This is a genomic window from Mesorhizobium sp. M0998 (genome assembly GCF_040318885.1).
Taxonomy (GTDB): domain Bacteria; phylum Pseudomonadota; class Alphaproteobacteria; order Rhizobiales; family Rhizobiaceae; genus Mesorhizobium.
In genome coordinates this window covers 1-113680 of record NZ_JAMYND010000007.1, presented here as the reverse complement: position 1 = coordinate 113680, position 113680 = coordinate 1, and the positions used below count along the sequence as shown (strand labels likewise).

General features: G+C 62.0%; 109 protein-coding genes (1 of these 109 cut by a window edge). 62 read left to right on the top strand and 47 right to left on the bottom strand.

Features of this window, described 5'->3' with window-relative positions; genetic code table 11:
- On the bottom strand, positions 1–1157 hold the 5' portion of the coding sequence (gene putA, locus NKH59_RS09285) for a bifunctional proline dehydrogenase/L-glutamate gamma-semialdehyde dehydrogenase PutA (RefSeq protein ID WP_353021596.1). 2455 nt of this gene lie to the left of the window's left edge; 1157 of the gene's 3612 nt are visible here — the first part of the coding sequence; it begins with the start codon at positions 1155–1157; its stop codon lies beyond the left edge, outside the window.
- A 163-nt stretch (positions 1158–1320) separates the two neighbouring features.
- On the opposite strand from putA, the gene NKH59_RS09280 reads away from it, so the two are divergent.
- The gene (locus NKH59_RS09280; protein ID WP_023676441.1) at positions 1321–1773 is read left to right on the top strand and encodes an Lrp/AsnC family transcriptional regulator; all 453 of its coding nucleotides are present in this window, start codon (positions 1321–1323) and stop codon (positions 1771–1773) included.
- A 27-nt stretch (positions 1774–1800) separates the two neighbouring features.
- On the opposite strand, the gene NKH59_RS09275 is transcribed toward NKH59_RS09280, so the two are convergent.
- Together NKH59_RS09275 and NKH59_RS09270 are read right to left on the bottom strand one after the other, a co-directional pair.
- Positions 1801–3000 (bottom strand): cytochrome-c peroxidase, encoded by a 1200-nt coding sequence (locus NKH59_RS09275; RefSeq protein ID WP_352539702.1) that lies wholly within the window; start codon positions 2998–3000, stop codon positions 1801–1803.
- 7 nt (positions 3001–3007) lie between these two features.
- The gene (locus NKH59_RS09270) at positions 3008–3454 is read right to left on the bottom strand and encodes a FixH family protein (RefSeq protein WP_352539765.1); all 447 of its coding nucleotides are present in this window, start codon (positions 3452–3454) and stop codon (positions 3008–3010) included.
- A gap of 157 nt (positions 3455–3611) precedes the next feature.
- Between NKH59_RS09270 and NKH59_RS09265 the strand changes: the two genes are divergently transcribed.
- On the top strand, positions 3612–4541 hold the full coding sequence (locus NKH59_RS09265; RefSeq protein WP_352539701.1) for a sugar kinase: 930 nt from the start codon (positions 3612–3614) through the stop codon (positions 4539–4541).
- Here NKH59_RS09265 and NKH59_RS09260 read toward each other — a convergent pair.
- From NKH59_RS09260 to NKH59_RS09250, 3 genes are all read right to left on the bottom strand, one after another.
- Complete coding sequence (locus tag NKH59_RS09260) at positions 4534–5535, bottom strand: NADP-dependent oxidoreductase (RefSeq protein ID WP_352470339.1); 1002 nt, start codon at positions 5533–5535, stop codon at positions 4534–4536. The genes NKH59_RS09265 and NKH59_RS09260 overlap by 8 nt on opposite strands.
- Positions 5536–5540: 5 nt before the next feature.
- Entirely contained in the window at positions 5541–6488 is a 948-nt protein-coding gene (locus tag NKH59_RS09255; RefSeq protein ID WP_352539700.1) for an alpha/beta fold hydrolase, read from the bottom strand.
- An 86-nt stretch (positions 6489–6574) separates the two neighbouring features.
- Entirely contained in the window at positions 6575–7390 is an 816-nt protein-coding gene (locus NKH59_RS09250; RefSeq protein ID WP_352539699.1) for an oxidoreductase, read from the bottom strand.
- 107 nt (positions 7391–7497) lie between these two features.
- On the opposite strand from NKH59_RS09250, the gene NKH59_RS09245 reads away from it, so the two are divergent.
- Positions 7498–8082, top strand: coding sequence for a TetR/AcrR family transcriptional regulator (locus NKH59_RS09245; RefSeq protein ID WP_352451959.1), 585 nt, complete (start codon positions 7498–7500; stop codon positions 8080–8082).
- A 12-nt stretch (positions 8083–8094) separates the two neighbouring features.
- Here NKH59_RS09245 and NKH59_RS09240 read toward each other — a convergent pair whose 3' ends face one another.
- Complete coding sequence (locus tag NKH59_RS09240) at positions 8095–9258, bottom strand: LacI family DNA-binding transcriptional regulator (protein ID WP_352539698.1); 1164 nt, start codon at positions 9256–9258, stop codon at positions 8095–8097.
- A 33-nt stretch (positions 9259–9291) separates the two neighbouring features.
- Here NKH59_RS09240 and NKH59_RS09235 point away from each other — a divergent pair, with 33 nt between their 5' ends.
- The 5 genes from NKH59_RS09235 to NKH59_RS09215 all read left to right on the top strand — a co-directional run bounded on the left by NKH59_RS09235 (position 9292) and on the right by NKH59_RS09215 (position 14100).
- Positions 9292–10332 (top strand): ABC transporter substrate-binding protein, encoded by a 1041-nt coding sequence (locus NKH59_RS09235; protein ID WP_352470335.1) that lies wholly within the window; start codon positions 9292–9294, stop codon positions 10330–10332.
- 127 nt (positions 10333–10459) lie between these two features.
- Complete coding sequence (locus tag NKH59_RS09230; RefSeq protein WP_353021638.1) at positions 10460–11497, top strand: ABC transporter ATP-binding protein; 1038 nt, start codon at positions 10460–10462, stop codon at positions 11495–11497.
- The gene (locus tag NKH59_RS09225; RefSeq protein WP_353021592.1) at positions 11494–12381 is read left to right on the top strand and encodes an ABC transporter permease; all 888 of its coding nucleotides are present in this window, start codon (positions 11494–11496) and stop codon (positions 12379–12381) included. Before NKH59_RS09230 ends, NKH59_RS09225 begins: the two co-directional genes overlap by 4 nt.
- 58 nt (positions 12382–12439) lie before the next feature.
- The gene (locus NKH59_RS09220; RefSeq protein WP_352744752.1) at positions 12440–13165 is read left to right on the top strand and encodes an ABC transporter permease; all 726 of its coding nucleotides are present in this window, start codon (positions 12440–12442) and stop codon (positions 13163–13165) included.
- 14 nt (positions 13166–13179) lie between these two features.
- Positions 13180–14100, top strand: a complete 921-nt coding sequence (locus NKH59_RS09215) for a phosphorylase family protein (protein ID WP_023676454.1) — start codon at positions 13180–13182, stop codon at positions 14098–14100.
- Between the two features lie 354 nt (positions 14101–14454).
- Here NKH59_RS09215 and NKH59_RS09210 read toward each other — a convergent pair whose 3' ends face one another.
- From NKH59_RS09210 to NKH59_RS09195, 4 genes are all read right to left on the bottom strand, one after another.
- On the bottom strand, positions 14455–16212 hold the full coding sequence (locus NKH59_RS09210; RefSeq protein WP_352539696.1) for an adenylate/guanylate cyclase domain-containing protein: 1758 nt from the start codon (positions 16210–16212) through the stop codon (positions 14455–14457).
- Between the two features lie 342 nt (positions 16213–16554).
- Positions 16555–17580, bottom strand: coding sequence for an aldose epimerase family protein (locus NKH59_RS09205; RefSeq protein WP_254818213.1), 1026 nt, complete (start codon positions 17578–17580; stop codon positions 16555–16557).
- An 80-nt stretch (positions 17581–17660) separates the two neighbouring features.
- Positions 17661–19118 (bottom strand): NAD-dependent succinate-semialdehyde dehydrogenase, encoded by a 1458-nt coding sequence (locus NKH59_RS09200; RefSeq protein ID WP_352539695.1) that lies wholly within the window; start codon positions 19116–19118, stop codon positions 17661–17663.
- 190 nt (positions 19119–19308) lie between these two features.
- Positions 19309–20259, bottom strand: a complete 951-nt coding sequence (locus tag NKH59_RS09195; protein WP_292659709.1) for an AEC family transporter — start codon at positions 20257–20259, stop codon at positions 19309–19311.
- Between the two features lie 150 nt (positions 20260–20409).
- Between NKH59_RS09195 and NKH59_RS09190 the strand changes: the two genes are divergently transcribed.
- Both NKH59_RS09190 and NKH59_RS09185 read left to right on the top strand, forming a co-directional pair.
- Positions 20410–23421: a caspase family protein gene (locus NKH59_RS09190; RefSeq protein ID WP_352539694.1), complete on the top strand. Its 3012-nt coding sequence runs from the start codon at positions 20410–20412 to the stop codon at positions 23419–23421.
- 106 nt (positions 23422–23527) lie between these two features.
- Positions 23528–24076 (top strand): histidine phosphatase family protein, encoded by a 549-nt coding sequence (locus tag NKH59_RS09185; RefSeq protein WP_352539693.1) that lies wholly within the window; start codon positions 23528–23530, stop codon positions 24074–24076.
- A 132-nt stretch (positions 24077–24208) separates the two neighbouring features.
- Here NKH59_RS09185 and NKH59_RS09180 read toward each other — a convergent pair whose 3' ends face one another.
- The 3 genes from NKH59_RS09180 to NKH59_RS09170 all read right to left on the bottom strand — a co-directional run bounded on the left by NKH59_RS09180 (position 24209) and on the right by NKH59_RS09170 (position 26127).
- A complete protein-coding gene (locus NKH59_RS09180) occupies positions 24209–25375 on the bottom strand; it encodes an epoxide hydrolase family protein (protein WP_352539692.1) in 1167 nt (388 codons plus the stop codon).
- 315 nt (positions 25376–25690) lie between these two features.
- The gene (locus NKH59_RS09175; protein WP_352539691.1) at positions 25691–25876 is read right to left on the bottom strand and encodes a hypothetical protein; all 186 of its coding nucleotides are present in this window, start codon (positions 25874–25876) and stop codon (positions 25691–25693) included.
- Complete coding sequence (locus NKH59_RS09170) at positions 25873–26127, bottom strand: hypothetical protein (protein WP_352539690.1); 255 nt, start codon at positions 26125–26127, stop codon at positions 25873–25875. Before NKH59_RS09170 ends, NKH59_RS09175 begins: the two co-directional genes overlap by 4 nt.
- A gap of 217 nt (positions 26128–26344) precedes the next feature.
- Between NKH59_RS09170 and NKH59_RS09165 the strand changes: the two genes are divergently transcribed.
- The 5 genes from NKH59_RS09165 (at position 26345) to NKH59_RS09145 (ending at position 31327) form a co-directional block, all read left to right on the top strand.
- Positions 26345–26629, top strand: coding sequence for an acyl carrier protein (locus NKH59_RS09165; protein ID WP_023676462.1), 285 nt, complete (start codon positions 26345–26347; stop codon positions 26627–26629).
- 39 nt (positions 26630–26668) lie between these two features.
- Positions 26669–27856, top strand: coding sequence for a beta-ketoacyl-ACP synthase (locus NKH59_RS09160; protein WP_353021586.1), 1188 nt, complete (start codon positions 26669–26671; stop codon positions 27854–27856).
- Positions 27857–27931: 75 nt separating this feature from the next.
- Entirely contained in the window at positions 27932–29221 is a 1290-nt protein-coding gene (locus NKH59_RS09155; RefSeq protein ID WP_352470322.1) for a beta-ketoacyl-ACP synthase, read from the top strand.
- Positions 29222–29304: 83 nt separating this feature from the next.
- Positions 29305–30333 carry a zinc-binding dehydrogenase gene (locus NKH59_RS09150; RefSeq protein ID WP_352766869.1) on the top strand — a complete coding sequence of 343 codons (1029 nt, stop codon included), beginning with the start codon at positions 29305–29307 and terminating at the stop codon, positions 30331–30333.
- 1 nt (position 30334) lies between these two features.
- Positions 30335–31327, top strand: coding sequence for a lipid A biosynthesis lauroyl acyltransferase (locus tag NKH59_RS09145; RefSeq protein WP_352539687.1), 993 nt, complete (start codon positions 30335–30337; stop codon positions 31325–31327).
- Positions 31328–31470: 143 nt separating this feature from the next.
- On the opposite strand, the gene NKH59_RS09140 is transcribed toward NKH59_RS09145, so the two are convergent.
- Complete coding sequence (locus tag NKH59_RS09140) at positions 31471–31899, bottom strand: L,D-transpeptidase (RefSeq protein ID WP_352470461.1); 429 nt, start codon at positions 31897–31899, stop codon at positions 31471–31473.
- Positions 31900–32121: 222 nt separating this feature from the next.
- Between NKH59_RS09140 and NKH59_RS09135 the strand changes: the two genes are divergently transcribed.
- The 12 genes from NKH59_RS09135 to NKH59_RS09080 all read left to right on the top strand — a co-directional run bounded on the left by NKH59_RS09135 (position 32122) and on the right by NKH59_RS09080 (position 43103).
- Complete coding sequence (locus NKH59_RS09135) at positions 32122–33411, top strand: acetylornithine deacetylase/succinyl-diaminopimelate desuccinylase family protein (RefSeq protein ID WP_352539686.1); 1290 nt, start codon at positions 32122–32124, stop codon at positions 33409–33411.
- Positions 33412–33541: 130 nt separating this feature from the next.
- Positions 33542–35020 (top strand): ABC transporter substrate-binding protein, encoded by a 1479-nt coding sequence (locus NKH59_RS09130; RefSeq protein WP_352539685.1) that lies wholly within the window; start codon positions 33542–33544, stop codon positions 35018–35020.
- A 241-nt stretch (positions 35021–35261) separates the two neighbouring features.
- On the top strand, positions 35262–36209 hold the full coding sequence (locus tag NKH59_RS09125) for an ABC transporter permease (protein WP_352539684.1): 948 nt from the start codon (positions 35262–35264) through the stop codon (positions 36207–36209).
- Positions 36206–37075 (top strand): ABC transporter permease, encoded by an 870-nt coding sequence (locus NKH59_RS09120; RefSeq protein WP_352539683.1) that lies wholly within the window; start codon positions 36206–36208, stop codon positions 37073–37075. The genes NKH59_RS09125 and NKH59_RS09120 overlap by 4 nt, the downstream gene beginning before the upstream one ends.
- Positions 37072–38691 (top strand): ABC transporter ATP-binding protein, encoded by a 1620-nt coding sequence (locus NKH59_RS09115; RefSeq protein ID WP_352539682.1) that lies wholly within the window; start codon positions 37072–37074, stop codon positions 38689–38691. The genes NKH59_RS09120 and NKH59_RS09115 overlap by 4 nt, the downstream gene beginning before the upstream one ends.
- 448 nt (positions 38692–39139) lie before the next feature.
- The gene (locus NKH59_RS09110) at positions 39140–39604 is read left to right on the top strand and encodes an Imm26 family immunity protein (RefSeq protein WP_352539681.1); all 465 of its coding nucleotides are present in this window, start codon (positions 39140–39142) and stop codon (positions 39602–39604) included.
- A gap of 291 nt (positions 39605–39895) precedes the next feature.
- On the top strand, positions 39896–40519 hold the full coding sequence (locus NKH59_RS09105; protein ID WP_353021579.1) for a DNA polymerase Y subunit UmuC family protein: 624 nt from the start codon (positions 39896–39898) through the stop codon (positions 40517–40519).
- A 138-nt stretch (positions 40520–40657) separates the two neighbouring features.
- Positions 40658–40849 carry a hypothetical protein gene (locus tag NKH59_RS09100; RefSeq protein WP_023676475.1) on the top strand — a complete coding sequence of 64 codons (192 nt, stop codon included), beginning with the start codon at positions 40658–40660 and terminating at the stop codon, positions 40847–40849.
- Positions 40850–40989: 140 nt separating this feature from the next.
- A complete protein-coding gene (locus NKH59_RS09095) occupies positions 40990–41190 on the top strand; it encodes a DUF4926 domain-containing protein (protein WP_023676476.1) in 201 nt (66 codons plus the stop codon).
- Positions 41191–41522: 332 nt separating this feature from the next.
- Positions 41523–41762, top strand: coding sequence for a hypothetical protein (locus NKH59_RS09090; protein WP_352500930.1), 240 nt, complete (start codon positions 41523–41525; stop codon positions 41760–41762).
- A 263-nt stretch (positions 41763–42025) separates the two neighbouring features.
- The gene (locus NKH59_RS09085) at positions 42026–42493 is read left to right on the top strand and encodes a hypothetical protein (RefSeq protein WP_352539678.1); all 468 of its coding nucleotides are present in this window, start codon (positions 42026–42028) and stop codon (positions 42491–42493) included.
- A 193-nt stretch (positions 42494–42686) separates the two neighbouring features.
- Positions 42687–43103 carry a hypothetical protein gene (locus NKH59_RS09080; protein ID WP_353021576.1) on the top strand — a complete coding sequence of 139 codons (417 nt, stop codon included), beginning with the start codon at positions 42687–42689 and terminating at the stop codon, positions 43101–43103.
- Positions 43104–43124: 21 nt separating this feature from the next.
- Here the strand turns inward: NKH59_RS09080 and NKH59_RS09075 are convergent, their stop codons facing one another.
- Entirely contained in the window at positions 43125–43556 is a 432-nt protein-coding gene (locus tag NKH59_RS09075; RefSeq protein WP_352470314.1) for a TerB family tellurite resistance protein, read from the bottom strand.
- 153 nt (positions 43557–43709) lie between these two features.
- On the opposite strand from NKH59_RS09075, the gene NKH59_RS09070 reads away from it, so the two are divergent.
- From NKH59_RS09070 to NKH59_RS09060, 3 genes are all read left to right on the top strand, one after another.
- Entirely contained in the window at positions 43710–43880 is a 171-nt protein-coding gene (locus tag NKH59_RS09070; RefSeq protein ID WP_352451984.1) for a hypothetical protein, read from the top strand.
- Positions 43881–43991: 111 nt separating this feature from the next.
- On the top strand, positions 43992–44819 hold the full coding sequence (locus tag NKH59_RS09065; RefSeq protein ID WP_352470313.1) for a helix-turn-helix domain-containing protein: 828 nt from the start codon (positions 43992–43994) through the stop codon (positions 44817–44819).
- Positions 44820–44892: 73 nt separating this feature from the next.
- On the top strand, positions 44893–45312 hold the full coding sequence (locus tag NKH59_RS09060; RefSeq protein WP_352451986.1) for a VOC family protein: 420 nt from the start codon (positions 44893–44895) through the stop codon (positions 45310–45312).
- Between the two features lie 52 nt (positions 45313–45364).
- Here the strand turns inward: NKH59_RS09060 and NKH59_RS09055 are convergent, their stop codons facing one another.
- The gene (locus tag NKH59_RS09055; RefSeq protein WP_352539676.1) at positions 45365–46834 is read right to left on the bottom strand and encodes a cobyric acid synthase; all 1470 of its coding nucleotides are present in this window, start codon (positions 46832–46834) and stop codon (positions 45365–45367) included.
- 1 nt (position 46835) lies between these two features.
- Positions 46836–47450 carry a dimethylsulfonioproprionate lyase family protein gene (locus NKH59_RS09050; RefSeq protein ID WP_352539675.1) on the bottom strand — a complete coding sequence of 205 codons (615 nt, stop codon included), beginning with the start codon at positions 47448–47450 and terminating at the stop codon, positions 46836–46838.
- A gap of 152 nt (positions 47451–47602) precedes the next feature.
- Here NKH59_RS09050 and NKH59_RS09045 point away from each other — a divergent pair, with 152 nt between their 5' ends.
- From NKH59_RS09045 to mmsB, 3 genes are read left to right on the top strand one after another with little or no spacing between them, the layout of a single operon-like run.
- Positions 47603–48769 carry an isobutyryl-CoA dehydrogenase gene (locus tag NKH59_RS09045; protein WP_352539674.1) on the top strand — a complete coding sequence of 389 codons (1167 nt, stop codon included), beginning with the start codon at positions 47603–47605 and terminating at the stop codon, positions 48767–48769.
- Positions 48770–48799: 30 nt separating this feature from the next.
- Complete coding sequence (locus NKH59_RS09040; RefSeq protein WP_352539673.1) at positions 48800–49168, top strand: four helix bundle protein; 369 nt, start codon at positions 48800–48802, stop codon at positions 49166–49168.
- A 43-nt stretch (positions 49169–49211) separates the two neighbouring features.
- Positions 49212–50096 (top strand): 3-hydroxyisobutyrate dehydrogenase, encoded by an 885-nt coding sequence (gene mmsB / locus NKH59_RS09035; RefSeq protein WP_352539672.1) that lies wholly within the window; start codon positions 49212–49214, stop codon positions 50094–50096.
- A 486-nt stretch (positions 50097–50582) separates the two neighbouring features.
- Here the strand turns inward: mmsB and NKH59_RS09030 are convergent, their stop codons facing one another.
- The 9 genes from NKH59_RS09030 to NKH59_RS08990 all read right to left on the bottom strand — a co-directional run bounded on the left by NKH59_RS09030 (position 50583) and on the right by NKH59_RS08990 (position 59036).
- Positions 50583–50939, bottom strand: coding sequence for a class I SAM-dependent methyltransferase (locus NKH59_RS09030; RefSeq protein WP_353021573.1), 357 nt, complete (start codon positions 50937–50939; stop codon positions 50583–50585).
- Positions 50940–50972: 33 nt separating this feature from the next.
- The gene (locus NKH59_RS09025; protein ID WP_352502257.1) at positions 50973–51317 is read right to left on the bottom strand and encodes a hypothetical protein; all 345 of its coding nucleotides are present in this window, start codon (positions 51315–51317) and stop codon (positions 50973–50975) included.
- Entirely contained in the window at positions 51317–52423 is a 1107-nt protein-coding gene (locus NKH59_RS09020; RefSeq protein WP_352502258.1) for an IS5 family transposase, read from the bottom strand. The genes NKH59_RS09025 and NKH59_RS09020 overlap by 1 nt, the downstream gene beginning before the upstream one ends.
- 41 nt (positions 52424–52464) lie before the next feature.
- Positions 52465–52878 carry a methyltransferase domain-containing protein gene (locus NKH59_RS09015; RefSeq protein ID WP_353021571.1) on the bottom strand — a complete coding sequence of 138 codons (414 nt, stop codon included), beginning with the start codon at positions 52876–52878 and terminating at the stop codon, positions 52465–52467.
- A gap of 112 nt (positions 52879–52990) precedes the next feature.
- Positions 52991–53290 carry a hypothetical protein gene (locus NKH59_RS09010; protein WP_352470307.1) on the bottom strand — a complete coding sequence of 100 codons (300 nt, stop codon included), beginning with the start codon at positions 53288–53290 and terminating at the stop codon, positions 52991–52993.
- Positions 53291–53309: 19 nt separating this feature from the next.
- Positions 53310–53576, bottom strand: coding sequence for a DUF6422 family protein (locus NKH59_RS09005; protein ID WP_352970800.1), 267 nt, complete (start codon positions 53574–53576; stop codon positions 53310–53312).
- Between the two features lie 500 nt (positions 53577–54076).
- Positions 54077–55456 carry an aspartate aminotransferase family protein gene (locus NKH59_RS09000; protein ID WP_352539670.1) on the bottom strand — a complete coding sequence of 460 codons (1380 nt, stop codon included), beginning with the start codon at positions 55454–55456 and terminating at the stop codon, positions 54077–54079.
- A gap of 254 nt (positions 55457–55710) precedes the next feature.
- Positions 55711–57780: a prolyl oligopeptidase family serine peptidase gene (locus NKH59_RS08995; protein ID WP_352470305.1), complete on the bottom strand. Its 2070-nt coding sequence runs from the start codon at positions 57778–57780 to the stop codon at positions 55711–55713.
- A 95-nt stretch (positions 57781–57875) separates the two neighbouring features.
- The gene (locus NKH59_RS08990) at positions 57876–59036 is read right to left on the bottom strand and encodes an MFS transporter (protein ID WP_352470304.1); all 1161 of its coding nucleotides are present in this window, start codon (positions 59034–59036) and stop codon (positions 57876–57878) included.
- A 209-nt stretch (positions 59037–59245) separates the two neighbouring features.
- Between NKH59_RS08990 and NKH59_RS08985 the strand changes: the two genes are divergently transcribed.
- The 4 genes from NKH59_RS08985 to NKH59_RS08970 all read left to right on the top strand — a co-directional run bounded on the left by NKH59_RS08985 (position 59246) and on the right by NKH59_RS08970 (position 66546).
- On the top strand, positions 59246–60823 hold the full coding sequence (locus NKH59_RS08985) for a trimethylamine methyltransferase family protein (RefSeq protein WP_352470303.1): 1578 nt from the start codon (positions 59246–59248) through the stop codon (positions 60821–60823).
- A gap of 132 nt (positions 60824–60955) precedes the next feature.
- Positions 60956–63541 carry a GcvT family protein gene (locus NKH59_RS08980; protein ID WP_352539668.1) on the top strand — a complete coding sequence of 862 codons (2586 nt, stop codon included), beginning with the start codon at positions 60956–60958 and terminating at the stop codon, positions 63539–63541.
- A gap of 88 nt (positions 63542–63629) precedes the next feature.
- A complete protein-coding gene (locus tag NKH59_RS08975) occupies positions 63630–65207 on the top strand; it encodes an ArnT family glycosyltransferase (protein WP_353021567.1) in 1578 nt (525 codons plus the stop codon).
- A gap of 25 nt (positions 65208–65232) precedes the next feature.
- Complete coding sequence (locus tag NKH59_RS08970) at positions 65233–66546, top strand: M24 family metallopeptidase (RefSeq protein WP_352614063.1); 1314 nt, start codon at positions 65233–65235, stop codon at positions 66544–66546.
- A gap of 109 nt (positions 66547–66655) precedes the next feature.
- Here NKH59_RS08970 and NKH59_RS08965 read toward each other — a convergent pair whose 3' ends face one another.
- The gene (locus NKH59_RS08965; RefSeq protein WP_352539667.1) at positions 66656–67456 is read right to left on the bottom strand and encodes a phosphate/phosphite/phosphonate ABC transporter substrate-binding protein; all 801 of its coding nucleotides are present in this window, start codon (positions 67454–67456) and stop codon (positions 66656–66658) included.
- 83 nt (positions 67457–67539) lie between these two features.
- Entirely contained in the window at positions 67540–68550 is a 1011-nt protein-coding gene (locus NKH59_RS08960) for a fatty acid desaturase (protein ID WP_352539666.1), read from the bottom strand.
- A gap of 228 nt (positions 68551–68778) precedes the next feature.
- Here NKH59_RS08960 and NKH59_RS08955 point away from each other — a divergent pair, with 228 nt between their 5' ends.
- Both NKH59_RS08955 and bmt read left to right on the top strand, forming a co-directional pair.
- Positions 68779–69621 carry a helix-turn-helix domain-containing protein gene (locus NKH59_RS08955; protein WP_352539665.1) on the top strand — a complete coding sequence of 281 codons (843 nt, stop codon included), beginning with the start codon at positions 68779–68781 and terminating at the stop codon, positions 69619–69621.
- Between the two features lie 88 nt (positions 69622–69709).
- The gene (bmt, locus tag NKH59_RS08950) at positions 69710–70726 is read left to right on the top strand and encodes a betaine--homocysteine S-methyltransferase (protein WP_352454606.1); all 1017 of its coding nucleotides are present in this window, start codon (positions 69710–69712) and stop codon (positions 70724–70726) included.
- Positions 70727–70875: 149 nt separating this feature from the next.
- Here the strand turns inward: bmt and NKH59_RS08945 are convergent, their stop codons facing one another.
- The 5 genes from NKH59_RS08945 to NKH59_RS08925 form a co-directional block, all read right to left on the bottom strand.
- The gene (locus NKH59_RS08945; RefSeq protein WP_353021565.1) at positions 70876–72993 is read right to left on the bottom strand and encodes a vWA domain-containing protein; all 2118 of its coding nucleotides are present in this window, start codon (positions 72991–72993) and stop codon (positions 70876–70878) included.
- Between the two features lie 2 nt (positions 72994–72995).
- On the bottom strand, positions 72996–73556 hold the full coding sequence (locus tag NKH59_RS08940; protein WP_352539663.1) for an RNA polymerase sigma factor: 561 nt from the start codon (positions 73554–73556) through the stop codon (positions 72996–72998).
- A gap of 68 nt (positions 73557–73624) precedes the next feature.
- Positions 73625–74380 carry a dienelactone hydrolase family protein gene (locus NKH59_RS08935; protein WP_352539662.1) on the bottom strand — a complete coding sequence of 252 codons (756 nt, stop codon included), beginning with the start codon at positions 74378–74380 and terminating at the stop codon, positions 73625–73627.
- 104 nt (positions 74381–74484) lie between these two features.
- Entirely contained in the window at positions 74485–75114 is a 630-nt protein-coding gene (locus NKH59_RS08930; protein ID WP_352539661.1) for a hypothetical protein, read from the bottom strand.
- Positions 75115–75262: 148 nt separating this feature from the next.
- On the bottom strand, positions 75263–76837 hold the full coding sequence (locus NKH59_RS08925) for a trimethylamine methyltransferase family protein (protein ID WP_292654762.1): 1575 nt from the start codon (positions 76835–76837) through the stop codon (positions 75263–75265).
- Positions 76838–77145: 308 nt separating this feature from the next.
- On the opposite strand from NKH59_RS08925, the gene NKH59_RS08920 reads away from it, so the two are divergent.
- Positions 77146–77844 (top strand): cobalamin B12-binding domain-containing protein, encoded by a 699-nt coding sequence (locus NKH59_RS08920; RefSeq protein WP_023676506.1) that lies wholly within the window; start codon positions 77146–77148, stop codon positions 77842–77844.
- An 81-nt stretch (positions 77845–77925) separates the two neighbouring features.
- On the opposite strand, the gene NKH59_RS08915 is transcribed toward NKH59_RS08920, so the two are convergent.
- Positions 77926–78066 carry an entericidin A/B family lipoprotein gene (locus tag NKH59_RS08915; protein WP_023676507.1) on the bottom strand — a complete coding sequence of 47 codons (141 nt, stop codon included), beginning with the start codon at positions 78064–78066 and terminating at the stop codon, positions 77926–77928.
- A gap of 64 nt (positions 78067–78130) precedes the next feature.
- Here NKH59_RS08915 and NKH59_RS08910 point away from each other — a divergent pair, with 64 nt between their 5' ends.
- On the top strand, positions 78131–78760 hold the full coding sequence (locus NKH59_RS08910) for a DUF1638 domain-containing protein (RefSeq protein WP_352539660.1): 630 nt from the start codon (positions 78131–78133) through the stop codon (positions 78758–78760).
- A 58-nt stretch (positions 78761–78818) separates the two neighbouring features.
- Here NKH59_RS08910 and NKH59_RS08905 read toward each other — a convergent pair whose 3' ends face one another.
- Positions 78819–79334, bottom strand: a complete 516-nt coding sequence (locus tag NKH59_RS08905) for a hypothetical protein (protein ID WP_352539659.1) — start codon at positions 79332–79334, stop codon at positions 78819–78821.
- Entirely contained in the window at positions 79335–80291 is a 957-nt protein-coding gene (locus NKH59_RS08900; protein ID WP_352539658.1) for an NAD-dependent epimerase/dehydratase family protein, read from the bottom strand. It abuts the gene before it with no gap.
- 121 nt (positions 80292–80412) lie between these two features.
- Here NKH59_RS08900 and NKH59_RS08895 point away from each other — a divergent pair, with 121 nt between their 5' ends.
- From NKH59_RS08895 to NKH59_RS08850, 10 genes are all read left to right on the top strand, one after another.
- The gene (locus tag NKH59_RS08895; protein WP_352470292.1) at positions 80413–80988 is read left to right on the top strand and encodes a DUF4893 domain-containing protein; all 576 of its coding nucleotides are present in this window, start codon (positions 80413–80415) and stop codon (positions 80986–80988) included.
- Between the two features lie 78 nt (positions 80989–81066).
- Positions 81067–81849 carry a formyl transferase gene (locus NKH59_RS08890; protein WP_353021564.1) on the top strand — a complete coding sequence of 261 codons (783 nt, stop codon included), beginning with the start codon at positions 81067–81069 and terminating at the stop codon, positions 81847–81849.
- Between the two features lie 43 nt (positions 81850–81892).
- Entirely contained in the window at positions 81893–82804 is a 912-nt protein-coding gene (locus tag NKH59_RS08885; protein ID WP_352539656.1) for a fatty acid desaturase, read from the top strand.
- A 235-nt stretch (positions 82805–83039) separates the two neighbouring features.
- Positions 83040–83342, top strand: coding sequence for a virulence factor (locus NKH59_RS08880; RefSeq protein ID WP_352539655.1), 303 nt, complete (start codon positions 83040–83042; stop codon positions 83340–83342).
- On the top strand, positions 83335–83958 hold the full coding sequence (locus NKH59_RS08875; RefSeq protein ID WP_352454616.1) for a methylenetetrahydrofolate reductase C-terminal domain-containing protein: 624 nt from the start codon (positions 83335–83337) through the stop codon (positions 83956–83958). The genes NKH59_RS08880 and NKH59_RS08875 overlap by 8 nt, the downstream gene beginning before the upstream one ends.
- Positions 83955–85046 (top strand): methylenetetrahydrofolate reductase, encoded by a 1092-nt coding sequence (locus tag NKH59_RS08870; RefSeq protein ID WP_353021561.1) that lies wholly within the window; start codon positions 83955–83957, stop codon positions 85044–85046. The genes NKH59_RS08875 and NKH59_RS08870 overlap by 4 nt, the downstream gene beginning before the upstream one ends.
- Before the next feature lie 80 nt (positions 85047–85126).
- Positions 85127–86101 carry a methyltetrahydrofolate cobalamin methyltransferase gene (locus NKH59_RS08865; protein ID WP_023676516.1) on the top strand — a complete coding sequence of 325 codons (975 nt, stop codon included), beginning with the start codon at positions 85127–85129 and terminating at the stop codon, positions 86099–86101.
- A 113-nt stretch (positions 86102–86214) separates the two neighbouring features.
- The gene (locus NKH59_RS08860) at positions 86215–88284 is read left to right on the top strand and encodes an ASKHA domain-containing protein (protein ID WP_023676517.1); all 2070 of its coding nucleotides are present in this window, start codon (positions 86215–86217) and stop codon (positions 88282–88284) included.
- A gap of 185 nt (positions 88285–88469) precedes the next feature.
- Entirely contained in the window at positions 88470–88652 is a 183-nt protein-coding gene (locus NKH59_RS08855) for a hypothetical protein (RefSeq protein WP_352470285.1), read from the top strand.
- A gap of 268 nt (positions 88653–88920) precedes the next feature.
- Complete coding sequence (locus tag NKH59_RS08850; protein WP_352539654.1) at positions 88921–89904, top strand: alpha/beta hydrolase; 984 nt, start codon at positions 88921–88923, stop codon at positions 89902–89904.
- Between the two features lie 5 nt (positions 89905–89909).
- Here the strand turns inward: NKH59_RS08850 and NKH59_RS08845 are convergent, their stop codons facing one another.
- Positions 89910–90809, bottom strand: coding sequence for a LysR substrate-binding domain-containing protein (locus NKH59_RS08845; protein ID WP_023676521.1), 900 nt, complete (start codon positions 90807–90809; stop codon positions 89910–89912).
- A gap of 229 nt (positions 90810–91038) precedes the next feature.
- Here NKH59_RS08845 and NKH59_RS08840 point away from each other — a divergent pair, with 229 nt between their 5' ends.
- The 4 genes from NKH59_RS08840 (at position 91039) to NKH59_RS08825 (ending at position 93214) form a co-directional block, all read left to right on the top strand.
- Complete coding sequence (locus NKH59_RS08840) at positions 91039–91224, top strand: hypothetical protein (RefSeq protein WP_352452109.1); 186 nt, start codon at positions 91039–91041, stop codon at positions 91222–91224.
- A 335-nt stretch (positions 91225–91559) separates the two neighbouring features.
- The gene (locus NKH59_RS08835) at positions 91560–91694 is read left to right on the top strand and encodes a hypothetical protein (protein WP_013894968.1); all 135 of its coding nucleotides are present in this window, start codon (positions 91560–91562) and stop codon (positions 91692–91694) included.
- Between the two features lie 350 nt (positions 91695–92044).
- Complete coding sequence (locus NKH59_RS08830; protein WP_352501106.1) at positions 92045–92983, top strand: GlxA family transcriptional regulator; 939 nt, start codon at positions 92045–92047, stop codon at positions 92981–92983.
- Between the two features lie 57 nt (positions 92984–93040).
- Positions 93041–93214, top strand: coding sequence for a type II toxin -antitoxin system TacA 1-like antitoxin (locus NKH59_RS08825; RefSeq protein ID WP_352470283.1), 174 nt, complete (start codon positions 93041–93043; stop codon positions 93212–93214).
- Between the two features lie 10 nt (positions 93215–93224).
- Here the strand turns inward: NKH59_RS08825 and NKH59_RS08820 are convergent, their stop codons facing one another.
- From NKH59_RS08820 to NKH59_RS08785, 8 genes are all read right to left on the bottom strand, one after another.
- Positions 93225–94007, bottom strand: coding sequence for an ABC transporter ATP-binding protein (locus NKH59_RS08820; protein ID WP_352500960.1), 783 nt, complete (start codon positions 94005–94007; stop codon positions 93225–93227).
- On the bottom strand, positions 94004–94780 hold the full coding sequence (locus tag NKH59_RS08815) for an ABC transporter permease (RefSeq protein ID WP_352539653.1): 777 nt from the start codon (positions 94778–94780) through the stop codon (positions 94004–94006). Before NKH59_RS08815 ends, NKH59_RS08820 begins: the two co-directional genes overlap by 4 nt.
- A 71-nt stretch (positions 94781–94851) precedes the next feature.
- Positions 94852–95802 carry an ABC transporter substrate-binding protein gene (locus NKH59_RS08810; protein ID WP_352452114.1) on the bottom strand — a complete coding sequence of 317 codons (951 nt, stop codon included), beginning with the start codon at positions 95800–95802 and terminating at the stop codon, positions 94852–94854.
- A 114-nt stretch (positions 95803–95916) separates the two neighbouring features.
- Positions 95917–96765, bottom strand: coding sequence for a DUF1194 domain-containing protein (locus NKH59_RS08805; RefSeq protein ID WP_352539652.1), 849 nt, complete (start codon positions 96763–96765; stop codon positions 95917–95919).
- A 100-nt stretch (positions 96766–96865) separates the two neighbouring features.
- Positions 96866–97828 carry a site-2 protease family protein gene (locus NKH59_RS08800; RefSeq protein ID WP_352539651.1) on the bottom strand — a complete coding sequence of 321 codons (963 nt, stop codon included), beginning with the start codon at positions 97826–97828 and terminating at the stop codon, positions 96866–96868.
- Positions 97829–97835: 7 nt separating this feature from the next.
- Complete coding sequence (locus NKH59_RS08795; protein ID WP_352539650.1) at positions 97836–100397, bottom strand: GcvT family protein; 2562 nt, start codon at positions 100395–100397, stop codon at positions 97836–97838.
- 268 nt (positions 100398–100665) lie between these two features.
- On the bottom strand, positions 100666–100929 hold the full coding sequence (locus NKH59_RS08790) for a hypothetical protein (RefSeq protein ID WP_352452117.1): 264 nt from the start codon (positions 100927–100929) through the stop codon (positions 100666–100668).
- A gap of 156 nt (positions 100930–101085) precedes the next feature.
- Complete coding sequence (locus NKH59_RS08785) at positions 101086–103575, bottom strand: mechanosensitive ion channel family protein (protein WP_352539649.1); 2490 nt, start codon at positions 103573–103575, stop codon at positions 101086–101088.
- 273 nt (positions 103576–103848) lie between these two features.
- On the opposite strand from NKH59_RS08785, the gene NKH59_RS08780 reads away from it, so the two are divergent.
- From NKH59_RS08780 to NKH59_RS08765, 4 genes are all read left to right on the top strand, one after another.
- The gene (locus NKH59_RS08780) at positions 103849–105108 is read left to right on the top strand and encodes a sarcosine oxidase subunit beta (RefSeq protein WP_352500964.1); all 1260 of its coding nucleotides are present in this window, start codon (positions 103849–103851) and stop codon (positions 105106–105108) included.
- 70 nt (positions 105109–105178) lie between these two features.
- Positions 105179–105475: a sarcosine oxidase subunit delta gene (locus tag NKH59_RS08775; RefSeq protein WP_023676536.1), complete on the top strand. Its 297-nt coding sequence runs from the start codon at positions 105179–105181 to the stop codon at positions 105473–105475.
- Positions 105472–108468 (top strand): sarcosine oxidase subunit alpha, encoded by a 2997-nt coding sequence (locus tag NKH59_RS08770; RefSeq protein WP_352539648.1) that lies wholly within the window; start codon positions 105472–105474, stop codon positions 108466–108468. The genes NKH59_RS08775 and NKH59_RS08770 overlap by 4 nt, the downstream gene beginning before the upstream one ends.
- Positions 108461–109048: a sarcosine oxidase subunit gamma gene (locus NKH59_RS08765; protein WP_352539647.1), complete on the top strand. Its 588-nt coding sequence runs from the start codon at positions 108461–108463 to the stop codon at positions 109046–109048. Before NKH59_RS08770 ends, NKH59_RS08765 begins: the two co-directional genes overlap by 8 nt.
- 19 nt (positions 109049–109067) lie before the next feature.
- On the opposite strand, the gene NKH59_RS08760 is transcribed toward NKH59_RS08765, so the two are convergent.
- Positions 109068–109766 carry a nitroreductase gene (locus tag NKH59_RS08760; RefSeq protein WP_352500967.1) on the bottom strand — a complete coding sequence of 233 codons (699 nt, stop codon included), beginning with the start codon at positions 109764–109766 and terminating at the stop codon, positions 109068–109070.
- Between the two features lie 270 nt (positions 109767–110036).
- On the opposite strand from NKH59_RS08760, the gene NKH59_RS08755 reads away from it, so the two are divergent.
- The 3 genes from NKH59_RS08755 to NKH59_RS08745 form a co-directional block, all read left to right on the top strand.
- Positions 110037–110630, top strand: coding sequence for a helix-turn-helix domain-containing protein (locus tag NKH59_RS08755; protein ID WP_353021558.1), 594 nt, complete (start codon positions 110037–110039; stop codon positions 110628–110630).
- Between the two features lie 77 nt (positions 110631–110707).
- Positions 110708–113161 carry a GcvT family protein gene (locus NKH59_RS08750; RefSeq protein ID WP_352539645.1) on the top strand — a complete coding sequence of 818 codons (2454 nt, stop codon included), beginning with the start codon at positions 110708–110710 and terminating at the stop codon, positions 113159–113161.
- Positions 113158–113680, top strand: a 523-nt coding sequence (locus tag NKH59_RS08745) for a homocysteine S-methyltransferase family protein (RefSeq protein WP_353021556.1), incomplete at its 3' end; no start/stop codon positions are given. The genes NKH59_RS08750 and NKH59_RS08745, both read left to right, overlap by 4 nt.

The window sequence follows — 113680 nt, the reverse complement described above, 5'->3', positions numbered from 1 at the left end:
GCCAACAGCTTCTTGGCGCAGGCCAGGTAGGAGACGTCGGTGTTGGCCTTGCGGGTAAAAACCGGATAGCCGTCGAGCCCGAGCGTCTGCGCCCGCTTGATCTCGGTGTCCCAATAGGCACCCTTGACCAGCCGCACCATGATGCTGCGGTCGTATTTCCTCGCCAGCTCGTAGAGCCAGTCGATGACGAAGGCCGCGCGCGGGCCATAGGCCTGCACGACGACGCCAAAACCGTTCCAGCCGGCAAGCTCCGGTTCGGCCAGCACCCGCTCGATGACGTCGAGCGACAAATCGAGGCGGTCGGCTTCCTCGGCGTCGATGTTGAGGCCCATGCGTGAATGGCGCGCCGCCAGCGCCAGCGACAACAGCCGCTCGGCCATGACGGGCAGCATCTTTTCCTTCTGCGTCACTTCATAACGCGGATGCAGCGCAGACAGTTTTACCGAGATGCCGTGGTTCTGGCGGATGTCGGGGCCGTTGGCGCCGGCATCGAGCGAAGAGATGGCATCGGCATATGCCTTGAGGTAGCGCAGCGCGTCGGCCTCGGTGCGGGCCGCCTCGCCCAGCATGTCGAAAGAATAGAGATGGCCCTTCTGCGTCATCGGTCGGCCGCGCCTGACCGCCTCGGCAATGGTGCGGCCGAGCACGAATTGCTCGCCCATTTCGCGCATGGCGGCGGCGACGGCCTTGCGGATGACCGGCTCGCCAAGCCGGCGCACCATGGCGCGCAGCGTGCCTTCGATGCCGCCCTCGCCCTCGTCGAGCACGCGGCCGGTCAGCATCAGCGCCCAGGTCGACGCATTGATGAAGATCGAGCTCGAGCCGCCCGCATGCGCCGACCAGTCGTGCGGCGCGATCTTGTCGGCGATAAGGTCGTCCATCGTCTCGGTGTCTGGCACCCGCAGCAGCGCCTCGGCCAGGCACATCAGCGCCACGCCCTCCTTGGTCGACAGGCCATAGGCGGACAGGAACACCTCCATCAGCCGCGGATCGGACGAGCCGCGCACCGCCCGCACCAGATCGGCGGCACGCGCCGAAATCGCCTTGCGGTCTTGCGCGGACAGCCCGGCCGCCTCGGCCAGCCGCTTCACCGCCTGGTCTTCGTCGGGCAAATAATTGGCACGGATCTGCTGGCGGATGGTGTCGAGCGCTGGCATGGCGGTCCTGTAGAGCGAGCATAAGTGAGCGGGCCGGCGGTTACCGGACCGAACGGCGCAAGCTAACATAAGTAGGGATTGCAGTCGGTCCAAAGAAGTCGACAAGACAGATCGATCGATCTATCATTAGGACTGATCACCTCCAATTTCGACCAGGAATCCAGTGACAGAAGACCAATTGGACCGGATCGACAGGAACATCCTGTCGGCTCTGGGCAGCAATGGCCGGCTTTCCATGTCGGAACTGGCGGCGAAAGTCGGCCTGTCGAAGACGCCGGTGCAGGCACGAGTCAAACGGCTGGAGAAGGACGGCTTCATCAGGGGCTACCAGGCGATCATCGACCGTGAGCGCATGGGCGAAGGCCATGTCGCCTTCGTCCAGGTGAAACTGTCCGACACCCGCTCGGCCGCGCTCGACGCCTTCAACCGCGCCGTGCAGGCGGTGCCGGAGATCGAGCAGTGCCACATGATGGCATCGAGCTTCGACTATCTGCTGAAGGTCCGCACCACCGACATCGCCGCCTACCGCCGCGTGCTTGGCGAGCGCATCTCCGCCCTGCCGCACGTTGCCCAGACCTCGACGTTTGTCGCGATGGAGACGGTGAAGGATCGGTAGGAGAGCGCTGTTGTTGTCCCGCCACCCTCAGTCCGCCAGTGTCTTCAGGAACGCCACCAACGCCGCGCGCTCGCGGTCCGAAAGCTGCAGCGGGTGGATCTCGGATGTGCCCTCGACGCTTGCCGGTGCCTTCGAATAATGCGCCACCACCTCGTCGAGCGAGGAAAACTGCCCGGCGTGCATGTAGGGCGGCCGGGTGGCGGCACCCCGCAACGACGGCGTCTTGTAGGCGTGGACGAGTTCCGGCCCGGTCTTGGCCATGAAGCGCAACTCGCGGCAGGCGCTGGCATCGCCGTCGCGAAAGGCACCGAAACAGTTGAACGGATCGGCCTCGACCTGCGCCACCGCGTCGACGCGGCCGCGATCCGGCGGCAGGCCCGCGACCGGCGGCACGCCGGTGTTGTGGAAGCTGCCGTCGGTAAAACGCGGGCCGTTATGGCAGGTCACGCAATTGGCCTTGCCGATGAACAGCTTCAGGCCGAGGATTTCCTCCGGCGAAAAGGCGGCGTCGCCTTTCGGCTCGGCGCCCGCAGCCAGGTCGATGGCGAAGCGGTCGAAGCGTGTCTGCGGCGGCGCGATCGAGCGCTCGAAGGCGGCGATCGCCTTGCCGATGTTGGCAAAGACGCGGTTGACCTCCTCGGCTTGACTGGCGGGCATGGCGTTCCAGGCCGCCTTCTCGGCATCGGTGCCGAGCGGGCCGGCATTGGCCGGCACGCCCGAAAGGTCCGGCAGCGGCCCGAAGATGCGCTCGTAGCGCTCGCCGAAGCGGGCCTTGATGTAATGCGCGAAGGCGGCGCGGTTGCCGGCCTGCTCCAGCGGATTTTCGAGCGGTGTCAGCGCTTGCGCCCACAGGCTGTCGCGCCGCCCGTCCCAGAAGAACCAGGGATCATGCGCGACGCCGGCCAACGGCATGGTACGACGGTTGGTGCGGCCGACGGCGACCGCTTGCGGCAAGTCGTCCTGGAATTGGCGGTCGATCTTGTGGCAGGTCGAGCACGATACCGTGCCGTCGCCGCTCATCCCGGTGTCGAAGAACAGCGTCGAGCCGAGTGCCGCGGCGGCCGGCACATCGGCGAAGCGATTGGTGGTGTCGGGCTTCAGCGGCGGCAGCCTGGACAGCGCCAATGAGGCGATGGTCTGCTTCTCGGCGTCGGAAAACTCCGGTCTGCCGCAGCCGGCGAGCACCGCCACCATCACCAACGCGAGAAGACTGGAAAACCGGCTCATCTATGGCTCACAGCACCACATTGAAGACGACAGTGTCCGAACCGGCCGCAGCGGAAATGGCAAAATGCAATTGCCACCACCCGCTCATCGTGAATTTGACGCCGTCGATGCGATAGCGCCCCGCGCCGAGGTAATCGGTCGCCTGCGGGCTGGTCGGCAGACCGTGCTTGTGCTGCGGCATGCCGCCGGAAATCGTTATCGCAGCACCTTCCACCGGCGCACCCTCGACGGTTTTGAGCGTGAGCAGCCAGGATTCCAGTTCGCCCTGCCGGATGACGCCTTTCTCGGGCTCGAAAGTCGCCGCGAACAGCTTGTTCGCCGTCGTCTTGGAACGGCCGACGTCCGAACTTGGTTGGGGTGCAGGCGGCGCCGTCAGATAGACGATTGCCAGCACGCCGGCGAGCAAGGCAGCCAGGCCGAGGCCTCCAAGAAGATAACGCCATAACGATGCCAAACCCATTCCTGTTCTGCGGATAACGTTTCGCTGGGCAGATCGCGTCCCACGCCCCTGTGGGAAATCGAGCCCAGTGCAAGAATCCGCCGTCGCCAAGCATGGCGCTGCCGGCTGCAAAAAGCTACAGCACCGCAATTGCAGGATGGAGGAGTGCTTCATGGCAGGAAACGGCATCGCCTCGATCGGCGAGTGCATGCTCGAGCTTTCGGGCCAGGCCGGGCCGAACTGGCGCATGGGCTTTGCCGGCGACACGTTCAACACGTTATGGGCGCTGCATGCCTTGAGCGGCGAGCGGCCGGCGACCTATGTGTCGGCCTTCGGCGACGACCCGTTCTCGCGCGACCAGATCAAGTTCCTGGCCGAGAGCGGCATCGGCATCGGCGCCAGCCCGGTGATAGCGGGCGCCCGCCCCGGCCTCTATGCGATCACGCTGACCGGCGCCGAACGTTCTTTCACCTATTGGCGGGCCGATGCGGCCGCAAGGCAGTTGGCTTCGGACCCAGCCGCCTTGCAGAAAAGCCTTGAAAACCAGGCGCTTGTCTATTTTTCCGGTATAACTTTGGCAATTCTCGACGAGGCTCCACGCAAGGTACTGCTGACGGCCGTGGCCACGGCGCGCGCCGCCGGCTCGCTGATTGCCTTCGATCCCAATTACCGGCCGCGGCTGTGGCGCCGGCGCGAGGACGCGCAGGCCGCGATCCTCGAGGCACTCGCCGTCGCCGACATCGCGCTCCCGACCTTTCCCGACGAGCAGATGCTGTTTGGTGATACGACACCGCAGAAAACAGCCGAACGGCTGCGAAAGCTGGCCGGCGAAGTCGTCGTCAAGAACGGTGAGGAACCGGCGCTGATCGCGCAAAACGGAACCTTGCAATCGGTTCCGGCGGTGCACGTCGCCACCCCGGTCGACACCACCGGCGCCGGCGACTCCTTCAACGGCGCCTACCTCGCCGCCCGCCTTGCCGGCCATGCCCCGGCAGAAGCCGTGCTGCGCGCTCATCGCGTCGCCGCCGCCGTCGTGCAGGTGCGCGGCGCCCTGGCGCCGTTCGAGACGCTCAAGGGTGCGTTCGAGGCACCCGCTATCTGACCTTGATGACGACCTTGCCCTTGGCGCGTCCTGTTTCGACATAGGCCAGGGCGTCATTGGTCGCTTCGAATGGAAAGACCCGATCCACAACCGGGCGGATCGCGCCGGTTTCGATGAGAGCGGTGATTTTGCTCAGCTGATCGCCCTGCGCCCACATGAACAGGAACGAAAACTGCACGCCGCGGCGCTTGGCTTTGGCCCGAATTCCGCGACTCAGGAAGCGCAGCACCAGCCTCAGCATCAAGTTCAGTCCCTTTTCCCTGGCAAATTCGGCATCCGGTGGACCGGAGATGGAGATGAGCTTGCCACCCGGTTTCAGCACCCTCAGGGATTTTTCCAGTGTCTTGGCGTCCTGGCTGTTCAAAACGACATCGTAGCCCGACAGAACTTTCTCGAAGTCGTCTTTCCTGTAGTCGACGACGACATCGGCGCCGAGACTTTTGACCAGATCGGCACTTGCCGCGCTCGCGGTTGTCGCAACGGTCGCGCCGAGGTGCTTGGCCAACTGAATAGCAAATGTCCCGACGCCGCCGGAACCAGCCTGAATGAAGACCTTCTGTCCCTTCTTCAGGTTTGCCCGTTCGATGAGCGTCTGCCAGGCGGTGAGACCGACCAGGGGAATCGACGCCGCCTCTTCCATACTGAGATTCTCGGGCTTCAAGGCTACGTCGGCCTCATTCACGGCAATGAATTCGGCGAATGTCCCAATCCGGCCGTCGCGCGGCCGCGCATAGACCTCGTCGCCGGCCTTGAACTTGCTGACTTGCGATCCTACGCGGATAACCTTCCCAGCCACGTCGTGGCCCAGGATGAAGGGCCGGCGGTAGGGCAGGATGAGCTTGAATTCTCCGGTTTTGACCTTGGAATCGAGCAGGTTCACCCCTGCGGCATGGACCTCGACCAAGACATCGCTGTCCTGGAGCTCCGGCTCCGGCATTTCGGCCAGCCGCAGGGCGCCCTTTTTATTATACTTATCGACAACGAATGCCTTCATGGCAGTTACTTTCCAAGAATGTCTGTTGCTGTTCGGGACGAAACAAGCCGAACGTTTTCAGCTGCATGGCCGCCCTGCGGCAAGGCCTCAGCCTCGAGGAAGGACAGCGCCTTCGGGACAAAAGCGGCGTGGTTCTGAAATACCCCGCCATGCCCGGCATCCGGATAGATGACCAGATGCGCCCCCGGGATACGCCCGGCGAGATCGTAGGTATTGCTGCTCGGCACCATCCTGTCCTGGTCGCCATTCGCAACCAAAGTGGGAATGCGGATGGTGCTCAGGTCTTGTGGCGCCTGGAGTCCGTAGGCCTTGATCGCCTTGAGTTGCGCGCCGAACGCGCTCAGCGATATCGCCTTGTCCCGGTTATTCCGGCGCTCTTTCAGCCGTTGCAGAAATGCGTTTGCGGCGCGGCGCCCATTCGGCGTTCTTGTGAAGAAGAGATAGTACTTCGGATCCCGAAAAGTCAGCGCGCCCTTGATCATGTCCACGATCGTCAGCGGCGTCACCTTGTCGATGCCTTGCCCACCGGCCGGCCCCGTGCCAGCCAGGATGAGTTTGCGCACAAGCTTGGGCTCGGTCAGCACAATCTCTTGCGCCACGAAGCCGCCGAGTGAAAAGCCGAAGAGATCGACTTCTTCGAACCCCAGCGCCCGGACAAAGGCGACCGCATCCCGCGCCATGCCGGAAATGGTCGACGGAGTTTTGCCACCCGAAGCACCGATTCCGCGATTGTCGAAGGCAATTACCCGCCGGGTCGCAGCGAGGCCATCGACGATGCGCGGATCAAAATTGTCCAGCTGAGCAGCCAGATGGTTGAGCAGGATCACTGGCACGCCCGTCCTGGGCCCGAGTTCCCTGTAAGCAAAGGCTGTGCCGCCGACGTCGATCGAGAGCGTTGGCACGTCCTGGAACAATGCCGGTGAACGCGGCAACCGATTGGATCTATGTGTCATGCTTGGCGCCTCCGTTTCGTAGGGCCTGGCCAAATGTGTTGTGGTTGCTAGTCGCATGTGCGTGAAATCCTCTGGCTCGCCGTTGTTCAGACCGGCAGTCGGAACTGCTTGCGCAGGCTCTTGTCGAAAATCCCCGCGGGGGCAAAGCGGCGCAGCAGGCTGACCTGGCGCGCTGCCTTGCCAGCGGTATAGCGCCGTCGCGGACGGGCATCGGTCGCTGCCTTCACAACCACATCCGCCACCACTTCCGGCCGATCGGCCTTGGGCATCACATCGCCCAGCAGCGCCTTGAGCCCGGCTCGAGCCCGATCGTATTCCTTCAACAGCGAATCCGGCTCGATGCCGTTCTGGTCGAAGACGGTGCGGACGAATGCCGGCTCGATGACGGAAACGCGGACGTTGAAGGCGCGCACCTCGTGGTCGAGCGATTCCGAATAGCCTTCGAGCGCGTGCTTGACCGCCGAGTAATGAGCTGAGTATGGCGCGGGTACCAGTCCCAGAATCGAGCCGATATTGATGATGCGCCCTTCGCCGCGCCGCCGCATCGACGGCAACACCGCATTGGTCATCCGCATGACGCCGAACAGATTGACGTCGAACAGGGCTTGTACCTGGGCGACCGAGGATTCCTCGGCGCCTCCTAGCAGACCGACACCGGCATTGTTGACCAGGAGGTCGATCCGGCCGGTCTGCGCGAGCACGGTGGCAACGAGCGCATTGACGGCCGCATCATCGGTCACGTCGCATGCCAGCATGGTCACTCCGCCCGGACCATTACTGGTCTTGCGGCGACTTGTCCCGAAGACAGTGAAACCCGCCCGCGCCAAGGCCTCGGCGCTGGCGCGGCCGATGCCGGAGGAGGCTCCGGTCACGATTGCGGTCTTTTCAGAATTCCCATTCATTTTTGATGTTCCAGGTTCGAGAGGTCTAGCTTATTTCCACGAGTTGAATTATGATCGTAATATCAGATTATGAGCATAATGCAATAGCAGGACAGGAAAGAAAGACCATGCGCTACGAAAAGGGCCGAAAAGACGCGTCACGCAGCCGGATCATGGAGGTCGCCGCCGAACGTTTTCGATCTGACGGCATCGCGGCGTCCGGGCTGGCAACCATCATGAGCGACGCCGGGCTGACGAACGGCGCCTTCTATCCGCACTTCCAGTCGAAGGCGGAGCTCGTCCGTGAAAGCGTGGCGGCGGCCTTGGACGCGCAGTCGCATGAAGTGCAGGAAGCATTGGCCGCCGGCGGTCCGGAAATGGCCATAGAGACGTATCTATCGGCCGAGCACCGGGACAATCCTGGAAAGGGTTGCGCTTCGGCCGCGTTGTTGCCGGAAATCGCGCGGCAGCCGCCTGAAACGCGAGCCCTCTATGCCGAGCGCGCTCAATCCCTCGTGCGCCAGATAGCTGAAGCTCTGCCGCAGACGAACGATCCCGAGGGCGCTGCGTTGGGCATGTTTGCAACGCTCATCGGCGCGCTTCAACTCGCGCGCGCCGTGGAAGGAACGGAATTATCGGATCGTATCCTAGCGGCGGGAGCAGCTGCCGCAAAGGCGCTGATCCGGCCGGTTCAAGACGAGGTGGCCTCCTGATGGCAGCCCGGATTATTCGGCCGGCTCGAATCTGCCTTGCACCAAGACTGTCTCCACCGGCCCAAGCGGATTGATGATCCGGCTAACCAGGACTTCGATAAGTTTGCGTCCAACACCCGCCATATCCACGGAATGAACTCCGATCTTTGCCGGCAGGAAGCGTGCCAGCCGCGTGCTGTCACGGGTGACGATGTGGACGTCGCGGCCTGGTGTGAGACCCCGCTTGCCGAGAGCGTGCAACGCTCCCAGAAGGCCCAGTTCGTTGGCGCACGCCAAGCCCGTTGGCGGATCTGATGACGCCAGCAAGCGATCGAACCAGCCTGCGCTCGATTCCATGGTGAACATGCCATGACCGATCAACGATGGGTCGATCGGAATGCCAGCCTCGGCCATTGCCCTTCCATACCCGGAAAGACGCGTGGCACTCGCCTGGTCCTCCGGAACGAGAAGTTGCAGCGCAATACGTCGACAGCCCTTATCCATGAGCCGCCGGGTCGCCTCATAGGCAATCTGTTCATTGTCGACATCGACGTAAGGATACGCGATATCCAAGTCGGTTCTTCCAAACGCGACGAACGGCATGCGTTTATCCAGCAGCAGCTTGACGCGCGGATCAGCCGACACCAGGCGCGTGATGACCAGGCCGTCTGCGCTGTGCGCCTGAAGCTGCCGCTGCACACTCTCAACGGGATCGTCGTCGGGAGTGGTGGAATAGATGGACAGACTATAACCGGCTTGCCGCGCCGCCAGCGTCATGCCTTCGATTAAAGGAAGCTTTAATAGATCGGACAGATGGTCTCGTGTTTCCATCGGGAGTACTGCCGTCAGCGTCTGCGTTCGACCGGTTTTGAGCGCGCGACCATGATGATTTGGTAGATAGCCGACCCGCTTGGCCGCCTCCTTGACGCGGGCTATGGTCGAGGGCTGCACCTCCGGCCCATCCTTCAGAGCGCGGGATACCGTGGTCACCGACAGGGAAAGTTCAGCGGCGATCTGCTTTAGATTGGCCATTGTTCGCCCGACTTCATTTGCGAAAGCGCCGGCTGATTTGCTGACCGCCATAACGTTACCGAATTCGACATCCCGGTCAATCCAAACTCCCGCAGGAAGCAGCTTGACTCCGGCGCATTCAGATGCAATCGTAACGTTACGATTACAAAATAATGGCTCTTTCAAGCGATATTCCATAAAAGTTGGGGAGGAGAACCTATGTCCTGGCTACGCATTTCCTTAACAGCATTCGCAATCTCGGCTGCCCTGCCCGTGCATGCGCAGACGGTCACAATCACGACCGCGGGTGGCGACTATGGCAACGCCATGAAGGAGGCCATGTGGGCCCCTGCTGCAAAAGAGCTTGGCTATGATGTCCGCGAGGAGACCCTAAGCGACGGCTTGGCCGCCCTGAAAATGCAGGTCACCTCGGGTGCGGTCACGACCGACGTCATTCACCTGGGCTCACCGGAAGGCGCGCAGGCTGCCGCACAATCGCTGCTGGAGCCGCTCGACTACAAGATCATCGATCCGAAATCCGTGCCGGAGGGTGCGAAGTCCGACTACTGCTATCCGTTTGACTCCTATGGCACCGTCATGTCGTGGAACACCAAGACCTATGGCGAGAACCCGCCGAAGACGTGGGCGGAATTCTGGGATGTTGCCAAATTTTCTGGCCGTCGCGCGTTGCGCGCCAATGCGCAAGACTCGATCGAGATCGCGCTTCTCTCCGATGGCGTGGCACCGGCGGACGTCTATTCCGTGCTCAGCACCCCGGAAGGGCTAGAGCGCGCCATCAAGCGGCTTGAAGCGATCAAACCAGATGTCGCCGTGTGGTGGACCTCGGGCGCCCAGTCCGCGCAGTTGCTGAAAGACGGTGAGGCGGATTTGGTCATTACCTGGAACGGACGCGCCCAAACCGTGAAAGCCGATGGCGGCGCGGCTGACTACACGTTCAAGGGTTCGGTCATCGGCACGGACTGTCTTGGGGTGCCGAAGGGAGCGCCGAACAAGGAAGCCGCGATGAAGCTCATCGCAGCGATGACGCAGCCCGCGCGGGTTGCCAAGCTGACCGATTTCATTGCCTACGGCCCAGTCAATCCTGCGGCATATGAGGGTGGCCTTATTCCCGAGGACCGTCTGAAGACCCTTGCGACCGCACCTGAAAATGCTGGCACTTCGGTGTTTTCCAATTCAGAATGGTGGGTCAAGAATGGCGAGGCTGCCCAAAGAGCCTTCGATGAAATGATGGCTCGCTGACTCTCAGCTCTGACGCATGTCGCGCAAAAATGTGCAGCGCGCGACAATGACATGCATGAAAACAAGAACCTAAAGCGCGTCGCGTGAAGCCGGTCGAACGCGACGCGCTTCAAGGCTGGAGCACATGATGAAGTCGCTCGCGATCACCATCGAAAGCGTGCACAAGGCTTATGGGTCCTACGTCGCACTGGATGATGTTTCGCTCGACATTCAGGCTGGCGAATTCCTCACGCTGTTAGGACCATCGGGATCGGGCAAGACCACGTTACTCATGGCTCTGGCCGGTTTTGTCCGGCCGGATTCCGGTAAACTTTTCTTGAGCGATCGAGACATCACCCGCCTGCCGCCCAACAAACGAGACATCGGCATAGTATTCCAGAATTACGCCTTGTTTCCCCACATGAATGTCCTGGCGAATGTCGCGTATCCGCTGGTGCTGCGCCAGGTACCGAGAGCGGAGGCGCGTCAGCGGGCGCTTGATACCTTGGCCCGCGTGAAGCTGGATGGTCTGGCGGAGCGCAATATTGCCGCACTATCCGGCGGCCAACGTCAACGGGTGGCATTGGCGCGGGCTATCGTTTTCGAACCGCGCGTGATGTTGATGGACGAGCCGCTGTCGGCGCTCGACAAGAACCTGCGCGAGACCATGCAGTATGAGATCCGGCGTCTGCATGATCATCTACGGATCACCACGATCTATGTAACCCACGACCAGCGCGAAGCGCTGATTATGTCTGACCGGATTGCGGTGATGAATTCTGGCCGCATCCAGCAGATAGATACGCCGCAGCGGATTTATGATCGTCCATCGACCCGCTTCGTCGCGGAGTTCATGGGCGAGGCCAACATTGTGGCCCCGGGCTCGGCGCGCAGAATCGACGGCGCCGAAGCATCACGCGAAACCCTGATGATCCGCGCCGAAAGCTTCCATCTTGATGCGAAGCTCGTCGGGGGAGACGGAGTGGCTCTCGAAGGAATACTGCGCGCCAAAGCGTTCCGCGGCGAGAACTGGCTTTTGACGCTGGCGCTTGACGGCGGGCAAGAGGTTCTTGTCTGCATTCCGGCAGCGCTGGCCGGGGGGGGCGCCGAGCTTGCCGCCGGTCAGCGGATGACCGCATATGCACCAGCAGCGAAGGTTCACGCGATACCGGGAGCGATGGCGTGACCGTCGTCCGGGACCCGGCGCTCGCGGCGGATGCGCGGCGCGAGCGGCGGTTTTTTCTTTCACTTTCGCTCCCGGCGCTGTTCATCGTTGGACTGGCGGCGATACTGCCCATCCTTTGGATCATCCGGCAATCCTTCCTGACCACCGGGGGTGAGTACACCGTCGGCAACTACCAGAAGGTCCTTTCGAGCGGACTGACGTGGTCAGCGCTCGTCACGACCCTCGAACTGTCCTTGGGTACGCTGGCGGGCTGCATACTCCTCGGTACTCCTCTGGCGCTGGCGCTGGCCAGCGTCAGACCAAGGCTGGCCAACGTGCTCATGGCGTTCGTCATGCTGCCGCTGTGGACCTCTATTCTGGTGCGTACCTATGGTTGGCTCGTGCTCTTGCGGCGCGACGGCCTGATCAACGCGGCTTTGACCGGTTCAGGCCTGACGGCGGAGCCATTGCCGCTGGTCTACAACTTCACGGGAACGCTCATCGGCATGGTGCACTACATGCTGCCACTTTTTCTGCTGCCTGTTTATGCTGCGATGCGCGATATCGACCCAAATCTCATTCGCGCGGCTGCGAGCATGGGAGCCACTCTCAGGCAGGTCATCCGCACAGTCATTATGCCGCTTTCGGCGGGCGGCATCTTCTCGGGTTCGATCATCGTCCTCATCTACGCCATAGGTTTTTTCATCACGCCGGCGGTGCTTGGCGGCGGCAAGGTAAATCCGCTCTCTACCCGGATCGAGCGTACACTCTCGACCTTTCAGGACTGGGGGTCGGCAAGCGTCCTGGGCATTCTGCTCCTCGTTCTCATGGCGCTGATCGGCGTGATGTTGCGGGCGGCACGCCGTCTGGTTGCCCGGAACACCGTGGAAGCCTCCCATGCTTGAAGCCTATCCGCAAAACAGGCTCGCCCGCACTTTGCTCTGGAGCTTTGCCGCTCTTGTCATGGCATTTCTGATGCTGCCGACGCTCGTGGTGGTGCCGCTTTCCTTTTCGGCGTCGAATCTCCTCGAGTTTCCGCCGCACGCCTACTCATTGCGCTGGTACGAGAACTTCTTCGGCTCGGCAACGTGGATGGCCGCGCTCAGAACGAGTTTGATCCTTGGGACGTTGACGGCGTTGATCGCGGTGCCTTTCGCGCTGCTCGCCTGCATTTCAATGAATCGGCTTGGCGGAAAGACCGCTGCGGCCATCCAGAGTGTCCTGCTGACCCCCTCGATCACTCCAGGTATCCTGCTTGCGATCGGTCTCTTCTTTGTGTTGGCCGCACAACATCTGATCGGAACGCTATTCGGCGTGCTGGTCGGACATGTGGTGCTGGCCGTTCCGGTCGCCTGCATTGTGTTGCTACCCGCTCTCGCCCGCTTTGACTGGAACCAGGTTCAGGCGGCGCGCAGCCTCGGTGCAAACTGGGCCAGGTCCATTGGCGGAATCATCGTTCCGCAACTTCGGATCAGCTTGCTGTCGGCGACATTGATGGCGTTCCTGACTTCGCTCGACGAGTCCGTGATTTCGATCTTCATCGCAAGCGGTCGCAACAGCACGATGCCGAAGCTTATGTTCCTGTCGCTGCGCGATCAGATCGATCCGACCATTGCGGCGATCTCGACATTGTGGACCGTCATCGTCGTGGCCGTGGTCCTGATTGTGACCCTTCGCCAAAAATCCTGACCGAGACTGGAAACATGCCCACCAATTACCATGCAGCCGACGATCTGACGGATCATTCGACGGACATCCCTCAGGTAGGGTTGGCCATCATCACCGGGTCGGCAAACTGGGGGCTTGCCTTCCCGGAAGATGTCGAATTCGATGGTGTGCGCACCTTGCGGCGCGACATGAGTTTTGAAACACCTTTCGGTCGCACCGACAACTGGAAGCTGCTCGAATTCGATGCGTCGATCACAGCGGAAGGGAGAGCAAAACGCGCGCTGTGCATGTATTCGCACGGCAATCCCCGCGACCGTATCGACCATTCCTGCCATCGCCGCGCGTTCTGGGTATTGATGCGGGCGGGTGTACGGCAAGTTCTCGCCTGCTCGACTGTAGGCGCCGTCAACAAGGCGATCCAGCCGGGCGACATGGTGGTGACCGCCGATATCATTGAACTAACGCAGACCCCGTTTTCACTGCTTCCTGACCGTCAGAGCTTTGACTGTTCGGGCAAGCAAATCGTGTGTCCAAGATGTGCGGCGGTTCTGGTCGAAACGGCCCGCCGTCATTGGCCAGCCGAATGCCGCGTTTATGGCATCGAACAGCAGTTGGTGGCTGCCCATTGTTATGGGCCCCGGCTGACAACGCCTGCCGAAGCCTTGGCATATCGGGGCATGGGGGCGGATGTACTCAACCATTCCATCGCCCCTGAGGCGACCTTGTCGCGCGAGATCGGCGCGTGTTTCGTGCCTTGCGCGTTCGTGACGGCGGGCTTCAACGACTATATGGATCGCAATCGCCAGAAATTGCTGCAGGAGGACGTGCTGCCCAGTCTCTCCATGACAGCCTCGCGGGTCGCGCTGGAGACCGCCGCGCGACTTCCCGCTGATCCGGAATGCTCCTGTCACGGCTTGAAGTCGCCTCAGCCGAAAGAACGCTCCAGCCGGTTCTGAGACGACCTTGGTGCGCCGGATAGCTGAAGCTCTGCCACCGACCAACAATCCCGAGGGCGCTGCATTGGGCGTGTTTGCGACGTTCGAAACGCTGAGGGCGGCGTTTGAGGATTAGGGTCAAAACTCAATCAGACTGGCTGCCGCCAATGGCCCAGATGGACGGAACTTGCCGTTTAAATCAGTCGGCGGGAATGAGCACAGAGCGCCAGGAGCGGAAGCTTAGCAGGGGTCACGCCAGCGCCCAGTTAGCGCTACGAAGCAGACCTTCAGCCTGTGCCGGAAGCGAGGCCCGGCTTACCAAGTGGCATATCCAGGAAGCGCGTCCTCCTCCTCAGCTAGGCACCGTTTTCGGCTCTACGCTATGCCTGCGCGACGAGCCCCTTCCTTAATCGCAGCGAGGGCCAGAGGATTGGTGACGGGATAGGTTCGGATGAAGTTCTCGACGGTGAACCTTGGAAACTCGACGGCAATCCGCCTGGCGATCGACTGCGCCTGCGCCGACTCTTCGAGCAGCGCGTGGCACAGGGCACGGAACATCAGAGTGACGGGAATATCCGGCGGACTTTGGCACAGCGACGACAGACTGTCGGCATAGCGACCGGCGACGAACCGCGCCCGGGCGAGCTGCGCGTAGTACCAACTCGGAGCCTGCGGATTGAGGCGAAGCGCCCGTTCGGCGAGAGCACAGCCTTCTTCCGGATTTCCACACACGAGAGCTCGGCTTGAGGCAAGCATCGACAGCACATCGGCGTCATTGGGTGCCAGGGCCAGCGCCCGGTCGTATTCCTCTGCTGCCCCGCTGATATCGCCGTCAATGGCGCGGAGAGCGCCCATGTAAAGGCGCGTCATCGGATCGGTAGGGTCGAGCGCCAGAGCCTTTTCCACGCATTCTCGCCAGCGCTCGACCGAAGTGGCTGAATCTGGCGTGAAGGCATTGAAGGCATCGACCGCATGTGCCAATCCCAACGTCATCCAGGCCCGCGCGAAGCCGGGGTCGAGTTCCACGGCGCGGGACAGCATGCGTATGGCTTCTGCCCTCGCATCGGTCGTGAATCTGTCGTGCAGTTCCACCCCGAGCAGATAGCAGTCGTAAGCACCCAGGCTCGAGGGAGGCTTCCGCCGAGCCACCTCACGCCCGAGATTGGCAAGCTTGCCGAAAGTGCCTGCCAGGGCGTTGATAACGTTCTGTGTGATGCTGTCCTGCATGAGAAAAAAATCATCGGTCGACTCGTCGAACCGCGCCGACCAAAGGTTGGCTCCGGTCCGGGTGTCGACCAGCTGCACCGCGACGCGGACACGCTGTCCGATCGCCTGGAGGGTGCCTTCCAGCAGGTAATCGGCGTTCAGTTCCCGTCCGACCGAGCGTGTGTCGCTCGCCCGTCCCCGATAGGACTGCATGGTCTGGCGCGAAATGACCGCAAGGTCGGGATAGCGCGCTAGGTCGCCGATCATGTCGGCCGACAGGCCGTCTGCCAGCCGCGTCCAGCCGTCGTCGGCGCTCAGGTTTTCGAACGGCAAAACCGCAATTACCGGCGGCTTACTGTCGTCGCCGGAAGAAAGGCGTGGTTTGGCACCGACGATCTTGCCCGCAGTAGCAGGGTCGATCAAGACACGGTACACGCGAACCGGTTCGGCGATACTTTTCATTTTCTGCACGCCGAGTGAGGCAAAGCCGATCGGCACCTTTCCCCTCACATGGTCGCAGGCGGTGGCGGAAATCGCGATTCCTCCAGGTTCCGCCAGCCCTTGTAGCCGATCGGCGATGTTCACCGCGTCACCGTGGATGTCGTCACCCTCAACGATAACATCGCCCAGATTGATGCCGATGCGGAAATCAAGCCGCCGTTCTGGCTGCGTGAAATCGTTCACCTCCGCCTTCTGTCGCTGGATTTCGACCGCGCAGCGTAGGGCGTCGACCACACTGTGGAACTCGACCAACATCCCATCTCCCATGGTTTTCACCAGTCGACCATGGTGCGCAGCGATCCTTGGCTTGAATACTTCGTTCAGGTCGGTTCGGAAAAGCGCACGCGTACCCTCGTCGTCGATCTGGCTCAAGCGGCCATAGCCGACGACATCGGCAATCAGGACGGCTGCGAGATGACGTTCCATCCCCCCAATCCTTCGCGGATCGTTACCCGCTTTCCAAGCTTACAGCAGGTCGCAGGTTGATGCCATTGCCGCCGCCCCTGAAAGACAGCTTTTCAGGTCTGTGTACTTTGCTGCATGAGAGCCCGAATGTCGGATAAGGGTCAACTTGCGTCGTCAGGGCTCTCGGCGTCAAAGGTCCGAGAGGGTTCGAAGTCGGTCGTTCAGAGTGATTGCGTTTTGACTCCAGAGCGCCGCGCGTCATTGGACGCGCAAAGGACGCTATAACACTTTGAATTTTGCATGATCCTTTCCGAACCGGAGGTCAGCGCAGCAAAACCATGCCGGTTTCCGGGGGGTCATGCCCTAAGGCAGCCTGAACCGGTATTCCGTCACGTGATGGTAGATCTGCCCGGGCCACAGCGTGGCTTGCGGGAAATACGGCCGGTTCGGCGCATCCGGCCAGATTTGCGGCTCCAGGCAGAAGCCCGAAAACGCCTTGTACTGGCGTCCGCCCAATCCAGGCGAGGACGGCGCCAGATACTGGCCGGTATAGAGCTGGACGCCCGGCTCGGTGGTCCAGAGCTCCATCTCGACGCCGGAATTCGCGCCTTGCGCCCACGACGCCTGCTTCAGCGGCCCGCGCGTCGAGGCGAGGCAGAAATTCTGGTCATAGGGGAGCTGTTCGCCCTCGGTCTCCATGCGCAGCGGCCGCGCCTGGCGAAAGTCGAAGGGCGTGCCGTCGACCGGCTTTACCGTGCCTGTCGGAATGAGATCCGCGTCGACCGGCAGATAGGCGCCGGCATTCAGCATCAGCCGGTGATCGAGAATGTCGCCGGCGCCGCCGTCATCCAAGTTGAAATAGGAATGCTGGGTGAGGTTGCAGAGCGTCGGCTCCTCGCAGGTGGCGGTCAGTTCGACGCTGAGCGTGCCCGGGATCTTGAGCCGGTAGGTGCAGGTCACGTCGAGCGCGCCGGGAAAGCCCATCGTGCCGTCCGGGTCGTGCAGGGTCAGCGTGACAAAATCCCTGCCATGCAGCGAAACCGCCCAGGCCCGGCGCGAAAAACCTTGCGAACCGCCATGCAGCGTGTGCTTTTCGAGGAAATTGCGCTCAGTCTGATAGCGTTTGCCGGCAAGCGTGAAGCGGCCGTCGCGGATACGGTTGGCATAGCGCCCGACGACGGTGCCGAAGAAGGCGGTATCCGTCTCATAGTGCTCGAAACGATCATAGCCGAGCACCAGCGGCGCGTCGTGCCCGGCCAGACGCAGATCCTGGATGATCGCACCCAGCCCGATGATGTTGGCGGTGAGGCCGCCGCCACGGATGGTGAAGCGGCGGACGGCCTCGCCCGCCTGCGTCGTGCCGAAAACCTCGCCGTCCTTCATTGCCATGCTCGCAAGTTCATTGATCGATGCCAGCCTGGCCTTTCGAAGCGGCTCAGGGTCTTCTTCGGTATTACCGCATCAGGCTTCTAGAGACCAAGTCCGCCGATGCAGACATATTTGGTGTCGAGATAGTCCTCGATGCCCTGATGGCCGCCTTCCTTACCGAGGCCCGATTCCTTGACGCCGCCGAACGGCGCCTCAGGGGTGGTGATGAGCCCTTCATTGACGCCGACCATGCCGTATTTGAGCCCTTCCATGACCCGGAAGGCGCGGCCGAGATCGCCGGTGTAGAAGTAGCAGGCCAGCCCGAACTCGGTGTCGTTGGCGAGTGCCACGGCCTCTTCCTCGGTCTCGAACTTGAATACCGGCGCCACCGGGCCGAAGATTTCTTCCTTCATGAAGCGCATCTTCGGCGTCGCATTGGCGATCACCGTCGGCTGGAAGAACGAGCCGCCGAGCGCGTGGCGCTTGCCGCCGGCGACGACCTTGCCGCCCTTGGCGGTAGCGTCGGCAATCAGCTCCTCGACCTTCTCCACCGCCTTTTCGTCGATCAGCGGTCCCTGCTGGACGCCTTCCTCGAGGCCGGAACCGACCTTCAGCCCGTTGCTCGCAGCAGCCAGCTTTTCGACAAACCGGTCGTAGATGCCGGCCTGCACCAGGAAGCGGTTGGTGCAGACGCAGGTCTGGCCGGAATTGCGGTACTTGGCGGTGATGGCGCCGGCGACGGCCCGCTCGAGATCGGCGTCATCGAAGACGATGAACGGCGCGTTGCCGCCGAGCTCCATCGACACTTTCTTGACCGTCACCGACGACTTCTGGATCAGGATCTTGCCGACCTCCGTCGAGCCGGTGAAGGTGATCTTCTTGACCAGCGGGTTGGCGCAGATCTCGTCGCCGATCTCACCGGCGGCGCCGGTCAGGATATTGATTACGCCTTTAGGGAAGCCGACTTCCTCGGCAAGCGCGCCCCAGGCAAGGCCGGAATAAGGCGTCTGCGACGCCGGCTTGACCACGGCGGTACAGCCGGCGGCAAGCGCCGGGCCAAGCTTGCGGGCCAGCATCGAGGATGGGAAATTCCACGGTGTGATGGCGGCGATGACGCCGACCGGTTCCTTGGTCACCAGGATACGGCGGTCCGCCCAGGGCGACGGCACGACGTCGCCATAGGTGCGGCGGCCTTCTTCGGCGAACCACAATATGTAGGACGCGGCCGAGCCGATCTCGCCCTTCGATTCGAACAGCGACTTGCCCTGTTCGATGGTCAGCAGTTCGGCCAACACGTCCTGATTATCCATCATCGCGTCGTGCAGCTTGCGCAACAGCTTCGAGCGTTCGAGCGCGGTGGTCTTGCGCCATGTCTGGAAGGCCGCATCGGCGGCTTCGATGGCGCGGCGGGTCTCGGCCTTGCCCGACTTCGGCACCGTGCCTATCTTGAGGCCGGTGGCAGGATTGTTGACGTCGACCGTCTGGCCTGAATCGGCCTGCACCCATTCGCCATTGATGAGATTGGCCTGCCGCATGAAATGGCTGGTCTTCTGAAGCATGATCTCGCCTCCGTTCGGCACCTGGCGGGCCGGTCGCTGATTTCGTGAATGGACGTGCGCGATAGCATCGCTAGAGCCACTGCTCTTAGCCCAGGGCAAGCCCCGCAAGCAATCACAAGATGGCATATAGGGTTTGGGCCAGCCAAAGCGAGAGGCGATGCAGCCGGGTTCTTATCCAAAAACCGGGTTCTTATCCAAAAATATGGACGACCACTGTCAGCCAAAACGCAGTGGTCACGACCGCACAGGCGGTGGCGATGGTCATCTGGTTCGACGCCAGCGCCTGGCCGGTGTTGAACTGCACCGCGATGAGATAGGAATTGATGCCGGACGGCAACGCCGCAACCATGACCGCCACCTTGGCCGTCAATGGCGGCAGGCCGATCAGCCAGACCAGGCCGAGAACCAGCGCCGGCATCAGGAACAGTTTCAGCGCCGACAGCGCCAGCGCCGGCCTTACATTGCCAGAAATGCCGAAACGGCGCAGGCTGAGACCCATGGCGAACAGCGCCACCGGGGCGGCCGTGCCGGCCAGCGCGTCGCTCAGCCGCGTCGCAAGCACCGGCAGCGGCGCACCGGTGAAGCGCCACGCCAGCCCGGCCAGTATGCCGATGATCAGCGGATTGATGAATACCCGCCTGAGAAAGCTCCTGACGACGCGGAGCGGATGCACAGGCTCGCTGCCGCCGCGGCCGAACATCTCGAAAAGGATGATCGAGGCCATCATCATCACCGGCAGGTGAATGGAAACGAGCAGTGACAGCACTTCGAACCCGGCCGGCCCGAACACGCCGATGATGAAGGGCGCGCCGAGGAGGACAACGTTGGAGTAGGACGACGACACGCCGCCGACGACGCCAGCGCGGGCGTCCCGCCCGAAGATGCGCGTAATGACCAGATGGCCGGCAGCCCAGGTAAGCGCCACTGCTGCGAAATAGGCGCCCCACAGCGACCACGGCGCCACGCCGTGGAAATCAGCCTTTACCATGGTCTGGAACAGTAAAAGCGGCATTGCCACGTTGATGGCGAATTCGGATACGCCCTCGCCGCTCGCCGGCTTCAAATAGCCGGTGAACCCGGCAAGATAGCCGAGCCCGACAAGACTGAAAACGAAGAGGACGGTTTCGGTAAGCGGAGACATTTTTCCCGTGATAGGCGAGGCTCGGCGGCGGCGCAATCGCCCTTCCCTCGCGAATGTACCGGCCAACAATCCGGCCGCTCGGATCTTGCCCGAATTTGCTCATGGTTGGATGCCAGCGCTATACAGGGTTGTTGGGGGGAAACGCGGCGAATGGGCGCTGTCGGAAATCAGCACTTCTTCAAGCAGGCGTGGCTGACGGCTTTCGTCGGCGCCATGCTTTGCCTCGTGGTGACCTCGGCTCATGCCGCGGAGCCGGCGAGCCTCAAGGGCGTGGCGCTGATTGTCGGCCAGTCGAAATACCAGCACATAGCGGCGCTCCCCAACCCCGCCAACGACGCCCGCGACATCGCCAAGATGCTGACCGATCTCGGCTTCGAGGCGCGCAGCGTCACCGACCGCGACACGGCAAAGCTGAAGCGCGACCTCGAGCGTTTCGCCGAGGATGCAGAGGACGCCGACGTCGCCTTGATCTACTATTCCGGCCACGGCATCGAGGCCGGCGGCGAAAACTATCTGGTGCCGGTCGACGCCGATGTTTCTTCATTGAAGGACGCCGATCAGGCCCTGGTGCCGATCTCCACCGTCATGGACGAATTGAAGACGACCGTGCCGGTAACGATCATGCTGCTCGATGCCTGCCGCACCAACCCGTTTCCGGCGGATGCGGTGCTGCGCCGGGCGCCCACGGCCTCGGCCTCGCCGATTGGCGCCGGTGGCCTGGAGCCGGTGCGCGGTGCCAGGGCACTGGCAAACGCGACCGCGACGGAAAATCTGGGAACGGTGATCGGCTTTGCCGCCGAGCCGGGGCGGCCGGCACTCGATGGCATCGTCGGCGAAAACAGCCCCTACGCAGCGGCACTTCTGCGCCATCTCGCGGCGATGAAGGGCACCGAGTTCGGCTCGGTCATGCGCATGGTGACAGAGGAGGTCTATCTCGACACCAAGGCAAAGCAGCGGCCATGGGTCAATGAAAGCCTGCGCCGGCTGCTCTATTTCGGCGTTGCACCGCAGGAGCCGACCGGCGACGACGGCCTGATCACCGGCGAGCGGCGGCAATTGCTGCTGACGATCGCCGAGTTGCCTGACCCCAAGCGGGTACAGGTCGAACTGGCCTCGCTGCAGGACGGCGTGCCGCTCGACGCGCTTTATGGCGTGCTGAAGGCGCTCGGCACCGAAAACATGCCGGAGGACCCCACCGACCTGCAAAAGCTGCTCGACGCCCAGGCCGAGCGCCTGAAGAAGTTGATCACCGAACGCAACGCCCTGCGCACCGACGACCCCGAGATCAGCCGCCTCGTCGCCTCGGCCGACAAGGCGATCGGCCAGGGCGCCATCGTCACCGCGCGCAACTTCCTCGACCAGGCGGTGGGCCGGGTCGAGCAGGCCAGCGGCGTGGTCGATCGGGCAGAGGATCTGGTCAGGCAGAAGCGTCTTGCCGACGCGGCGATCTATGCCAGGCGCGCCGACGCTTCGGCGCTGGTCTTCGACTATCTGTCGGCCGCCAACGATTACGGCAAGGCCTTCTCGCTGGTCGAGAAATGGGACGACAGGCTGCGCTGGAACTACAAGAACCAGGAGGCGGAAGCGCTTAACGCGCATGGCAACGCCACCGGCGACAGGCAAGCGCTGCAGCACGCCATCGACGCCTACCGCGTCATCCTGAACTTCATCCCCAACGGCGAGCAGAACCGCGACTGGGCGATCACCCGCAACAACATGGCGGTGGTGCTGCAGACGATCGGCGAGCGCGAGCGCCAAATCGACCGGCTGGAAGAGGCAGCGAACATCTTTCGCGATTCGCTTGCCGTGTTCGAGCGCGAGAAGGATGATCTCAACTGGGCGGCCGCCCAGAATAACCTGGCCAATGTGCTGTTGAAGATCGGCGAACGCCAGAGCGACCCGAAACGCCTGAACGAGGCGGTGGTGGCGATGCGCGCCACGCTGGAGAAGCGGCCGCGCGACAAAGTCCCGCTGGATTGGGCCGCCTCGCAAAGCAACCTTGGCCTTGCGCTTTACGCGCTTTCGGAGCGCGAACCGGACGGCGAGCGCCTGACCGAGGCCGAGGCCGCCTACCGGCTGGCGCTTGAAGAATACACGCGCGAAAAGGCGCCCGTTCAGTGGGCGATGGTCCAGAACAACCTCGGCAATACGCTGGTGTCTCTGGGCACGCAACGCAACGACAAGGCAAAAATCGACGAGGCAGCCGACGCCTTCCGCGCCGCGCTCGAAATCCGCACACGCGATACCTTCCCGCTCTCGTGGGCGAGCAGCCGTCTCAATCTGGGTAACGCGCTGAGCAGTGCTGCCCGTTTCGATCTCGGCACCGGCCTGCTCGAAGAGGCGGCTGCCGCCTATGGCGACGCGCTGACCATATTTACACGCCAACGTTTTCCGACGGATTGGGCTTCGGCGGAGAACAATCTCGGCTCGATCTACCAGACGCTCGGCCAGCGCACGCGCGATCCTGCCAGGCTTGAGCAGTCGGCTGCTGCATACCGGGCGGCACGGCGCGTCTATACCAAAAAGGAGTTTCCGCTCGACTGGGCGATGACCCACTACAATCTCGGCAACACGCTGCAACTGCTCGGCGGCGTGACCGACAAGCCGGTGCATTACGAGGCGGCGATCGAGGCCTATCGCGATGCACTGCGCGAATACAAGCGCGAGACGACGCCGCGGCAATGGGCACTGGCGCAGGCCGGCCTCGGCTCGGCGCTGCAATGGCTGAGCATGAGCGAGGCCGACCCCGGCAAACTGGCGGCATCGATCGCCGCGCGCCGGGCGGCGCTGGAGGTGCTGACCTTCGAGACCTCGCCCGTCGACTGGGCAAACGCGCAGAACGGCATCGGCATGAGCCTGATCAATCTCGGCAATCTCGAACGCACCGGCAAATATCTGGACGAAGCCGAAGCCGCCTTCGAGGCAACGCTCAAGGTCTTCACCCGCGAAAGCCAGCCGATGCAATGGGCCTTCGAGCAGAACAATCTCGGCGACGTCCACTGGAACCGCGGCAGCTATGGCGGCGGCAATGCCGAATACCAAAAGGCGATCGAATTCTTCGAGAACGCCAAGCAGGGCTTTACCGAAGCCGGCTACACACTCCCCATACCGCTGACCGACCGCAAGATCGATCTGGTGAAGAAGCAGATAGCGAGGAAATAGGCTTTTCGGCCGCAGGTTGCACTCGGCTTGTCTTTCAGCCGGCTTTGCCGTCCCTATATGCCGGTCACCGGGGACCTGCCTGCCGGTCACCCGAAAAGGATGTCTGATGCTTCGATTTGTGCTGGCGCTGCTGTTGCTTGCCGTTTCCGCCACAGCCCATGCGACGGAAGCCGGCTGGGCGCTGCTGCGCGACGGCGGGCATGTGGTGCTGCTTCGCCATGCCATGGTCACAGGCACCACCGATGCGGCCAATTTCGACCTCGGCAAATGCGCCACCCAGGTCAATCTCTCGGAGCGCGGCAAGCAGCAGGCGCGCAAGATCGGCGCGCTGTTTGGCGCCCGCGCGGCACCGGTCGAGCGCGTGCTGTCCAGCCGCTATTGCCGCTGTCTCGAGACCGCCCGCATCGCTTTCGAAAGCGAGCCGGAGCCGTTCGCACCGCTTGACCTGCTGAAGACCGACGAAAAGGAGAAGGCGGCCCAGATCGCTGCGATCGTAGCCGAAATCCGCGGCTATTCCGGCTCCGACAATCTGGTCATGGTCACGCATCTCGAAAACATCAAGGAATTGACCGGCATCTCGCCGCGTGAAGGCGAAGCCGTGGTCGTCGCGCCGCAGGGCGACGGCCTGCGGGTACTCGGCCGCGTTACCTTCTGACCGGGCCGGAGCCGGTTGAAGTGAAAATCTAGCGCTTGGTACCTTAAGCCGAATACCGGTTCCGACCCGCGATGAGGTCTTGGTCGAGTCCAAGGTCGACATTGACCTTAGTCAGGAGGCAGGTTTTCGTCCTTACTTTGCCGGCCGGAGCCTCAGCGGCCGAAAAAAGGCCCGGATGTCCTCGACCAGGAGTTCGGGTTGCTCAATCGCCGCGAAATGTCCGCCTTTCGGCATGTCGGTCCAGCGCTCGACACGGAAGACTCGCTCGACCCAGGAGCGAGGTGGCATAGGAAGCTCTCGAGGGAAGACTGCAACGCCGAGGGGCGGTGTTATTCGCTCCCTTGGCCCGAAGATCAGGGGGCAGAGCCGGTTCTCTTTGTAAATCCGGAGCGAGGCCTCGATCGTGTTACCGAACCAGTAGAGCGAGATGTCGGTAAGCAGCGTGTCTAGAGGGATGGCGCGTTCGAGTTCGCCTTCGCAGTCGCTCCAACTGCGGAACTTCTCGGCAATCCATGCGGCTAGCCCGATTGGGGAATCTGTCAGTGCAAAGGCTAGCGTCTGGGGCTTGGTCCCCTGCAGAAAAGCGTAGGCCCCCTCCGTTGCGGCGAAATTCGCCGCACTGTCGAGGAATGCCTTCTCCTCCGGCGTGACAGGTGGGTCGTCGCGACCGAGGGTCGGGCGGAAACTGCCTGGAATGTAATTCAGGTGCAATCCGATAAGGTCGTCCGGGTAAAGCCGAGCGAGCCAGGTCGAGACGCCTGCGCCGATGTCGCCACCTTGTGCGGCGAAGCGATCATATCCCAGTTCGCGCATCAGCCCCCGCCACAGCTTCGCGACACGCTTTGAGCTAACGCCGGCCTGATGCGGCGGGGACGAGAAGCCGAAACCCGGAAGCGACGGTGCGACGACATCGAAGGCGTCCTCGGCATCCCCGCCGTATTTGGCAGGATCCGTGAGCAGCGGGATGACGTGCTCGAACTCGGCGAAGGAGCCGGGCCAGCCATGAGTGAGGATCAACGGCAAGGGTGCTGACCCCTTTCCTTTCTGATGAACGAAATGGATGTCGCACCCGTCTATCGTGACCCTAAACTGAGGCAACAGGTTCAGACGTTTTTCGTGATCGCGCCACCTGAAATCGTATTCCCAGTAACGTGAAAGCTTCCTGAGGAAATCAACGTCAGTACCGTCCTCCCATCCGTATGCGAAGATCGACGACGGCCATCTTGTCGCTTGGATACGACGCTGTAGGTACTCGATCTGTTCATCCGGGATGTTGATGTGGAAGGAATGAATGGCCACGGGTGTTGCTCCGATCAGCGGCGAAGAATTGTCCCATCATCAAGGCACAGAACGCAGGAAACCTCACTGAGCGACCGCTTTGTCCGCTACTTGCTCGTTCCCATCTACGAGACGAAGGTAACATTCCACCCTTAGTGGCAATTCGTTTAAGCTACTTGGCGTCAGATTTCACCGCTACCAGCCAAGCGTCGACACGGAGCTTCCATCCCTCGATCATGTCCGCGAACGCGTCCTCTGTAAGTTCGGACAGATAGGATGCTCCTGCCGGGCTCCAAGGCCGTGAACGCATAGGTAATCGACGCCTCCGTGCCTCCGTTAGTGGTCGGTCGGCAGGCCACCTCGACAAATCCGAAACGCGAATCCGCGTAACGCGAACATAGCGGATGCGATGCGCCAGCCGTCTACCCACAGGGTCTCTCCGATCGGCGTGAACAGCGGAAAGACGCCGTCGATCGGCCCCGAAAGCACGATGCTGTGGCTGCGCGCAAGATGGCTCGTCATCCGCCCTCCCCGCCGGTTTCCGCCAGACCGTGGCTGTCCGCTGCGGCAAGCTCCATTTCGTAGATGCGCTTCAATTGGCCGATTGTTTCCAGTGTCGCCGCGGAGAACGGCGTCCGGCCTTCGAAAGCATGCAGCACGATGCCCTCGATGAGGTCACCCAGGCTCACGTCGCGATGCTCAGCCAAGGCCTTGAGCACCTTCACCAATCGTTTTTCCAGGCGCACCCCGGTCTGCACGCGTTCTATGGTCATAGATCTTTTGTACCATGGTACATTGGTACACCCAATGATCAAAGATGGGACGGTTTCGGCATATCGCCGGGAGGGGTTGCCAGCGACCCCTATTGCTCTGGCAGAACAGCAATCCCATCTGCGCGCGGCGTATCAGGCCTTTTCCTGCCCGGAAAAACCGATTAGACAGCCCAAAACACATGCGGACAGATTCCGCCCGCAATCGAAGGAAAAGCCCTTGTCCACCACGTTCGACAAAGTCGCCAAGATCATCGCCGACACCAGCGAGATCGACATCGAGACGATCACGCCCGAAAGCCACACCATCGACGATCTCGGCATCGACAGCCTCGACTTCCTCGACATCGTCTTTGCCATCGACAAGGAATTCGGCATCAAGGTGCCGTTGGAAAAGTGGACGCAAGAGGTCAATGACGGCAAGGCCTCGACCGACGACTATTTCGTCATGAAGAACCTGTGCGCCAAGATCGACGCGCTCGTCGCCGCCAAGAACGCCATCTAAGCACAGCGCTTGACGCGCCCTCACCCACAACAGCCGCCCATGAACCCCCGCGACGTCGTCATATCAGGCATCGGCCTTGTCTCGTCACTGGGCGAGGGTCCGGATGCGCATTGGCAAAAGCTCGTCCAGCCGCGCCTTGAACCGGTTCTGGAGGCCTCGCGCTTCTCGCCCTATACGGTCCACCCGCTGCCGGAGATCGACTGGAACCTGCAGATCGCCAAGCGTGGCGACCAGCGGCAGATGGAGAACTGGCAGAGGCTCGGCACCTATGCGGCCGGCCTTGCGCTCGACGATGCCGGCATCAAGGGCAATGACGAACTCTGCGCGACCATGGACATGGTGGTGGCCGCCGGCGGCGGCGAGCGCGACGAGGCGGTCGACGCGGCCATTCTCGCGGCATCGGAAAGCCGCAATGACCGCGACGTGCTGCTCAACGAGAAGCTGACCACGGAATTGCGCCCGACGCTGTTTCTGGCACAGCTTTCCAACCTGCTCGCCGGCAACATCTCGATCGTCCACAAGGTGACGGGGTCGTCGCGCACCTTCATGGGCGAGGAAGGTGCCGGCGTTGCCGCTGTCGAGACCGCGGCCGCGCGCATCCGCTCCTGCCAGTCGACGCATATTCTGGTCGGCGGCGCTTTCCAGACCGAACATTCCGACATGCTGCTCGGCTATGAACTGGCCGGCTACCTGCATCGCGGTCCGTGGCGGCCGGTCTGGCAGAGGCAAGGGGCCGAAGGCGGCGGCGTGGTGACCGGATCCGGCGGCGCGTTTCTCGTCCTGGAGCAGCGCGAGCATGCGGAAAGCCGTGGCCGGAAGATCTATGCGGAACTCGGCCCGGTCCTGTCCGGTCGCGCCAGGCGCCGGCGGGACGAACTCGACGGCGAGATCGCCGTGCTGTTGAAGCAAGCCGCATTGCCGAATGGCGAGCTGCTCGCGATCTCCGGCGCTTCGGGCGCCCATGCCGCGACCGCCGCCGAGAAATCGGCGCTCGACGCCAATCCGGCGATCGCCGCACGCGGCTTTTCGACGCTGACCGGCCACATGAAGGAAGCGCAGTTCCCCTTTGCCGTGGCGCTGGCGGCGCTGGCTGTCGACCGCAAGGCCGCCTACCCTGTCTTCGACGCCACAGTCGAAAAGCCGTTTGCCGGCGTCCCGAAGACCGTCCTTGCAACGGCGATCGGCTATCACCAATTCGAGGGCATGGCGCTGATCAAAGCCGCCTAGAGCATCGGACCGAAAAGTGTGGCGCGGTTTTCGGGCGATCCGACGCTCCAAGAGAAACAGGTTTTTGGACAACAAATGGCCAATCTGAACGACCACATGGGCAGGCCCATCGTCGCCGTCACCGGCATCGGCGTGGTGACGTCGCTCGGTGTCGGCAAAGCCGACAATTGGGCGGCACTTACCTCAGGCAAGTCCGGCATCCATCCGATCACCCGCTTCCCGGTCGATCATCTCAACACCCGCATCTCCGGCATGGTCGATTTCCTGCCGTCGAGTTCCAAGGGCGCCAGTCTCCTCACCTATGAGCTTGCCGAAACCGCCGCCCAGGAAGCGATGTCGGAGGCGGGCCTCGATGCCGGCGATTTCGGCGGACCGCTGTTCCTCGCTTCGCCGCCGGTCGAGCTCGATTGGAGCGAGCGCTTTTCGCTCTACAATTCCGACACGCCCAATAATTCAGACAGGCACGACACCGGTGCAGAGAGGCTGCTGCGGGTAGCGCGCGGCCTCAGGGAACTCGACATCTTCGAGACCACCCAGTTCGGCTCGATTGCCGACCGGCTTGCCGACCGTTTCGGAACGCGCGGCCTGCCGATCACGCTGTCGACAGCCTGCGCTTCGGGCGCCACCGCGATCCAGCTCGGCGTCGAGGCGATCCGCCGCGGCGAATGCGACAGGGCGCTGTCGATCGGCGCCGACGGCTCGGCGACCGCCGAGGCGCTGATCCGCTTCTCGCTTCTGTCGGCGCTCTCCACCCATAACGACATCCCCGAAAAGGCCTCAAAACCCTTCTCCAAGGATCGCGACGGCTTCGTGCTGGCCGAAGGCTCGGGCGCCCTTGTGCTGGAATCGCTGGAGGCAGCACTTGCCCGCGGCGCCACCGTTCTCGGCATATTGCGCGGCTGCGGCGAAAAGGCCGACGACTTCCATCGCACCCGCTCCAAGCCGGACGGTTCGCCGGCGATCGCGGCGGTGCGCGCCGCTCTTGCCGATGCCGGCCTGAGCGAGGACGGGATCGATTATGTCAACGCCCATGGCACCTCGACGCCCGAAAACGACAAGATGGAGCATTTGTCGCTGTCGACGGTGTTCGGCGAGCGGATCTCGTCAATGCCGGTCTCGTCGAACAAGTCGATGATCGGCCATACCCTATCGGCTGCCGGTGCTGTCGAGGCCGCATTTTCGCTGATGACGATGCGCGAAAGCATCATTCCGCCGACCATCAACTACGACAATCCCGACCCGGCAATCGTGCTCGACGTGGTGCCGAACACCAAACGCAACGCCGAGGTCGGCACCGTCCTGTCGAACTCCTTCGGCTTTGGCGGCCAGAACACCTGCCTTGTCATGGCGCGGGAACCGGTCTAAGCGACCGTTCCGCTCTAGCACTGTTGTCGTGCGCATGGTCCTTTCCGAAACGGTTCTCGGTCATGCGCAACCTGGGATCTGGCATGCGCGCATTGCAACTTATCGAGGATCGCCGGCTTGAAACGGTGGACCTGCCGCCACCGCCGCCGCCTTTGCTCGGCGAGGTGACACTGCGCATCAAGGCCGTGGCGCTGAACCATATCGACGTCTGGGGCTGGCGCGGCATGGCCTTCGCCAAGCGCAAGCTGCCGCTGGTCGTCGGAGCCGAGGCCTCCGGCGAGGTCGAGGCGGTCGGCCCCGGCGTTTCCAGCCTCCTGCCCGGACAGTTGGTGTCGATCTATGGCGCCCGCACCTGCGGTCTTTGCCGCGCCTGCCGCGAAGGCCGTGACAATCTCTGCGAGCATGTCTCGGGCGTTCACGGCTTCCATCTCGACGGCTTTGCGCAGGAAAAGATCAACCTGCCGGCGCGCCTTCTGGTCCCCGCCCCGCCAGGCGTGAGCGAAATCGGCGCGGCGGTGGCGCCTGTCACCTTCGGCACGGTCGAGCACATGCTGTTCGACAATGCCCGGCTGCAACCCGGCGAGACGATACTGGTCCATGCCGGCGGCTCCGGCATCGGCTCCGCCGCTATTCAACTGGCCAAGAAGATGGGCTGCATGGTCATCACCACCGTCGGCTCGAACGACAAGATCGACAAGGCCAAGGCGCTCGGAGCCGACCACGTAATCAATTATCGCGACGACCGCTTCGAAGGCATCGTGCGCAAGCTGACCAAGAAGAAGGGCGTCGACGTGGTGTTCGAGCATGTCGGCGCCGACACCTTTGCCGCCTCGATGCTGTGCCTGAAGCGCGGCGGCCGGCTGGTCACCTGCGGCTCGACCTCCGGCGTGTCGACACAGATCAATTTGATGCAGTTGTTCCAGCAGCAGTTGAAGCTGCTCGGCTCGTTCGGCTGCCGCATGGAAAATATGGCCGACGCCATGCAGAAGATGGCCGCGGGCCTGGTCGCGCCGGTGATCGACACCGAGGTCGGCTTCGACGGCATCGATGCGGCGCTGAAGCGCATGGAAGGCCGCGACGTCTTCGGCAAGATCATCCTGCGCGTCGGCTGAAATGATCGGCAACGCCTTCAGGAAGATCCGCAGGGACGTGGGATTCCGCTATGGCAGGCGGCTTCGCCAGTTCAACTACTGGCTGGTCGCGCGCGTCGCGATGATCATCATCTCCGCGCTGCGCCTGCTGCCGCCCGACAGGGCGCTCAATTTCGCCGACCGCGCTGCCCGCCGCATCGGCCCCTGGGTAGCGCGCCATCAGGTTGCGGTCGACAATCTGCGCCAGGCCTATCCGGAAAAAAGCGATGCCGAGATCGAAGCGATCGCTTCCGATATGTGGGGCAACATGGCCCGCCTGGCCGCCGAATACATCTTTCTCGATGCTTTGTTCGACTACGATCCCGCTGCGACGAAGCCGGGCCGTGTCGAGGTCAAGGGCGTGGAGCATTTCGTGCGCATCGCTGGCGAGGACAAGCCGCATATCGTCTTCACCGGGCATCTCGGCAATTTCGAGCTGCTGCCGGTGGCTGCGGCGACATTCGGCATGAACATCACGGCGCTGTTTCGCCCGCCCAACAACCCTTACCTCGCCGAGTACATCCTCTCGACCCGCCGCTCGAGCATGGGATCGCTGCTGCCGTCTTCGACCGGTGCCTCGTTCGCACTTGCGGCCATCCTGGAGAAAGGCGGCAATATCGGCGTGCTGGTCGACCAAAAATTCACCGGCGGGCTCGAGACGACATTCTTCGGCCGCCCCTGCGAGAGCAACCGGGTCCTCGGCACCCTGGCGCGGCACTACGATTGCGATGTCTACCCGGCGCGCTGCGTACGCCTGCCGAACAACCGTTTCCGGCTCGAGATCGAGGACAAGCTCACCTTGCCGCGCACCGCCGGCGGCAGTGTCGACGTCCGCGCCACCACCCAGCTTCTCAACGACGTGGTCGAGCGCTGGGTGCGCGAAGACCCCGGCCAGTGGATGTGGTTCCACAAGCGCTGGGAGATCAGCGGCCGCAAAAAGCGTCGGCCAGCGACAATGCGCGACAAACCCGCCTGAGCGCACCATCTTTTTTGGGTGCAAGCCTTATTTTGTTCTTGCTTTGTGCCGGCAGCTATGCTACTAATTTCGGTATAGTGCTATTTGGCCCCAACGAACCCGCCGCTCCGGCGGGTTTTTTATTGCGGGCCGAGGAGCAGGCCCTAATTCGTCACGAGAATCCGCGTATTGCCGAAGCCGGCTTCGCGCACCATCGAATAGAACGCGGCGGCGTTGCTGGGGTGGAGGCGCACACAGCCATGCGATGCCGGGCGCCCCAATTGCCGGATCGCGCCGGTGCCGTGGATGGCATAGCCGCCGCGGAAGAACACCGAATAGGGCATCGGCGACATGTCGTATTTGCGCGAATACCACATCCGGGCCGTCCGCTGTGGCCGGTAACTGCCGCGCGGCGTGATGTAGCCCTTGCGGGCGGTGGAAACGCTCCACCGATAATACGAAAGCCCGTATCTTACCGTCATCGTCTGTGAGGAAATATCGATGTTCGCGACCAGGCTGGCCGCACGGCTCTCGAACGACGAACCGAACAGCATCGCTACTAATGCCGCTGCCATGAGAACAGTGTTTTTCATGCAATCAAACCCCTTTGATGCCCCTTGCCTGCCTGCCGTCACGCTGTTCTCCAGCGTTTTGATGGCAAGCCAGCGAGCTAACACCTACTCCCTGACGATTTCACCAATCCAAAGCAGCGAATTTGAACGATTTCCCGCAATAGTTGCCGTAACGACACGCAATCGCCTCGCAATTCGCCATCGGGCTTGCAAAACCGCCTCATCCGCTGCTCAATTCGCCGAATGAACGAACCGAACGAACGGCTCCTCAAGGCTATCGATGACCGAGCCGATGATCTGGTTGCCCTGACTGCGGATCTGATCCGCTTTCCGACCATCAATCCGCCCGGCGAAGCCTATCGGCCATGTGCCGAATATATCGGCGCGCGGCTGAAGAAGCGTGGTTTTGAGATCGAATTCATCCGTGCCGAGGGCACGCCCGGCGACACTGACCGTTACCCGCGCGTCAACGTCGTCGCCCGCTTCGATGGCCGGGCGCCGGGTGCTTGCGTGCACTTCAATTCGCATATCGACGTCGTCGAGCCCGGCGACGGCTGGAGCCTCGATCCGTTCGCCGGCATCGTCAGGGATGGCAAGGTCTATGGCCGCGGCGCATGCGACATGAAAGGCGGGCTTGCCGCCTCGATCATCGCCGCTGAAGCCTTCATGGAGGTGTTTCCCGATTTTCCCGGCGCCATCGAGATTTCAGGCACGGTCGACGAGGAGTCCGGCGGCTTTGGCGGCGTCGCGCATCTGGCCAAGCTCGGCTATTTCTCCAGACCGAAGGTCGACCACGTCATCATTCCCGAGCCGCTCAACAAGGATCGCATCTGCCTTGGCCATCGCGGCGTCTGGTGGGCGGAGATCGAGACCAAGGGCGAGATCGCGCACGGCTCGATGCCGTTCCTCGGCGACAATGCGGTGCGCCATATGGGCGCCGTGCTGCGGGCCTTCGAGGAGGAATTGTTTCCGGCGCTCGACCGCAAGATGACGCGCATGCCGGTCGTGCCCGAAGGCGCAAAACGCTCGACCATGAACATCAACTCGATCCATGGCGGCCAGACGGAAGATTTCCGGCCCGGCCTGCCCTCGCCCAACGTGCCCGATTCCTGCCGGCTGACAATCGACCGCCGCTTCCTGCTCGAAGAGGATCTCGCTACGGTCAAGAGCGAGGTGACCGATATCCTGGAACGGCTGAAGCGCGAGCGCAAAAAGTTCGATTACGAGATCCGCGATCTGATGGAGGTGCTGCCGCTGATGACCGAGCGCGACGCACCGGTGGTGAAGGCGGTCGCGCAAGGCATCATGGAGATATTCGACCGCGAGCCGGATTATGTGATTTCGCCCGGCACCTACGACCAGAAGCACATCGCCCGCATCGGCCACATCTATGACTGCATCGCCTATGGCCCGGGCATCCTCGATCTCGCCCACCGGCCCGATGAATGGGTCGGCATTGCCGACATGCTGGACTCGGCAAAGGTGATGGCAATCGGCCTCGGCGTGCTGCTGAAGGGCGCCGGCCCGCCATGATCCGGCCATGGGCGGAAAAACATTCCTCCCGGCGTCGGCACACGGTACGAAACGCAATTTACTCGGCGGCGAATTCACGCTTCTATCCGCCCGGGTTTGAGCACGTGTTTTAGACATGGGGAGTTGCACGATGAAATTGTGGAAAACCATTCTGGCCGCCGCGGCGCTGGCGTTGGCCGCCGGGACCTCGGCGATGGCCGCGCGCACCGACCTGGTCATCGGCATTACGCTCGAACCCCCGCATCTCGACCCGACCGCGGGTGCCGCCGCGGCAATCGACGAGGTACTCTATGCCAATGTCTTCGAGGGCCTGACCCGCATCGGCCCGAACGGCGAGGTGCTGCCCGATCTCGCGCAAAGCTGGAGCATTTCCGACGACGGCAAGGTCTACACTTTCAAGCTGCATACAGGCGTGAAATTCCATGACGGCACCGACTTCAACGCCGACGACGTGAAATTCTCGCTCGACCGTGCCCGCGCCGACAATTCCGTCAACGCGCAAAAGGCCCTGTTTGCCGCCATCGACAAGATCGAGGTCGTCGATCCCGCGACGGTGAAGGTCACGCTGAAGAACCCGCAAGGCTCGTTCCTCTACAATATGGGCTGGGGCGACGCGGTGATCGTGGCGCCTGAGACAGCCGACACCAACAAGGAAAAACCGATCGGCACCGGCCCGTTCAAGTTCCAGAACTGGGCCAAGGGCTCATCGATCACGCTGGTCAAGTCGGACAATTACTGGGGCGCCCCGGTGTTCCTCGACAAGGCCGAGTTCCGCATCATTCCGGATGCCGCCGCCGCCGTTCCGGCGCTGCTTTCCGGCGACGTTCAGGCCTTTCCGTTCTTCGACCCCGACAGCGTCGCCCAGGTCAAGGACGATCCGCGCTTCAAGGTGGTGATCGGCTCGACCGAGGGTGAAACCATCCTGTCGATCAACAACAAGAAGCCGCCCTTCGACAAGCTGCAGGTCAGGCAGGCGATTTCCTTTGCGCTCGATCGCAAGGCGATCATCGACGGCGCCTCGGCCGGCCTCGGCGTGCCGATCGGCTCGCACATGTCGCCCGCCAGCAAGGCCTATGTCGACTTGACCGGCCTCTATCCGCACAATGTGGAGAAGGCCAAGGAATTGCTGAAGGAAGCCGGCCTGGAGAATGGCTTCAAGGCGACGCTGAAGCTGCCGCCGCCCTCCTATGCGCGGCTTGGTGGCGAGATCATCGCCTCCGAGCTTCGCGAAATCGGCATCGATCTCGAGATTATCCCGGTCGAATGGGCGCAATGGCTGGACCAGGTCTTCACCAAGAAGGACTACGACCTGACCATCGTTTCCCATACCGAGCCTAACGACATCGATATCTATTCGCGTAAGGACTATTACTTCAACTATGACAATCCGGCCTTCGATAAGATCATCGACGAATTGAACCTTACCTCCGACGAGGCCAAGCGCACGACGCTGCTCGGCGAGGCGCAGAAGGTCCTGGCCGATGACGCCGTGGTCGGCTTCCTCTACGAATTGCCGAAGGTCGGCGTCTGGGACGCCAAACTGCAGGGCCTGTGGGAAAATGCCCCGATCCAGGCCAACGACCTGACCAAGGTGAAGTGGACGGATTGAGCGGGTCGCTGACAGAAGGGCGAAAGTTGCACTCCGTCCCACCCCCCTCTGCCCTGCCGGGCATCTCCCCCTCAAGGGGGGAGATTGAGCCCTCACCGCCGCTTTCGCTAACCACTAGCGTTGCAGGGACAGTGCCGGCGTGGAAACTGCCAATCTCCCCCCTTGAGGGGGAGATGTCCGGCAGGACAGAGGGGGGTGGGCGGGAACGCAAGCTTCGCCCAGTGCTTGCACCGGTCTCCTCATGACCGCCTACCTCCTCAAGCGCCTCGCCATCGCCGTCATCACGCTGGTTCTGGCCTCGATGGTGGTCTTTGCCGTGCTGGAGATCATTCCCGGCGACCCGGCGCGGCTGATGCTTGGCCTGAACGCCAGCGCCGACCAGATCGAATTGCTGCGCAACCAGATGGGTCTCAACGCTCCCGTCGTGCTGCGCTATCTGCATTGGGCCGGCGGCTTGCTGAGCCTCGATTTCGGCCGTTCCTATACCTATTCGGTGCCGGTCATCGATCTGGTCCGTGAGCGTCTCGTCGTCTCGCTGCCGCTGGCGCTGATGGCGCTGGCGCTGTCCACAGTCATTGCCATCCCGGTCGGGCTGTTTTCCGCCAGCCGGCGCGGCCGGGCCGGCGACACGGTTGCGATGGGCGCCGCCCAGCTTGGCGTCGCCGTGCCCAATTTCTGGTTTGCGCTGATGCTGATCTATCTGTTCGCCGTCTGGCTGCGGCTGGTGCCGGGCGGCGGTTTTCCCGGCTGGGGCGCCGGCGTCTGGCCGGCGCTGAAGTCGCTGCTCCTGCCGGCGGTCGCCCTCGCTCTGCCGCAGGCGGCGATCCTCGCCCGGGTCACCCGCTCGGCGCTGATTGAAGTGCTGAATGAGGATTACATCCGCACCGCCCGCGCCAAGGGCCTGCCCTATCGTCTTGTCTTGTGGCGGCATGCGCTGCGCAACGCCTTGATCCCGGTGGTCACCATTCTAGGCCTGCAATTCGCCTTCCTGCTTGCCGGCACCATCATCATCGAGAACGTCTTCTATTTGCCCGGCCTCGGCCGGCTGGTGTTCCAGGCAATCAACCAGCGTGACCTGATCGTGGTCGAGAGCGTCGTCATGCTGCTGGTTGCCGCCGTCATCATCGTCAATTTCGTTGTCGATCTCTCCTATGCGGTGGTCGATCCGCGCCTGAGAGGCAGGCAATGACGCTGCACATCGACATCCCCGACGAGAACCTTGCCGGCATCCTGGCCAAGGCGTTTCGAAACCGTTCGTTCCTCGCCGGCTTCGTCGTCACCGCACTGGTGGCTGCGGTCGCGATCCTCTCCTTCGAGTGGACGCCTTACGACGTCACCAGGCTGGTCATTTCCGACAAGACCCAGGCGCCGTCGCTGGCGCACTGGTTCGGCACCGACCATTTCGGTCGCGACATCCTGTCAATGATCATGGTTGGCGCCCGCAACTCGATTGCCGTGGCGCTGGTGGCGGTCGGCATCGGCATGGGCGTCGGCGTGCCGCTCGGCGCCTTTGCCGCGGCGCGTGGCGGCATCGCCGACGACGTGCTGATGCGGCTGAACGACCTGGTCTTCGCCTTTCCGGCGCTGCTTTCGGCAATCATGATCACCGCCATCTTCGGGCCCGGCGCGTTCAACGCCATCATTGCCATCGGCATCTTCAACATCCCGGTGTTCGCGCGCGTCGCCCGCGCCGGCGCCTTGGCGATCTGGCCGCGCGAATTCATCCTCGCCGCCCGCGCCGCCGGCAAGAGCACGACGCTGATCAGCATCGAACATGTGCTGCCCAACATCGCCACGCTGCTCCTGGTACAAGGCACCATCCAGTTCGCGCTCGGCATCCTGGCCGAAGCGGGCTTGTCCTATGTCGGGCTGGGCACGCAGCCGCCGATGCCGAGCTGGGGCCGCATGCTGTTCGATGCCCAGACCCGCATGGTGGTGGCGCCGTGGATGGCGATCTTTCCCGGCATGGCGATCGTCGTCACCGTGCTTGGCCTGAACCTGCTCGGCGACGGCATTGCCGACATACTCGACCCGAAATCGCGGCGGCAGAGATGAGCCTGCTCGAAATCGAGAAGCTGTCGCTGACCATCGGCGGCACCCGTATCCTCAGAGACGTCGAGCTTTCCGTCGCGCCGGGCGAAGTGATGGGGCTGGTCGGCGAATCCGGCTCCGGCAAGTCGATGACGGCGCTCACCGTTATGCAGCTACTGCCCTGGACGGCGCACGCCACCGGACGCGTCACCTTCGACGGCATCGATATCCTGGCGGCGAGCGAAGACCAGATGTGCGCGCTGCGCGGCGACGACATCGGCATGGTGTTCCAGGAGCCGATGACGGCGTTGAACCCGGTCAAGACCATCGGCGAGCAGGTTGCCGAGGGCATCCGCTGGCACACCGGAGCGAGCCGCGCGGATGCCGAGGAACGGGCACGCAAAATGCTCGACCGGGTCGGCTTGCCGGCGGCGCGGTTCCCGTTGTCGCGTTATCCGCACGAGCTTTCCGGCGGCCAGCGCCAGCGTGTCGTCATCGCCATCGCCTGTGCGCTGAAACCCAAGCTGCTGATCGCCGACGAGCCGACGACGGCGCTCGACGTGGTGCTGCAGGCGCAGATCCTCGACCTTTTGCGCGACCTGGTCGCGGAAAACCGCATGGGTCTTCTGCTCATCTCGCACGACCTCGCCGTGGTGACCGAGATGGCGGATCGCATCACCATCCTGCGCCATGGCGAGGTGATGGAGGCCGGCGACACGGCGCGCATTCTGTCCGGACAGCTTCATCCCTATACGCGCCAGCTGGCGCAGGCCTCGATGCATGTGCCCGCGCGGGCTAGGCACAGCGTCGGCCAAGGAAAACCTCTGGTTGAGGTAGACAGCGTGACGCGCGACTATCCGGCACGGCGCACATCGCTGCTCAAGCGAGGGGCTCCCATCCGCGCCGTCGACGATGTCTCCTTCTCGATGGCGCCCGGCCAGTCGGTGGCGCTCGTCGGGCGTTCCGGCTGCGGCAAGTCGACGCTTGCCCGCATGGTTCTGGCACTGGACAAGCCGACGGCCGGTACGATCCGCTTCCGCGGCGATACCCTCACCGGCAAGAGCGAGGCGGAGCTGAAGCCGGCACGGCGCGACATGCAGGTCGTGTTCCAGGACCCGTACGGCTCGTTCGACCCACGCCAGAAGGTCGAGAGATTGGTGGCCGAGCCGCTGCATGTGCTGGAGAAGAAGCCGGCGCCCGCCGCGCGGCGCGAGATGGTGGCGCATGCGCTGCACGAGGTCGGCCTCTCACCAGGCGACATGGACAAATACCCGCACGAGTTTTCGGGCGGCCAGCGCCAGCGCCTGTCGATCGCCCGCGCCATCATCACCCGGCCGAAGCTGGTCGTCGCCGACGAGCCGGTCTCGGCGCTCGACGTCTCGATCCGCGCGCAGATCCTCGATTTGTTCGCCGAGCTCAACCAAAAACTCGGCATCGCCTATCTGTTCATCACCCATGATCTGACCGTCGCCCGCGCCATCACCGACGAGGTGATGGTCATGCATGACGGCAAGATCGTTGAGCGCGGCAGGACGAGCGAAGTGCTCGACCACCCGCAATCCGAGGCGGCCAAGGCGTTGGTCGCTGCTGCTCCAGACCTGCACCGGGCGATCGCGAAACGACTGCAGGAACAGGGGTGAGCGGCAAGGGGCACGGGCCTTCCGTTCTCCCACTGTGGGGTCCGAAGGACGGGGCGAGACCGGTGGCTCGCCCCACGAGGAGGCTCCGGTGGTTGGCGACGTGGTGGAGACGACTGTTTGTGGCCAGCCTATGAAAGTAGAAAAAATATGGGGCCATTGGGCCGATCGCCGATCGCGCAACCCGGACCTGATCGTCCCTTTGCGCGCGAAGGAGATTTAGCGAACTTAGGTTTGGAAATTACGGTATTAATGTATGTTTTCTGCCTCGCCCGTTCGGCTTTGTCCTGCCGCGTATTCTCCGCATCGTCGCGCTTAAGCTAAGCAAAACGACTGGCAGCAACGGATAGCCCCCAAACACACGAGAGCTTGGCGCTCCAACAAAGCCGTAACTAATCACCACTCGCGCCTTCCGCATCACGCCGGCATCTGTAGTAAAGGGAACCTTAAAGTGAGACAACTACCCTACAAGGAAGGCACCCTATTTGCCATTCCGTTGAGATCAGGTGGCTACGGGCTTGACTTGGTAGCTCATATGGCCCCAATTGGAAAGATTATTCTAGCATATCTATTTGGACCAATGCGTCTGGAATTGCCAAAGGCGGATGAATTAAATGACCTTAGTCCAGATAATGCAGTCAGGTGCCTACGGTGTGGCGATCTCGGTTTAATAAATGGAACTTGGCCAATTATTGGCCAAATGAAGAGCTGGGCAGAAGACAAATGGCCTATGCCAACCTTCGTTCACAAAGAAAGCCTTTCCAACCGAATTCTTATTCGAAAATACTCAGAGTCTGACCCATCGAAGCTAGAGAGCCAAACTAGCGTAGCTTCGGCGGGCGATTTGGAGCAGGACGGTTTACACGGATATCAAGCCGTCGAATTGATTCTGATCGAGCAGCTGAAACCCCATTGATCAAGGAATGACGGTTACGATGTGAATTACGAATTACGGTGACTCCCACTAGCCGGCCTCTCGTCAATGCCGCGCGGACTTTTTTGGCGGCGTCAGCGGCTAATTTGCATCGGGCGGACTATTCATCCGGGGAGGAGCCCCACGACTGGTGAAGGAGGGATGTCACTGGGTTGTTTGGTGGATAACAATAAAGACTATAACTCGCTTATGAATGTAATCGGCCCGAATAAGCTGGGTAGTGCGAGTTTACAGGTAAATGATTTCCCAATTGGTTCGTGAGGAGTTGCCATCATGCATTTTAAAATAGCATTGAAACTTGCCGGATTTGTTGCAATTTTTGTTTTCGGAGGATCGGCCTGTACTGTGCCATCAACTCCTGAGATACTGAACTGTTCAAAGGGAATCTTTGCCGATAATTGGCCGTTCACTTGGCGAGCAGTTGAGGAGAAATGTATATCACGCGTAACCTCGCAAATTGCGAAGGAGTTCATGGACCGGAATACGAAGTATGAAGAATTTAATGAGGATACTGGTGCACTTTACCTTTTTATATGGACGAGATTGATTGATAAGAATCTTGCGACTCCATTGCAATTGGACGAGAGAACGAAAGATTTTGATCAAGTAACTCGATCGCTTACGGACTCTTATGTTGGCATTTACGACGATATTGAAAAATTGCAGGAAGAATTGAAAATGTCTTTGGCCCAAAAAGGAGGCGGGGATGCGAATTCGCTCTATGCGATAAGGCTTTTAGGTTTAGTTCCAATTGAGCACGCGCGGCCCACCATTTTGTTCCTGAAGAGTCTGGTTGATCTTGACACCAACACCATTAAGGTCACGGGACAATACGGGGAAGAGATTGTAGAAATGCAAGAGTTGTTGGATTATCGGGCCAGTGCACAAGGTCGTTAGTTGCCATTCACAGATCCTAATTATGACGCGGGTCATTACTTAGTGGCCGCTATTGTGCGGCAGGAACTGAGAGAATTTCGCAATTTCGGTGCACTTTTATCGCGTTCGCCCGGCTATCATTGCACGTAGATTGACCACATGGCCCGCCTTGCCCGCATAGCGGCGTCCGGCTTCTACAACATCGGCCAGCTCACCTCCACCAACCCTGGGGCAACGCAAGGCAACAAGTATGACGGCTTTGGCAAGCTCGCCCGCCGGGACGTCACGCTGGGCACGCTGACCCACACCACGACCAGCGTGCGCGATGCCTCCGGCCAGACGGGTTGTTGATAAATACGGAGCTCGATATACGGTGGACGTAACTGTTACAGGTCCGGCCGGCACCGTTGAGGTTCGCACCGGGTGGATTTTCAGCCCCCGGTTCAAACGTCCCGTCGCTGATGACACTATTCGTGAAGTAGAGTCCCGCTATGAAACCAAAGATCAACGACGTTGTGAGATTGATTTGTGATATGCTGGGAGAATCCCTTCAGGCCGGAGCTTTAGGAGTCGTTGTTGAAGAGCATTCTTATCCCGAGGAGGCATACGAGATTGAATTCAGTAGCGAAAATGGGAAGACCATCGCTCAATTAGCCTTACTTCCAAACCAGTTCGTACTGATTGCTGTGTAAGGAATTACAGCGCACTCTTTTCCATATCTCCTCTCCGAATTACGACATGATCCGGAATTACGCACTACGGGTCGCATTACGAATTACGGTGACACCCATTAGCCGGCGGCTCGTCAAGAGCACGAAGCCGTAGGGCACGGTTTTTGATGACTGAGTTCAAGATCATACCTTTCACTGGCGCCGGGGAAATAGAGTTTGGAATGTCCCCGAATCAGATTAGACGGCGTCTTGGGACAAATTTTCGAACATTCAAACGATCTATCAGGGATACGTTTCCTTGCGACTATTTCGAAAATATTGGGGTATTTTGTTACTATAGTAAGTCAGGAAAATTGAACGCGGTCGAATTCACGAGTCCTGCCGCTCCTTCTCTGAATGGGGTTCGATTTCTAGGAACAGGATTTGAAACCGCAAAACGTGCACTTATTTCATTGGGCCAAGAAATCGAAGAAGAAATTGATGGGGCAATCGCTTTTGGCCTTGGGGTCAGTATTTATGCCCCGTTGGCAAAAGAAGATTCCATGGCGCCTGTCGAGACAGTGCTAATCTTTCAGAAAGGATACTACCAATAGGAGCAAGGCATACAAATTTTCCGATCCGTTGGAGGAATTGTGGAATTACGGTGACACTCATTAGCCGGCCGCGCGTCAAGAGTGCAGAGCATTTTTTTTGGCAGCGCGAACTGCCAATCCAATTCAGTGCCCAGCATTTGAACCGCACCCGTTCTCGGTTGACAGCTGCGTTCGCACCGCGCCAGATCAGGATCAAGCATCGACCGGCTCCTGGCAGGCGGCATCGCCGCCCCGGAAGAGGAGGATTCTTTCGGTAGTTGGAAATGCCCCGGAAGATCGGAGGTGCAGAGATTATGGATATGGACGGAACCCTTGAGAAGATATTCTCAGTAACAGCCATATGGACATCGGCCGCGACCATCCCTGTTTCGCTGATTTGGGGTGAATCCGCCTGGATGGCGGTTTTTATTGGCGCGATAGTTGCTGCCTCCTTTGCCTTTCCAAGAAGGTTAGCGGAGCTTCTCAATCGTTTCGAACACCCCATCGGTAATCTGGAGAGGAATTTCAAAAATGACTGGACCGGATGGAAGTATACAAAATCAAGCATAAAAATGATATATAATTTGAGTATTATCCAAAAGTATCACTATATATTACTTTTAATTACTGCCATTCATTTTATGATTTCGGGCGCCTTAAGTGAAAGCGGATTGGCTGTCGCGTATCTCGCAATTATGGCTGCATTCTCTTTGATTTCAGTTTCTTTTACACTGCATAAGAGAAACAGGTAGCGCTATGATAGTACTTTGAGCATCCGCTTGAGTGCCAATGAAGGATCTTCCCGGTTCCAAGATTGTTTCCCAAAAAGAAGCTAAAGTCGGTGATGTTGTTTAGTCGAGTGCAAAATTCGATGACGCCACCGGGGCGCCCTCTCTCCGGTCGCTTGATCCCGATTGATATTGATATCAGAAATAGGTGGCTGAAATGAAAATTAGTAAGCAGTGCCTACTTTCGGCCGCTGTGCTGAGTGCTGCGACTGCCGTATTGGTCTTGCTTATATTCTATCAGCAAATCACTGGCCCTTCGCCCAGATGGGAGGACGCGCTATCGCGTGAAAAGTTGACCGCACAATTTGGTGACATAAAAACTATTAGAAGAAGTCGGATTTTGGCCTATCTCGGTAAGCCCGATGAACCAAATATGGTCAAGCAATACGATCTTTGGTCTGACGACGATTTATTTGGAGAATATTTCGACGTAGTATACGACACCGAAGAATATAAGGAAAAACCGGATCATCAAGATCCGATTGCGATATATATGTTTTACCAATGCACAGTTATTTTATTTTACCACAAGTTTATACTGAATTCATCTCAGATTGACCTTGAATTGCTGTAACTCAACAATCCTGCCGATGCCTCAGCCTTGCGGCTTGACCAAATCGGCCGGGCTGATGTCGAGCAGGTCGAGCGTGCGGCGCAACAGCTGCATCTCGCTCCCGGCAAGTTGCGAATCGGCCTTGGCGATCTCGGCCATGTGGCGGGCGAGCAGCTTGCGCCGTTCGACGTCGAGGTCGCGGAATTGGGCGACGGCCTGCGAGCTGTTGGTCTCGTAGCCGAAATCGTTGAGATATTCGATGACGCTGTCGACGCTGGTTTCGGGTATGCCGAAGGCGTCGCGGCAGATACGCCTGAAGGCGGTCATTTCGCTTTCGCTGACCGAACCGTCGGCCAGGATCATACGGAACAGCATCAGCAATTCCGCCGACAGCACCGGATCGTCCGCGACCTTGCGCACGCCGGGGTCGCCGTCGAAGATCGAGCGTATCTGGTCCAGCAATCCCATCGCCATCAGCCCCTTCCGATTCGTCGGGAAGGTAGCGCGGAATCGGCTTGGCGCAAACGGGGTGCGATGGTGGAAAAGCCGCCTGCGTGCACTCATTGGTGTGTGACCGCGCGACTGATAGTATGCCGTTGTACGAATCATGTTGAGGAGGGACCGAACATGAATCTCAGTGCGCCTACCCAGCTTATTTTCATTATATCCCTTGTTATCGCCATTATCGGCGTTCTCGCCGCGCTTGGCGTCCTTGCGTTCATCCCTTTGGCTGCTGTGTGGATTGTCGTCATCGCTTACATCGTGCTGGCCGCCGGCTGCCTGATGCGCGGCGCCTAAACACGTCCAGACAATTCATATTACCCGGCAACGCTAAGCGCCCGGCCAAACGCGGGGCGCTTTTGATTCCGACGAATGGTCTGTTAAAGTCGCGTGGCGGAAGGAAAGCGCATGCCCGACAGCGAAGACGGCAGCCGCCACGAAAGCCCAGGCCTCGATCGGTTCGAGATGGTGCGGCGCGCGCCGAGCCATCGGCTTCAGGGCGCCGTCACCGACATATGCGGCTTTCGCGAAACCATGCCAGGCCATTTCCGCGCCGTCGAATATGCCTCGCTGACCGTGCCGCTGGTCATCAGCTTTGCCGAACCCTTTGCCATCGGGCTCGGCCATGACCCGGGCGACAATGACCGCTTCGCCAGTTTTGCCGCCGGCCTTTATGCCGGGCCGGTAGTGATCGAATCCTTCGGCGGCGCCTGCTGTGTGCAGATCAATTTCAGCCCGCTCGGCGCTCGTCGCTTCTTCGGCCGCCCGATGATCGAACTGACCGACCGCATGGTCGGCCTGGATGACGTGCTCGGCGTAGAAGGCATCGCGCTGCGCGAAAGGCTCGGCAATGCACCGGATTGGAGCTCACGCTTTGCCATCGCCGAAGCCTTCGTTGGCGATCGGTTGGCAACCGCGGACCGCACCCAGGCCGAAATGGTCTGGGCCTATGAGACGATCGTCTCGACGCGTGGGCGGACCCGCATCTCGACGCTGGCCGAAAAGCTTGGCTGGAGCCGCAAGCATCTTACCGGAAAATTTTCGGACGCTATCGGCACCGGCCCAAAAACGCTCTCGCGCATCGTCCGCTTCAATCATGCGCTTGGCCTGTCGAGACAGGCGAACAGCGCTTGGGCCGACATCGCCGCCGACTGCGGCTATGCCGACCAGGCGCATCTGGTACGCGAGTTTCGCGACCTGGCAGGCGTCGCGCCGACGGCGCTTGCCGCGAGGTAACATTTCTTCAAGACGCGCAACCGGCCGTCGCGCAGACTGGGTTGATCGACCAACCCGCTGAAGGAGATCAGCCATGCCGAACACCCCCGAACCACCGCGGCTTTATCCGGCGCTGCGCTACAGGAATGCCGGCAAGATGATCGATTGGCTGTGCGAGGCCTTCGGCTTCAGCGTTCGCGCCCGCTATGGCGAAGGCGACGTGGTGCACCACGCCGAACTCGCTTTCGGCTCTTCGATCGTCATGCTCGGCACGGCGCGCGACGACGCCTATGGCAAGATGGTCGGCGCGCCGGGTTCGGGTGGCGGCAAGTCGATCTACGTTGCGGTCGCTGACGCAGACGCGGCATACGCGCGGGCAAAGACCGCCGGCGCCGAGATTCTGGAAGAACTCACCGACCGCGACTATGGCAGCCGCGAATTCATCTGCCGCGATCCGGAAGGCAACGTCTGGTCGTTCGGCACCTACTGGCCGAAGGCTGACGAGAAAGCATGATCCCGAAAAGTGGAGACCGGTTTTCGGACAAGATCATGCTCAGGCAAAGTATCTAACGCGCCAGCCCAAAAATCGTGTCGCAGTCGAGGTGGGTTTCCAGTTCGGCTGCGATCTCGTCCAGTGCCCGTTCGACCTCGGCGCGGTAGTCGATGCCGCCGCCCTTGACGCCGAGGCTTTCGAGGAATTTCGCCCGGAAGGCATCGGCGGAAAACAGCCCGTGCATATAGGTGCCCACCACCTTGCCGTCGGCCGAGATAGCGCCGTCATCGATACCGTTGATAACGGCGGACGGCCGCAGCGTGTCCGGACCTGTGGTGCGGCCGAGATGGATCTCGTAGCCCTCGAGCGGCAGGTCGAACGGCACCGAGCGCGCGCTGACGTTGCGCACCGTCTTTTCCGGCTCCATCACCGTTTCGACGTCGAGCAGCCCGAGGCCTTGCGTTTCTGTAACGCTGCCCTCGATGCCGTCGGGATCGCGCACGATATGACCAAGCATCTGGAAGCCGCCGCAAATGCCGACGATATGACCACCGCGTTTCCTATGCGCGGCAAGGTCGCGGTCCCAGCCGTTCTCGCGAAATTTCAGGAGATCGCCGATCGTCGACTTCGAGCCGGGAATGACCACCAGACCCGCATCTTCGGGCAAGCGCTCACCAGGCGGCACGAACACCACCTCAACCTGCGGTTCGGCCTTGAGCGGGTCGAGATCGTCGAAATTGGCGATGCGCGAGAGCACCGGCACGGCGATCTTCAGCGCTCGCTTCTCGCCGGACGCCAGTCGCTCGAGCACGACGGAATCTTCCGATGGCAGCCGCGCCGCCGCCTTCAGCCACGGCACGACGCCAAAACAGCGCCAGCCGGTGAATTTTTCGATCGCCTCGATGCCGTCTTCGAACAGCGAGACATCGCCGCGGAACTTGTTGATGAGGTAGCCGACGATCATGCGCCGGTCCTCCTCCGGCAGGATCAGATGGGTGCCGGCGACCGAGGCGATAACGCCGCCGCGATCGATATCGCCGACCAGGATCACCGGCACGCCGGCGCGCGTCGCAAAGCCCATATTGGCAATGTCGCGGCTCCTGAGATTGATCTCGGCCGGCGACCCGGCGCCCTCGACAATGACCAGATCGGCGCCCTCGCCGACCTTTGCCCAGGAGTCCAGCACCGCATCCATCAGCCGGCCCTTCAGCGCCTGGTAGTCGCGCGCCCGCGCCTCGCCGAACACCTTGCCCTGCACGACGACTTGAGCGCCGACATCGGTCTGCGGCTTGAGCAGCACCGGGTTCATGTGGACGGTCGGCGCTGCGCCGCAGGCGATCGCCTGCAGCCATTGGGCGCGGCCGATCTCGCCGCCGCCTGAATCGCCTGGAATATCGGCGACAGCGGCGTTGTTCGACATGTTCTGCGGCTTGAACGGCCGCACTTTCAAGCCGCGCTTCTTCGCCGCGCGGCACAGACCGGCGACGAGCACCGTCTTGCCGACATCCGAACCCGTGCCCTGCAGCATGATCGCCTTGGCCATATCAGTCCCTGCCCTGCGCAACGGTTGCGGTGATCGTCGACTTGGCCGCCAGTGGCCCGCCACGCCAGAGATAGAGCGCCAGCAGCGGCTCCTTGCCGGTGCGCATGGCGTGGTTGATGTCAGAGGCATGGTGGATCACTTCGCCCGCCGCTCGAAGGCGAAAACCGCCGTCGCCCATGCGCCATTCGGTGCCGCCGGTCAGCGGGATGTAGATCTCCTCCGCGACATGGTGGTGATCGGGGTAGACAATGTCGGGCCCAAGGATCAGCAGGCCGCCCGCGACCTCGTCATTGACGAAATGGCCGCGTGTGCCGAACACCTCCAGCCAGCCGTAATTGTCGATGAAAACCGTGCCGAAATCCGCCTCGCCATAGGTCTGGCCCCAGTGCAGATCGCCGCGACGCTCCGCAACCAGCCGCGCCAGCGACTTGGCCGCAGCGGGAGCGAGTTCGACGATCCGGCCGAGTTGGACGAGACAAGGCAGTGCATGCGGTTCGAGCGGCCGGCCCGGCATGTCCCAGTCGATTCGGGCCATGGCGTCGCGCACCAGCGCATCATCGAACGTCTGGAGATAGGCATGGAAGCATCCAAGCAGTTCGTCGAAAGTTGTCGTCACACTTTGCTCCAAAGCGCATTCGCACACAGCCGCTGCCCAGATGGTTGGACGGAGACGATCGGGTTGCGCGGCGGCATCATTGGTCTAGATTGGACGGCGCGCAAAGCCAAAAACGATCAGGCCAGCAGGCCGGAAACATCAGGGAGCACGTCATGGACGCCGCTGTCGATGCGAGCACCAGCCAGTTCGAACTCAACGAGGACCAGCGCGCCATCCAGGAGATGGCGCAAGCCTTCGCCGCCGACCGTGTGGCGCCGAACGCACTCGACTGGGATCGCAACAAGTATTTCCCCGCCGATGTGATCCGCGAGACAGGTCCGCTCGGCCTTGGCGGCATCTATGTCCCCGACGACGTCGGCGGCTCGGGGCTCGGCCGGCTCGACGCCGTGCTGATCTTCGAGGCGCTTTCGCGGGCCGATCCGGCGTTTTCCGCCTTCATCTCGATCCACAACATGGCGGCATCGATGATCGACCGCTTCGGCAGCGACGAGCAGCGCCGGCGTTTCCTGCCGAAGCTGACCTCGATGGAATGGCTGGCAAGCTACTGCCTGACCGAGCCGGGTTCGGGATCCGATGCCGCGGCGCTGAAGACGCGTGCGGTCAAAAGCGGCGGCGACTATGTGCTGAACGGCGCCAAGCAGTTTATCTCCGGTGCCGGCGACAGCGACCTCTATGTCGTCATGGCGCGCACCGGCGCCGACGGGCCGAAAGGCATTTCCGCCTTCGTCGTGCCGAACGATGCGCCGGGCCTTTCCTTCGGCGCCAACGAGCACAAGATGGGCTGGCACATGCAGTCGACGCGCCAGGTCGTCTTCGAGGACTGCAAGGTGCCGGCCGAAAATCTTTTGTCGGCTGAAGGCGCCGGTTTCGGCATCGCCATGGCCGGGTTGGACGGCGGCCGGTTGAACATCGCCGCCTGCTCGCTCGGCGGCGCGCAATCGGCACTCGACAAGGCACTCGCCTACACCGCCGAACGCAAGGCTTTCGGCTCGAGGATCAACCAGTTCCAGGCGCCGCAGTTCAAGCTTGCCGACATGGAGACCGAACTGCAGGCAGCGCGCGTCTTCCTCTACACCGCCGCCTCGAAGCTCGACCGCAACGCGCCGGAGGCCTCGAAATGGTCGGCGATGGCCAAGCGCTTCGTCACCGACGCCGGCTTCAACGTCGCCAACGACGCCCTGCAGCTGCACGGCGGCTATGGTTATCTGCACGACTACGGCATCGAGAAGCTGGTGCGCGACCTGCGTGTCCACCAGATACTCGAAGGCACCAACGAGATCATGCGCGTCATCATCGCTCGCGCCCTGATCGGACGGTAAGGCAGTAGGCAGTAGGCAGTAGGCAGAAAGATGACCGGCAAGATCAATTCGTACAAGGATCTTATCGTATGGCAGCAGGCGATGGATCTGGCCGTCACCACCTACTCCCTGACCAAGGCATGGCCAAAAGAGGAATTGTATGGGTTAACCAGCCAAATCCGCCGCTCAGCAACCTCTATTCCCGCAAACATCGCGGAAGGTTACGGCCGAGACAACAGACGCTCCTATCAGCAATTTCTCAGGATTGCCCAGGGATCGCTGAAGGAGTTCGAGACACACCTCCAGATCGCCGAACGCATTGGCCTTGCTACGTATGATCAAGCTTATCACGTGCTTTTAGCGACCGAGGGCATCGGGAAAATGCTTCGCCAACTTATTAGCAAACTTGCGCCCGAATAGGTCGCTTACTGCCTACTGCCTACCCAAACCACGGAGCGCCATTATGACCACCATCGCCTTCATCGGCCTCGGCAATATGGGCAATCCGATGGCCTCCAACCTGGTCAAGGCCGGGTACGCCGTGCACGGCTTCGACCTGGTGCCGGAGAATCTCGTCATCGCCAGGGAACACGGCGTCGTCATCATGGCCAACGCCGTTGCGGCGGTGAAAGACGCCGATGCGGTCATCACCATGCTGCCAGCCGGTAAGCATGTTCTGTCGGTTTACGCAGACATAGTATCCAGGGCAAAAAAAGGCGCGCTGTTCATCGATTCCTCTACCATCGATGTCGAGTCGGCTCGAAAGGCCCATGCCATCGCCGCCAAGCACGGGTTGCTGTCGATCGACGCGCCGGTCTCCGGCGGCACGGGCGGTGCGGCGGCCGGCACGCTGACCTTCATGGCCGGCGGTTCGAAGGATGCCTTCGCCAAGGCCGAACCAATCCTCAAGCCGATGGCCGGCCGCATCGTTCATTGCGGCGACGACGGCGCCGGACAGGCGGCGAAGATCTGTAACAACATGATTTTGGGCATTTCGATGATCGGCGTTGCCGAGGCCTTCGTGCTGGCAGAAAAGCTCGGCCTGTCGCACCAGGCGCTGTTCGACGTCGCCTCGACCTCGTCCGGCCAGTGCTGGTCGCTGACCACCTATTGCCCGGTGCCCGGCCCGGTGCCGACATCGCCCGCCAACAATGGCTATAAGCCTGGCTTCGCGGCGGCACTGATGCTGAAGGACCTGAAACTGTCGCAGGAGGCCGCACAGAGCGTCGGTGCAGCAACGCCGCTCGGCGCCGAGGCAGCCCAGCTTTATGCGCTGTTCAACGCACAAGGGAATGCCGGCGCGGATTTTTCCGGCATCATTAATTTCCTCCGTGGTGACCCGGCGTAAGCTCCAGGTTCACAGGTTTTCGATCTGCCCAAAGCGGAAAGCCGGCAAATTTAGGTTTGCTTAAGCTCTTGCTAACCCTGCAGTAACGATATGCGTTTAAAACGGATTGCGAGGCGGACATCCGCCCGGCGCTCCGGATCAGGTCTCGCGTACCGGAGCCCGTAAGTTTCGCCGTAAGTTTCGCAAGTGTATTGTTGGCGAAGCGCCATGCGTATCTGGCAAAGCCGCGTTCCGATGGAGCGCGGTTTTTGCGTTTCGCATTCTTCAAGGACAATGAGGCGATCGCCCTGGCGTGTCTCCAGATGATCGTCGGCGTCGTGGCTGCTGTCCTGAGCTACGTCGACCCACAGGTGGTCGCGCCCCAATCCCCCAGCGCGTCGGTGCCATGGCTCATCAGTCAGCTACGCTACTTGCGTGCGAGCACGACGTGGGCCTCTTGGGGGAACATCAGCTCCCCTTCAGTTGAATAGATTGCCAGCGAAAAATCTAGATCACCGGTGATCGCTGCGATGACTGCTTCCCGATGCCCGGCATCAATTCTGCTGACCAGCGCCCGGCCTGCGGAGTCGCTGCCAGCTGTAGTCGCACATATTCCCTAGACGAGGGAAATCGGATGTTTTGTGTCGTCGTGTGGATGGTCACCTGACGAAATCCCGCCTCGGCCACCAATCGGTAAAGCTCGTCCGCATCGGCGAGTGAATGCTCAGACCTTTTCGTTGCCGAAGCGCCTGGACCGAGGTGTCGATCCAAGGCATCCGCCAGCGCCTTCGCCGCAGGAGTGTGCTCAATAGCGCTGAAAACGTTTAAAGCCAGTCGGCCGTCAGGCACCAGAACCCGGAACATCTCACGGAGCGCACTAGCAGGCTGTTGAAGAAGTCAGGCTCTTTCGCAAACGAAGCCTGAATCGTCGGCGTTGTGGATGTAGAAGTGGCCGACGAGGCGGCCTGCAGTGCCAAAGACAGCCCAGCCGCGGCCAGAGGCTGGGTCTTTCTCATCATGCCCCTCCCACGAGAATTCCGCGCATGCTGAGCCATCGCGGGTGCCATATCGGACATCGAGGAAGCCCTTGAGTGCGCCGAAGGCGATCTCGCCATCCGCCGAGCCTTTGAATGTCAGATGCGCTTCCTCGACGAGATCGAGGAAGTCGTTATCCCAAACATCCATCTCGACGATGCGCCAGCGGCCGGCAAAGGCCTTGGCGAAGCCGGGAACCTTGGCCATCAGCCGGTCTCCGCCATGAGCTTTGGCAGTCGCACCAGATTGTAGGCAGCGGCTGCGAAGGTGAAGGCCCATCCGACACGGTCGCGGCCGCGGAACCTCGTCTTGTGCTGGCCGGCCACGACCTTGATCCAACCGAATGCCTCTTCGATGCGCTTCCTGATGCGCTGGCTGACGGCATAGCCGCCATGCCGCGTCGTGCGCCCATCGATCGCGGAACTGCGGCCACTCGTGTTGTTCTGCGCTACATGCGGCGTCACCCTCATCGAGCGCAGCTCATTGACGAAGTCTTCTGTGTCGTAGGCCTTGTCGGCACCGAGCGTGATCGCCTGCGGTCGGTCGGCGCGAGGTTCGATCATGTGCAGTGCGGCCACCCGCTCAGCATGTCCGTCGGCCAGTGTCAGGCAGGCGTCGACCAGCAGCCCGTGGCGGTTCTCCATCAAGCCATGTCCCATAAAGCGCAGCTTGGCCTCCTTGCCTTTGCCCTTGCGATAGAGCCGGGCATCCGGATCGGTGGTCGAGGCATGTGTGTCGTTCGAGCGCTTGTGGCCATGGAAGTCCGCTTCCGCGTTTCGCCCGCCCCCTTCAGCCGGCGGCTCGCCATGGCCGCCGCTTGGGCCGTCCTTCGGTTTGACGCTCTTCATCGACGCCCAGGCCTCGATCAGCGTCCCGTCGACCGAGAAGTGATCCGTCGACAGAAGCCTCTTGACCTTGGGCTGCGCCAGCACCGCGCTCAGGAACTTTGCGGCGATGTCGCCCTCCAGCAGCCGGTCGCGGTTCTTGGAGAACACAGAATGATCCCAGGCCGCATCGTCAACGCCAATCCCGACGAACCAGCGGAACAGAAGGTCGTATTCCAGCCGCTCCATCAACAGCCGCTCCGAGCGGATCGAATAGAACGCCTGTAGCAGCATCGCTCGCAGCAGCTTTTCCGGCGGGGTCGAAGGCCGCCCCATCGGCGAATACAGCGCCGCGAAGTCCCGCTCCAACGCCGAAAGCGCCTCGTTCACAATCGCCCGAATGCGGCGCAACGGATGATCGCGCCGCACCCGAGCCTCGAGATCAACATAACTGAACAGTTCGCCAGACCGGTCGTCCCCGCCGCGCATGCCTCGTTCTCCGAATCTCTCCGGAGACACTGAATCACGGCTCACTGCCTCGCTGCGAGCCACTTTTTCAACAGCCTGCTAGATCGATCCGGAAAAAACTGCAGTCCGAGCTGGCAAAGAACCAGATCGAAGGCGGAGTCAGGGAACGGCATTTCGAGCGCGCTTCCCTCGTGCCAGTCGATACGCGCTCCAGCGCCTCTCGGGAGCGACCGAGCAACGGCGAGCATGCCCGTATTGATGTCGAGGCCGACGACCTGCCCACTTCCCATACGCTCGGCCGCCGAGCGTGCCACCACGCCGGTGCCGCAAGCTACGTCCAAAATCCGCTCACCAGATTGAGGCGCAGCACGATCCATCAGGTCCGCAGCCCATAGGGCTGTGATTGCCGGGACCAGGTAGCGCTCGTAGAGGTCCGCGGCGCTGCCTTCCAGCTGCCACTGCTCCTGCTGGGCCATAGTGTCCCTCCCGCACAACGATCTCGGGCAACGGGCCCGATCGGCGCTTCAGCAGCCATCATAAAGCGCGTGTCTGTCGACTAGCAACCGGGCAATGGAAACCGGCAGGGTGCTATTCTTCGCGTTCCGTATCACAACGGTCTTTGCACCATCCGCCCCAAGTAGAATCAAACTCGCATTCTACTGTGCACTCCACGCGCGGCATCTCGCCAATATTTACGAGGCCGATATCCACGAGTTTGTAGCGAGCGATCGCCTTTGGATATTTCCTGAAAACACTCTCAATTTCCGCCACGAAGCCCTTGTGCTCTTCTGGAACCGGCCTTTTGAAAGGTGTTTTGGCGTCCTGCGCAAGAGATACAGTGATGACCGATTGCATAACCAAGGCTAGGATCAAAGAAATGGTGCGCATCAACTGTCTCCAATACGCCTTACGTGGAGAGATGTTTTGATGGTGGATGGCCGCAACTCCGGGACGGGGGGAAGGCCGTATCGAGGGTAGTCTGCGTCAAACATGGCCCACCATCGCCCGTGTAATCGTTGCACGGGCAGTTGCTGTGCGCCTCTATATGCGCGTTGCAAGGGTTCCCGAACCCAAACCCATCATCAGTAAAGTTACTCCCGCCCGCGCCAGTAGCGCCGCGGCTTCTCTCCGCGCGCTGATGATCAAGAACGCGGCCTTTTCCAGGGCTTCCGATTGTTCGCGCGTGAGACCCTCCCGAGACAGATATTTAAACATGTGTCACTCCCTCAGATTTGGATTCGCCAAATGCCTCAATTGGGAAAGCAAGCATGCTTCAATTTGCACACCGCTCGACTTGTTCGCTCTTCAACGTGGCGCTATTCGTTGCGACGTGGCGCTAAGGACAGCTAGTCGCCCATTTTGGTCTCCTTGAACGAATGATCCCTTGCTGAAGTCGATCAGGCGACGTTGACAGGACCGGACTTACGGATGGCTTACGGAAGTCACGCTGATCGGCGGCAGGTGACAAGACGGGCGCCGTTCGCACGCCTGCCGCGCTCGGCATGGACGAGTTTTGCCAGCCGGGGAGTGAGGTAGGCTTGGCGCGCCAAAGGCCGCGTTTCCACCCGCAGCCGAATTCGAACTGACTTTGTCCACGTCCTCGACCATCTGCTCGGCGATCGACGCAGCGATCGCCGAGCGTCCGACTGCAGGTCGCCCGGCGATGGTTCTACCTTACCCCTTGCGCAAATCCGCTTGCGCCAGATCGAGCGCCGTGGCGATGCGGTCGCAGGCCATGTCGATCGTCTCGCGCGTCCAGATCAGCGGCGGCGACAGGATCATCGTGTCGCCGGTAGCGCGCAGCATCATGCCCTGGACAATCGCGTGGTCGCGAACCATCACCGCCGCGCTGCCGGCAGGCAGGAAGCGCTCCTTGGTCACCTTGTCCTTGACGATCTCGATCGCCCCCATCAGCCCGAACGAGCGCACCTCGCCGACCAGATCGTGCCCACCGAGACGTTCCTGCAGCGCCCTGGCGAAGTAAGGCCCGGTGTCGTTCCTCACGCGCTCGACCAGGCCTTCGCGCTCGATGATCTCGAGGTTCTTCAGCGCCACCGCGCAGGCCACCGGATGCCCGGCATAGGTGTAGCCGTGATAGAATTCGCCGCCCTTCTCGACCAGCGTCGCCGCGATGCGGTCGCCGACCAGCAGCGCCGACAGCGGCTGATAGCCAGAGGTCAGCGCCTTGGCCGTGGTGATGGTGTCGGGCTCGACATCGAAGGCTTGTGCGGCGAACCACTCGCCAGTGCGGCCATATCCGGTGATGACCTCGTCCAGCATCAGCAGGACATCGTATTTGCGGCAGATGCGCTGCACCTCCGGCCAATAGCTCATCGGCGGGATCTTCACCCCGCCTGCCCCCATCACCGGCTCGCCGATGAAGGCGGCCACCTTGTCGGCGCCGGCTTCGAGGATGGCGTCCTCGACCGCTTTTGCCGCGCGCAGGCCGAAATCATGGTCGCTTTCGCCGGGCAGTGCGAGCTCATAGGCATAGGGCATCATCACATGGACGATGTTGGGCACGGCGCCTCCGAGCTGCTTGTGCATCAAATCCATGCCGCCGAGCGAGGCGCCGGCGATGGTCGAGCCGTGGTAGCCCATCTTGCGTGAGATGATGCGGTTCTTCTCGGGCCTGCCTTCCAGCACCCAATAGTGACGGACCAGGCGCAGCGCCGTGTCGTTGGCCTCCGAACCGGACGAGCCGTAGAACACCTGGTTGATGTGCCTTGGCGCGATCTCCGCCAGCTTTCTCGACAGCAGAACCGGCGTCGGCGTCGAGCATTTGAAGAAAGAGTTGTAGTAGGGCAACTCCTTCATCTGGGCGTAGGCGGCGTCGGCAAGCTCGTCGCGGCCATAGCCGACATTGACGCACCACAGCCCAGCCATGCCGTCGAGGATTTCCGTCCCTTCGGCATCATAGATGAACGGCCCGTTGGCGTGGGTGATGATGCGCGAGCCGGTCTCGCGCATCTCTTTGTGGTCGGTGAACGGATGAAGGTGATGCGCGGCATCGATCTGCTGAAGCTGCTTCAGCGAATAATTCTGGTAGGTCATGTCTGGTCTTTCCTCTTGAACCAATCCGGCAGCTTTCGCGCCGGGGCGGATTCGTCAGAGGACAGCGGGCGGCGAATAGCCGATGCGAGCGCAGAGCCGCAACAGCTCGGCGCGTAGCGTGCGCGACGACGGCGTCACCGCCACCCCAAATGCGCAACTCGATTTCGCCAGCCGAGCCATGCATGTACCTTAGGCTGCCTCGAGCCCTCAGTTCAAGCCGTGCCGGTCAAGCGACGCCGGTCAATTGGTGCCAGTCAATTGGTGCCAGTCAGGGCCCGCTGCAGGAAGACGTACTTCATCGCCGCCTGTGCGGCCTGCGGCCGCCGGTCGCCGCGTCCACCATGGCCGCCTTCAGTCTCCTCGAAGAACAGCGTCTTGCCGTGGCCGGCCGCCTGCAGCCGTGCCGCCATCTTGCGGGCATGGCCGGGATGGACGCGATCGTCGGCGGTCGAGGTCGTCAGCAACACCGGCGGATAGGCTGCATCCGTGTCTACATGCTGGTAGGGCGAATAGGCGGCGAGCCAGGCTGCCTCTTCCGACTTCGCCGGATCGCCATACTCGGCCATCCATGACGCGCCGGGCGGCAGCTCGGTGTAACGCAGCATGTCGAGCAACGGCACGTCGATGATCACTGCACCGAACAATTCCGGGTGCTGGGTCAGCGAGACGCCGGTCAGCAAGCCACCATTCGATCCGCCCTGGATGCCCAGTGTGGCGGGCGTAGCGATGCCGCGTTTGATCAGATCTTGCGCGACGGCAGCGAAATCGTCGAAGGCATTCTGGCGATTGGCCTTGAGCGCTGCCTGGTGCCAGTTCGGGCCGAACTCGCCGCCGCCGCGGATGTTGGCCTGCACATAGGCATTGCCCTTCTCCAGCCACAGCCTGCCGCGCACGCCGGCATAGCCGGGCAGCAGCGGCACTTCGAAGCCGCCATAGCCGTAAAGCAATGTCGGCACGGGTCCATGCAAGTCGCGCTTCCTGACGACGAAGTACGGGATCATCGTGCCATCCTTCGAGCGTGCCTCGAACTGTTCGGAGAGCAGGGACGACGCGTCGAAACGCGCCGGCTGCGACTTCACCGTTGCCAGCCCCGCAGCGTTGTCGTCCGACCAGATGATCGAGCTCGGCGTCAGGAAATCGGTGAAGGAGAAGGAGACGCTGGAACCGAAATGCTCGGCATGGCTGATGCCGACATTGCCGTTTTCGGGCAACGCCACGGGCTTGAACTCCCAGCCGCTGTCGCTGCGCTTGCCGGCGACGACCTTGCCGCGCACATTGTCCATCAAATTGATGAACAGCCGGTCCTGCGTGCGGGCAATACCGGCGATCGAGACACGGTGCGCCGGCTCGAGCACGGTATCGAGGGATCTGAATAGCCCGGTTTCGATCCAGCGCTCGAAATCGAGTGAATAGAGTCCGTCGGGCTTACACAGAGTGCCGCCCGGCGCAGTCCACGGGGTACGCACGCCGAAGACGAGCTGGCCCTTGAACAGCGCTGTATCGGTGACGTCGTCCGGCAACGGGATGCGCCTGTTCTCGCCGGAAGGCAGCCGCAGGAAACTGTGCGAGGCGAAGAAGTCGATGGTTCGGGCGAGGAAGACATGACGCTTGTCGCCGTCGAATTCGACGGACCCGCCGGCGGCAAGATCCTGCTTCAGCGCCTCGAAGATCGGCATCGCCGCTTCCAGTGGCGTGCCGCGCCGCCAAAGCTTGACCACGCGCGGATAACCGGACTGGGTCTTGTCGTCCTCCTCGAAGGCGGCGGAAACGATAACCGTGTCCTCGTCCAGCCAGCTAAAGCTCGATTTCGAGGCAGGAGCGCGAAAGCCGCCATCGACGAACGATCTGCTTTCGATATCGAATTCGCGCATCTCGCTGGCATCGCCGCCATCCGGCGACAGGTTGAGCAGGCAGCGGCTGAAGTCGGGGTAGAGCCGGCTGGCGCCGCTGAACACCCATTTCACCCCCTCTTTCGCCGCCAGACTGTCGAAGTCGATGATCGTCTGCCATTCCGGCTTGTCGGTCTTGTAGGAGGCGACGGTGGTGCGCCGCCAGAGGCCGAGTACGTTCGTCCGGTCCTGCCAGAAATTATAGACGTAGCCGTTGATAGCGGCCCCGACGGCGATGTTATCCTCGGCTGTCATCAGGTCGAGCGCCGTCTCGAACGACATCTGATAGGACGGATCACCCTGCAGCTCCCCGACCGTAACTGCATTTTGGTGATGCACCCAGTCGAGCGCCTGCTTGCCCCTCCTGTCCTCAAGCCAGAGAAACGGGTCTTCGGCCGCCGAACCCGGCTGGCCCTTGGTATTCGATTTGCTCATGAGGTCTCCGGTTGAGTCGGGTGGCGACATAGCCAAGATCGACATGGGGCCGCTTACATTCAAGTCATTCGTCAGAAACGGCGGCTTTCTGGCATTCACACCATCCGTCTTCGAATGACCGTTACAACTGCCAGCGCCAGGCAAATGGCACCGAGCGTCATTGGCAGGCCGCCGGCGCCAACAACATCCATGGCGCTGCCCGCCAGCGGCGGCACGGCGATGCCGCCGACGCCCCACATCAGCGAGAAGGCGGCGTTGCCGGCGACCAGTGCCGAGCCGGTGAACCGCTCGCCGAGTTCAATGATCGACATCGTGTAAATGCCGTAGGAAACCGCGCCCCAGATGAAGACGCACGGCCAGATCAGCGGCGTCTCGATGAGAACCGGCAACAGAACGCATCCGAGCACCGTCATCGAAACACAGATGAACCGCACCAGCCGCGCTGTCAGTCGTTCCGCCAGCAGGCCGAGCGGCACCTGCATAGCGATGTTGCCGGCGATCATCACCGACAGCAGCGCCGACATGCGCGCTTCCGCAATGCCATAATGTGTTCCGTAGACCGGCAGCAAGGCGAGCACCGCCTGTTCGAAACCGGCGGCCACGACGACGGCCGATAACAACAGCCAAGCCTGCGGCACGAACCCCAGGACCGAAACCCGGTGCCCGCTCTCGTCGACCTTGGGCAGCCGTGCCAGCACCGAGGCGAGGCAGGCGCCGCAAAACAGGAATGCGGCAATGCCGACGACGAACGGTGGCCACCCCTCGGTGCCGACGGCAAGCAGGCACAGCGGCCCCGCCGCAAAGCCCGCCGAAATGATGGTCGAATAGATGCCCATGACGCGGCCGCGGCGTGTCGGCGGCGCCAGTGCGATCACCCAGACTTCGCTCAGCACGTAGAGCGGGTTGGTGACGGCGCCGATCAAAAAGCGCAGAGGAAACCACAGATAGACATTTTGCGTCCAGCCGATCAGCGCCAGCACCAGCGCGGAAAGTGCCGCGCAAGTAAGCGCGGTGCGCCCTGCCCCGAAACGCCCCGCCAGCGCCGGAACCAGCGGCGACGAGACGATGAAGCCGATCGGCGTCATTGCCGCCGACAGGCCGATCATGGCCGGCGAGACGCCCTGGCGCTGCAGGATGAAGCTCAACAGCGGATAGCTCAGCCCTTGCGCGATGGCGAACACCGAGACGGTGGCGATCACGCCGGTGATCGCCGCCCATTGCACTGTCTCGCCGCTGTCCTGTTCCGCCCGGTCCATGATGCAGGACTAGCGTTTCGCTTTCATCGCGGTAAGCACCGGCAACGAAAACCGCTTGCGCCAGCCGGAAGAGAATAAGAGCCTGACGATCCCTCCGGCTGCCCTTCAGGCATGTCGCTTCCCTCGTCCTAGTGGTCGCCGCCTCCGCAATGGCTGGCCGGCCGGCAGTCCATTATGCCGCCGCATTGCCGCAGCGTACGAGGACTATCATGACCGCCGCCATTCAGCCCGCCGAACCTGCATTGGCAAACGACCGCGCCCGTCGCGGCGGCCGCGCGGGAAAGCGTGCCGGCGGATCGGCGGCGTTCGAGCAGCCGCCGTTTCGGCAGTTGAAGAACCCGCTGGCGCCGACCCGGCTGGTTTCCGACGACGAGCTGGAATCTATCCACCTCGCCTCTCTGCGCGTGCTGCGGGAAATCGGCGTCGACGTGCTGCATGACGAAGCCCGGCGCATCATGAAGGCGCATGGCGCCGATGTACGCGAAGGCGGCGAGCGGGTGCGCTTCGACAGTGACATGATCCTGGAACTGGTTGCGCACTGCCCGCCGGAATTCACCATCCACGCCCGCAACCCGGCGCACAACGTGCGCTTCGGCGGCGATAATCTGATCATCTCGATGATGGCGTCGGCGCCCAATTGCTCCGACGTCGACCGCGGCCGCCGGCCGGGCAACCAGCAGGACTACCGCAACTTCCTCAAGCTTGCGCAGATGCACAACATATTGAACTGCACGGGCGGCTATCCGGTCGAGCCGATCGACATCCATCCGTCCGTCCGCCACCTTGAATGCATACGTGACCTCGCCACGCTGACCGACAAGATGTTCCACATCTATTCGCTCGGCAAGGAGCGCAACGTCGACGGCATCGAGATCACCAGGATCGCACGTGGCATCAGCCATGAGCAGTTGCTTGCGGAGCCGTCGGTATTCACCATCATCAACACCAATTCGCCGCTCAAGCTCGACGTGCCGATGATGGAAGGCATCATCCAGATGTCGAGCAAGGGCCAGGTGGTCATCGTGACGCCGTTCACCCTGTCCGGCGCTATGGCGCCGGTGACGATTGCCGGCGCGCTGGTGCAACAGAATGCCGAGGCGCTGTCCGGCATCGCCTTCGCGCAGATGGTGCGCAAGGGCGCGCCTGTCGGCTACGGCGGCTTCACCTCGAATGTGGACATGAAGTCCGGCGCGCCGGCCTTCGGCACGCCGGAATATATGAAGGCGCAGCTGGTCGGCGGGCAGCTCGCCCGCCGCTACAACATCCCCTACCGCACCTCCAACACCTGCGCAGCCAACACGGTCGACGCGCAGGCCGCCTATGAAAGTGTGTTCTCGCTGTGGGGCGCCATCCAGGGCGGCGGCAACCTGATGATGCATGCCGCCGGCTGGCTCGAAGGCGGCCTGCGCTGCTCCTATGAGAAGACCATCCTGGATATAGACCTGTTGCAGATGGTCGCAGAGTTCCTGACGCCGCTCGATCTTTCCGAGGAAGCACTCGGTTTCGACGCCATACAGTCCGTCGGCCCCGGCGGCCATTTCTTCGGCACCCAGCACACGCAGGACCGCTACAAGACCGCGTTCTATGCGCCTATTATCTCGGACTGGCGCAATTTCGAGAGTTGGGCGGAGGCCGGATCGCCGACGGCGCTCGAAAAGGCCAATCGCGTCTGGAAGGAACGGCTGGCCTCCTATGAAGAGCCTTACATGGATCCGGCAATCCGGGAGGAGCTCAACGCCTTCGTCGACAAGCGCCGGGCCGAAGGCGGCGCGCCGACCGATTTTTGATCATCTGATGAGTAGTCGACCCCCACTCCGTCTTGATGGCAGGCTGGCCCGAAACATCGCTGTATCCCATCTCCGCTTTGTTTTCGCGCCCCGCTCACTCGATTCAATCTCTTCAAAAACGGATCTATCTTCATGAAATCTCATGCAAAAGCGGTTGTCATCGGCGGCGGCGTCGTTGGCTGCTCGGTGCTCTATCATCTGGCCAAATCTGGCTGGACCGACATCATGCTGATCGAGCGTTCGGAGCTCACTTCCGGCTCGTCCTGGCATGCGGCGGGCGGCTTCCATACGCTGAACGGCGACCCCAACGTCGCCAAGCTGCAGGCCTATACGGTGCAGCTTTACAAGGAGATCGAGGAGATTTCCGGTCAATCCTGCTCGCTGCACCTGACCGGCGGCGTGATGATGGCCGACACGCCCGAGCGCATGGACTTCTTGCGGCTCGCCCACGCCAAGGGCCGCTATCTCGGCATGGACACCGAACTGATCACGCCGTCCGAAGCCAAGGCAATGTTCCCGCTGATGGACGAGACGAATTTCGTCGGCGCCATGTGGGATCCAGTCGAGGGCCATCTCGACCCTTCCGGCACCACCCATGCGTATGCCAAGGCCGCCAGGAAGCTAGGCGCCGAGATCGTACTGCGCAACCGCGTCGTGGAACTGACGCAGGAGGTCGACGGCACCTGGAACGTCGTCACTGAGCAAGGCACAGTCAAAGCCGAGCATGTGGTCAACTGCGGCGGCCTGTGGGCGCGCGAGATCGGTCGCATGGTCGGCATCGAACTGCCGGTGCTGGCCATGGAGCATATGTATCTCCTGACCGAGCCGATGCCGGAGGTCGAGGAATTCAACAAGTCGACCGGCCGCGAGATGATTGGCGTGCTCGATTTCAAGGGCGAGATCTATACCCGCCAGGAGCGCAACGGCATCCTGCTCGGCACCTATGAAAAGGCCTGCAAGCCGTGGTCGCCGGTCAGCACGCCCTGGGATTTCGGCCACGAGCTGCTGCAGCCAGACATCGACCGCATCGCGCCGTCGCTCGAGATCGGCTTCAAGCATTTCCCCGGCATCGAAAAGGCCGGCATCAAGCAGATCATCAACGGCCCCTTCACCTTCGCGCTGGACGGCAACCCGCTGGTCGGCCCGGTGCAGGGCCTGACCAATTTCTGGTGCGCCTGCGCCGTCATGGCCGGCTTCAGCCAGGGCGGCGGCGTCGGCCTGGCGCTGTCGAACTGGATGGTCCATGGCGACCCCGGCTTCGACGTCTGGGGCATGGACGTTGCGCGCTTCGGCGAATGGGCAACGCTGCGCTATACCAACGCAAAGGTCCGCGAAAATTATTCGCGCCGTTTCTCCATCCGCTTTCCCAACGAGGAATTACCGGCGGCAAGACCAGCGCAGACGACCCCGCTTTACGACACCATGATCGCCAACAACGCCGTCATGGGCGACAGCTGGGGTCTCGAAACCCCGCTCTGGTTCGCGCCGAGAGGCTCGGAGCCGAAGGACGTTGTGTCCTTCCACCGCTCCAATGATTTCGGCCCGATCGGCGAGGAAGTGCGCGCCACCCGCGAGAAGGTCGGCGTCACCGAGATCGCCAACTTCGCCAAATACGAAGTCTCCGGACCAGGGGCCGAGGACTTCCTCAACCGTCTGATGACCAATCGCATGCCGAAGACCGGCCGCATCGTGCTGACGCCCATGCTGAACGAGTTCGGCCGGCTGATCGGGGACTTCACCATCGCCAAGGCGAGCCCAAGGGGTGGGGAAGAACGCTTCATGATATGGGGTTCTTCGGCAGCGCAAAAATACCACATGCGCTGGTTCGAGAAGCATCTGCCGAAGGACGGAAGCATCCGCATCCACCGCTTCGACCAGACGCTGGTCGGTCTCTCCATCGCCGGGCCGAAATCCCGCGACCTGCTGCAGAAACTGGTCGATGTCGACATCTCGACCACGGCCTTCCGCTTTATGGATTTCCGCGAAATGGCGGTCGGCGGCGCGCCCTGCATGGTCAATCGCATCACCTACACCGGCGACCTCGGCTACGAGATATGGATGGCGCCTGCCTACCAGCGCTTGGTCTACAAGGCGATCAAGGAGGCTGGCGAAGAGTTTGGGCTTGTCGATTTCGGCATGCGGGCTTTGCTCTCTATGCGCCTTGAAAAGAACTTCCCGACCTGGTTCCGCGAGCTACGTCCGATCTACGGACCGTTCGAAGGCTCGATGGACCGCTTCATCAAGCTGGAGAAGAACGACTTCATCGGCCGGGAAGCAGCGGCCAAGGAACAGGCAGAAGGGCCGAAACTGCGCCGTGTCTCCTTCATCGTCGATGCCGCGGATGCAGACGTCATGGGCGACGAGCCGATCTGGGCCAAGGTCGGCGGCAAGGATTACGGCACCGTGGAAAAGCCGCATGGCTATGGCGCGCCGCGCTTCGACGCGGGCGGCAAGGAAGTGCGCGGCTCGAACGCCGCCGAAGGCGCGTCTGCCGTGCGCGGCATTGTCGACGGCGACTGGCGCGTGGTCGGCTGGGTCACCTCCGGCGGCTATGCGCATTATGTCGAGAAGTCGATGGCGCAGGGATATGTACCGGCGGCGCTTGCCGAGAACGAGAGCGCCGGCCTGTTCGAGATCGAAATCCTCGGGCACCGGCGTCCCGCACGCGTCAATGTCGAACCGCCTTTCGACCCGAGCGGCGAAAAGATGAGGACGTAGGCGCAGCCAGCCGGTCGCATTGTGCGGAGCATACTCTTCATGCTAGCGCAGCCGGCAACACTCTGCTGGCAAGGGCGATGAGATTTCATTGAAGTACAATCTGAGATGGGCCGAGTGGCTGGCCGAGGGACGGATCGGCCCCTTCCCGGCGGCGATCGTCATGGTCGCGGCTTACTTTGCCTTGCAGACCATCATACTGTCCCTGTTGAGCTCTTGGGCGGGAACCGGCGTCGGCATCGATGATGCGGAGCAGCTGATCTATGTTCCGTATCTCTGGGCTGGATATGGCGGCTCGCAACCACCCCTGTACACCTGGATCAACTGGCTGGCCGCGCATGTTTTCGGCACCAGTATCTTCACGCTGAAGCTCGTCAAATACTCCGTGCTGTTCCTTGCCGCCTGCAGCGTGTTCGCCGCCATGCGGCGGTTCAGCTACACCAAAGCGACAGCGGCGGCGGCCATGTTCGGCCTGTTTACGATCCCGCAGATCGTCTGGGAATCGCAGCGCGCCTTGTCGCATTCCGTCGCCGTCGTCGGCTTCTGCTCGCTGCTCCTGCTGGCCATGGCCTATCTTCTCGAGCGGCGAAGCATGATCGCCTATGCGGCGTTTGGCCTGGCCACGGCGGCGGCAATTCTTGCCAAATATAATGATGTCTTCCTCGTGGTGGCCCTTGTTGCGGCCGTGCTGTCGCTGCGCGAATGGCGCAGCGCGATTCTCGATCCGAAGTTCGCCATCAGCATAGCGGTCGCGATATTGGTGCTGGCGCCAACCACCTATTGGAGCCTCATGCATCCCGCCGATTTATTGTCGAGAGGCGAGAAGTTCGGAATAGACGCGCAACAAGGGCGCGTGGCGGCGGCCTTTGTCGGCGCCGGCAAGTTTATCATGGGCACCTTCAATTTCGCGGTCTTGCCGGTGCTCGTTTCCGCCCTCACGTTCTGGCTGGCGAAGTTCCGTTTCTCCGAGCGGCACCCGAAAGGTCCGGCAAGGGAAATTCTGTTGTGGCGTACCTTGGCGCTCGGCTTGGCCATGCTTGCAGTACTTGTACTTGCCACCGGCGTGACGGTGGTCAAGGACCGCTGGCTGCTACCGGTCCTGTTCATGTTGCCGCTGGCCATCGTCGCCACTATGGAACGGCTGGCGCCGCGCGGCAGGAATGCGCAGCTCCTGGTGATCGCGGCTGGAGCGATCATCGCCGTGCTGCTCGCGCCCGCCACCTGGTACGTCCAGATAAACGGGACCAGTGGCCTCTCGCGGATGATCCGCGTGGATTACCCCGCCCTCTATCGCCAACTGACTGCGGACGGACCGGTCAAAACCGCAATATCTGATGGTGCATGGGTCGGAAACCTGCGGTTGGTCGATGAAAACCTGGTCGCACTTGACCAGGAAGTGCCTAATTTCGAAACGCTGATGCAGGAGCCGGCCGTACTCGTCTGGCTTGACCGAGACGATCCGCGTCCGGTCATTTTGGAGCAGCTCAACGCGGCCGGCTATGAGCCGGACGGCCAACCACGGCAAATGATGGTTCCGCTGTTGCGCGGCACCGGCAAGTCCGCCCGGGCCGGCGCCTATGTAAGATTGAAGAGAATGGCGGTGGGAGAAACCACGGCGCCCAAGGAAGGCGTTAGCGGAGGAGCCGAGGGTGGACAGGAACCCGACTGACCGGCCCCGTCATCACCGCAAGATCATGCCGTTCGAGCCGGACGGCTCGAACGATGTGCTGCACAAAAAATCGCGGCTGAAGGCCGCTGAACTCAACCAGCATGCGCTGGGCTATGGAGCGCTGGCGGAAGTCGAATGGCAGGCGGCGGGCATTGCTGCTCCTGACCTGCCCGCCATGCGCCGATATCGGCTCGAGCGCATCCGCGCCGAGCTGAAGCGCCGCGACTATGCGGGAGCCCTGCTCTACGATCCGGTCAATATCCGCTATGCCACCGACGCAACCAACATGCAGCTCTGGGTCGCACACAATCGGACCAGGCATTGTTTCGTTGCCACCGATGGCCCGGTGGTGCTGTTCGACTATTTCTCCTGCGAGCACCTTTCCGATCATTCCGGCGTCGTCGACGAGGTGCGGCCGGCGGTGTCGTGGGCTTATCTGTACAGCGGCGAGCTGACCGGCCAAAAAGCCCGCCGCTGGGCAGCCGGCATCGCCGACCTGGTATTGGAACATGGCGGCGGCAATCGCCGCATCGCAGTCGACCACATCAATCCCGAGGGCATCGAAGAGCTCGCCCGCCTCGGCATCTCGACCGGCAATGGCGAGGCGGTGATGGAAAATGCGCGGCTGATCAAATCGCCCGACGAAATCCTTGCCATGCGCCGGGCGATCGCCGCTTGCGAGGCGGCAATGGGCGAGATGGAGAAGGCGTTGAGGCCTGGCATCTCCGAGAACGAATTGTGGGCCGAACTCCATCGCGGCAACATCGCGCGCGGCGGCGAATGGATCGAAACCCGGCTCCTGTCGTCGGGTCCGCGCACCAATCCATGGTTCCAGGAGTGTTCGTCGCGGACGATCAAGGCCGGCGAGCTCGTCGCTTTCGACACCGACCTGATCGGTCCTTACGGCTTCTGCGCCGACCTTTCGCGCACCTGGCTTTGCGGTGACGCGCCGCCGTCGCAGGAGCAGCGCGACCTGTTCCGCATCGCCGCCGACCAGATCGCCCACAACACGGAGCTGATGCGGCCGGGCATATCGTTCCGCGACCTCGTCGAGGGCTCGTCAGTGCCACCGGGAGACTGCTTCCCGGCCCGTTACGGGGTGCTCTATCACGGCGTCGGCCTTGCCGACGAATACCCGACTTTGCCGCATGCTGGCGACTGGACCGACGACACACCGGACGGAGTGCTCGAACCTGGCATGGTGCTGTGCGTCGAGAGCTATATCGGTCGGCTTGGCGGCTACGAAGGCGTCAAGATCGAAGAACAGATCCTGATCACTGAAACCGGCTACGAGAAGCTTTCGACCTACCCGCTCGACAATCGGCTGCTTGGCGGCTGAGCGATGCTAATGCATGTCGCGCAAAACTGTGCAGCGGCTTTGCGATAACGACATGCATAAAACAAAAATCTAAAGCGCGTCGCATGAGGCCGACCGAACGCGACGCGCTTTACGTGAGCGCCGCGATCGCCTCGCGCATCGCGGCGACGATCGTTTCCGGCGTCGTCCTGGCGGTGATGAACGGCAAGCCTTTGCGCCGCCTTGTCCAGCCGACGACCGTCACCTTCTGCGCCGCCGGCTCGAAACGCTGCGCCAGCGCCCAGCTCTCGCAATCGATCGCCGCGACGTCCGCCCTGCCCTCGGCAACGGCAACGATCGAAGCACGGTGCCCACAGCTTTCGCTCAGCCCGGAAAAGATATCCAAACTCTCGCCCAATGCTTGCAGGTCGCGGGCTGGCGCGATGATGCCCGACATGGAATCGAGGCTGTTGAAGGTGAAGCGCTTGCTGCGAAGCTGATCGAGCGGAATGACGGCACCGCCGTCGGCCGGCGCCCTTGCCGGCGGTGCCTCGCCCGCCCTCATGACGATGGCGCTCGAATAGAGTTCGCCCTGTCCACCCTTGAAGGCGTCGTAACGCGGCTGGCCGATGAGCTGGACACGCTGCGACAGGCCGAGTTCCATCGGTCCCCAGCAGGTTTGTGCAAAGAGCAGCGCCGGATGCAGCCAGAGCTGGTGAAAATCCAGTTCGTCCGGCGGCAATGTCGCCGGATCGGGCGCGATGGGTTTTCCCTGATCATCGCGAATACCGCCAGGTACGGGGGGCAAATCGCCGGTGCGGCGGATGATCGTCTCCGGCGCATCGATGCCTTTTTGCCTGAAAGCATCGCGCAGCCGCGCCCATTGCGCGTCGACATCGTCCCGCGCTTCCGGCCAGTCGTACATCGGCAAAGCCGCAATGAATTCGCTCATGCCGGGATTTGACCGTTATGCGGGGAAATTGACAAGGTCAGGAAAGCGTCGTCCGCGCGGCACCGCCTGCAACAACGCAAGAATCATTCTTTCGGCGGCTCGGCGGGTACCGGTGCGCTGCCAAGCCCATTGAGGCTGCGTGCCCTGACGCGCGGCTTGAATGCGCGTCCTGGTTCCGGCATGCGCCGCAGCACGGGATGGACGACCGGCTCCTTCGCCTTGAAGGCATAGGCCTTGAGCAGCGCGAAATAGTTCGGATAGGCGTAGCCATTGTTCATCCGCAGCCATTCGTCGCGGCGGTCGGCGAACAGCTTCGGCAGCCTGTACCAGGCCACCGTCGGGCTCTTGTGATGGACGAAATGCAGATTGTTGTTGAGGAACAGGAAGGACAGCGGCGAGCGCTCGACGATGATCGTGCGGCCTTCCGGATGTTCAGACCATTGGTGCTCGGCGTAGGTGCGGATCGAAATCAGCGACTGCCCAAGCCACACCGGCACCAGTATGTAGAGCCATAACGGCATGCCGAAGCCGAACTGCACGACAGGCAGCACCACGACGAGGCCGATCGCATGCAGCAGCCATGCCTTGCGGATGGACTTGTCGCCCGCGGCAACCTGCTTGGCGTCGTCGATGAAAAAGCCGATGCAGGAAAGCCACGGGCCTAGCACCAAACGCCCGATCATCGTGTTGTTGACCTTCAGCAGGAATTTCATCGCCGACGGCAGCTCCTCGTGCTGCCAGAGAGCCTTGTAATAGCTTTCGGGATCATCGAGCGGATCGGTCAGGCGCTCGTCTGCATGGTGGCGCAGATGAATGGTCTTGAACCGGCGAAACGGCCAGACAAGGCCAATCGGCAGGAACACAAAGGCTTCGTTGAGCCGCGCATTCCGGGTTGGGTGGCCGTGCAGGACCTCGTGCATCAGCGAGGATTGCAGCGCCGCAATCAGGGTCAGAAAGGCGAGTGCCAGCAGCGGGTAAGAGGGCCAGAGCAGGAAGCCGGTAGCGAGCCAGCCGCCGTAGCAGAGAAGTGCGAGAAATGCTGTCGGCCATTCGATGGCCATTGCGCCGTGTCGCCTGTTGCCCATGCTCGTCATGCTATCGACCACTGCCTTCCAGTCGCCGGAACCCGTTTGATTCCTGACAACATTGTGTCAGGAGCGTTGCGTCGGCGCAACGCGATAAAGCGCACAAACTGTTGCGATTGCGCATTTTCAGCTGCATATGTTATGTATTGTAAACAGCCAACAGGATTCATTTGCGCCTGAAGCCCGCGTTCGCGGCTTTAAGCGCAAATTTTTCCTCCTATTGAATGGGGTAGCGATTTGGACAAGCGCGACCTGTCGACGATCTTTCGCGAGCGCCTGAAAATGCTCTTGACAAGGTCCGATTTGAACCAATCAGCCTTCGCCGCCGCGGTTGGCATTGACCGTTCGGCACTGTCGCAGCTGCTCTCCGGCGCCTCGACCCGCCTTCCCCGTGCTGAAACGCTGCTCAACATCGCCGCCGAATTCAAAGTCTCGCTCGACTGGCTGCTCGGCCTCAGTCACGATGAGGGCGTCACCGGTGAAATCCGCGAGAGCCTTGAGATCGAGGAGGCGCCGGACGGCTTCGACCGCACGCTGCTGGCTCGCTGGCATGCCGAGGCGGCGGGAACGAAAATCCGCTATGTGCCGGCCGGCATTCCCGATCTTCTGCGCACCGAGGCGCTTGTCGACTACGAAGCTGTCATCGCCAACAAGAGCCGCGAGGCACAGGCCGGCGAGACGCAGTACCGCATCGACTACAACCGACGGCCCGAAACCGACATGGAAGTCTGTATGCCGCGCCACACGCTGGAGATCTTCGCGCGCGGGCTGGGCGTGTGGGACCGCTTTCCGGAGGCCGACCGCCACCAGCAGCTCCTGCACATGGCGACGCTGCTCGACGACCTCTATCCCACCTTCCGCCTGTTTCTCTATGACGGGCGGATGCGCTATTCGATCCCCTACACCATCTTCGGGCCCTATCGCGCCGCCATTTACGTCGGCGACATGTATCTGGTGCTGAACGCCACGCAGCCGATCCGCATCCTGACCAGCCATTTCGACAATCTGATCCGTGCCGCGGACGTCAACGCGCATGAAGCGGCCAGCTTCACACGAAAGCTGGCGGAGATGCGATTTTGACCGGTTGCTCTACGTGCCGACATTGACGGCACATAAAGAATTCTTTATATCCTTATCTCAGTTATTCTTCCGGGAAGGCGTATTTCACATGACCAATCCGATCGACGCTCTGCTTGCCGAAAAGGGCGTCCTGCTCGCCGATGGCGCCACCGGCACGAATCTGTTCGCCATGGGCCTTGAGGCCGGAGAGGCTCCCGAGCTCTTGAACGAGACCGCGCCCGACACCATCACCAGCCTGCACCAGAACTTTGTCGATGCCGGCGCCGACATCATCCTGACCAACTCTTTTGGCGGCACCCGCCATCGGCTCAAGCTGCACCACGCGCAGGACCGGGTCTATGCGCTGAACAAGCGCGCGGCCGAGATCGCAAGCGCCGTCGCCGGCAACGCCGGCCGCAAGGTGATCGTGGCCGGCTCCGTCGGCCCGACCGGCGAGCTGCTGGTGCCGCTCGGCGCCATGACCTATGACGAGGCGGTCGAAGCCTTTGCCGAGCAGATTGAGGGGCTGAAGGCCGGCGGCGCCGAAGTCGCCTGGATCGAAACCATGTCGGCGCCTGACGAAATCCGCGCCGCCGCCGAAGCCGCCATCCGCGTCGGCCTGCCCTATACCTATACCGGCTCCTTCGACACCGCCGGCCGCACCATGATGGGACTGCTGCCGAAGGACATCCACGGCGTCGTCGATGGCCTGTCGCAGACACCGCTCGGTGTCGGCGCCAATTGCGGTGTCGGCGCCTCCGACATTCTCGCGTCGCTGCTCGACATGACCGAGGCGAAGCCGGAAGCAACGGTGATCGTCAAGGGCAATTGCGGCATTCCCGAATTTCGCGGTGCCGAGATCTACTATTCCGGCACACCCGAGCTGATGGCCGACTATGTGCGCCTCGCCGTCGATGCCGGCGCCAAAATCGTCGGCGGCTGCTGCGGCACCTCGTTCCAGCACCTCGCCGCAATGCGCAAGGCGCTCGATGCGCACACCAAGTCGGATCGCCCGACCGTCGAGCAGATCGTCGAACGCATCGGCCCGATGCGCAACAAGCAGGCTACGGTCAATGTCGCCGAGACCAGCGAAGCCCGCCGCGAGCGGCGCCGCGGACGCGCCTGACGCTTTCGTCTGCGACATGGTCCGCGCGAAGCAGTGCGGCCGCGAAAAAAGGCCGGCAAGGTTTCCCTCGCCGGCCTGCCTCACCCGCCCGTAGGCCGGCTCCCCCTATCAGAACGATCCCATCTGAAAGAAACCGGCCGTCATTGCCACTACCGGTTACCGCCGAGCGCCGAGGCAAGGCGCACGAGCGAGAGGAACTCGGACCTGTACCCAAATGGGTCGGCTCCCCTGGCAGCGGTGGCAATCTCCATGATCTTGTCGTAGCCGAACTTCGCGGTCGCATCCTCGTCGCGCAGCTTCTGGCCGAACGCAGCAACGGCAACGGAGAAACGCTGGTCGGTGCTGGCCTGGTCGAACGACGCCACCTCGTTGGCTGACGTTACCGGCGTGGTGATCAGCTTCGAGGTGTCCTCGTTCGGCAGTTTGTAGCGGATCTTGACGAAAGCATATTCGTCGGCATTGGCGACACCGCCATTGTTCACCGAGGCCTGGCCGTAGCGCAGCTGGTCGATCTGTTCGCCGCCGCTGCCCTTAGGCGTGATCTCGTAGATTGCGGTGACTGAATGACCTGAGCCGATCTCGCCGGCATCGACCCGGTCATTGTTGAAATCCTCTCGATTCAAGGCGCGGGTTTCGTAGCCAATCAGCCGGTACTCCGAGACCTTGTTCGGGTTGAACTCGACCTGGATCTTCACGTCCTTGGCGATGGTGAACAGCGTCGAGGAGGCATCCTCGACCAGCACCTTCTCGGCCTCCGCCAACGTATCGATGTAGGCAGCAGTGCCATTGCCGTTCTGGGCGATGGTCTGCATCATCTGGTCGTTCAGATTGTCGCGGCCGAAGCCGAACACCGACAGGAATACGCCTGTCTTGCGCTCCTTTTCGATCAGCCGCTTCAGGTCGTCGTCGTCGGTCTGGCCGACATTGAAGTCGCCATCGGTGGCGAGCATCACCCGATTGATGCCGTCCTTGACGAAGGATTTCTGCGCCAGCCTGTAGGCTTCCTTGATGCCGGCCTCGCCTGCCGTCGAGCCGCCGGATGTCAGATTGTCGATGGCAGCGAGGATCTTGTCCTTTTCCGAAGCCTTGGTGGGCTCCAGCACGGTACCGGCATCGCCCGCATAGGTGACGATCGAGACGGTGTCGTCAGGTCTCAGCTTGTTGACCAGCAGTCGGAAGGCCGACTGCAGGAGCGGAAGCTTGTCCTGCTCGTTCATCGACCCCGACACATCGATCAGGAAGACCAGATTGGCCCTGGGCTGCTCGGCCGGCTTCACGTCGAAACCCTTGATGGCGACATGCATCAGCCTGGTGTGCTCGTTCCACGGCGACGGCATGACGCTGACGGTCGAGTTGAACGGCGTCGAGGCGGAGTCCGGGCCTTTCCAGTCATAGGGGAAGTAGTTAACCATCTCCTCGACGCGAACCGTGTCGGCCTGCGGGATAAAGCCTTCCTTCAGCGAGCGCCGGACGAAGGAATAGGAAGCGGTGTCGACATCGATCGAGAAGGTCGAGACCGGGTCTTCAAGTGCGGCATGCACCGGGTTGGTCTTGAAATTCTCGACGCGGTCGCGGTTTTCCTCTTGCGGCAGCATCTGGTCGGCCGGCGCAGCGGCGGGCTGCTGTGCCATCAGCTTGGGCTCGGCAACCGTGCCAGGCATGCGGCCGACCCGCGCGCCGCCATCGGCTGAAGGGGCCGCGGAGCTTGCGTCGCCGTTCAACGCAAGCTCGCTGCTCGGCTGCGGTTCGGGTGCATTGCGGCTGAGCACATCCTGCTGCGTCAGCCCGCCGACTGCGGTCGATTCCGCCTTCGGCGGCGATGTCGGCGCCACAAGCGCCTCGCCGGCGTTACGGCTTTCACTGTCGGCGTCCGCCTTCTTCTGCTTGTCCGCTTCGGCAACGACCGGCGGTTTGACGGTCGTCGGCTTGTCAGCCAGCGTTTCGGTGATCTTATCCCCGCCGAATTCGGGCCCGTCGAATTTGGATTCCCCCAGCATATAAATGGTAGCGTATCCGGCGATCGGCAGGGCAACGAGCCCGGCAATGGCCGGCGTGGCGAAGAGTTTCTTTTGCATGATTTCGCTCCAGAGCCTTTGTGCTCGCTCTGTGAGACGAAGCCCGCTCACCGATCCTTGGGCGCCCGGCAAAGTTTTTTCTTCCATGTCATAGGCGCGCAGCGCGGCCTGGAGGGCACGCGCCTTTGCGTCCGCGTCCGGCGCCGGTGCTGCGATGTCGCGCAGTCTGTTCAGTTCGTTGTCGTCGACCATGGTCACACTTCCCCGGCTGAACGCATCAGCGTCTTCAGCCGTTTCTTCGCTTCATGGATGTGCCAGGAAACCGTTGTCTCCGAGATCGCCATCGCCTCGGCGGCGGCGGCGTGGCTCAGCCCTTCGCCATAAACCAGCAGCACCGCATCGCGCTGCTTGTCCGGCAGCTTGCGCACCGCTGCCCAGAGCGGCTCGGCCGGGTCTTCCGGCTCAGACGAGATTTCCCCCGAAATCAGCGCATAGGCGCCATAGGCCTCGGTCTTGACCGTCTCGCGGGCGGTCTTGCGCATCATGTCGCGCGCCGCATTCAGCGTCATGATGTAGAGCCACGTCGTGAAGGCACCGCTGCCGTGATAGTCGCGGATCGCCCGCCCGAGCCGGACGCAGACTTCCTGGGCGATGTCCTCGGCGTCGGCCTTTTTCCCGCACCAACGATAGGCGGCGCGATAGACGAAACCATAGTGCCTTTCGAGCAACTTGCCGAAAGCACCCCGGTCTCCGCCCTTCGCCCGTCCGATCAGTTCGGCGTCGGAGGCTTCGCTTTCGTCCAGCATCATCGCCATCATTTGCCTGTTGGACGAAGGCTAATGGCGGTTCCTTGGGGCGATGGAAAGAATTTTTTGGCGGGCGGTCACGTCGTAATGGTTGGCGTGACTTGGCCGAGCGTCTCCGCAAACAGCGTCGTCAGCCGCTTCCAGTGGCGTTCGGCGCCGGCTGCATCGAAGGCACTATGGTCCGGCATGCACCAGCCATGCGCCATGCCGGCATAGTTCTCTATGACATGATCGACCTTGGCGGCGCGCAGTGTTTCGGCGAGCCGCGCCGATTGCTCCGGCGGAAAGCTGCGGTCGACACCGGCAGTGCCGATATAGACCCTTGCCTTGAGTGAGGCGGCCTTCCGGTGCGGACTGTCGGCGGCGTCACCGGCCAGATTGCCACCGTGGAAACTGGCAGCAGCGGCGATGCGGTCGGAATAGGTGGCCGCCGCGTTCAGCGCCCGCGCTCCGCCCATGCAGTAGCCGACAATGCCGACCGGCCCGGTCAGGCCTTGGGCAGCGAGCGCATCGAGGAACGCGCCGCTGTCGCGGATCGTCATCTCCTGGGTCGTGCCGCCGACGAGACCTGTGATTGCGGCCTTGCTCCTCTCGTCACTGAACGCAGTCTTGGCTTCGAAAGGGCCGTAGGGCGCGTTGCGGTAAAAAAGGTCCGGCACCAGCACCGCATAGCCTTCGTCGGTAAGCCTTTCCGCCATCTGGTCGAGCGCCGGTCGCGGGCCAAAAGCGTCCATGTAGAGGATGATCGCTGCCTTGGCTGGGGCTGCCGAGCGGAACAGCCCGGCTTTGGCCACGCCGTCACTCGTCTTGATCTGGATCGCTTGCTTGGCCATCGCCCGCTCCGTTGACATGTCGTGCGATAGATATCCGCGCTGACCGTCGCCGCAAGCTGTAATGAGGCGATCTGCTTCAAGATTTCGTGCGGCATTCGGCGACGCTACAGACGCGCGAATGCTGCCATGTGAAAGGCCTGAACCTCGGCCGGATAGCGATAATCGGTACCGTAAGGACAGGCGTTGCGATCAAGGCAGCCGCCGGTCCGGCAGGGCGCGCCGTTTTGCCCGCGCACATGGGCCAGACAGGTTTCATGTGCAAAACCATTCGCAGAATAAGCCTCGACCGGACAGGATTTCAGGCAAGGTTTTTCCAAACATGTATCGCAAAGGTGAACCACCTCGTGGGGTTGTTGGAGCGCAATCTCATTTTCGAACAGCAGCGCGCCGCGATAGGCGTGCCAGAGCCCGTATTGCGGATGCATGAGGATGCCGAGCGGCGACGGCCGCAAGCCCTCCGCCCGCACCGCCCATTGCTGGAACGGCAGATACGGTCTGTCGGACGGTGACACGGCGCGCGCCCCGAATTTTCCGGCCACCGCGCCGATCACTTCGCGAGACCATCTGTCGAGCGGATCGTCGATCGGCTGTGACTGTTTCTCCAACCAGCGCAGGAAGTGCGGCCAAGGTGCGGCACCCGCCTGCCCCACCAGCAGAACGGATCTGGCGGCAGCGCCGGAGAGACCGGAGGGTTTTTCTTCAGCACCTGCAAAATTGAAGCCGCCGCGAAGCATAAGGCCATGGACGGAAAGTGCCGCCGCGATTGTTTGAGTCATGCCGCGCTCGGGATCATCCCTTCTTGTCCGGGTCGGAGAAGGCGCTCCGCCAGACTTCCTTGTGGATGATGTTGGCGACTTTAGCCCCGCCTGATTCGGGCTCCTTTCAGGTGAAGGCGTCGGCCATCGACGCCTTCTTCCTGGCGATGAAGTCCTTCAGCCCGTCGTCGATGCCCGGGTCGAGATACGGCGCCTCGTAGCTCTCCAGCCAGCGGCGGGCGAGCTCGTTGGCGCGCTGCGGCGCGGTTTTTTCGCCTTCGGCCAGCCATTGCTCGTAGGAATTGTTATCGGCGATGTTGGAGCGGTAGAACGCGGTCTGGAAATTGGCCTGGGTGTGATCGCAGCCGAGATAGTGGCTGCCTGGGCCGACCTGGCGGATGGCGTCCATCGCCTGGCCGTTTTCCGACAGGTCGACACCCTCAGAGAACTTCTGCGTCATGCCGAGCTGGTCGATATCCATCATGAACTTTTCGTAGCAGGAGGCGAGACCGCCCTCGAGCCAGCCGGCCGAATGCAGCACGAAGTTGGTGCCGGCGAGGATCGTCGAGTTCAGCGTGTTGGCGCTCTCGTAGGCGGCCTGCGCATCGGGGATTTTTGAAGCACAGAGCGAACCGCCGGTGCGAAACGGCAGGCCGAGCCGACGGGCAAGCTGTGCGGCGCCATACGAGACCAGCGACGGCTCCGGCGTGCCGAAGGTCGGCGCGCCCGACTGCATCGAGATCGACGAGGCGAAGGTGCCGAACAGCACCGGCGCACCCGGCCGGATCAGCTGGGTGAACGACGCTCCCGCCAGAACCTCGGCTAAAACCTGGGTCAGCGTGCCGGCGACCGTCACCGGGCTCATCGCACCGGCAAGGATGAACGGCGTGACGATACAGGCCTGATTGTGGCGCGAATAGACCTTCAGCGCTCCCAGCATGGTCTCGTCGAAGACCATCGGCGAGTTGGCGTTGATCAGGCTGGTCAGCACCGTGTTGTTCTCGACGAAATCGTCACCGAACACGATCTTGGCCATCGCCACCGTATCTTCCGCGCGCTCGGGCGCGGTCACCGAGCCCATGAACGGCTTGTCCGAATATTTGATATGGCTGTAGACCATGTCGAGATGCCGTTTGTTGACCGGCACGTCGACCGGCTCGCAAACCGTGCCGCCCGAATGGTGGATCGACGGCGCCATATAGGCGAGTTTCACGAAATTCCGGAAATCCTCGATCGTCGCATAGCGCCTGACGCCGTCGAGATCGCGCACGAAGGGCGGTCCATAGACCGGCGCGAACACTGTCGCGTTGCCGCCGATCTGCACCGAGCGCTCGCCGTTGCGGGCGTGCTGGGTATAGACGGACGGAGCGGTCTTCAACAGCGAGCGGCAGAGGCCCTTGGGGAAATGCACCCGCTCGCCCTTGACGTCGGCGCCCGCCTCTTTCCAAAGCTGCAGCGCCTCGGCGTCGTCGCGGAAGATGATGCCGATCTCCTCCAGCACCGTATCGGTGTTCTTTTCGATCAGCGCCAGCCCTTCCTCGTCCAGCACTTCATAGACGTTGATCTTGCGCTTGATATAGGTGAGCTGTGTGCCGGGGCCGCCGCCCGAACGCGCGGCCCGTCGGGCTGCGGCGCCACCGCTGGCAGCGCGCCCGCGCCGTGCGTTTGACGCTTCCTGATCGACCGGCGCGTTCTCACTCATAATCGTTCTTCCCTGGCTTTCGTTCTGGCCTGATTTACTCCGGCCGGGCTGTTGTACCGGCCTGAAATCCGTTTGCGGCCGCATATTGCGGTCTCTGGCCGGATCGTAGCCATGCACCCTATTCGAAACGGCCCGCCAGCGCCAACGCCTGTCGCAAAATCGACAAGAATTCCAAGAGATTTACGGTCGCTTTCGTTTTGCGGGAAGTCGCAAATCAGCTATGGACAACCGGCCCGTGCGGGTTAGGTATTGACGCGATATTTTTAAGCTGCCGCGATAGTTGTAGCCGGCAAGGAGCCTGAGAAAAAATGGCCGACGACGAGATCATCCTTTCGGAACTCTCCGACGACGAGTTGGTGCAGCAGATGCACGACGATCTTTATGACGGGTTGAAGGAAGAAATCGAGGAAGGCACCAATATCCTTCTCGAGCGCGGCTGGGCGCCTTACAAGGTGTTGACCGAGGCTCTGGTCGAGGGCATGCGTATCGTCGGCGAGGATTTCCGCGACGGCATCCTGTTCGTTCCCGAAGTGCTGCTGTCGGCCAACGCGATGAAGGCCGGCATGTTCATCCTGCGTCCGCTGCTTGTCGCCACAGGCGCGCCGAAGCAGGGCAAGATGGTGATCGGCACCGTCAAGGGCGACATCCACGACATCGGCAAGAACCTGGTCGGCATGATGATGGAAGGCGCCGGCTTCGATGTCATCGACCTCGGCATCAACAATGCGGTCGAAAAATATCTCGATGCCATCGAAAAGCACCAGCCCGACATCATCGGCATGTCGGCCCTGCTGACGACGACCATGCCTTACATGAAGGTCGTCATCGATACGATGAAGGAAAAAGGCATTCGCGACGACTATGTCGTACTGGTCGGCGGCGCACCGCTCAACGAGGAATTCGGCAAAGCCGTCGGCGCCGACGCCTATTGCCGCGACGCCGCGGTGGCAGTCGAGACCGCCAAGGACTTCATGAAGCGCAAGCACAACGTCCGCGCTTCGGCCTGAGCCAATAAGTCCGGCACGAACAAGAAAAGCCGCGCCTTGCAGTGCGGCTTTTTTATTCCCAAATGTTGAGAGCCGTGCGGATCAGGGTTTCTTGACGGTATCGTCAACTGCCTTCGCAGTGGATTTGATATCCTTACCGACGCCGCGCACCGTGTTGGCGCAGGCCGAAACAGCCAAGGCGCAGGCGAGAATAGCGATTGGCGCGACGCGGAACAATTTCATGAATGGTGTCTCCCTCAGCATATAAATTCGCTGGACAGCAACGAAGATCGATTAGACTGGTTCCATGACTACCGCGCGAAAACAACAATCCGATCAAGGCGACAGGCTGCTCGTCATCGCCTGCGGGATGATCGCGCGCGAAGTTTTGGCGGTCAAGGAGCAGCTCGGGCTCGACCATCTCGACCTGACCTGCCTGCCGGCGGAGTTCCATTTCTATCCGGACCGCATCGCGCCGGCCATGGACAAGGCTATCGAGAAGGCCAAGACCGACGGCTACAGACACATCTTCGTCGGCTATGCCGATTGCGGCACGGGTGGCCTGCTCGATCGGATCTGCGAGAAGCATGGCGTCGAGCGCATGGCCGGGCCGCATTGCTTTGCTTTCTACCAGGGCATGGATGCCTATGCGAAGGTCGCCGATGACGACATGATGTCGTTCTACATGACCGACTTCCTCTGCCGGCAATTCGATGCCTTCTTCATGAAGCCGCTCGGCCTCGACAAGCACCCGGAGCTGATCAAGGACTATTTCGGCAACTACGAGAAGCTGATCTATATCGCTCAGACCAACGACCCGGAACTCGACAAGGTCGCCGAAAAGGCGGCGAAAATGCTCGGCCTCGCCTATGAGCGCCGCTCGACCGGCTATGGTGACCTGACGAAGGAACTGGCCAGCGCCTCAGCACATTCGTAAAAGAAATAGCGTCCTCTAAGCGTTTGCCGGAGGCTGCCGTTCATTTTCGCCCACCGATTCACCGATCCGATATGACATCGATAATGCGCCCGGTTTCAAGGCGGATCGGTCCCCGCGCGGTTGGATCTTTAAGCAATATTTCGGCAAGCATTGCATCGACATTGTCAAAATTACTTTGCAGAATTGACGGATCACTTAGCTCCCAATACGCCCCTTCATCGACGACATTGAGACTGGAGAACAAGCGAGTAATTTCGCGAAGAAAGCTGATGATCTCGATATGAGCGCCTGCACCTGAAAACTGAGTTTTACAGTGTTGTTGAACGAAGAGGTGCTTGTCGAACTCAAGCCGCAGCGGTTCCGAATTGGGATGCGGTTGAAGCTCTATTCCAAACACAGGGCCAATATAGTCCACGTTTCGTTCATCAATGACTCGATTGAGCGTCTTCTCGCGCTCATCGATCTCGCGCACCGGCCAGTCTCGCGCAATGGCGAACGCCTTGGCTTCGTGCAGCAAAGCAGCATATTGCTCGTGACCCCGTAACTGTCCTTCAAAGTAGATTGTTACTCCCAACTACCTCTCCCAGTGACGCGCATTCCTGACGAATACCCGCGCTCTTATTCCGCCACAAGCCGGGCGAGCACATCGGCAAAGCTCGTCTTGCAGATGAAACCCAGCCGCTTCCTGCGCCCGCGACGCATCATAGACCCGGTCGATCGACGAAAACATCGTCCAGCCTTTCTTCGCGTAGAGCGCCGGATAATCCGGAAAATAGCGCGCCACGACCGACGGCGCGTCGGCGATCAAGGCCGCGCAATCTTCGGGCTGGAAAGGCGTCGGTGCCGAGATGATGAAAGTGTCGAAGCCCAATTGCGGCGCTTTCTCCAGGGCAGCGATGTGGGCGTCGGCTGCGTCCTCCACCGTCAGCCGGCGGAACAACAGCTCATTGGCCTTGGTGTTGGCATCCGACTGTTCGATCACGTGCGCCATGTCGTCCGCCTCGGGAAAAAACCGGGCGGTGCGCAACACGATCACCGGCAGGCCGAACTGCAAATGATAGAGCCGGCAGAGCTGTTCGGCTGAAAGCTTGGTGACGCCGTAGATGTTGCGCGGTTCAGGCGACATGTCTTCCGTCAGCCATGCCGCCTTGCGCGTCCCGCCGGTGAAGCCGGCGCGAATGGTTTGGGAAATCATCAGCGACGTCGTCGACGTGAACACGAAACGCTGAACGCCGAATGCTGCCGCCGCGTCGAGCAGGTTGAGCGTGCCGCGCACATTCGTCTCGACGAAATCCTCGTTGCGATAACGTTCGATGTCAGGCTTGTGCAGCGCGCCGCTATGGATGATGGCCTCGACGCGGTTCCCCTCGACCGCCCTCATGACCAGGTCGCGATCGGCCACTGAGCCGACGATCGGCGTTTCCGAAGACGGAACGGGATCGAGGCCGGTGACGTCATGGCCAAGAGCCCGCAGGCGCGGCGCCAAGGCGCTGCCCAGCCAACCGGACGATCCCGTCAGCAAGATCCGCATTCTTTCCACCTCGTTTCTGCTGTCGATGCTCAGGCACGGATGACAGAACGCGGCGAAACATTAAGGTATGCGCCAGACAAGAAAACAGCCTGCTCCAGCCATCAAAAAGGAAACGCCACCGATGATCGCTCGCCTCATGTTTGCCGCAGCAACTGTCCTCTGCTTGACCATGCCCGCGTTCGCCGATGGCGAGGTGCAGACGCTGATAACGGCTGCCGACAAGGCGCGGCTCAACAAATATGGCGAGACGCGCAAGGCAGCGCTTGACGAGGCGAAGGCCGGCGATCCCGCCGAGGTCAAGCAGCTCGACGCTTTGCTGGCAAAGCCGCTGGTTCCCTTCTCTGACAGGGACCTGACCGGCAAATGGCAATGCCGCACCATCAAGGCCGGCGGATTGAGCCCGCTCGTCATCTATGGCTGGTTCAAATGCGAGGTGAGCGACGACGGTTCTGGCTGGAGACTGGAAAAGATCACCGGCTCGCAACGCACCAAGGGCCGCTTCTTCGACGATGGCGAGAAACGCGCGATCTATCTCGGTTCCTTCCACGTCAACGACGATCCGGCAAAGCCCTACGGCAGCGGCCCGGAAAGCGATCAGGTCGGCTATGCCTTCCGCAACAGCGCCAGTGAATGGCGCATCGAGTTCCCGGCGCCCTATTACGAATCGAAGCTCGATATCCTCGAATTCAAGCGCTGAGCCCGATCACCAGGGGTTAACCCGGTCAGCCTAGCATTCGCGCGCAAAGAACAGGTTCTTTGCGGGGAGTCGCAGAGCATGGCACTGTCGAAAACAAACCAACGGCCGATCGTCGTCGTCACCGAAGGCGGCCCGCATATCTGGGCGATCGTCAACGCCCTCGCCGATCAACTCGGCCCGGTCAGCGTCATCCTCGAAGCTCCTGAATCCAAAAAGCAATTGCTCCTCGCGCGGGCGCGGCGGCAAGGCTGGACCTCGGCCATCGGTCAAGTCGGCACGATGGTGCTGACGCGCCTCGGCAAGCGCTTCTTCGCCGGCCACGCAGCACGGCTTGCCGCCGGGCAGAAGCTGCAAACCGAACCGAAGCCTAGGCACAAGATCATTTATGTCTCGTCGGCCAACGCGCCGGAGTGCCTGCAGGCGATTGCGGAAATCCAGCCGGGTGTGGTGCTGCTCGCCGGCTGCCGCTTGCTGTCGCGGCAGACGCTGGCGAAAATCCCTTGCCCGGTCCTCAACTACCATGCCGGCATCGCCCCGAAATATCGTGGCATGAACGGCGGTTACTGGGCGCTGGCTTCAGGCGATGCGGAGAACTTCGGCACCACCGTGCATCTGGTCGACGCCGGCGTCGACACTGGCGGCGTGCTGCGGCAGACGCGTGGCAAACCGCAGCCCGGCGACACAGTTTCGAGCTACGCGTTGCGGCAGGCGGCCTTCTCGCGCGACATCTGCGTCGAAGCGGTCAGGGATGCGCTGGCCGGCAAGCTCGGCACGGTGGATCCCGGCCTACCTTCGACACAATGGTATCATCCGACGATATGGTTTTATCTCTGGACGGGGATAAGGAACGGCGTCTGGTGACGCGCCGATTTACCGGACAGCCACCCGCCACTAACATTGCATCATGAGCGACATCGACCACCGCACCATCATTGCCGGCCTTTCGGTCGAGGACCGTCGCGACCTCACCGCCAGGGTTGACCGGCCAGGCATTGTCCGGCTGGCGGTCCATGCCGGGCTGGTTATCCTGCTAGGCGCGCTGATCGCCGCTCGCATCCCGTTCTGGCCCGCGCTCGTCTTGCCGCAGGGAATCCTGATCGTCTTCTTCTTCACGCCGTTGCACGAGACCATCCATGAAACTGCGTTCAGAACGGCGCGGCTCAATCGCACCATCGCCGCCGTGGCCGGCTTCCTTATCCTGCTGCCGCCGGCATGGTTCCGCTATTTCCATTTCGCCCATCACCGCCATACGCACGACCCGGACAACGACCCCGAACTGATGGCCCCGAAGCCGGAGACCATCAGCCAATATCTGCGCTATCTGTCAGGCGGCCCCTATTGGATCGCCATGGGCCGTGTGATCGCAACCAATGCGGCGGGCCGCAACCGCGACGGCTTTGTGCCGGAAAAGGGCCGCGGCAAGGTGGTTGCCGAAGCACGGCTGTTCCTGATCGGCTATGCGGCATTGCTGGCCGCATCGCTCGCCGCGCAGTCGGCGCTGCTGTTGTGGGTCTGGATCGTGCCGGTGCTGGTCGGACAGCCGTTTTTGCGTGCCTACCTGCTGGCCGAGCACGCGTTGTGCCCGCATGTCGCCAACATGCTCGAGAACACCCGCACCACCTTCACCACAAGGCTGGTGCGCTTCGTGGCTTGGAACATGCCGTACCATTCCGAGCACCATTCCTATCCGGCCGTTCCCTTCCACCGCCTGCCGCGCTTCCATGACATCGTCGCGGAGCATTTACGCACGACCGAACGAGGTTACGTGCGCTTCCACAGGAAGCTGGTCGGCAGCTACGATGGCCGCGCCGGCTGACCTGCGCTGGAACAGACATCGCTTTCGTCGGCGCTCGTCGATTGCGTCGCTTTTGAAGGCGCCCGCGTCGTCCCATAACAAGCAGCCCAACAGCGCTTCCGGCAATGCTCGAAACCACTGCATTGGCCAAAAGATCGGAATCGATCTTCGGAGAGCACGATGCAGCGGAGTTAAATGGTAGAGCATCGTTTGTGCGTCCGATTGGACGCACGGCGCTCTGCAGGAGCAGGAAATTATGGCCGATCTGATCGTTGTCTACTGGCGCGACATCCCCGCCCAGGTCATCGTCAAAAAGGGCCGGCAGAACGCCAAGCGCGAACTGCCGCTGCGCTTCACCGAGGCGATCGACATGTGCGCCATGCGCACCGGCGCCGGCGGTACCGACGACTATCTTGCCGAATGGCGCAAGGCAGAACCCATTCCGGTCAGTGACGATCTTGAAGCCGAGGCCGAGAAGGCTCTTCAGGAACTTGATGCGAAATACGACCGTGAGCGGCTGGTCGCTCTGGTCAAGGCGGGGGGCAAAGAGAATGTCTGATCCCCAATCAATGCCGGCGACGACGGCTCAAGCCGGCGTGACCCAGGCGACCATCGTCAAGAAGGCGGCGCCGAAATCCGACTACAAGCCGGCCGACGTGTCGCCGCAGCGGCGTGTGCAGCGCTCTTTCGCGGTGCGGCTTTGGTCTGTGCGGCATTCGCGGCTGCTCGAATGGTTCTACGGCAAATTCGCCGACATGTTCCTGCTCCTCCATCCGCTGTGGAAGGGCATCGGCTACAGCCGTGTCGAAGGGCCTGTGAAATTCGTCGAAAAGCGCGTCAAGGGATTCATGTTCGACTGCCGCATGTGCGGCCAGTGCATCCTTTCCTCGACCGGCATGTCGTGCCCAATGAACTGCCCCAAGCAATTGCGCAACGGCCCTTGCGGCGGTGTCCGCGCCAACGGCAATTGCGAGGTCGAGCCTGACATGCCTTGCGTCTGGGTCAAAGCCTGGGAAGGCTCGCGGAACATGGTGCATGGCGACAAGATTTTGGAAGTGCAGAAGCCGGTGGATCAGTCCTTGCGCGAAACTTCCGCCTGGCTGCGGGTCACCGCGCAGGCCGCGGCCGCCCGCAATGCGGCCCGGAATACTACGAAGACCGGAGCATCGGCATGATCGGCCGTCAGCCAGACGAGAATCCGACCGGCATCCATTTGCCGCTCGATCCCCTGCCCGGCCACACCTCGCGTGGCCGGCTGGAACGCGTCCTCAGGCGCGGCGAGTTCGCAGTGACGACCGAGCTCAATCCGCCCGACAGCGCCGATCCGGAAGACGTCTACAACCGCGCCAGGATTTTCGACGGCTGGGTCGACGCCATCAATGCCGTCGACGCTTCCGGCGCCAACTGCCACATGTCGTCGGTCGGCATCTGCGCGCTGCTGACCCGCATGGGCTATGCCCCGATCATGCAGATCGCCTGCCGCGACCGGAACCGCATCGCCATCCAGGGCGACGTGCTTGGGGGTGCTGCGATGGGCGTCGCCAACATGCTGTGCCTGACCGGCGACGGCGTGCAAGCCGGCGACCAGCCCGGCGCCAAGCCGGTGTTCGATCTCGACTGCATGTCGCTGCTCGAAACCTGCCGCGTTATGCGCGATAACGGCAAATTCCTGTCCGGCCGCAAACTCACGACCCCGCCGCAGCTTTTCCTTGGCGCGGCGATCAACCCGTTTGCGCCGCCGATCGATTTCCGGCCCTATCGGCTGGGCAAGAAGATCGCCGCCGGGGCACAGTTCGTGCAGAGCCAGTACTGCTTCGACGTACCGATGTTCCGCACCTACATGCAGAAGGTCCGCGATCTCGGCTATACCGAGAAATGTTTCATCCTGTGCGGCGTCGGGCCGCTGGCCTCGGCCAAGACGGCCAAATGGATCCGCTCCAACGTACCTGGCATTCACATTCCCGATCAGATCGTCAAGCGCCTGGAAGGCGCTCAGGATCAGAAGAAGGAAGGCAAGCAGCTCTGCATCGACATCATCAATGAGGTGAAGGAAATTCCCGGTGTGTCCGGCGTCCATGTGATGGCCTATCGCCAGGAAGAATACGTCGCTGAGATCGTCGACGAATCTGGCGTGCTGAAGGGTCGCCGGCCGTGGAAACGCGAAATCCGCCGCGACGACCAGCTCGTTGCCGACCGGCTCGACCACATACTGCATGACGACCTCACCGAAACCCAGGTCGACATGGTCAAGACCGCGCATTGACAGCGCGAATCGTCAGCATTCGCTTGATCAGAAACAGATAACGATATAAAGAACTCTTTATATCACGATGGAGAGATTTCATGACCCGCACCATCGTCGCCTCGGCGACACGAGAAATCATCATCGGCTTCGATCAGCCCTTCTGCGTGATCGGCGAGCGCATCAATCCGACCGGCCGCAAAAAGCTGGCCGCCGAAATGATCGCCGGCAATTTTGAGACCGTCATCAAGGATGCGCTGGAACAGGCCGCCTGTGGGGCGACCATGCTCGACGTCAATGCCGGCGTCACTGCAGTCGATCCCAACGCCACCGAGCCGGCGCTGCTGGTGCAGACGCTGGAGATCGTGCAAGGCCTGGTCGACCTGCCGTTGTCGATCGACTCCTCCGTGACTGCGGCAATCGAAGCGGCGCTGAAGGTCGCCAAAGGCCGGCCGCTGGTCAATTCCGTCACCGGCGAGGAGGAAAAGCTCGAAGCCATCCTGCCGTTGATCAAGAAATACAACGTTCCTGTCGTCGCCATTTCCAACGACGAGACCGGTATTTCGATGGATCCCGATGTGCGCTTCGCCGTCGCCAAGAAGATCGTTCAGCGCTGTGCCGACTTCGGCATTCCGGCGCATGATGTGGTCGTCGACCCGCTGGTCATGCCGATCGGCGCGCTGGGCGATGCCGGCCGCCAGGTATTTGCCCTGCTACGCCGGCTGCGCGAGGAGCTCAAGGTCAACACCACCTGCGGCCTCTCCAACATCTCGTTCGGCCTGCCGCACCGTCATGGCATCAACGCCGCCTTCATCCCGATGGTGATCGGCGCCGGCATGACATCGGCGATCATGAACCCGGTGCGGCCGCAGGAAATGGAAGCGGTGCGTGGCGCCAACGTGCTGAACGGCACCGACGAGAACTGCACCAACTGGATCAGGACCTACAAGGACTACAAGCCTGCTGAAGGCGGCCAGGCCGTTGCCGCCCGGACGCAGGTCAACGCGCCGGGCGATGGCAATGGCAATGGCGGACGCAGGCGCGGCGGCCGCGAAGCGCGTATGGCCCGGGGTTGAGCCAGGTCTTGGCCGACACGATATGGGGCCCAGGACTGGGGAGGAACCGAGACATAGCGGCATCGCTGCCGTAGCCAAGACCCGAGCTGCGTAGAAAGTAAAGTCTGGAACGTATGAACTCTCCCGTCAACATCACCGATCCGCTCGTGCTGTTCATGCCGTCGGGCAAGCGCGGGCGGTTTCCCGTCGGCACGCCGGTTCTGGACGCCGCGCGCCAACTCGGTGTCTATGTCGAGAGCGTGTGCGGCGGGCGTGCCACTTGCGGGCGTTGCCAGATCGAGGTGCAGGAAGGCAATTTCGCCAAGCACAAGATCGTTTCCTCCAACGATCACCTCTCGCCCAAGGGCGCTAAGGAAGAGCGCTACGAGCGCGTACGCGGCCTGCCCGAGCGCCGCCGGCTGTCCTGCTCGGCGCAGATTCTCGGCGATCTCGTCGTCGACGTGCCGCAGGACACCGTCATCAACGCGCAGACCATTCGCAAGGACGCCGACACCAGGGTCATCGCCCGCGATGCGGCAATCCGCATGTGCTATGTCGAGATCGAAGAACCCGACATGCACAAGCCGCTCGGCGACCTCGACCGTCTGAAGATCGCGCTGATGAAGGACTGGGGCCTCAAGAGCCTCGATTTCGATTTCCATCTGTTGCCGCAGGTGCAAGGCATTTTGCGCAAAGGCAACTGGACCGCGACCGCCGCCATCCACAAGGACACCGACAGCGAGACCGCACGGGTCATCGCTTTGTGGCCCGGCCTCAAGAACGAGGCGTACGGACTTGCCTGCGATATCGGCTCGACCACGATCGCCATGCATCTGGTGTCGTTGCTGTCGGGCCGCGTGGCCGCCTCGTCGGGCACATCCAATCCGCAGATCCGCTTCGGCGAGGATCTGATGAGCCGTGTCTCGTACGTGATGATGAACCCGGACGGCCGCGAAGGCATGACGGTCGCCGTGCGCGAGGCCATTTCGGGGCTTGTGGACAAGGTCTGCACCGAAGGCAACGTCCAACGCAACGACATCCTGGATTCCGTGTTCGTCGGCAATCCGATCATGCACCATCTGTTCCTCGGCATCGATCCGACCGAGCTCGGCGGCGCCCCCTTCGCGCTAGCCGTCTCCGGCGCCGTGCACATCAAGGCATCGGATATCGGTTTGAAGCTCAACCAGGGCGCCAGGCTCTATATGCTTCCTTGCATTGCCGGCCATGTCGGCGCGGACGCTGCCGCAGTGACGCTGTCGGAAGGGCCGCACCGCCAGGACGAGATGATGCTGATCGTCGATGTCGGCACCAATGCCGAGATCGTGCTCGGCAATCGCCAGCGGGTCGTGGCGGCCTCATCGCCAACTGGCCCGGCCTTCGAAGGTGCGGAAATCTCCGGTGGCCAGCGCGCCGCACCGGGTGCCATCGAGCGCGTCCGCATCGATCCTGAAACGCTGGAACCGAAATACCGCGTCATAGGCTCGGAACTCTGGTCCGACGAGCCGGGCTTCCTCGACAGTGTGCAGGCGACCGGCGTCACCGGTATTTGCGGCTCCGGCATCATCGAGGTGGTCGCCGAGATGTATCTCGCCGGCATCATCTCCGAGGACGGCGTCGTCGATGGATCGCTGAGCGGCCACTCGCCCCGCGTCGTCGCCAATGGCCGCACCTTCTCCTATGTGCTGAAGGAAGGCGAGCCCAAGATCACCATCACCCAGACTGATGTGCGCGCTATCCAGCTTGCCAAGGCCGCCCTTTATGCCGGCACCAAGCTTTTGATGGAAAAACAGCACACCGATCATGTCGACCGCATCCACTTCGCCGGCGCATTCGGCTCGTTCATCGACCCGAAATACGCAATGGTGCTGGGCCTGATTCCGGATTGCGACCTCGACAAGGTCTCGGCCGTTGGCAATGCGGCCGGCGCCGGCGCCCGCATGGCGCTGTTGAACCGTGGCTATCGCCGCGAGATCGAGGAAACCGTTAGCAAGATCGAGAAGATCGAGACGGCGCTGGAGCCGAAATTCCAGGAACATTTCGTTTATGCCATGGCGCTCCCGAACAAGATCGACCCGTTTCCCAAGCTGTCGGCGGCGGTGAAACTGCCGCCGCGCAAGACGGTGAGCGAAGACGGCATTGCCGGCGACGCTGCCCCGCGGCGGCGTTCGCGCGAAGGCCATGCCGCGCGGCGCGGGCGGGGATGACTCGCCTCCGCCAGGCTGTCAGACCTTCCATTTTCATTTGTATGCAAATGTTTCCAGATCGCGCCGATCTGGAAACGAAATCGCGTTTTCGTGAAATCCGCCAGATACATAGGCGGAGCATTAACCGGCATCGAACGGCAGGCGGAAACAGTTTTCGGCCACCGCAACGCTCCAAGGAGATCAAGATGTCGATGTTCGAAAGCTTCGGCCGCTATGGTGCGGCCTTCAAGAAAACACGCGAAGCGCGCAAGTCGCTGCGCATCCTCAACAGCTTGCCGCCTGAGATCCAAAAGGACATTGGCTGGCCGGTGTCGCCGCGTTCGAGCGAAAGGCAGCTTTCGGTCGGATGGGGCACGCAGCGCGGATGAAATTCATCGACAAATGCAAGCTGCTCGGTATTCGCCGGAGCCGCAATGCGGCTCCGGCTGCACCCAACAATTGGCTGCGCGCCGCGTTGCTGCCGCGGCGTTGAGCTGCACCGGTAGGCCAGAGACTTCATGGCCGGACGCTTTGTCGACAGCTGGGATCAAACGACCGTGTTGAGATTGCATCAATCTTGACTTTTTTGGTGGCGACACAATCTTCGAAATAGTCGGGGGTTCTCTTAGTCGGCTCAGCCGAAGTCCGTGTATCTGCATGCCCAGTCTCAAAAGCCACGTCGTGTCGTTCGTCCTCAGGTACAGCCGCAAGAAGGCGTTTTCCAGCCCCGAGAACCTGCAGCGCTGGATCGCCTATGCGCGCAGGACGGAAAACCATCAGCCGCCTGCGTCGCTGTGGTCACGCCTGGAGATCACAACCCGCACGATCAACGGCTTTCCCGTCTACGAGATCGCTCCCCAGGCTGGTGAGCGGAGGCGGATTCTCTACCTGCACGGCGGCGCTTACGTCTTTGAAATCACACCCTATCATTGGCGGCTGATCGCCGACATGGCCGACCGCCTCGGGTTCGGTATCACCGTGCCGATCTATCCCATTGCTCCCGAACACGATTTTCACGCCATGTTCGGCATGGTCGGCGCCGTCTACCGCCAGATGTTCGGCGAAACCAGGGCGAATGATATCATCTTCATGGGCGATTCCGCCGGCGGAAACATGGCCGTCGTGCTGACCATGATGGCTGCGCAAGACGGCCTGCCCTTGCCATCACGCCACGTGCTGATTTCGCCCGGTCTCGACGTGTCGCTCGCCAACCCAGAAATGTATGAGGCCGAACGCAACGATCCGTGGCTGGGCATTGCCGGCGGCCGCGAGGCGATCCGGCTTTACAGCGCCGGCATCGATCCCACCGACTGGCGCATCAGCCCGGTTTACGGCGACCTGTCGGTGCTGCCCAAAACGCTGCTGCTGACCGGTTCACGCGATCTGCTCACCCCCGACAATCTGATTTTCGCGGAAAAGGCACGCGCGGCCGGCGTCGAAATTGAGGTCGTCCACGAGCAAGGCATGTTCCATGTCTGGCCGTTGATCGACATGCCGGAGGCGCGTCGCGCGCGGGACAGCATAGTGGCCTTCTTGACCAACGAAACTGACAGTTATCATGCCAAGGCAGGAGAGTTGTCGCTGCAAAGGGCAGACCGCGACGGAACGCCTCGCGATCTGGTTGCGCCGCTCAGGTCGTAGTTGGCTCAGAACTTCCCAGTTTCCCTGAACATCTCAAACGTCGCGCGGATATGGTCGGCGACTGCCTTCACTGGAGCGCTGGCGTCCGGCGTCACCACCATGGCCAGATTGTAGGTGCCGATGTCAGGCATGCCGTCCTTCGGGCACAGCTCGACCATATCGCTGCCGAGGAACGATTTCGGCAGCGGCGCGACTGCAAGATCCGCCATGATCGCGGCGCGCTGGCCGGCCGTGTGTGCGCTCATATAGGCGATACGGTAGTTGCGGCCCTCGCGGCCAAGCGCCTCCAATGCCCCTGCCCGCCAGGCACAGCCCTCTTCCCACAATGAGACCGGCAGCGGCTCGCGCAGATGCGCGCAACCGCCCTTGGCACCGGCCCAGACGATCGGCTCGGTGAGCAGCACTTCGGCGCCGATCGCGCTGGTCTTGTAGGAGTTGGTGAGCAGCGTGATGTCGAGCGCCCGGTCGTCCATGCGCCGGCGCAGATTGACGCTCTGGTCGATGGTGACGTCGACCGCGATCGATGGATGCGATTGTGCGAACCGCTTCAGCACATGCGGCAGCACACGTTCGCCGTAATCGTCCGGCGAGCCGAGCCGCACCACGCCGACAATGTCTGGAATGATGAACTTCGACACCACCTCGCGATTGATCGACAGCAGCCGGCGCGCATAGCCAAGCAGCATCTCGCCATCGGTGGTCAGCGTCACCGAACGGGCGTCGCGCGCGAACACCGAGCGGCCGAGAATGTCCTCCAGCTTCTTGATCTGCATCGAGACGGCCGACGGCGTGCGGAAGACCGCATTGGCCGCAGTGGTGAAGCTGCCGGTCTCGGCGATTGCGACGAAAGTGCGCAGAACATCCAGATCGAGCAGCGGCAGCGGATGATTGAGTGGGGCGTTCATGGTAAGCGGCCTTCAATTTTTCTGATGCAAACCATCATTCCATTTCGTTTGATTGAACATCAGTTTGGGAGGATAGTCAACTCCATCGAAGGCAGGACGCATCGAAGTGGTCCCGAAACAACCATGACACGGACCTGCAATCGACACGAAATGAAGCTGAAACAAACCCGGTGTACCGCCTGACGCTGCAAGCGCCGGGACAACCTGGCCCAACGCGAAGGAGAATGAGATGTCTATCCTGTCATCCATCGGTCGGATCGCGACCGAGTTCAGCGAGGCCCGTGCCCGCTACCAGACGGAACGCGCCATCCGCGCGCTGCCGATTGAACTGCAGAAGGATATCGGCTGGCCCGAAGCTGCCGATGCCAAGGCCGGCACTCGCCATGGTGTGGGATCCTGGGCTGGAGCAAAGTAAACCGTGTGTATCAACAGCTGAAGGCCTGCCGCGCAGATCAGCCCGGCAGGCCTTTTTGTTTGTACTCCAATGATTTTCCCGAGCCATGTCGCCGTCGCATGCCGCATATGAGCAAGTCGCATAGCAGCCCGCACTGGCAATCAACACATTGTAAATAATCGAAAATCCTGGGCAGAATGCCCAAATTTGTCGCATTCCGTGTCGCTTTTCATATCAAGTGCTTCGCTTTTGCGATTTAGTTTCCCCTCACGTAAGCCTATATCATCATCAACAAACGAGCTGCCCCACTCCATCAAGCGAAGGCGACCCGTCTGAGCAACCGAATGGAGATGATCATGAAGCTTTTTGCCCGCCTCTTTGCCCGTCGCGAAATGAACCTGACGACCGCGCTCGAGCGCCAGCGCCTGGCCAACACCATGCCTGGCCAGACCGGTGCCATGGCTGCCGCGCGCCTCGGCTTCGTCGCCTGAGACGCGGCAATCCCGGCGGAAGCAGCCTTGCGCTGCTTCGAAGGCGATCCAGCGCCGCTTCGGTTTTGCCGAGGCGGCGTTTTCGTGTGCGCAGACTGCGTAGGCTCGTTTGGTCGATCGGGCGGCATGTCGCGTCCTTCGCCGCATAGCGATTGCCCATTTGCGACCCGTGTCGCAAATAAAGTTGCTCCGTTGCCATCTAGCCAATTGACAGGAAACGTCTTTCCTGATGTCGCTATGCTAATCGCGACATCCTGTTCGCGCCATTGCAGCGTGAGTATCTACCCGTGAACGTCGTAAAGCACCCGATCCGGCGATCGTTCGTATTCTTCCTGGTCCCCGATTTCACCATGATCGCCTTCGCGACGGCGCTCGATCCGTTGCGTTCGGCCAACCGCATGCTCGGCTATGAAGCCTATCGCTGGCGGCTCGCCAGCATCGACGGCAAGCCGGTGCGCGCCTCGAACGGCGTCGAATGCGCCGTCAACACCTCGCTGGAGGAAGAGCGCAAGAAAATGTCCGGACCGGACCGGCCGAACATGGCCATCGTCTGCAGCGGCATCAATGTCGAGCGCTACCAGAACAAATCGGCCTTTGCCTGGTTGCGCGAGGAGTACAATCGCGGCGTTGCCGTCGGCGGCCTGTGCACTGGCGCGCATATCCTGGCCGCCGCAGGCCTGCTGTCCAACAAGCGCTGCGCCATCCATTGGGAGAACCTGCCGGGCTTTTCCGAGGCGTTCCCCAAGGCCAATGTCTTCGCCGACCTCTTCGAGATCGACCAGAACATCTACACCTGCGCCGGCGGCACCGCCGCGCTCGATATGATGCTGAAGCTGATCGGCGACGATTTCGATGAAAGCCTCGTCAACCGCGTCTGCGAGCAGGTGCTGACTGATCGCGTGCGCAGCCCGACCGACCGCCAGCGCCTGCCGCTGCGCGCTCGCCTTGGCGTGCAGAATTCCAAGGTTCTGGCGATTATCGAGCTGATGGAAGCCAATCTCTCCGAGCCGCTCTCGCTGATCGAGGTCGCTGATCATGTCGACCTGTCGCGCCGGCAGATTGAGCGCCTGTTCCGCACCGAGATGGGGCGCTCCCCTGCCCGTTACTATCTGGAGATCCGCCTCGACCGCGCCCGGCACCTGCTGATCCAGTCGTCGTTGCCGGTGGTCGAAGTGGCGGTCGCCTGCGGCTTTGTTTCCGCCTCGCATTTCTCCAAATGCTATCGCGAGTTGTACGCCCGCTCGCCGCAACAGGAACGCGTCGACCGCAAGCAGCTTCTGGCGGCTTGATCTGGCAAATCAGCAGAGGACCGGCGAAGTGTGATATTCCGCATCGAGAGATGTCGCATGACCACGAGTTCGAGCCTATCCGAAAAACCGGCCGACCCGCACAGCTTCCGCCTCGATGCAGAAAAATGGGCCGCGTTCATGGCGGCAATGGACGCCCCTACGCGCGACCTTCCACGCCTAAAGCGCCTGTTGAGCGAACCGAGCATCTTTTCCGGTCGCGGTCGAGTGTAGGTTGCGGCGACTATACCTGCGCCGTGCGCATAGCCTCGACGCGGATGTCTTCCGTCAGCCGCGCTTTCAGCGCCGAAAATTCCGGGCTGGTCTTCAGCGTGTAGTGGCGCGGATGCGGCAGGTCGACGGCAACGTCCGATTTGATGCGGCCCGGCCGTGCCGTCATCACGACCACGCGCGACGCCATGAAGATCGCCTCCTCGATGTCGTGGGTGACGAACAGCACCGTTTTTTGCCGGCGCTCCCAGATGCCGAGAAGCAGTTCCTGCATCAGCCCGCGGGTCTGGTTGTCAAGCGCGCCGAACGGCTCGTCGAGCAGCAGGATCTCCGGATCGTTGGCCAGTGCCCGGGCAATCGCGGTGCGCTGCTGCATGCCGCCGGAAAGCTGCTTCGGCCAATGGTTTTCAAAACCTCTCAGCCCGACGAGATCGACGTAAGAAGCGACGATCTCGCTGCGCTCGTGCTCGGCCATTCCACGTTCGCGCAGGCCGAAGGCGATGTTCTCGGCGACCGTCAGCCACGGAAACAGCGTATAGGACTGGAAAACCATGCCGCGGTCTGGACCGGGCCGGTCCACCACCCTGCCGTCGAGCAGAACACGTCCCCCACTCGGCGCTTCGAGGCCGGCGACGATCCTGAGCAGTGTCGACTTTCCACAGCCGGATGGCCCCAGGATGGTGATGAAGTCGTTGGCGGCGACCGCCAGATCGATCGGCATCAGCGCCTTGACCGGCTGCCCACCGCCGACACCGGCGAAGGTGCGCGAGACGCCTTCGATGAGCAGCTTGCTCACGCCAGGCTCCATGGAAACAGCCAACGGTTGAGCGCCTTGAAGGCGAAATCGGACAACAGCCCGATCAGGCCGATGACGATGATGCCGAAGATGATCTGCCCTGTCGCCAGCCGCGACTGGCTGTTGATGATCATGTAGCCGATGCCCGACGACGAGCCGATCAGCTCGGCGACGATGACATAGGTCCAGGCCCAGCCGAGCACCAGCCGCAGGGTCTCGGCAATCTCCGGCGCATTGGCCGGCATGATCACGCGCCGCACGATGCCGTTGTCGGACGAGCCAAGCGTGTAGGCCGCCTCGACTAGGTCGCGCCGTGTGCCGCCGACCTTGACCGCGATGATCAGGATGATCTGGAACACCGAGCCGACGAAGATCACCAGCAGTTTTTCGAGCTCGCCAACGCCCGCCCACAGGATGAGCAGCGGGATGAAGGCCGATGCCGGCAGATAGCGGGCGAAGGAGACGAACGGCTCCAGGAACGCCTCCACGGGCTTCCAGGCACCCATCAAGATGCCGAGCGGCACGGCAACGATGGCCGCCATCAGGAACCCGCCGAAGACGCGCCAGATGGTGATAAGGATGTCGAGCCAGAAGCGGTCCTCGACCAGCAGCCGCCAGCCGTCTCTCACCATCGACAGCGGATCGGCAAGGAAAATGCGATTGACGTGGCCGCCAAGCGTGATCCACGCCCAGAACGCCACGAACAGCACGAAGAACGAAATGCCGAGCACGGTTCGAATGCCCGGCGAGACCGGATGCAAGGGGCGCGGCATCTTCGACCGTCCTCTGATCTGAATGAAAAAGCGGCGGCGCACGCGCCGCCGCCGGGCGACAATCCTGGCGGTTAGTCGGCGACGGCGCTGGTGTCGGCCAACGTCGAGACGTCAGGCGCTTCCTTGATCAAACCCATCTGCAGCAGAAGCTCGCCAGCGGTCTTGGAAAAGTCCTGGAATTCCTTGGTGAAGAACTGCTTGTTTTCAGCCTTGTCGGCCCATTTCAGGTATTTGGCCGACTCTTCGAATTCCTTGGCCGACTGCTTCACGTCGGCACCCATCGTCTCATAGGATTTCGCCGGATCGCTCTTGATCAGGTCGAGTGCCTCGAAATAGCTGTCGGCAAGCGCCTTGCCCGCATCCGGATTGGCCTTGAGGAACTCCGGCGTGCAGCCGACCGTATCGAGCACCATCGGATAGTCGAGAGTGGTGACAAGGATGTGGCCCTGGTCGGACTTTTCGCGCACCGCCGAGATGAACGGCTCATAGGTGACCGCCGCATCGTTCTGGCCGGCGAGAAACGCCTGCGCCGCCGCATCCGGCTCCAGGTTGACGACCGTCACGTCCTTGGTCGACATGCCGTTCTTGTTGAGCACCCAGGCCAGCATGAAATAGGGCGAGGTGCCCGGCGCCGAAGACGCGACCGACTTACCTTTGAGATCGGCGACGGTCTTGATGTCGTTGCGGGCGACGATGCCGTCGGCGCCGTAGGATTTGTCGAGCTGGAATATCTGCTTGGTCGTCACGCCATTGGCGTTCCAGACCAGCCAGGTCTCGACCGTGGTGGCGGCGCATTGCAGGTCGCCGCTGGCGATGGCGAGCGGCCGGCTGGCTTGCGGCACCTTCTTCAAGGTGACGTCGAGGCCGTGCTTTTCGAAGATGCCGGCCTGCTTGGCGAGCGTCAGCGGCGCAAAGCCGGTCCACCCACTGATGCCGATGCTGACCGATGTGGCGGCCATCGCCGGCGCGGACAATCCGACGGCAAGCGTCAAGCTTGCGGCAAGAATTCCGATCCTGTTCATGTCGGTTCCCCTTTAATGTGTTCGGATGCGGAATTGTGTCACAGACGCCCGCAGGCTTGTCAATGAAGCAGATGCTGCACTGCGGTATGTCACCATCGACAGCAAACTCCGCCATCAGCGGCTGTCGTACATCCAGCTGCGGTCGCGCCACATTTTTTCGCCGACCAGGCAGTCGGTGACGGGGATGTCCTGTGCCAGCACCAATGGCGGATGCGCCGCCTCTTCCGCCGCTCGCTGCGGCGAGGCCGGACCGGCAAGCTCCAGCACCAGCTTGCGGCGGATGGCCTCCGGAAACTGCGTCCAGTCATTGACCGGGATCATGAAGGAGCCCGGCCCGCCGATGACGCAGTCGCTGTAGTAGCGGTCGAGATTGTTGACATCGTAAGCGCTGCTGAACCCGCCGCTGGTCATCAGCGGCAGGCCGTTGACGGTGATGCCTTGCTTGATCACGGCGTCGCGGGTGATATCGACAGGTGCGCCCTGGTTGTTGGGGCCGTCACCCGAAATGTCGATCACCCGCTTGACGCCCTGGAAGCCGCTTTCAGCAAAGAGATCGCTGGCGAATTCCAGCGCGCCGGAGATCGAGGTGCGCCTGGCAGTGGCCGGCGGATGAGCGGAAAGCTGCGCTGCCAGCCGCTCGGCGTCGGCACGATTGGCGATCACCGTCCACGGCACCACGACCTGCTGCCAGGTCGCGCCAGCCCATTCGACATAGGTGACGGCAATCTTGCCATGAGCGCCTTCGCCGATTGCCTGCAGGACATCGTCATGCGTCAGCGCCGCCGCGTAGCCATGACGCTGGATTTCGAGCTCGTCCGGCGACATGGACAGCGAAACGTCGACTGCCAGCACCAGTTCGATGTCGACCGGCTCGGCGGCGCGGGAGTTTGCAGTCAGCCATAGCACCGACGCCAGCGCGGCGGCACCCGAGACGAGATGTCTTGCACGGGCAAAACCAGACATGCCGCACGGTAAGCGAAAATCGCCGATCGACAAAGAGAAAAGCCCGGTGGAGACCCGGGCTCATTCGGTCACATTTTTGCGAACCGCCGGAAAACGAATTTCATTGGTGGATGCGGTGCCCGCCCCGTCCCCGCCACTCCACGGCCTTCTCGACATCCGTCTCGGAGGATGGGTCCGGCTTCGGTTTTCTAGCACCGACCCCGCGCGCTGCCCTCCAGTTCGGCTTGAATGACGGCGGAAGCCACAACAGAATACCTGCAACCGCGGCAGGCAAGATGATCGCAAAACGCAGAATTGAAAGTACGATGCCGCAGATGCCGACGATCTGCGCGGCCCGGCGGGCGCCGAAGCGTCTCAGGAACAAATGTCTTGCAATCACGCCGCCATCCAGATCGTAGGCAGGCAGGATGTTGAGAATGATAAGTGACACGTTCAACAATGCGCCAATCCAAAGCGTCCATTCCAGAGGACCGGCCGATCTTGACGGCAGCCACCCGAATGGCCTTTCGGGCGCAACTGGGATGAGTTCTCCAAAAACCAGATAATAGGCCGCATCGAAAAACGCGGCGAGCGCGACGTTCGCCAGGGGACCCGCTATCGCAATCCGCGCCCAGGCAGGCGATGGCGCTGCGGCGCGTTTGAAACGCGTGAGCCCGCCGAAGAGATATAATTCTATCCTGTCGGTGGCGACGCCTTGTCGGCGTCCGATCCAGGCGTGTGCCAGTTCGTGCAGAAATATCGACGCAAACAGAAGCGCTGCAAAGATAGAGGTATGGATCAGTGCATCCTTGGGTCGGCTCGCCCACTCGTTCAGGAAAGGCAGCACAATGGGAATTGCGAAGGTCCAGCTGACGCGAACCGGGATATTCCGGTTCAGTTGAAACACAAGCGCATCGTTTTTTCTGTCCCAGCCGATCCGCCGCAAAGGCACCCCCCAATCGCAGCGCGACGGTAAGCGAGAATCATCGCTCCACAAAGCGAAAAGCCCGACGATGAATCGGGCTTCTGCATTCAGGTCCTGCTGGCACTGCTCGGCTTGCCTGTGTGGAGAATCGGCAGGCAAGCAACACTTAGCTGCGCGGATTGACGTTCTCCGGGTCGTAGAGCGGCCTGTAACCGACGGCGGCCACTTCGACCGGGTACTTCTCGCCGAAATATTCGACGCTCAGCTTGCAGCCCTCCTGGCAATACGCCCAGGGCAGGTAGGCGAGCGCGATGTTCTTGCCGAGGGTCGGACCATAGGCCACCGAGGTCGTGAAGGAGCGTCGGCCGAGCTCGTCGACGAGCGTCTCACCGGTTTGCGGGTCCATCACCGGCATCGTGCCGACCGGATAGCGGAGAACGCCATTGGAATCGGTATTGTCGGTCATGATAAGCGTGCAAAGCATGGCCGGCTGATGCGCCCGGGCGCGATATTCCAGATGCTTTGCCTTGCCGCAGAAATCGGCCTCCTTGACTTTCGGACGGGCAAGGTCGGCTTCCAGCAGATTGTATTCGGTCAAGAGGTCCGCATTCTGCAGGCGCAGGCTCTTCTCCATGCGGCGGCTGTTGGCATAGGTCTCGACGCCAAAGGCCATCACGCCGGTCGACCGCAGCGCGTCCCAGACAGCCAGGCCGTCGTCGTAGCGCATGTGCAGTTCCCAGCCTTGCTCGCCGACATAGGAGATGCGGAAGGCGGTCACGTCCTTGCCGGCGATCCTGACGGGCTTGATCGCGGCAAAGGGAAAATTCTCAGGCGTCAGCCCGTCGGGGTTTTCCACGCACTTGCTCAATGTCGCCCGCGCGTTCGGACCCCAGATGCCGACGGTCACATATCTCTCGGTCACATCGGTGACGCTAACGTCGAAGCCTTTGTCCTCTGCCGTCCGGCGCATGTACTGGAAGTCGCGCGGCCCGGCATCGGCGCCGTCGATGACGCGGCAGCGGCCGGCCATGCGGATGACGGTCAGGTCGGCGCGCACCATGCCTTCCTCGTCGAGGAAATGGGTATAGATGCCCTTGCCTATATTGCCGTCACCGCCGATTTTTGCCGCGCACAGCCATTCCATCAGCGCGACATGGTCCGGGCCTTCCACGTCGTACATGGCGAAATGCGACAGGTTGACGATGCCGCAATCCTCGCTCATCGCGAGATGCTCGGCGTTCGAGACGCGCCAGAAGTGGCGGTTATCCCATTCGTTTTGGCGCACCGGCACCCGGTTGCCGTATTTCTCGAGCAGATGCTCGTTGGCGGCGTAGCCATGGGCGCGCTCCCAGCCGCCGAGTTCCATGAAATAGCCGCCGAGTTCCTTCTCGCGCTCCCAGAAGGGCGAGCGGCGGACATTGCGAGCCTTGGAGAAGGGCTCGCGTGGATGGACCGCTGGGTTGTAGACCTTCATAGCGGTTTCGGTGCAGCGATCCCAGATGAACTGTTCTTTCGTCTGGTGCGGATAGAAACGCGAATAGTCGATGGCGTGGTGGTCGATCGCCGTGCGGCCGTCCGTCATCCAGTCGGCGATGAGCTTGCCCATGCCGGGGCCGTCCTTGACCCAAACCGCCACCGCATACCAGAGGCCCCTGACCTTCTGGCTTTCGCCCATCGAGGGGCCGCCGTCCGCCGTCACCTGCAATAGGCCGTTGAAGGAATGGCTCTCATTGTAGCCCAGCTCGCCCAGGATCGGCGTCAGTTCCATGGCGCGCTCGAGCGGCGCCAGGATCTGCTCCATGTCGAGATCGCGTTGCGACGGCGAAAGCCGCGCCTCGTTTTTCTCGAGAATATCGCGCGGATGGCAAAGGCGCGGATTGGTCTCTTCGTAATAACCCCATTCGATCTGCCCGCCTTCGGCGGTCTTGGGGTCGCCGGTATCGCGCATGTAAGCCGAGTTGCCCTGGTCGCGCAGCAGCGGCCAGCCGATCTCCTTGCCGGTGCCGGCGAACTCGGTGTACGGCCCGAAGAAGGTAAGCGGATGGTCGATCGGCATGACCGGCAGGTCCTCGCCCGCCATTTCCGCGATCAGCCGTCCCCAGATGCCGGTGCAGACCACGACATAGTCGGCCTCGATGGTGCCGCGGTCGGTCACCACGCCCTTGATGCGGCCGTTCTCGATGACGAGCGACCTGGCCGACGTATTGGCAAACGCCCTGAGTTTGCCGGAAGCTTCCGCCTGATCGACAAGCTTGCCGGCGACGGTCTGCGAGCGCGGGATGACGAGGCCGGCGTCGGGATCCCACAGGCCGCCCTGTACCATCTGTTCTTCGATCAGCGGGAATTTTTCCTTGATCTCGGCGGGATCGATCAGGCGGGCGCGTGTGCCGAAGGCCTTCGCCGAGGCGATCTTGCGCTTGATCTCCGCCATGCGGGCGTCGTCGCCGACGCGGGCGACCTCGAGGCCGCCGATCCGCGCGTAGTGACCCATCTTTTCGTAGAAATCGATGGAATAGAGCGTCGTCCAGCACGACAGGAAATCATGGCTGGTCGTGTAGCAGAAGTCGGAAGCGTGCGCCGTCGAGCCGATATCCGTCGGGATGCCCGATTTGTCGATGCCGACAATATCGTCCCATCCGCGCTCGATCAGGTGATGGGCGACCGATGCGCCGACGATGCCGCCCAGCCCGACGATGACGACCTTCGCCTTTTCCGGAAACCCTGCCATTGCCCGCGACTCCAAGATGCTATTGCGAGCAGACTATAGGGCGGCGCGGCGCCGCGCTTGCAGCCTGTTTGCGACATCGCCAAAAAAGCCCGCGCCACCAGCCCGTCGAATGCAGTTAGACCTACGCCTTCGCCCTGCTCGGTACGAAGACGCTGCTAGAGCCCGTCCTGCGCAGCTTCGAAGAAAAATGCATACCTTCATCGCCGATTACCGGAAGCAAATAAAAGGCCGGGTGTTTGCCCGGCCTTCAAAAATCATGGCGTCGACTTTACTTGATGCGCGCGACGCCGCCCGAGATCTCGATCGTCTCCGAACCGGTCAGCGCCTCGAGGTCGCCATTCGGCAAGGTAACAAAACAGCCGCTCGGGCAAAATTCCACGGTTTCGCCAGCGGCCAGCGCCAGCTCGGTCTTGCCGCCGCCTTCCGTCACGATCAGCGTGCGGGTCTCGGCGTCCTTGTTAACCGCGCTGGCGGCATGGGCCGAGCCGCCCACGGCCAGAAAAGCGACGGCGGCGACGAGGGACTTCCACATTTTGCAGTATCGGTGTTGCCACCGCCTCTGTTGCATTTCGCAAGGCATTCTCGCCGTTTGCAGGTGAGCTTATATGCAATGCAAGCTGAACGGCAACTGAATGCCGCATTCATGCCGCAATTGGTTTCCGAAGGCTTGAAGGCAAGCTCCAATCAGCTAGTCAGGATCGGGCTTCCGTACCTTGCGTCCCGACTTGGCGAGACGTTTCGCCTCGACCGCCGCTAGGGCTTTTGCTTGTTCCCGCTCGGCGAATTCGACTTCGATCTTGTCGTCGTCGATCGGCCACGCCTCGTGCTTTTTGATCTCGACGACGGCGCGCGGTGTCGACGGAATTTCGATATGCTGGTCGGCGAACACATCGAAGATGGAAAAGCGGATGTCGTTCTGGACGATATTGCCACTAAGAACGTCTGCCAGGAATACGCGGATCTCGAATTCGAGCGCGGCCGGGCCGAAATTGGAAAACAGCACAAAGGGTTCCGGGTTCTTCAGCACCAGCGGATGGCTGCGTGCGATCTCCAACAGAACGCCATGCACGTGCTTGACGTCGCTGCCATAGGCAACGCCGACCTTGATGTCGACGCGGCCGAGCTTGTTGCGGTGCGTCCAGTTGCCGACCGCATTGTTGATCAGGTTTGAATTGGGCAGGATCACCGATTGCCGTTGGAACGTCTCGATCTCGGTGGCGCGCACGCTGATCTTCTTGACCGTGCCGCTGATGTCGCCGGCGACGATCCAGTCGCCGACCTTGAACGGCCGCTCGGCCAACAGGATCAGGCCCGACACGAAATTCGAGACGACATTCTGCAAGCCGAAACCGATGCCGAGGGACAGGGCGCCGGCGACCAGCGCGAGATTGGAGAGGTCGATACCGGCCGCCGAGATGCCGACCAGTGCCGCGACCGCGACACCGGCATAACCGACCGCCAGCCTGATCGAATTGCGCACGCCGGTGTCGACCCGGCCGCGCGCCATCACCGAGCCGTCGAGCCACCCCTGGAACCAGCGCGTCAGGAAATAGCCAATGATGAAGACGACGACGCCGGTGAGAATGCCGGTGACCGAGATCGTCACCGAGCCGATGGTGAGGCCGGTCGCCAGCTTGTAGGCCCAGGCCTGGATGTCGCCGGGCTGGAAGCCCCACATCAACAGGATCAGCGGCAGGAACACCAGCACAATCATGATGTTGATGGCGGCGCTGACGACAAGCCCGAGCTGGTCGAGGGCGGTCTCTTCGTAGCTTGAATTGGCCGCTAGCCAGCGCCCGATCGAAGTTTTGGCGAAACCACCTTCCTCGCCGATCGCTCGCGCCGACAGGAAGCCGATATAGGCGGTGACCAGGATGGTGCCGGTGACCACGACCTGCAGCGAGACGAAAATTGCAAGGCCGATATAGCCAAGCAGTGCCGATGCGATTGTGAATAGGCCTAGCGCGACGGCGGTGTAGCGCAGCCACGCCGGCCACGGGCGCCAGCTTCCGTCGGGGGCCTTGAACGGCTTCAGAAGGCCCATAAGGATCAGGATGATGCCGACGATGATGGTGGCGATGAAGCTTCTGGCGATGGTCAGCGACAGTGGCGAGCCCATCTTGTCGTTGACGACAGACAGGAAGTTGTTGCTGCCGATGACGACAGCCATGGCGGTCGTCAGCCGCACCAGCCAGCGCGCCGGGCCGGTTTCGACCGGGATCAAACGCCAGTTCGGCAGTCGGGGCTCGAGCGCTGCGTTGGTCAGGCGGTTGACGCAGAACACCACCGCGATAACGGCAACCAGCGAATTCAGGAAGATGCCGATATCACCGCGTAAAACGTTGTAATAATCGAAGAAGAAGATCGTCGAGACAAGGAAGGCGCCGACCGCCAGCGTCGGCAGCAACGTCGACCAGAACGCCACCGACAGGCGGCTGAGATAAGAGGGGTCCTCGACGGAGGGATCCGCTTCGAAGACGCGGCCGAACAGGCGTCGGCCGCCGATAAAAAGCACTGCAGCGAATGCGAGCGCCATCAAAGTCGCGGCAAGAATGGCCTGGAACTTGAACTTGAAGGCGAAACTCAGCCAGGACGAGACCGCCTTATAGAAGCCGGAAAACTCAGCGTTGGCGTCGGAAAAGACTTCGGGGCTAAGCGCATCGGACAGCACGTAGCGTTTGGTAAGCACATTGCGGAACAGCTCGCTGCGCATGTTGCCGATCTTCTCGATCAGCCCACTGATGCGGATCGACAGGTTCTGCGCGCTGGCAATAACGGCGTTGATCTCGGCTTTTTCGGAAGCCAAGGCCTGGCGTTCACCGGTTACGATGTCTGGCTCGGCCGGCTGGCCCGCGGCCGGCGGAGGTCCCAGCATCTCAATCCGATCGTTGATATCGCCGAGACGCGATCGGAACGCCAGCGCGCTGGTGAGCGCCGCCCGCGACAGATCCTCCAATTGCAGACGGATTTCCACGAGGGTGGCATCGTCTTGGCCGTCCTGCTGTATCTTCTTCTCGAGACCGTCGGTTTTGGCCGTCAGACTCTGGATGACCTTCTGCTGGTCTGCGATCAACCCGGCGGCGCCCTGCCCGAGTGCCTGCGCCATAGCAACGAGCGACGGCGGCGCCGAGACAACAAGCGCAAGAATCAAGACCAGGCGGAATAAACGAAAGAACATGATTTTTCTGGCGACTCGCGGGCGGCATCGGCAGTTTTGAAGCACGTCCTTGATAAAGAGGCTCATATCACGGGGCAAGTCATCCCAGGCGTCTCGTTTTTCGAAGTCCCGCCAATCGAAGTCGGCCAATCCAATCGAAGTCGGCCAAATCCAATCGAAGTCGGCCAAATCCAATCGAAGTCGGGGAGTCGAAAAGCGATGGCGCAATCTTGGCTTTGCGTTTGCAGCCTGCTCTATACTCTGCCGTAAAGCCTGAAATGGATGACAATAAGAATGGCGGAATATTCGGCCTTTTCGCTTCTCAAGAACGCGCTGACCGGAAACAAGGACTGGAGGCCGGCCTGGCGCAAGCCCGACCCGAAAGCGTCCTACGACGTGATCGTGATCGGCGGCGGCGGCCATGGCCTGTCGACCGCCTACTATCTCGCCAAGGAGCACGGCATCACAAATGTCGCGGTGCTGGAGAAGGGCTGGCTCGGCTCCGGCAATGTCGGCCGCAACACCACGGCGGTCCGTTCCAACTATCTCCTGCCGGCCAACACGCGTTTCTACGAACATTCGATGAAGCTGTGGGAGAACCTGGCCCATGACCTCAACTACAACGTCATGTTCTCGCAGCGCGGCTGCCTGAACCTCGCCCACACACCTGCCCAGCTCGACGACTATGCCCGGCGCGGAAACGCCATGCGCCATCTCGGCGTTGACGCCGAACTGATGACCACGGCCGAAATCGCGCGCCTGGTGCCGGCGCTCGACGTCTCGGCCACCGCGCGTTTCCCGATCGTCGGTGGCCTGATGCAGCGGCGCGCCGGCACCGCCCGCCACGACGCCGTCGCCTGGGGCTATGCGCGCGGCGCAGATCGCCGCGGCGTCGACATCATCGAAAATTGCGAGGTCACCGGCTTCCTGCGCGACGGCGACCGCATCATCGGCGTCACGACAACGCGCGGCGAAATCCGCGCAAAAAAGGTAGCGGTCGCGGTTGCCGGCAGCACCGGGCGGGTCATGCGGCTTGCCGGCATCGAGACGATGCCGATCGAGAGCCATGTGCTGCAGGCCTTCGTCACGGAATCGCTAAAACCGTTCATCGATACGGTCCTGACCTTCGGCATGGGCCATTTTTATATGTCGCAATCTGACAAGGGCGGGCTTGTCTATGGCGGCGATCTCGACGGCTACAACAGCTACGCCCAACGCGGCAGCCTGCCTATCGTCGATGAGGTGATGAGCGAGATGCTGGCGCTGTTCCCTGGGCTGGCCCGTGTCCGCATGCTGCGCTCATGGGGCGGCGTCTGCGACATGTCGATGGACGGCTCGCCAATCATCACCACCGGTCCGCTGCCGGGCATGTATCTCAACTGCGGCTGGTGCTATGGCGGCTTCAAGGCGACGCCGGCTTCCGGCTGGTGCTTTGCCTGGACCATTGCCAAGGACGAGCCGCACGGTCTCAACGCGGCCTTCACGCTCGACCGCTTCTACCGTGGCCTGGTGATCGACGACAAGGGCCAGGGCGCCACGCCCCGGCTGCATTAGGCCATGATCCCGAAAAGTGGAAACCGGTTTTCGGACAAGATCATGGTCAAACGAGAAGTTTAAGAGATCCATGCTCATCACCTGCCCCTATTGCGGCCCGCGCGACGTGATCGAATTCACCTATCAGGGCGACGGCAATCGCCAGCGCCCACAGCCCGCCTCGCAGAACCTCGACGCCTGGAACGCCTATGTCTACGACCGGCTTAACCCGGCCGGCGACCACAATGAGATCTGGCAGCATTCCGGCGGCTGCCGCGCCCATCTCAGGGTCGTGCGCAATACGCTGACGCACGAGATCTCCAGCACCGCGTTCGCGCGCGGCGACCACAACTCGGTTGCGCGGCACCGGGCCGAGGACAAGCCATGAGCCCGCGCCGTACAGAGGCCGGGGGGCGCATCGACCGGCTGCGGACCATCCGTTTCACCTTCGACGGCGCGCCTTATACCGGCCATGCCGGCGACACGCTGGCTTCGGCGCTGCTGGCCAACGGCGTCACCCTGTTTGGGCGTTCGTTCAAATATCACCGCCCGCGCGGCGTGCTGACCGCCGGCGTCGAGGAACCGAACGCGCTGGTCACAGTGTTGAGGGGCGAGGTTCGCGAGCCGAACATCCCCGCCACGATGGTCGAGATTTATGACGGGCTGGCCGCAATCAGCCAGAACCGCTTCCCTTCGCTTGCCTGGGACGTCAGTGCCGTGAACCAGCTCGGCGGCAAGCTTTTGTCGGCTGGCTTCTACTACAAGACCTTCATGGGACCGGTGATCGGTCCGCTGAAGGGCACTCGCTTCTGGATGTTCTGTGAGCATTTCATCCGCCGTGCCGCCGGCCTGGGCAAGGCAGGCACGGCTCCCGATACGGCGCGCTACGAACGCATGAACGCGTTTTGCGATGTGCTGGTAGTCGGCTCCGGCCCGGCGGGGCTGATGGCCGCCAGGGCGGCTGCCGATCAGGGTGCACGCGTCATCCTGGCCGAGCTCGAGCCGCATTTCGGCGGCTCGGCCAATTGGTCGCGCGAGACGATCGATGGCATGCCGGCCGCCGACTGGGCAGCGCGCGCCGCCGGTCAGCTTGAAGGCCGTGACAATATCCGCCTTTTGCCGCGCACTACTGTCTGGGGTTATTATGACGGCAACACGCTTGCCGCGCTCGAACGTGTCACCGACCACAAGGAAAAGGCCGGCAAGGGCGAGCCGCGCCATCGCTATTGGACGATCCGCGCCAAGTCGGTGGTGCTGGCCACCGGCTCCCTGGAGCGTCCGCTGGTCTTTCCGGGCAACGATCGGCCAGGCGTGATGCTGGCGCATGCTGCCGAGCGTTTTGCCAATGAATATGGCGTGCTGCCGGGCGACAGGGTCGCGCTGTTCACCAACAATGACAGCGCCTATCGCTCCGCGCTTGCGCTGAAGAAGGCCGGCGCCGTCGTCGTCGCCATCGTCGACGTGCGCCCAGAACTTTCGAGCGAAATGCGCAAGCTGGCCGGCGAAGCGGAGGCCGAGATCCTTTCTGGCCACGCGGTAATCGCCACCGAGGGCGGCAAGGCGCTTTCCGGCTTCAAGGTGCAGCGCTTCGACATGGTCAACGGCGCGCTTTCCGGCGAAGCGCGCAGCATCCACGCCGATTGCCTGCTGATGTCGGGCGGATGGTCGCCGACCATTCATCTGGCCAGCCAGGCCGGCGCGAGAGCGGAATGGAACGAAGCATTGCAAGCGTTCCTGCCGCCCAAGCCGACGACGCGGCAATGGATCGGCGCCGGCGCCTTCACCGGCAGTTTCTCCACCGCCGAGGCGATCGCCGAAGGCCGCGCCGCCGGCCTTTCCGCAGCGGGCGCAACCGCCACGCCGGCGGCCTTGCCTGCCGTCGAGGCAGCACCTGGCGATCCCGATCCGGCGCCGGTGCTCGAGATCAAGGCCAAGGGAAAGAGTTTCGTCGACTTCCAGCATGACGTGACGGCGGATGACGTGCGGCTGGCGCATCGCGAAGGCTTCGTCTCGGTCGAGCATCTGAAGCGCTACACCACGCTCGGCATGGCAACCGACCAGGGCAAGAGCTCCAACATACCCGGCCTCGCCATCATGGCCGAGGCGCTCGGCAAGCCGATCCCAGAGGTCGGCACGACGCGCTTTCGCCCGCCCTTTTCGGCGGTGTCGATCGGCTCGCTAGCCGCCGAACGCTTCGGCGATCTGAAGCCCGAGCGGCTGACGCCGATGCATGACTGGCACGTCGCCAACGGCGCCACCATGTATTCGGCCGGCCTGTGGTATCGGCCGATGATCTACGGCCATCCCGGCGAGACGATCGAGCAGGCCTATGTGCGCGAAGCGAGAGCCACGCGCGAGAGCGCCGGCATCGTCGATGTCTCGACACTGGGCAAGATCGCGGTGCAAGGCCCCGACGCGGCGGAATTCCTCGACCGCGTCTACACCAACGTGTTTTCGACGCTGGCCGTCGGCAAGGCGCGTTATGGGCTGATGCTGCGCGAGGACGGTCTCGCCTTTGACGACGGCACCACATGGCGGCTCGGCGAGCAGGATTTCCTGATGACCACCACCACCGCCAATGCCGGCAAGGTGATGCAGCATCTGGAATATTTCCTCGACGTGATCTGGCCGGAGCTGAAAGTCCACGTCGCCTCGGTCACCGACCAATGGGCCGGTGCCGCCATCGGTGGGCCGAAGGCAAGGCAGATACTGGCTGCTTGCGTCAGCGGCACCGCCGTCGACAATGCCGCCCTGCCCTTCATGGGCATCGTCCACGGCGAAATCGCCGGCGTGCCGGTGATGATCTGCCGGCTGTCCTTCTCCGGCGAAATGGCCTTCGAGGTCTATTCCGGCGCCGGCTACGGCACCCATGTTTGGGAGGCGCTGATCGAAGCCGGCAAGCCGTTCGGGCTGGTGACCTACGGGCTGGAGGCGCTGGGCACCATGCGCATCGAGAAAGGCCACGTCACCGGTGCCGAGATCGACGGCCGTACCACGGCACGCGACCTGCATCTCGACTGGATGCTGTCGAAGAAGAAGTCGTTCATCGGCTCGGCGATGATGGATCGCGAGGGGCTGATCGCACCCGACCGCCTGGAACTCGTCGGTATTGTTTCGCTCGACAACCAGCCGCTCAATGGCGGCGCACACATCGTCGAGGAGCTTGACGAAGCCAATCCACACGGCTCGCTTGGCCACATCACCGCCTGCTGCTATTCGCCGGCGCTCGGCAAATATATCGCGCTTGCCCTGGTCAAGGGCGGCAAGGCGCGGCGCGGCTCGCGTGCCTACGTTTCCGATCCGTTGCGCAACAGGTTCGGGCCGGTCGAGATCGTCTCCAACCATTTCTTCGATCCGGACGGGAGCCGCATGCATGGTTGAACGCCAATCACCGCTTGAGCCGGTGCTGCATCCGGGCTCGCATGGCAATTTCGAGCACGGTGTCGAAATCATCCTCTCCGAAACCAGGCCGGGGTCGATCCTGCAGCTCGCCGCCTGGCCCGGCGAGGAGAAGACGTTGATGGCCGGCATCCATGCGGTCACCGGCCTGGCTTTGCCCGACGGCGCCGGTGGCGGTGTGACGAACGGCGCCAGGTCGGTGTTCGGCTTTGCGCCGGGAAAATTTACGGTTGTCGATGAAGCCGAGGGATTGGCGCCGGCGTTTGCCGATGTCGTTAGTTCGGCCATCGGTACGGTGACCGACCTTTCGCACGGCCGCACCGCGATCCGTATCGCCGGGCCGAAGGCCGAGTGGGTGCTGGCGAAATTCTTCGCCATCGACTTCGCGCTGCCGGCCTTCCCGATCGGCGCCGGCCGCTCGACCATGCATCACGACATCTTCGCGCAGATCCAGCGCACCGGCGCCGATCAGTTCGACATCTATGTGTTCCGCTCGTTTGCCCGCTCGTTCTGGCAAGCGCTCTGCCATGCGAGCGAGGAAGTCGGCTACGAAGTGCAGTAGAGCCGGACGGCGCTTCACGTCACTCCGCGAACGTCACCCACTCTTCCAGCGGCGCGCGGTCGGTGCGGAAGGCATTTTCGGGCTTGGACGTATCCTCATGGCCGAGCGCCATGCCGCAGACGACGATCTCCTCGTCGGGAATGTTGAGCACCGGCCTGATCTGCCGGTGATAGGGCGCGAAGGCGGCTTGCGGACAAGTGTGCAGGCCCCTGCCCCGCGCGGCGACCATGATGTTTTGCAGGAACATGCCGTAGTCGATCCACGACCCCTTGTTCAGCCGCCGGTCGACGGTGAAGATCATGCCGACCGGGGCGTCGAAGAAGACGAAGTTGCGGTCGTGCTGCGCACGCATCCTGTCGACCTCGCGCCGGCCGATGCCGAGCACGCCGTAGAGGCCGAAGCCGTTGGCCCGCCGTCGCGTCAGATAGGGTTCGAAGAACTGGTCGGGATAGTAGCGGTACTCGTCCCACTCGGCCTTTTCGGCGCGGATGCCCGAGCTGAGGATGGCGTCGGTGATGCGCTGCTTGACCTCGCCCTTGGTCACATAGACCTTCCAGGGTTGCATATTGGTGCCTGAGGGCGCGCGCGCGGAAACGGCGAGAATATCGCGGATGGTCTCGTCGTCGACCATATCGGGCAAGAAGGCGCGTACCGACCGCCGCGAGGTGATCGCGTCATCGACGATCGCCGCCGCAATCCGGGAGTTGTTTTCCAGCATGGGCCGTCCTTTTGCGTATGATCCCGAACCCGATTTTCCGGAAGGATCATGCGCCGACTAGAAGTGATGGAGCATCCTTGCGCGTCTTTTTGAACGTCCGATAGCCTACCCGCCTCGACCGGACGCCCCACTTGCCGCTCGTGCGCCGAGCCTTTGCCCGAACCGTCAAAATGGCGCAAGTAAATCTTGTGATTTCGTGAAAATCCTCTTGATTTTTTCATGAACCCGCCATCAAATGAAATTTGCTGGGAATTTTTCACCAAGACAGGGATGGCTTTGCCCTCAACCGCCGCCAGATCGGAACAGGACAGCGGCGAACGGCTGCTGGCCGGCGACATTCGCGCGTTGCGCAAGGCGCGCGGCCTGACGCTTGCCGAAATCGCACTGAAGCTCGGCCGTTCCGTCGGCTGGGTCAGCCAGGTCGAGCGCGATCTGTCGGTCCCGTCGCTCGGCGATCTCAGGGCCTTCGCCGAATTGTTCGGCGTGCCGGTCAGCCTGTTCTTCAGCCATGACGTACCTGTCGAGACCGAGCGCGGCGTGGTCGTGCGCGCCGGCAGCCGGCGCACGCTTGGCACAAGCGATTCCGGCCTGGTGGAGGAGCTTCTGTCGCCCGATCTCGGCGGTAGCTTCGAGATGCTGCGTTCGGTCTTCGCCCCAGGTGCCGAGCTGCAGACCGAGTCGCGCCGGCCGACCGAGGAAGCCGGCTACGTCGCTTCCGGCAGTTTCGACATCGAAATTGCCGGCGTCTGGCACCGGCTTGGCGAAGGCGATTCCTTCCGCTTCGACGGCAAGCCGTTCCGCTGGCGCAATCCTGGAGCGGAACCGGCTGTGGTGATCTGGGTGGTTTCGCCGCCCGTCTATTGAACGAATGCATGTCGCCCAAAAGTGCGTGGCCGTTTTGGGACAACGACATGCATCAAAACAAATAGTCGGAGAAGAACATGGCCGGTTTGCCGACCACGGCACACGTGGTGATCATCGGAGGCGGTGCCGTCGGCGCCTCCTCGCTCTATCATCTCGCCAACGCGGGCTGGACCGACTGCGTGCTTCTGGAGAAGAACGAGCTGACCTCCGGCTCGACCTGGCATGCCGCCGGCAACGTGCCGACTTTCTCCTCGTCATGGTCGCTGATGAACATGCAGCGTTATTCGACCGAGCTCTATCGCCGGCTGGCCGACGAGGTCGGCTATCCCATGAACTACCACGTCACCGGCTCGCTCAGGCTAGCCCATAGCGCGGAGCGCATGCAGGAATTCCAGCGCGCCAAGGGCATGGGCCGTTACCAGGGCATGGATATCGACGTGGTCGGGCTCGACGAGATCAAGCGCCGTTACCCCTTCATCGAGACGCATGAGCTGAAAGGCGCGCTCTACGATCCGAATGATGGCGATATCGATCCAGCGCAATTGACCCAGGCACTGGCCAAGGGCGCGCGTGACATGGGCGCGAAGATCATCCGCTTCTGTCCGGTCACCGGCGTGCGCCGCGACAACGACGAGTGGGTGGTCGAGACAACGCAAGGCGAGATCCGCTGCGAGATCGTCGTCAACGCCGCCGGCTACCGCGCCGCCGAGGTCGGCAGGATGTTCGGCCGCGAGGTGCCGATGATGGTGATGAGCCATCAATACATCCTGTTTGAGGAAATCCCCGAACTGGCCGCATGGTCGAAGGAGCAGGGCAAGAAGCTGCCGCTGCTGCGCGACGTCGATACGTCCTATTATCTGCGCCAGGAAAAGAACGGCATGAATCTCGGCCCCTATGAGCGCAATTGCCGCGCCCACTGGGTCGGCCACAACGACCCAATGCCCGACGACTTTTCGTTCCAGCTGTTTCCCGACGATCTCGACCGGCTGGAACATTACCTGGCCGATGCTGTCGCCCGCGTGCCGATCCTCGGCACCGCCGGCCTGTCCAAGGTCATCAACGGGCCGATCCCCTATGCGCCGGACGGCAACCCGCTGATCGGCCCGATGCCCGGCGTGCCCAACGCCTTCGAGGCCTGCGTCTTCACCTTCGGCATCGCCCAGGGCGGCGGCGCCGGCAAGGTGCTGGCCGAATGGGTGACCGAGGGCCAGACCGAATGGGACATGTGGTCGTGCGATCCGCGCCGTTTCACCGCCTTTGCCTCGGCCCCGGATTATTGCGTCGCCAAGGGCATGGAGATCTATGGCAACGAATATGCCATCCAGTTCCCGCGCCATGCCTGGCCGGCCGGGCGCGACCGCAAGCTGTCGCCGCTCCACGACCGCATCAAGGCACTCGGCGCCCGGTTCGACGCCTATAATGGCTGGGAACGCGCCACCTGGTATGCGAAGCCAGGCGACGACATCTCCGAACAATCCACGCTGACCTTCCGCCGCGACGGGCCGTGGCAGCATCGTGTGCGCGAGGAATGCCTCGCCGTGCGCGATGCCGCCGGCATTCTGGACCTGCCGGGGTTTTCCCGTTTCAATCTCGATGGTCCGGGTGCCGCCGAATGGCTGAGCCTCCAGGTGACAGGCCTGGTGCCGAAACCCGGCCGCATCGGCCTCGTCTATTTTGCCGACGACAAGGGCCGCATCGTCACCGAAATGTCGGTGGTCCGCCACGACGAGAACCTGATGACGCTGATCACCGCCGCGGTGGCTCAGTGGCATGATTTCGAATGGCTGAAATCGCGCATCCCGAAGGACGCCACTTTCAAGCTGGTCGACCGGACGGAGGAATACTCCACCCAGATCCTCGCCGGCCCCAACTCGCGAAAAATCCTCGCCGAACTCTGCGCGGCCGACCTCACCCTGCCCTGGCTGACGCATCAGGAAACCAGTATCGCCGGACGTTGGGCAAAGCTGGTGCGCGTGTCCTTCGCGGGCGAGCTCGGCTGGGAAATCCACAGCAAGGTCGACGATACCGCAGCCATCTTCGACGCCGTCTGGGAGGCCGGGAAGAGGCATAGACTAAAACCGTTCGGCATGTACGCACTGGATTCGCTGCGGCTCGAAAAAGGTTACCGCACCTGGAAGGGCGACCTGTCGACCGACTATTCGATCCTGCAGGGCGGGCTGGACCGCTTCGTCAGATGGGATAAGCCCGACTTCCGCGGCAAGGCGGCGCTGCAGAACGAGAAGCAGCAGGGCGTAAAGAAACGCTTCGTCACGCTGGTCGTCGAAAACCCCGGCGACTGCGATGCGCCCACCATGTCGACGCTGTGGCATGACGGCCGGATCGTCGGCGAGACGACATCCGGCGGCTGGGGTCATCGCATCGACAGGTCGATCGCGCTCGGCATGCTGCGCGCCGACCTCACCGAGCCGGGAACCGCTGTCGAGGTCGAGATCTTCGGCGAACGTTTTCGGGCGGTCGTGCAGAGGGATGAGCCGTTATGGGATCCAAAGAACGAGAGGCTCAGAGCATGAAGACTGTTATCCTCACCGATGGCGGCATGGGCCAGGAGCTGGTCCGCCGTAGCAGTTCCGAGCCGACGCCGCTGTGGTCGGCCAGGGTGCTGATCGACGAACCGGATCTGGTGCGCGACCTGCATGCGGAATTCATCCGCGCCGGCGCCCGCGTCATCACCATCAACACCTATTCAGCCACGCCGGAACGGCTGGCACGCGAAGGCGCGCAAGAGCTGTTCAAGCCCCTGCAGAAGCGCGGCATCGAACTGGCAAGGCAAGCCCGCGACCAGGCTGGCGACGCGGCGATCGCCGGCTGCCTGTCGCCGCTGTTCGGCAGCTATGCGCCGGCGCTGACGATATCCTTCCAGGATACGCTCGACATCTATCGCCGTATCGTTGCCGAGCAGGCGGGCGGCGTCGATCTGTTTCTGTGCGAAACCATGGCGTCGGCCGAAGAGGCGCGGGCCGCCGGGACACGCGCGGGGGGGAGCGGCCAGCCCGTAGTGGGGTTGGGGGCGCCTTGGCACCCCCGCCCGC

Excerpts from the sequence above, each read along its gene's own strand:
- NKH59_RS09190 (WP_352539694.1), top strand. The coding sequence starts at position 20,410 with ATGGGCGCTGTCGGAAATCAGCACTTCTTCAAGCAGGCGTGGCTGACG.
- NKH59_RS09145 (WP_352539687.1), top strand. The coding sequence starts at position 30,335 with ATGATCGGCAACGCCTTCAGGAAGATCCGCAGGGACGTGGGATTCCGC.
- NKH59_RS09245 (WP_352451959.1), top strand. The coding sequence starts at position 7,498 with ATGCGCTACGAAAAGGGCCGAAAAGACGCGTCACGCAGCCGGATCATG.
- NKH59_RS08755 (WP_353021558.1), top strand. The coding sequence starts at position 110,037 with ATGGCTTTGCCCTCAACCGCCGCCAGATCGGAACAGGACAGCGGCGAA.
- NKH59_RS09120 (WP_352539683.1), top strand. The coding sequence starts at position 36,206 with ATGACGCTGCACATCGACATCCCCGACGAGAACCTTGCCGGCATCCTG.
- NKH59_RS09210 (WP_352539696.1), bottom strand. The coding sequence starts at position 16,212 with ATGGAACGTCATCTCGCAGCCGTCCTGATTGCCGATGTCGTCGGCTAT.
- NKH59_RS09140 (WP_352470461.1), bottom strand. The coding sequence starts at position 31,899 with ATGAAAAACACTGTTCTCATGGCAGCGGCATTAGTAGCGATGCTGTTC.
- NKH59_RS09100 (WP_023676475.1), top strand. The coding sequence starts at position 40,658 with ATGGCCCGCCTTGCCCGCATAGCGGCGTCCGGCTTCTACAACATCGGC.
- NKH59_RS08930 (WP_352539661.1), bottom strand. The coding sequence starts at position 75,114 with ATGCTTCGCGGCGGCTTCAATTTTGCAGGTGCTGAAGAAAAACCCTCC.
- NKH59_RS08980 (WP_352539668.1), top strand. The coding sequence starts at position 60,956 with ATGAAATCTCATGCAAAAGCGGTTGTCATCGGCGGCGGCGTCGTTGGC.
- NKH59_RS08835 (WP_013894968.1), top strand. The coding sequence starts at position 91,560 with ATGAAGCTTTTTGCCCGCCTCTTTGCCCGTCGCGAAATGAACCTGACG.
- NKH59_RS08750 (WP_352539645.1), top strand. The coding sequence starts at position 110,708 with ATGGCCGGTTTGCCGACCACGGCACACGTGGTGATCATCGGAGGCGGT.
- NKH59_RS08895 (WP_352470292.1), top strand. The coding sequence starts at position 80,413 with ATGATCGCTCGCCTCATGTTTGCCGCAGCAACTGTCCTCTGCTTGACC.
- NKH59_RS08870 (WP_353021561.1), top strand. The coding sequence starts at position 83,955 with ATGATCGGCCGTCAGCCAGACGAGAATCCGACCGGCATCCATTTGCCG.
- NKH59_RS08760 (WP_352500967.1), bottom strand. The coding sequence starts at position 109,766 with ATGCTGGAAAACAACTCCCGGATTGCGGCGGCGATCGTCGATGACGCG.
- NKH59_RS09010 (WP_352470307.1), bottom strand. The coding sequence starts at position 53,290 with ATGCGCACCATTTCTTTGATCCTAGCCTTGGTTATGCAATCGGTCATC.
- NKH59_RS09230 (WP_353021638.1), top strand. The coding sequence starts at position 10,460 with ATGAAGTCGCTCGCGATCACCATCGAAAGCGTGCACAAGGCTTATGGG.
- NKH59_RS08830 (WP_352501106.1), top strand. The coding sequence starts at position 92,045 with ATGATCGCCTTCGCGACGGCGCTCGATCCGTTGCGTTCGGCCAACCGC.
- NKH59_RS08845 (WP_023676521.1), bottom strand. The coding sequence starts at position 90,809 with ATGAACGCCCCACTCAATCATCCGCTGCCGCTGCTCGATCTGGATGTT.
- NKH59_RS09000 (WP_352539670.1), bottom strand. The coding sequence starts at position 55,456 with ATGACCTACCAGAATTATTCGCTGAAGCAGCTTCAGCAGATCGATGCC.
- NKH59_RS08790 (WP_352452117.1), bottom strand. The coding sequence starts at position 100,929 with ATGTGGAAGTCCCTCGTCGCCGCCGTCGCTTTTCTGGCCGTGGGCGGC.
- NKH59_RS09105 (WP_353021579.1), top strand. The coding sequence starts at position 39,896 with ATGCATTTTAAAATAGCATTGAAACTTGCCGGATTTGTTGCAATTTTT.
- NKH59_RS08970 (WP_352614063.1), top strand. The coding sequence starts at position 65,233 with ATGCCGTTCGAGCCGGACGGCTCGAACGATGTGCTGCACAAAAAATCG.
- NKH59_RS09205 (WP_254818213.1), bottom strand. The coding sequence starts at position 17,580 with ATGGCAATGAAGGACGGCGAGGTTTTCGGCACGACGCAGGCGGGCGAG.
- NKH59_RS08775 (WP_023676536.1), top strand. The coding sequence starts at position 105,179 with ATGCTCATCACCTGCCCCTATTGCGGCCCGCGCGACGTGATCGAATTC.
- NKH59_RS08765 (WP_352539647.1), top strand. The coding sequence starts at position 108,461 with ATGGTTGAACGCCAATCACCGCTTGAGCCGGTGCTGCATCCGGGCTCG.
- NKH59_RS09215 (WP_023676454.1), top strand. The coding sequence starts at position 13,180 with ATGCCCACCAATTACCATGCAGCCGACGATCTGACGGATCATTCGACG.
- NKH59_RS09055 (WP_352539676.1), bottom strand. The coding sequence starts at position 46,834 with ATGGCCAAGGCGATCATGCTGCAGGGCACGGGTTCGGATGTCGGCAAG.
- mmsB (WP_352539672.1), top strand. The coding sequence starts at position 49,212 with ATGACCACCATCGCCTTCATCGGCCTCGGCAATATGGGCAATCCGATG.
- NKH59_RS09265 (WP_352539701.1), top strand. The coding sequence starts at position 3,612 with ATGGCAGGAAACGGCATCGCCTCGATCGGCGAGTGCATGCTCGAGCTT.
- bmt (WP_352454606.1), top strand. The coding sequence starts at position 69,710 with ATGACCAATCCGATCGACGCTCTGCTTGCCGAAAAGGGCGTCCTGCTC.
- NKH59_RS08985 (WP_352470303.1), top strand. The coding sequence starts at position 59,246 with ATGACCGCCGCCATTCAGCCCGCCGAACCTGCATTGGCAAACGACCGC.
- NKH59_RS09170 (WP_352539690.1), bottom strand. The coding sequence starts at position 26,127 with ATGACCATAGAACGCGTGCAGACCGGGGTGCGCCTGGAAAAACGATTG.
- NKH59_RS08885 (WP_352539656.1), top strand. The coding sequence starts at position 81,893 with ATGAGCGACATCGACCACCGCACCATCATTGCCGGCCTTTCGGTCGAG.
- NKH59_RS08780 (WP_352500964.1), top strand. The coding sequence starts at position 103,849 with ATGGCGGAATATTCGGCCTTTTCGCTTCTCAAGAACGCGCTGACCGGA.
- NKH59_RS08770 (WP_352539648.1), top strand. The coding sequence starts at position 105,472 with ATGAGCCCGCGCCGTACAGAGGCCGGGGGGCGCATCGACCGGCTGCGG.
- NKH59_RS09045 (WP_352539674.1), top strand. The coding sequence starts at position 47,603 with ATGGACGCCGCTGTCGATGCGAGCACCAGCCAGTTCGAACTCAACGAG.
- NKH59_RS08860 (WP_023676517.1), top strand. The coding sequence starts at position 86,215 with ATGAACTCTCCCGTCAACATCACCGATCCGCTCGTGCTGTTCATGCCG.
- NKH59_RS09175 (WP_352539691.1), bottom strand. The coding sequence starts at position 25,876 with ATGACGAGCCATCTTGCGCGCAGCCACAGCATCGTGCTTTCGGGGCCG.
- NKH59_RS08810 (WP_352452114.1), bottom strand. The coding sequence starts at position 95,802 with ATGAACAGGATCGGAATTCTTGCCGCAAGCTTGACGCTTGCCGTCGGA.
- NKH59_RS08850 (WP_352539654.1), top strand. The coding sequence starts at position 88,921 with ATGCCCAGTCTCAAAAGCCACGTCGTGTCGTTCGTCCTCAGGTACAGC.
- NKH59_RS09025 (WP_352502257.1), bottom strand. The coding sequence starts at position 51,317 with ATGGCCAAGGTTCCCGGCTTCGCCAAGGCCTTTGCCGGCCGCTGGCGC.
- NKH59_RS08880 (WP_352539655.1), top strand. The coding sequence starts at position 83,040 with ATGGCCGATCTGATCGTTGTCTACTGGCGCGACATCCCCGCCCAGGTC.
- NKH59_RS09160 (WP_353021586.1), top strand. The coding sequence starts at position 26,669 with ATGAACCCCCGCGACGTCGTCATATCAGGCATCGGCCTTGTCTCGTCA.
- NKH59_RS08805 (WP_352539652.1), bottom strand. The coding sequence starts at position 96,765 with ATGTCTGGTTTTGCCCGTGCAAGACATCTCGTCTCGGGTGCCGCCGCG.
- NKH59_RS09115 (WP_352539682.1), top strand. The coding sequence starts at position 37,072 with ATGAGCCTGCTCGAAATCGAGAAGCTGTCGCTGACCATCGGCGGCACC.
- NKH59_RS09185 (WP_352539693.1), top strand. The coding sequence starts at position 23,528 with ATGCTTCGATTTGTGCTGGCGCTGCTGTTGCTTGCCGTTTCCGCCACA.
- NKH59_RS09195 (WP_292659709.1), bottom strand. The coding sequence starts at position 20,259 with ATGTCTCCGCTTACCGAAACCGTCCTCTTCGTTTTCAGTCTTGTCGGG.
- NKH59_RS09235 (WP_352470335.1), top strand. The coding sequence starts at position 9,292 with ATGTCCTGGCTACGCATTTCCTTAACAGCATTCGCAATCTCGGCTGCC.
- NKH59_RS08865 (WP_023676516.1), top strand. The coding sequence starts at position 85,127 with ATGACCCGCACCATCGTCGCCTCGGCGACACGAGAAATCATCATCGGC.
- NKH59_RS08855 (WP_352470285.1), top strand. The coding sequence starts at position 88,470 with ATGTCGATGTTCGAAAGCTTCGGCCGCTATGGTGCGGCCTTCAAGAAA.
- NKH59_RS09070 (WP_352451984.1), top strand. The coding sequence starts at position 43,710 with ATGAATCTCAGTGCGCCTACCCAGCTTATTTTCATTATATCCCTTGTT.
- NKH59_RS08840 (WP_352452109.1), top strand. The coding sequence starts at position 91,039 with ATGTCTATCCTGTCATCCATCGGTCGGATCGCGACCGAGTTCAGCGAG.
- NKH59_RS09220 (WP_352744752.1), top strand. The coding sequence starts at position 12,440 with ATGGCATTTCTGATGCTGCCGACGCTCGTGGTGGTGCCGCTTTCCTTT.
- NKH59_RS08945 (WP_353021565.1), bottom strand. The coding sequence starts at position 72,993 with ATGGTCGACGACAACGAACTGAACAGACTGCGCGACATCGCAGCACCG.
- NKH59_RS09130 (WP_352539685.1), top strand. The coding sequence starts at position 33,542 with ATGAAATTGTGGAAAACCATTCTGGCCGCCGCGGCGCTGGCGTTGGCC.
- NKH59_RS09040 (WP_352539673.1), top strand. The coding sequence starts at position 48,800 with ATGACCGGCAAGATCAATTCGTACAAGGATCTTATCGTATGGCAGCAG.
- NKH59_RS09250 (WP_352539699.1), bottom strand. The coding sequence starts at position 7,390 with ATGAATGGGAATTCTGAAAAGACCGCAATCGTGACCGGAGCCTCCTCC.
- NKH59_RS08795 (WP_352539650.1), bottom strand. The coding sequence starts at position 100,397 with ATGGCAGGGTTTCCGGAAAAGGCGAAGGTCGTCATCGTCGGGCTGGGC.
- NKH59_RS08815 (WP_352539653.1), bottom strand. The coding sequence starts at position 94,780 with ATGCCGCGCCCCTTGCATCCGGTCTCGCCGGGCATTCGAACCGTGCTC.
- NKH59_RS09015 (WP_353021571.1), bottom strand. The coding sequence starts at position 52,878 with ATGGCCCAGCAGGAGCAGTGGCAGCTGGAAGGCAGCGCCGCGGACCTC.
- NKH59_RS08915 (WP_023676507.1), bottom strand. The coding sequence starts at position 78,066 with ATGAAATTGTTCCGCGTCGCGCCAATCGCTATTCTCGCCTGCGCCTTG.
- NKH59_RS09150 (WP_352766869.1), top strand. The coding sequence starts at position 29,305 with ATGCGCGCATTGCAACTTATCGAGGATCGCCGGCTTGAAACGGTGGAC.
- NKH59_RS09155 (WP_352470322.1), top strand. The coding sequence starts at position 27,932 with ATGGCCAATCTGAACGACCACATGGGCAGGCCCATCGTCGCCGTCACC.
- NKH59_RS09260 (WP_352470339.1), bottom strand. The coding sequence starts at position 5,535 with ATGAAGGCATTCGTTGTCGATAAGTATAATAAAAAGGGCGCCCTGCGG.
- NKH59_RS08990 (WP_352470304.1), bottom strand. The coding sequence starts at position 59,036 with ATGGACCGGGCGGAACAGGACAGCGGCGAGACAGTGCAATGGGCGGCG.
- NKH59_RS09060 (WP_352451986.1), top strand. The coding sequence starts at position 44,893 with ATGCCGAACACCCCCGAACCACCGCGGCTTTATCCGGCGCTGCGCTAC.
- NKH59_RS09020 (WP_352502258.1), bottom strand. The coding sequence starts at position 52,423 with ATGCGCGGCGGGGACGACCGGTCTGGCGAACTGTTCAGTTATGTTGAT.
- NKH59_RS08900 (WP_352539658.1), bottom strand. The coding sequence starts at position 80,291 with ATGCGGATCTTGCTGACGGGATCGTCCGGTTGGCTGGGCAGCGCCTTG.
- NKH59_RS08875 (WP_352454616.1), top strand. The coding sequence starts at position 83,335 with ATGTCTGATCCCCAATCAATGCCGGCGACGACGGCTCAAGCCGGCGTG.
- NKH59_RS09065 (WP_352470313.1), top strand. The coding sequence starts at position 43,992 with ATGCCCGACAGCGAAGACGGCAGCCGCCACGAAAGCCCAGGCCTCGAT.
- NKH59_RS08910 (WP_352539660.1), top strand. The coding sequence starts at position 78,131 with ATGACTACCGCGCGAAAACAACAATCCGATCAAGGCGACAGGCTGCTC.
- NKH59_RS08995 (WP_352470305.1), bottom strand. The coding sequence starts at position 57,780 with ATGAGCAAATCGAATACCAAGGGCCAGCCGGGTTCGGCGGCCGAAGAC.
- NKH59_RS09080 (WP_353021576.1), top strand. The coding sequence starts at position 42,687 with ATGAAAATTAGTAAGCAGTGCCTACTTTCGGCCGCTGTGCTGAGTGCT.
- NKH59_RS08960 (WP_352539666.1), bottom strand. The coding sequence starts at position 68,550 with ATGACGAGCATGGGCAACAGGCGACACGGCGCAATGGCCATCGAATGG.
- NKH59_RS08920 (WP_023676506.1), top strand. The coding sequence starts at position 77,146 with ATGGCCGACGACGAGATCATCCTTTCGGAACTCTCCGACGACGAGTTG.
- NKH59_RS09095 (WP_023676476.1), top strand. The coding sequence starts at position 40,990 with ATGAAACCAAAGATCAACGACGTTGTGAGATTGATTTGTGATATGCTG.
- NKH59_RS08785 (WP_352539649.1), bottom strand. The coding sequence starts at position 103,575 with ATGTTCTTTCGTTTATTCCGCCTGGTCTTGATTCTTGCGCTTGTTGTC.
- NKH59_RS09125 (WP_352539684.1), top strand. The coding sequence starts at position 35,262 with ATGACCGCCTACCTCCTCAAGCGCCTCGCCATCGCCGTCATCACGCTG.
- NKH59_RS09200 (WP_352539695.1), bottom strand. The coding sequence starts at position 19,118 with ATGCTTCAGAAGACCAGCCATTTCATGCGGCAGGCCAATCTCATCAAT.
- NKH59_RS08940 (WP_352539663.1), bottom strand. The coding sequence starts at position 73,556 with ATGGCGATGATGCTGGACGAAAGCGAAGCCTCCGACGCCGAACTGATC.
- NKH59_RS09255 (WP_352539700.1), bottom strand. The coding sequence starts at position 6,488 with ATGACACATAGATCCAATCGGTTGCCGCGTTCACCGGCATTGTTCCAG.
- NKH59_RS09135 (WP_352539686.1), top strand. The coding sequence starts at position 32,122 with ATGAACGAACCGAACGAACGGCTCCTCAAGGCTATCGATGACCGAGCC.
- NKH59_RS09030 (WP_353021573.1), bottom strand. The coding sequence starts at position 50,939 with ATGTTCCGGGTTCTGGTGCCTGACGGCCGACTGGCTTTAAACGTTTTC.
- NKH59_RS08890 (WP_353021564.1), top strand. The coding sequence starts at position 81,067 with ATGGCACTGTCGAAAACAAACCAACGGCCGATCGTCGTCGTCACCGAA.
- NKH59_RS08825 (WP_352470283.1), top strand. The coding sequence starts at position 93,041 with ATGACCACGAGTTCGAGCCTATCCGAAAAACCGGCCGACCCGCACAGC.
- NKH59_RS08965 (WP_352539667.1), bottom strand. The coding sequence starts at position 67,456 with ATGAGCGAATTCATTGCGGCTTTGCCGATGTACGACTGGCCGGAAGCG.
- NKH59_RS08935 (WP_352539662.1), bottom strand. The coding sequence starts at position 74,380 with ATGGCCAAGCAAGCGATCCAGATCAAGACGAGTGACGGCGTGGCCAAA.
- NKH59_RS09085 (WP_352539678.1), top strand. The coding sequence starts at position 42,026 with ATGCCCCGGAAGATCGGAGGTGCAGAGATTATGGATATGGACGGAACC.
- NKH59_RS09275 (WP_352539702.1), bottom strand. The coding sequence starts at position 3,000 with ATGAGCCGGTTTTCCAGTCTTCTCGCGTTGGTGATGGTGGCGGTGCTC.
- NKH59_RS09075 (WP_352470314.1), bottom strand. The coding sequence starts at position 43,556 with ATGGCGATGGGATTGCTGGACCAGATACGCTCGATCTTCGACGGCGAC.
- NKH59_RS08925 (WP_292654762.1), bottom strand. The coding sequence starts at position 76,837 with ATGAGTGAGAACGCGCCGGTCGATCAGGAAGCGTCAAACGCACGGCGC.